The sequence below is a fragment of the Allonocardiopsis opalescens genome (genome assembly GCF_003002095.1).
Taxonomy (GTDB): domain Bacteria; phylum Actinomycetota; class Actinomycetes; order Streptosporangiales; family Streptosporangiaceae; genus Allonocardiopsis; species Allonocardiopsis opalescens.
In genome coordinates this window covers 1-112,453 of sequence record NZ_PVZC01000010.1, presented here as the reverse complement: position 1 = coordinate 112,453, position 112,453 = coordinate 1, and the positions used below count along the sequence as shown (strand labels likewise).

The following is a 112,453-nucleotide window of genomic DNA, read 5'->3' as shown; positions in this document are numbered from 1 at the left end:
TGGGCCAGCCGGTGGGGAGCCGGGTGGTGATGGTGGTGCCGCCGGACGAGATGGGGCAGCAGACGGCGTCGTCGGGGGGCGACACGGTGTTCGTGATGGACATCTTGGAGACCTATCCCTCGGGTTCGGAGGTGCCGGGCGAGGAGGGCTTCGACGGGGGGAGTGATCTTCCGTCGGTGGAGGTCGCTTCGGGGCAGCGGCCGGAGGTGTCGATCCCGGAGGGGGACGCGCCGGGAGAGCTGCAGGTCGAGGTGCTGGTGGAGGGCGAGGGCCCGGTGGTGGAGGCGGGCCAGTACCTGGTCACGCAGTACACCGGGGTGTCGTGGCAGAGCGGTGAGGTCTTCGACTCCTCGTGGGACCGGGAGGGCGCGCCGACGGGTTTCCCGATCGGGGTGGGCCAGGTGATCCCGGGCTGGGACGAGGGTCTGGTGGGTCAGCCGGTGGGCAGCCGGGTGCTGCTGTCGATCCCGGCGGCGCAGGCGTACGGCGAGGACGAGGCGGCGCATGAGCTGGGCGGCCAGGACCTGGTGTTTGTGATCGACATTCTGGGTGCGCACGGTGAGCCGCCGGAGCCCTCGGCCTCGCCTTCGGCGTCGGACGGTGCGGAGCCGTCGGCGAGCCCGGAGGCGAGTCCGAGCGAGTAGGACGGCCTGGGCGGCGGGGCCGGGAGGGGGACCTTCCGGCCCCGCCGCCGTGTCCGGGGGAGTCCGCAGCGCCGGGGGAGGGGCCGGGGGACGCGTTCGGGGAGGGCCGGCGGTGCCGGGCCCTCCCCGGGGGTGCGCGGGCTGCGGATGAGCGGGGTGGGGACCCGCAGCCCGTGGCCGCTGTGCCGTCCCTTAAAGGCCGGCGGTGTTCAGCAGCAGGTTGGGTGTGTCGGCCGGGACGCCGGACAGGGCGTCGGCGACGGCGTTGCCGGTCAGCCAGTCCTGGATGGCGGCCTGGTCGGCATCGCCGTTGGCCTCCTTGTACAGGGCCGCGACGCCGGCGACGTGCGGGCTGGCCATGGAGGTGCCGTCGATGGTGTCCTCGCCGCCGCCGGTCCAGGCGGAGGTGATGTCCACGCCGGGGGCGTAGATGTCGACGGCGGAGCCGAAGTTGCTGAAGTAGGCGTGCTCGTCGGAGTCGTCGGTGGCTCCGACGGTGGTGACGCCTTCGGCTCGGGCGGGTGAGACGTTGCCGGCGCTCTGCGCCTCGTTGCCGGCGGCGACCGCGACGAAGACCCCGCTGGCGGCGAGGTTGTTGACGGCGTCGTCGAGTGCGGCGGAGGCGCCGCCGCCCAGGGACATGTTGGCCACGGCCGGTCCCTGCGCGTTGTCGGCGACCCAGTCGACGCCGGCGATCACGCCCGCGGTGGTGCCGGTGCCGTTGTCGCCGAGGACCTTGACGGCCACCAGGGCGACGCCCTTGGCGACGCCGTACTGGGTGCCGCCGATGGTGCCGGCGACGTGGGTGCCGTGGCCCTGGCGGTCGATGCCGTCGCCGCCGGTGGCGTCGAAGCCCACGGTGGCGCGGCCGCCGAAGTCGGGGTGGCCGATCTCGATGCCGGTGTCGATGACGTAGGCGGTGACGCCGGCGCCGGTGTGTTCGTAGGTGTAGCTGTCGTCCAGCGGCAGTGCCGCCTGGTCGATGCGGTCGAGGCCCCAGGAGGGGGTCGGCGACTGCACGTCGGAGGCGGTGACGGTGGCGACCTCTTCGACCGCGGCCACGGCGGGGTCGGCTCGCAGTTCGGCGAGTTCGGCGGTGTCGAGTTCGGCGGCGAAGCCGTTGAGGGCGTCGTCGTAGGTGTAGAGGACGTCGTCGCCCGCCACGCCGAGGTCGGTGGCGGACAGTGTGCCGGCGCCGGCCGTCTCCTGGAGGGTGACGATGTAGGAGCCGGGGACGGCGTCGGCTCCGGCGGTGTGCAGCGGTGCCAGCTCGTCGGCGTGTGCCGCCGGGCCGGCGAGGGCGACCGGCAGGGCCAGCAGCCCGGTGGCGGCGAGGCCGCTCAGCGTCCGCCGGATGAGGGGATTGTCCACATTGGTCCTTCCTGTCAGGGTCGGGCCGCGCCGGTTCGCGGCGCGGCCGGGCACCCGCGTTGTGCGCGGGGTGCCGACAGGCGAGGACTGTAGAGGACTGTGTGGTGGATTGTCACCGGTCGCTCACGCTGTGTGGTGATGTCCGGGTGTGCGTGGTTTGGTGGCGCAGGGTCCGGTACCAGTGGGGCGGAAGCGGGCCTGTGAAACGGTGGGACCGGTCTTTGGCCGGATCTGGACATCGCGGGCAACCGGCCGGTCACTCTGCGCGTCGCGCCCGGCGTCGGGGTTCCGGACGTTGTTGATCTACAACGTAAAGGCGGCGGCTTCGATGACACACGACCCGCCCCGCACGGCTCCGTGACCGGTTCCGGCCGATCGCACCGACCCGCTACAGCAGCGAGGCCGCGTGGCGGCCCGCCGCCGCGACCGCCAGGAAGCAGGCCAGGTCCTCGTCCAGGCCCCGGCCCATGGTCGACAGCCGCACCGGCGCCTCCCGCAGCGCCGCCTCCAGGCCGGAGACGTCCACGGGCACCAGGGTGTGCCGGGCGCCCAGGGGGGCGGCCTCGGCGCGCACCCGCTCGCCGAACTCCCCGGGCAGCTCCGGAACGGGCACGTCGGCGGGGGCCAGCGCCACCCGCCCGTAGGCGGTCAGGCTGTGGTGGGAGACGCCGCGGTGTCGCTCGCGGGGGTCGGCGTCGCTGACCCGCAGCGAGGCGACCGGCCGCCCGCCCAGCACGGCGGCGGCGTTCACGGCCTCGCCCGCCGCCACCCCGGAGAAGCCCCACCGGGTGCCGGTGCCCAGGTTGCCGGGCCCCTGGGCGACCACGGCGATGTCGGCGCCCAGCACGTGGCGGGCGGCCAGCAGGCCGGTGTGCACGGTGACGGCCTCCAGGTCGCCGCCGAAGGCCTGGCCGGTGGTGACCATGGCGGCCAGCCAGCCGGCGTCGCGCAGCTCGGCGACCGTGCGGGAGAACCAGCCGGGCAGCGCGCCGCCGTCGGTCATCAGGTAGACGGCGCGGGCCCCCGGGGCGCTCGCGCGCAGCCCGGCCAGCACGGCCGGCAGCGCGGAGTGCAGGTCGGCGACGACGACGGGCATCCCGGCGATGTCGTCGGCCTCGGCCAGCTCGGCGTGGTGGGGGGTGTCCTGCTCGTCGACGCCCTGCAGAGTGGCCTGCACGGGGGTGTAGCGGGCCTTGACCAGGTGGCCGGGGCCCTGCGGGTCGGGCGGCAGCCGGTCGGGGAGGGCCACCACCATGGCGTAGCCGCCGGTGCCCAGCCCCATGGCCAGGGCGGTGGTGTTCAGCAGCACCCGGTCGCCGGGCTCGGGGCGGCCGACCAGCGCCGGGTAGGCCAGCGCCCGGCAGCCGCCCTCTCCGGGGATCTCGGCCTCGCACTCGACCGCTCCGGGCCATTCGCGCCGGATACGGGTTATCTCGCCTTCGCGCCACCTGATCACCCGGGCAGAGTAGCGTTTGGGGGGAACATCGGAGCAGGTTTCCGCTCGCCGTGGGGCGGCGGGGGAGCGCCCGGGCGGGCCGTTGGGAGAGATGAGGGGCATGGCGAGTGGGGACAAGACCGAGCGGCTGCTGAACCTCGTCTTCTGCCTGCTGTCGACCCGGCGCTTCCTGAGCGCCGAGCAGATCCGCGAGATCGTGCCCGGCTATCCCGCGTCGGACTCGGCCGAGACCTTCAAGCGCAAGTTCGAGCGCGACAAGGCCGATCTGCGCGCCATCGGCATCCAGCTGGAGTACGGCAGCCACGACCCCTGGGCCGACGACACCGAGAAGGGCTACCGGATCAGCAGGTCCGGCTACGAGCTGCCGCCGATCGAGCTGGAGCCCGACGAGGCGGCGGTGCTGGGCCTCGCGGCGCGGGCGTGGCAGCACGCCGCGCTGGGGCGGGCGGCGTCGGGGGCGCTGCTGAAACTGCGCGCGGCCGGGGTGCTGGTGGACGACACCCCGGTGGCCGGGATCATGCCGGTGCTCGACACCGACGAGCCCACCTTCCCGCAGCTGTGGCAGGCGGTGCGCGAGCGCCGGCCGGTCACCTTCGACTACCTGGCGCCGGGCCGGACCGCGCCGCAGCGCCGCGCGCTGGAGCCGTGGGGGGTGGTGCACCGCCTGGGCCGCTGGTACGTGGTGGGCCACGACCGCGACCGGGGGGCGCCGCGGGTGTTCCGGCTGGGGCGGATCGTGGGCGAGGTGCGCCCGGCGGGGCGCGCCGACTCGGTGCGGGTGCCCGAGGGCGTCGACGTGCGCGAGCTGGTGCGCGACACCGAGCGGGAGCGGGCCCGGGTGGCGCGGCTGCGGCTGCGCGACGGCAGCGGCTGGGAGATCCGGCGGCAGTCGGCGGTGGTTGCCGAGGGGCGCGACGGCTGGGACGAGGTGGACTTCCCCTACGCCTCCGACAGCTGGCTGGCCGGCTATGTGGCGAGCTTCGCCGACAACGCGGAGGTGGTGGGGCCGGAGTCGGCGCGCCGGGCGGTCGCCGAGCACCTGCGGGCGATCGCGGCCGGGGGCGCGGGCCCCTCGGAGGAGCCCGCGGTGCGCGAGGCGGTGCGCAAGGCGCTGGCGGAGCCCGAGGCGGAGCAGGCGGCCGAGGCGCGGCCCCGCCAGGCCGTCACGGCCGAGCAGCGGCTGGCGCGGCTGCTGACCATGGTCCCCTACGTGCTGGACCGCCAGGGGGTGTCGCTGCGCGATCTGGGGGAGACCTTCCAGGTCAGCGAGAAGGAGCTGATCAAGGACCTGAACCTGCTGTGGATGTGCGGGCTGCCCGGACACACCCCCGGTGACCTGGTCGAGGTGTCGTGGGAGGGCGGCCAGGTGATGATCGGCAACGCCGACACGATCGCGGCGCCGCTGCGGCTGGCCGCCGACGAGGCGGCGGCGCTGCTGGTGGCGCTGCAGATGCTGGCCGACATCCCCGAGGTGTCCGACCACGGCGCGCTGGACCGCATCCGCGCCAAGCTGCGGGCGGCGGCGGGGGTGGAGGCGGGCGAGCTGGCCGCCATGGTGGAGGTGCGGGTGGCGGCGCCGGCCGAGGCGCTGGCTCCGGTGCAGCGGGCGCTGCGGGAGGGCCGGGCGCTGCACCTGACCTACCACGTGCCCAGCCGCGACGAGCTGACCGAGCGCGACGTCGACCCGATCGTGCTGTCGCTGCGCGACGGCCACACCTACCTGCAGGGCTGGTGCCGGTCGGCCTCCGACGTGCGGTTGTTCCGGCTGGACCGGATGGCCGGCGTGCGGGTGCTGGACGAGCCCGCCCGGGTGCCGGCGCACGCCCGGCGGCTGGATCTGAGCCACGGCGCGCTGCAAACCTCGCCGGGCGACGAGATCGCGCTGCTGGAGCTGCGCCCGGAGGGCGGGTGGGTGCTGGAGGAGTACGACTGCGCGGTGGTGGCGGAGCTGGGGGAGGGGCGCAGCCTGGTGCGGGTGCGCACCCCCGACCGCCGCTGGGTGCGGCGGCTGGCGCTGCGGCTGGGGGCGCGGGCGCGGGTGCACCACCCCGGGCAGCTGGCCAAGGAGGTGCGGGCGGACGCCGAGCGTGCGCTCGCCCGCTACGAGCCCGACACCGGGGCGCCGCCGGACCGTCCGGTCCCGGCGGTAGGGTGACGGTGTGGAACTGATGGCGCTCTCCGGAGTGGCGCTGGCCGTCGCGGGCCTGGCCGTCATCGCGCTGTGCGCGGTGCGGCTGTGGCGCGGGATCGGGCGCTTGGAGGCGCAGCTGCGGGCGGTCCGCGAGCGGGCCGGTCCGGGCTACGCCTCGGTCCGCGAGCACGCGTCCCGGCTGCGGAGCCGGGAGTGAGGCGGCCGGTGGTGAATCCGGGCGTTTCGGGCGTACGATCGGTTCCTGGCAGTGCACGCGCGCAGTGGAGTCGGCGTTCGCGTCCGGCGCCAGTGAGGAGTGACAGGAATGCCTAACATCGGGTTCTGGGAGATCGCGGCCATCGGGCTGCTAATCATCCTGCTGTTCGGGTGGAAGAAGCTGCCCGACACGGCCCGGGCGCTCGGCCGGAGCATGCGCATCTTCAAGGCCGAGACCTCCGCTCTGCGCGACGACGACACCGAGCGCAGCGCTTCGCCGGCTCCGGCCGCCCAGGCCCAGCCGCAGCCCTCGCAGCCCGCCCAGGCGTCCCCGCAGCCGATCGCGGCCCCCGCCGAGCAGCCGCACGCCGACGGCTCGGGTGTGAACGGCCAGCCGGTCGCGAGCCAGTGGCAGCAGCAGGACAAGCGCTGACGGCAGCGCCGCAGCACGAGGGGCCGCCGCGGGCGGCCCCGCCGCCGTAGCAGTTCTCCGTGTCCGCCGCGAACCGGTCAGGCGTCCCCATGCTGTTCAAGAAGCCCTCCAGTGCCAATCCGTCGCGTGATCCCGACGGCCGGATGCCGCTGATCGAGCACCTGCGGGAACTGCGTTCCCGCCTGGTGAAGGCGATGATCGGCCTGGCTCTCGGCCTGGTCGTCGGCTTCCTGCTGTTCGAGACCGTGTGGGACTTCCTGCAGGCGCCCTACTGCGACCTGCCGCAGGCGTACACGCTCGACTCCGAGAACTGCACCCTGGTCTTCACCGGCATCTTCGACGCGTTCTTCCTGCGGCTGAAGGTGTCGCTGATCCTGGGCCTGCTGGTGTCCTCGCCGGTGTGGCTGTACCAGCTGTGGGCCTTCGTCACCCCGGCGATGTACACCAACGAGCGCCGGTACACGATCATCTTCATCGGCTGCGCGGTGCCGCTGTTCTTCATGGGCGCCGGGATCGCCTATGTGGTGACCGAACAGGCGATGCGGATCCTGTTCTCGTTCTCCACCGAGGGCCAGGTGCCGCTCATCTCGATGAGCGAGTACCTGAACTACATGATCGCGATGCTCCTGGTGTTCGGGGCCTCGTTCCTGCTGCCGCTGTTCGTGGTGCTGCTGAACTTCATCGGCGTGCTGACCCACGAGCGGATCGCCAAGTGGCGGCGCATGATCATCTTCCTGACCTTCGTGTTCGCGGCGGTGGCCACCCCCGGCGGCGACCCCTTCAGCTTCCTGGCGCTGGCCCTGCCGATGATCGTGCTGTTCGAGGTGGCCAAGGTCGTGGCCTACCTGCACGACCGGCGCAAGGCGAGCCGCGGCTCGGTGTACGAGCAGCTCGACGACGACGAGGCGTCGCCGCTGGAGTTCGGCGACACCACGCCCGAGTCGGCCGGGCAGGACGAGCCCACCGGCGGTTCGCGGGGCTGAGCGCCGGTTTGGCGCCGCGGGCGGCCGAGCCGTAAATTGCTGCGCCATGACGCGACACATCGTGCTGGCCGCCAATCCGCGGGCCGGCACCCGCACCGGCCGGCTGGTCGAGCCGGTCCGCCGAGCGCTGGCCGCCGACGGCGCCAAGGTCACCCTGGTCGCCGAGCCCGGCCCCGACCGGGCCGCCGACGCGCTGCGCGCCGCGGTGGCGGCGGGCGCGGACGCGGTGGTGGCGCTGGGCGGCGACGGGACCGTGCACACCGCGCTGCAGGCGGTGGCCGGCACCCCGGTCGCCCTGGGCGTGGTGCCCACCGGCGGCGGTAACGACCTCGCCCGCGAGCTGGGGCTGCCGCTGCGCGACCTGCGGGCGGCGGTGCGGGTGGCGCGGGGGAGCCGGGTGCGGGTGATCGACGCGGCCCGCTGCGGCTCCCGCTGGTTCCTGAGCGTGCTGACGACGGGGGTGTCGGCGCGGGTGGCCGAGCGGGTGAACGCGGCGCCGCGCCGGCTGGGTCCGGCCCGCTACCTGCTCGGGGTGGCGGCGGAGCTGGGCGGCCTGCGGCCGGAGCCGGTCGCGCTGGAGCTGGACGGCACCGCCTGGGAGGGGCCGGCGCTGCTGGTGGCGGTGGGCAACGCCGGCGCCTTCGGCGCGGGCATGCGCATCTGCCCGCGGGCGAGCCTGGACGACGGGCTGCTGGACGTGGTGGTGGTCGGCCCCGTCTCCCGCGCCCGCTTCGCGACCGTCTTCCCCTCGGTCTACCGGGGCGCCCACCTGGGCCTGCCCGAGGTGGCGTCCTGGCGCGCCAGGAGGGTGTCGCTGGCCGCTGGCGGCGCCGCCGCCCACGCCGACGGCGAGCGGCTGTCCCCGGCGCCGCTCACCTGCGAGGCGGTGCCGGGTGCCGTGCGCTTCCTGGTCGGCCCGTAGCCGGCGGGCGGCGGTCGCCTGCCGCGGCGATCGGTTGCCCCGATGGCCGTTTTCAGTCATTGGTTTATTTTTCTAGCTTTGTCGGTGGTCGTGATCGACACTTTCCTTCCGTGCAGCAGTGGAAGGAAGTGCCGCCGTGAACCCACCGCCCTTCGCCCCTGGAAACCGTCCGCCCGCCTCCGACACCCGCACCGCCCGCCAGGTCGTCCTGGGCTGCGCCGTGGCCGCGCTGGGCGCCGCGTGGCTGGTCAGCTGCGCCGGCTGGGTGGCGGCCGCCGGCGGCTCGGAGGCGGCCGGGCCCGCGCCGCGGGCCACCGTCACCGCCACGGCGACCGCCACCGCGACGGCCACCCGCACCCGCGAGGTGGAGGTGACGGTGACCGAGACCCGCACCGTCACCGAGCGGGCCGAGGCCCAGCCCGCCCCCGAGGCCGAGCCCGAACCGGACCCCGCTCCGGCCGAGGAGCCCGCGGCCCCCGCCTACTTCGCCAACTGCGACGCGGCCCGCGCCGCCGGCGCCGCGCCGGTGCGCGCGGGAGACCCCGGGTACGGGCCGCACCTGGACCGCGACGGCGACGGCGTCGTCTGCGAGTGACCAAGGGCGGCCGGGCCGGCGGGACGGCGCGGTCGGTGCCACCGCCTACCCTGGGATCATGAGTTCCCACGCCGAGCGGTACGCCGAGTTCCGTCGGCAGCAGGCCGATTCCAGTGCGGCCGTCGAGGAGTTCCGCCGGCTCTACGACTTCGAGTTCGACGCCTTCCAGGTGCGCGCCTGCCGGGCCCTGGAGGAGGGGCAGGGCGTGCTGGTGGCGGCGCCCACCGGCTCGGGCAAGACCGTGGTGGGGGAGTTCGCGGTGCACCTGGCGCTGAGCGAGGGCCGCAAGTGCTTCTACACCACCCCGATCAAGGCGCTGTCCAACCAGAAGTACGCCGACCTGGCGCGCCGCTACGGCGCCGACCGGGTGGGGCTGCTGACCGGCGACAACAGCGTCAACGGCGAGGCGCCGGTGGTGGTGATGACCACCGAGGTGCTGCGCAACATGCTCTACGCGGGCTCGGCCACCCTGGCCGGGCTGGCCTTCGTGGTGATGGACGAGGTCCACTACCTGGCCGACCGCTTCCGGGGCGCGGTGTGGGAGGAGGTCATCATCCACCTGCCGGAGTCGGTGCGGATGGTGGCCCTGTCGGCCACGGTGAGCAATGCCGAGGAGTTCGGCGAGTGGCTGCAGGAGGTGCGCGGGGAGACCCGGGTGATCGTCGACGAGCACCGCCCGGTGCCGCTGTGGCAGCACATGCTGGTCGGCAACCGCATGCACGACCTGTTCGTCAGCCCCGAGGACGCCGACGAGGACGAGTACGCCGAGCAGGCCGCGCGGGGGGTGAGCGCGGCCCGCCGCGCCGAGCGGCGCGCTGCGCGCGCCCAGGAGAAGCGGCCGGAGCAGCTGGTGAACCCGCGGCTGCTGCGGCTGGCCCGCGACGACGCCCGCTACACCCAGCTGAACCGCAAGCGCCGCTCGGCGCGCGGCCGCACCCCCTACAAGCGGCCGCAGACTCGCTTCCGGCCGCCGGGGCGCCCGGAGATCGTCGAGCGCCTCGACGCTGCCGCGCTGCTGCCGGCGATCGTGTTCATCTTCAGCAGGGCCGGCTGCGAGGCGGCGGTCGCCGACTGCCTGGCCGCCGGGCTGCGGCTGACCACGGTGGCCGAGCGCGAGGAGATCCGGGCCTTCGTAGAGCGGCGCTGCGCCGAGCTGCCCCCGGCCGACCTGGCGGTGCTGGGCTACGACGCCTGGCTGGCCGGGCTGGAGCGGGGGGTGGCCTCCCACCACGCCGGGCTGCTGCCCACCTTCAAGGAGGTGGTGGAGGAGCTGTTCTCCCGCAGTCTGGTCAAGGCCGTGTTCGCCACCGAGACCCTGGCGCTGGGCATCAACATGCCGGCCCGCACGGTGGTCATCGAGAAGATGGACAAGTGGAACGGCGAGACCCACGCCGACCTCACCGCGGGTGAGTACACCCAGCTCACCGGGCGGGCCGGGCGGCGCGGCATCGACGTCGAGGGCCACGCCGTGGTGGTGTGGCAGCCGGGGGTGGACCCCGAGCAGGTGGCGGGGCTGGCCAGCACCCGCACCTACCCGCTGAACTCCAGTTTCCGCCCCTCCTACAACATGGCGGTGAACCTGGTCGGCCAGGTGGGGCGGGAGCGCAGCCGCACCATGCTGGAGGCGTCCTTCGCCCAGTTCCAGTCCGACCGCGCGGTGGTGGGGCTGGTGCGCGAGCTGCGGCGCAACGAGGCGGCGCTGGAGGGGTACGCACGGGCGGCCGAGTGCCACCTGGGCGACTTCATGGCCTACGCCCGGCTGCGCCGGCAGCTGTCGGACCTGGAGAAGAACGCCTCGCGGGTGAACACGCTGGCCCGGCGCGACCAGGCGGCCCGCTCCCTGGAGCGGCTGCGGCCCGGCGACGTGATCCGGGTGCCGGCCGGGCGCCGCGCCGGCTTCGCGGTGGTGCTGGACCCCGGGGTGGCGGTCGGGAACGGCGACGGCCCCTCGCCGCTGGTCCTCACGGTGAACCGGCAGGTCAAGCGGTTGACCACCGCCGACTTCCCGGTGCCGGTGGAGCCGGTGGAGCGGCTGCGCATCCCCAAGACCTTCCAGGCGCGCTCGGCGAGGTCCCGCCAGGACCTCGCGTCGATGCTGCGCGCCAAGCTGGAGCGCGCCGACGCCCCGCCGCCGGTGCGGGTGCGCGACGTCGGCGAGGACGACGAGATCGCGCGGCTCCGCCGCGAGCTGCGCGCCCACCCCTGCCACGGCTGCGCCGAGCGCGAGGACCACGCCCGCTGGGCGGAGCGCTACTTCCGGCTGGAGCGCGACGTGCGCTCCCAGCGGCAGCGGGTGGAGGGGCGCTCGCACGTGATCGCGCGCACCTTCGACCGGGTGTGCGGGGTGCTGGACGACCTGGGCTACCTGGAGGGCGACGACGTCACCCCGCAGGGGCGGCGGCTGGCCAAGATCTACTCCGAGCTGGACCTGCTGGCGGCGGAGTCGCTGCGCACCGGGGTGTGGGACGGGCTGTCACCGGAGGAGCTGGCGGCGGTGGTGTCGGGGCTGGTGTTCGAGACGCGCCGCCCCGACGACGCGCACGCCCCCCGCATCCCGCCGGGCGCGGCCGCCGACGCGGTGCTGGAGATGGCGCGGCTGTGGGGCGAGCTGTACGAGGTTGAGAAGAACCACCGGGTGTCCTTCCTGCGCGAGCCCGACTTCGGTTTCGCGTGGGCGGCGTTCCGGTGGGCGCGCGGCCACCGGCTGGACGCGGTGCTGTCGGACACCGAGCTGACCGCGGGCGACTTCGTGCGGGCGGTGCGCCAGCTGCTGGACCTCCTGGGCCAGGTGGCCGACGCCGCGCCCGAGGAGGGCGGGGTGCGGCGCACCGCGCGGGCCGCGATGGACGCGCTGCGCCGCGGGGTGGTGGCCTACTCCTCGGTGAGCTGAGCCCGGCGCCGCCTCAGGAGCGGGTGGGCGGCGCGCCGACCCGCAGCGCCAGCAGGCAGGTGTCGTCCTCGGCGTTGGGGGAGGTGAGCGCGTCCAGGACGCGCTGGATGTCGCGCTCGGGGTCGCTGCCGCTGCAGTCGCGTGCGGCGGCCAGCAGCGCGCTCATCCCCTCGTCGTAGTCGTGGCCGCGCCGCTCCACCAGCCCGTCGGTGTAGAGCAGCACCAGGTCCCCGGGGTAGAGCTGCTCGACGCTCAGCGCGAAGCCGGGCCGGTCGGTGGCGCCCAGCAGGATGCCGGCGGGCGGTTCCAGGGTGGTGGCGGCGCCGCCGCGCACCAGTACCGGCACCGGGTGGCCGGCCTGCGCCCAGGCCAGGGTGCGGGTGTGGGGGTCCAGGTGGGCGATGACGGCGGTGGCGGTGGTGTCGTCGGGCAGCTGGAGCACCACCTCGTTGAGCCAGCCCAGCAGCTCGCTGACGGTGCGGCCGGTGACGGCCAGGCCGCCCAGGGCGCCGCGCAGCCGCGCCATGCCCGCCGAGGCGCGCAGCCCGTGCCCGGCGACGTCGCCGACGGCCACCAGCACCCGTTCGTCGGGCAGCGCGGTGACGTCGTACCAGTCCCCGCCGACCCGCCCCTCGGCCTCGGCGGGCAGGTAGCGCACCGCCACCTGGTAGCCGTCGCGGTCGGGGGAGGTGCCGGGGATCTCGGGGAGGATGGCGCGCTGCAGCTGCAGGGCGACGTGCCGCTCCTCGGCCATCTGCCGGCGCTGCATCTGCATGATCTCGCGGGTGGCGGTGAGCGCCTGCTCGGCGCGGCGGCGCCGGGTCAGGTCGCGGGTGAGGCCGCGGATGGAGGCGATGCCGCCCTCGCTGTCGCGCACCGGCTCCAGCAGCAGCCGCAGGTGGCGGACGCCGCCGTTCTTGTGGACGCGGAACTCCTTCTCGGCGGACTCTCCGGCCAGGCCGGCCCGTACCAGCTCGGCGACGGCGGCGCGGTCGCCGGCGACCACGTAGCCGGGCAGGTCGGCCAGGGCGATCGGGCCGTCGCGCGGGTCGCGGTCCAGCAGCTCGTACATGTGGTCCGACCAGGCGATCTCGTCGTCGCGGGGGCTCCAGGTGGCCCAGCCGAAGTCGGCGAGGCGCTGCACCGTCTCCAGCTGCCCGGCGAAGGTGGAGTCGCGGTCGAGCCGCTGGTAGGTGATGAGCAGCCGGTGCGCGACCCGGGCGGCGTGCACCCGGAAGGAGGCGGTGGTGCGCTCCCCGTGCTCGTCGACGGTCTCGTACTCCTCCAGGTTGCGGTGCAGGGGGATGCCGGTGTCCAGCACCCGCACCAGGGCGACGAAGAAGTCGGGTGTCCCCGGGGTGGGGTAGTCGCGCAGCATCCTGCGGCCGGCGATCTCGGGGCCGCGCAGGCCGGTGGGGTCCTCGGTCTCGGCGTTGGCGTACTCGATCTCGAAGTCGGCGATGCGGTAGGCGGAGTCGTAGATGGGGTTGAGCACGACGGCGCCGCCGGGGATCACGTCGAGCACCCCGGCGAGCCAGTCCGCCCTGCCGCCCGCTGGGGCGGGCCGGGCCGTCCCAGCGGGCGCACCCTCACCGGTCGTCATCGCTGTCGGCTTCCACTTTCGTCGCGGCGGCGGCCTTCCGGCCGCGCGCACCGATTCGTCACTCTTGGTGATACTGCCAGGTCCGGCCGGGTCGAGGAACAACAGGCCCCGGCCTTTCGCCATCCGCCTCCGCCCGGGGTGCGCCGGGCCGGGCCGCGCGGCGCGCGGGGGTGGCGGCGGCGGGCCGCCCCCGGCATACTTGGACATCCAAGTAAATGATCGTTAACGGAGGCGATATGGGCGTGCGGCCGCTGCTTCCCACTTCCGAGGCGGGCGAACTGCTGGAGCTGACCGCCGAGATCGGCGCCGGCGAGCTCGCGCCGCGCGCCGCCGCCGCGGAGGCCGAGGGCGCCTTCCCGCGCGAGGTGTTCCGCACCCTGGGCCGCGCCGGGCTGCTCGGCCTGCCCTACCCCGAACAGCACGGCGGCGCCGGCCAGCCCTACACCGTGTACCTGCGGGTCCTGGAGGAGCTGGCCGCCCACTGGCTCGCCGTCGCGCTGGGCGTGAGCGTCCACACCCTCACCTGCTACCCGCTGGCCGCCCACGGCACCCCCGACCAGCGCGAACGCTGGCTGGGGGAGATGCTGGGCGGCGAACTGCTGGGCGCCTACGCGCTGTCGGAGCCCCAGGCCGGGTCCGACGCCGCCGCTCTGTCCACCCGCGCCGCCCCCGAGGGCGAGGGCTACGCGATCACCGGCGCCAAGGCGTGGATCACCCACGGCGGCGTCGCCGACTACTACACCCTGTTCGCCCGCACCGGCGGCCCCGACTCCCGCGGCCGCGGCATCAGCTGCTTCCACCTGCCCGCCCCCGTCCCCGGGCTCACCGCCGCCGCCCCTGAGCGCAAGATGGGCATGTCCTCCTCTCCCACCTGTCAGCTCGCCCTGGAGGCCGTGCCCGCCGGCGCCGACCAGCGCGTGGGCGCCGAGGGCGAGGGCTTCGCCATCGCCATGGCCGCCCTGGACGCCGGCCGGCTGGGCATCGCCGCCTGCTCGGTCGGCCTGGCCCGCGCCGCCCTGGACCTCGCCGTCGACTACGCCGGCACCCGCACCCAGTTCGGGCGGCCGGTCGCCGCCTTCCAGGGGGTGTCCTTCCTGCTGGCCGACATGGCCACCCAGGTGGAGGCCGCCCGCGCCCTGTACCTGGAGGCCGCCCGGACCAAGGACGCCGGCCTGCCCTACACCCGCCAGGCCGCCATGGCCAAGCTCTTCGCCAGCGACACCGCGATGCGGGTCACCACCGACGCCGTCCAGGTGCTCGGCGGCTACGGCTACACCGCCGACTTCCCGGCCGAGCGCTACATGCGCGAGGCCAAGGTGCTGCAGATCGTGGAGGGCACCAACCAGATCCAGCGCCTGGTCATCGGCCGGGAGCTGTGCGGCGCCCCCTGAGCCGGCGACGCCCGGCGCGCCCCGTGGTACGCACTACGGTCCGGTAACGATCGTTGACCCTAGATGAGGCTGTTATGAACGGGGTATTACATAGCAGCCGTCGAGGGGCGACCCTCGCGGCGAGACGGACGGTGCGGTCCTTCCCGGCCTTGTGAGCCCCCCGGCTGCGGGGGGCTCGTGGGTTTGTCGGACGGCCGTGCCGGGCGCCCCTCGCGGCGGGCGCCCGCAGGGAGCACTTCAGCGACAAGCTTGGGAGACGGTCGTGGCAGAAGTCGTACTCGCGGATGTCAGCAAGGTCTACCCGGATGGCACCCGCGCCGTCGACCGCCTGAACCTGCACATCGCCGACGGCGAGTTCCTGGTGCTGGTGGGCCCGTCGGGCTGCGGCAAGACCACCGCTCTGCGGATGGTGGCGGGCCTGGAGGAGATCAGCGAGGGCACCCTGCGCATCGGGGAGCGCACGGTGAACTCCGTGCCCGCCCGCGACCGCGACGTCGCCATGGTCTTCCAGAGCTACGCGCTCTACCCCCACCTCACCGTCCGGCAGAACATCGGCTTCGGCCTGGAGCTGCGCAAGGTGCCCAAGGAGGAGATCCGCCGCCGCGTCGACGAGGTCGCCAAGACCCTCGGCCTGGAGGACCACCTCGACCGCAAGCCCCGCAACCTGTCGGGCGGCCAGCGCCAGCGGGTGGCCATGGGCCGCGCCATCGTCCGCGAGCCGCGCGCCTTCCTGATGGACGAGCCGCTGTCCAACCTCGACGCCAAGCTGCGGGTGCAGATGCGCGCCGAGATCTCCCGGCTGCAGCGCCAGCTCAACGTCACCACCGTCTACGTCACCCACGACCAGGTCGAGGCGATGACGCTGGGCGACCGCGTCGCCGTGATGAAGAAGGGCGTCCTGCAGCAGGTCGCCGAACCCCAGGAGCTCTACGACCGGCCGGTGAACCTGTTCGTGGCCGGCTTCATCGGCTCCCCGGCGATGAACCTGCTCCAGGGCAGCGTCTCCTCCGCCGACGGCGCCTGGTGGGTCACCCTGGGCGAGAACCGGCTGCGGCTGCCCGACGAGGTGCTCCAGGCCCGCCCGGGGCTGCGCGAGCGGGCCGGCGCCGAGCTGATCGTCGGCATCCGCCCCGAGGACATGGAGGACGCCGAGCTCGGCGGCGCCGACGACGCCGACGGCGGCGCCGACCGGCTGCTGCGCTCCAAGGCCGACCTGGTCGAGGCGCTCGGCTCCGAACTGCTGGTCCACTTCGGGGTGGCCGCGCCCCGCGTCGTCACCGAGGACACCAAGGAGCTCGCCAGCGCCGCCGGCGCCGCCGACCTGGCCGACATCGCCACCACCCCCCTGGGCGGCGACACGGCGCCGGAGTCGGTGCTGGTCGCCCGGTTCAGCCCCCGCTCGGCCGTGCGGGAGGGCGCCCCGGTCGCGGTGCGCGTCGACACCTCCCGGCTGCACTACTTCGACCTGGACGGCGGCGCGGCGATCTGGGAGTGAACCGGCGCCGCACCGCACCGCACGAAGCCACGCACAGACGTAGACGAGGAAGGAAACTGATGCCCAAGAACTGGCGTACCAGGGCCGCCGCCGTAGTGGCCGGCACCGGGATGCTCGCCGCCACGGCCGCGTGCAGCGGTGGAGGCGGCGGCGACTCCCTGTCGGGGGTGGAGATCGAGGTCGCGGCGCGCTGGACCGGCACCGAGCAGACCAACTTCGAGCAGGTCCTGGACCTGTTCGCCCAGGAGACCGGCGCCACCGTCACCTACGCCTCCACCGGCGAGGACCTCGGCGCCTTCCTCGGGCCGCGCATCGAGGGCGGCAACCCGCCCGACGTCGCGATCCTCCCGCAGCCGGGCCTGCTGGCCGAGTACGCCGAGCAGGAGGCGCTGCAGCCGCTCAACGAGGCGACCGCCGGGGTCGTCTCCGAGCACTACAGCCCCTACTGGCAGGAGCTGGGCACCGTCGACGGCCAGCTGTACGGCGTGATGCTCAAGGCCGCCCACAAGTCCATCGTCTGGTACCGGCCCGAGGCCTTCCAGGCCGCCGGCGTCACCCCGCCGGCCAGCTGGGACGAGCTGGTGGACACCACCTCGGCCACCCTGTCGGACGCCGGCGAGGTGCCCTGGGCCATGTGCGGCGCCTCGGGCTGGACGCTCACCGACTGGTTCGAGAACGTCTACCTGTCCCAGGCCGGGCCGGAGAACTACGACGCCCTCGTCGCCCGCGAGATCCCGTGGACCGACGACACCGTGGTGGCGGCGCTGGAGTCCCTGGCTCAGATCTGGGGCGACGAGAACCTGCTGGGCGGCGGCACCGACGGCGCGATCAGCACCGACTTCCCCACCTGCGTCACCCAGGTCTTCGGCCAGCAGCAGGGCGCCATGGTCTATGAGGGCGACTTCGTCGCCGCGACCGTCGGCGACGCCGGGGCGACCGTGGGCGACACCGCCCAGGTCTTCCCCTTCCCCGCGGTCGGCGACATGGCGCCGGTCGTGGTCGGCGGCGACATCGCCGTGGCGATGAGCGACAGCGAGGGCGCCCAGGAGCTGCTGCAGTTCCTCGCCTCTCCCGAGGCCGGCACCGAGTGGGCCGGGCTGGGCGGCTACCTGTCGCCCAACTCCGACGTCGCCGCCGACGCCTACCCCGACGAGCTGACCCAGCAGCTGGCCCAGACCATCCTGGACGCCGGCGACAACGTCCGCTACGACCTGTCCGACCAGGTGCCCAGCGCCTTCGGCGCCACCGAGGGCTCGGGCATGTGGGCGGTGCTGCAGGACTTCCTGCGCGACCCCGGCGACCCCGAGGCGACGGCCCAGGCGCTCGAGGACGCCGCCGCCGAGGCGGACCAGGGATAGCCGCCGGCATGGCAACCGACCACCGAAGCGACGCCGGCCCGGCGGTGGACACCCCGTCCGCCGCCGGGACCGGCGGGCCCGCCGCCCCCGACGCCGGCACCGCCCAGGCCGGCGCCTCGGGGCGGCTGGGACCGCCGCGCTGGCTCGCCTACCTGTTCCTGCTGCCGGCGCTGCTGCTGCTGGGCGCCCTGGTCATCTACCCGATCCTGTACTCGGTGTGGCGCAGCCTCTTCGACCGCACCGGCGACGTGTTCGTGGGCGTGGACAACTACGCCGACGCGCTGGCCGACCCCGACGCGGTGGCGCGGCTGGGCGGCGACCTGGGCGTCCCGGCCCTCGTCCCGCTGATCGCCGTCGCCATCGGGCTGCTGTGGCCGACCCTGTCGGGCCGCATGGGCTGGGGGGAGTGGTCGCTGGGTGCGGGGCTCGCCGCGCTGGCCGCCGCGATCGTGGCGGTGCTCATCGCCGCCCCGGGCGCGCTCGCCCCGCTGCGCGTCAGCGCGCTGTGGGCCGTCGCGGTGCCCACCGCGGTGGTCGCCCTCGCCCTTCTGCGCCCCGCGCTGGAGCGGCGGGTCGGCTGGATCGCCTGGGCGGTGGCCGTGGTCGCCACCCCCGTGGCGGGCCTGCTGCTGTACACCCTGTTCAGCAGCGACCAGAGCGTGCTGGTGGCGCTGCGCAACAACGCCGTGTGGGTGGTGGTGGCCCCCACCGTCGTCACCGCCCTGGGCCTGGTGTTCGCGGTCCTCACCGAGCGCATCGCCTGGCGCACGGCGTTCAAGCTGATCGTGTTCATGCCGATGGCCATCTCCTTCCTGGCCTCCGGCGTCATCTTCCGGCTGGTCTACGAGCAGGACCCCCAGCGCGGCATCGCCAACGCGGTCATCACCACGATCGCCGACGCCTTCGGCGAGTCCTCCCAGTACCCCGAGGCGCGGCCCCGCCCCGACGGCGGCCTCGCCGAGGCGCCCGGCGGCGGCTTCGAGGCGCAGGCCCCCGCGCAGGTGGGCGGGGACCCGGTGCTGCTGCCGCTGGTGGGGCTGCCCCCCGACCAGCTGCCCGGCGACGCCGCCCCGGCCGTGGCCGCCCAGTCCGCGCCCGGCGAGCTGACCGGCACCGTGTGGCTGGACTTCACCCCCGGCGGCGGGGGGACCGAGGGCGCCGTGGACGGCGGCGAGCCCGGCCTGCCCGGCATGGCGGTGCAGGCGGTGCGCGACGGCGAGGTCGCTGCCACCACCGAGGCGGCCCCCGACGGCACCTTCGCCTTCGCCGACCTGCCCGAGGGCGACTACACCGTGCGGCTGGCGCCGCAGAACTTCACCGCCGCCTTCGGCGGGGTCACCTGGCTGGGGCCCGGCCTGGTCACCCCGGCGATCATCGCCGCCTACGTGTGGGTGTGGGCCGGTTTCGCGATGGTGCTGATCAGCGCGGGGCTCGCCGCGATCCCGCGCGAGGCGCAGGAGGCGGCCCGGGTCGACGGCGCCACCGAGTGGCAGGTGTTCCGCAGGGTCACCATCCCGCTGCTGTCGCCGGTGCTGCTGGTGGTCTTCGTGACCCTGGTGATCTACGTCCTCAAGGTCTTCGACCTGGTGTTCATCATCGCCCCCGGCTCGGTCCAGCAGGACGCCAACGTGCTCGCCCTGGAGATGTGGCGGGTGTCGTTCGGGGGCGGCAACGACCAGGGCATGGGGAGCACGCTGGCGATCTTCCTGCTGCTCCTGGTGCTGCCCGCGATGATCTTCAACATCCGTCGGTTCCGGCAGGAGCAGCAATGACCACCACTCCCACCGCGACCGCCGACGCGCCGCCCGCACCGCAGGGCGGCGCCGCCGGCGGCGCCCCCAAGCGCTCCCTGGCCTCGCGGATCGTCTCCCGGGTGGGCGGCGGCGTCCTGCAGGTGCTGCTGGTCGTCGTCGCGGTGTTCTGGCTGCTGCCGACGCTGGGCCTGTTCGTCGCCTCGCTGCGCGACGAGGCCGACAACAACGCCACCGGCTGGTGGACGGCGCTGCTGGCGCCCGCGCAGCTGTCGCTGGACAGCTACGGCCGGCTGCTGGGCGACTCCGGCTTCACCTCGTCCTTCTGGAACACGGTGTGGATCACGGTGCCCTCCACCCTGCTGGTGGTGGTCATCGCCTCACTGGCCGGCTACGCCTTCGCCTGGATGGAGTTCCCCGGGCGCGACTGGCTGTTCCTGGTCGTGGTCGGCCTGCTGGTGGTGCCGGTGCAGGTCGCGCTGATCCCGGTCGCCCAGATGTACGGCTTCCTGGGGATCTTCGGCTCGATCGGCGGCGTGATCCTGTTCCACGTCGCCTTCGGGCTGCCCTTCGCGATCTTCCTGCTGCGCAACTTCTTCGCCGGCATCCCCCGTGACCTGCTGGAGGCGGCGCGGATGGACGGCGGCAAGGAGTTCACCATCTTCCGCAGGGTGATCATCCCGCTGGGCGGCCCGGCCATCGCCTCGCTGGGCATCTTCCAGTTCCTGTGGGTGTGGAACGACCTGCTGATCGCGATGGTCTTCGCCGACACCGGCTCCCAGCCGATGACCCGCGCGCTCCAGTCGGAGATGCGCCAGTTCGGCACCAACATCGACGTGCTCGCCCCCGGGGCGTTCCTGTCGCTGATCGTGCCGCTGGTGGTCTTCTTCGCCTTCCAGCGCTACTACGTCGCCGGCACCCTGGCCGGATCGGTGAAGTAGCCGGAGCCGGGCACGGACGCACGCCGTCGGCGGGGCAGGGGGCACCCCCGCCCCGCCGACGGCGTCACAGGAGCTTGGTGGAGTCCTCTGGGCTCAGGTCAGCTTGCGGGGTGTCGCCGAAGCTGGAGACGTCGACCTCCAGGTACTGAGCGACATAGCGGTCGTCCTCGCGTGTGATGACCGCGGTGAGGGTCTGTGTCGCCACGGCCACCCCTTTCTGAGCGCTACCTTCTCCGCCAAGTTGGCCGTGCCGGTCGGCGGCTGCGCCGGCGCCGGGCACGGAACAAGGCGAAGGCCGCCGCGCGCCTCCCATGGGGAGGTGCGCGGCGGCCTCGCTGCGGCCGGGCGGTGGAGGAGGAGATCCCGGACCGCGGGTCGGCTGCGGGGCGCTAGGGCAGCGCCAGCGCCTCGGCGTTGGCCGGGTGGCCGATGGCCAGGCCGGACTCGGCGTCGAAGAAGTGCAGGTTGCGGGTGTCGACGGCCAGGCGGATCGCCTCGCCGGGGCGGACCCGGCTGCGGGCGTTGACCCGGGCGGTCCACAGCGACTTGTTGCGGCCGGCCAGGTGCAGCGCCTCGGTGACGTCCTGCTCGCCGTCGGCGGCGTCGGCGGCGAGGTCGGCGGCGTCCTTGTGCTCGATGGGCGGGGCGTCGATCGTGAAGATGACGTTGATCTCGCTGCCCAGTTCCTCGGTGACGTTCGCGGTGACGTCGATGGTGGAGGAGCCGTGGTTGCCGTTGACCTCGGCGTCGTCGAAGTCCGAGGGGCGGATGCCCAGGATGACGTCGCGGTCGAAGTAGCCCTGGAGGTCCTGGCGGCCGGCCAGGGTGTCGGCGGGCAGCGGCAGGGTGAGGCCGGCGAAGCGCACCTCGGGGCCGGCCGCGCCGCGCACCAGGCGGGCGTTGACGAAGTTCATCGCCGGGGAGCCGATGAAGCCGGCCACGAACAGGTTGACCGGGTTGTCGAACAGCTCCTTGGGCGTGTCGACCTGCTGCAGAATGCCCTCGCGCAGCACCGCCACCCGGTCGCCCAGCGTCATCGCCTCGACCTGGTCGTGGGTGACGTAGACGGTGGTGGTGTGCAGCTCCTCGTGCAGCTGGTTCAGCGAGGCGCGCATCTGCACGCGCAGCTTGGCGTCGAGGTTGGACAGCGGCTCGTCCATCAGGAAGGCCTGCGGCTCGCGGACGATGGCGCGGCCCATGGCCACGCGCTGGCGCTGGCCGCCCGAGAGCGCGGCGGGCTTGCGCTTGAGGTAGGGCTCCAGGCCGAGCATGTCGGCGGCCTTGGCCACCCGCTCCTTGACCTCGGCCTTGGGTACCTTGCGCAGCTTCAGGCCGAAGGCGAGGTTCTCCTCGACGGTCATGTGCGGGTACAGCGCATAGTTCTGGAAGACCATCGCGATGTCGCGGTTCTTCGGCGGGAGGTCGTTGACGACGCGGTCGCCGATGACGAGTTCGCCCGCGGTGATGTCCTCAAGGCCCGCGATCATGCGCAGGGCGGTGGACTTGCCGCAACCGGAAGGGCCGACCAGGACCATGAACTCGCCGTCCTTGATCTCCAGCGTCAGGTTGTCCACAGCCTTAACGCCGCCGGAGTACACCTTGTCGACGCCGTTCAGGACGATCTGCGCCATGGACACCACTTCCGTTTCGCCAGGATCCGCCGTTCTCCCAGGCGGAAAGCGTATACAGGGATAACCGGAACGAGCATAGCGGGCAGTGGTCCAGACCACCATAGGGTGTGTCCGCCGTATCTGCCGTAACCCGTCCGTTTCGGGAATAATGCCAGGAAAAGGGCATGACTTCCACGGTCTGCCGGGCACGATGTGATTTCCATCGTCTACCGTTGGCCCCGTGGAAGACATCGACCGGCGCATCGTCGGGCTGCTCAGCTCGGAGGGCCGATCCAGCTTCACCGACCTCGCCCGCGAGACGGGCCTGTCGGTGTCGGCGGTCCACCAGCGGGTGCGCCGACTGGAGCGCCGCGGCGTGATCCGCGGCTACACCGCCCTGGTCGACCACGACGCCCTTGGGCTCCCGCTCACCGCGTTCATCTCCATCAAGCCCATCGACCCCGCCGCCCCCGACGACGCCCCCGAGCGGCTGGCCCACCTCACCGCTATCGAGGCCTGCCACAGCGTGGCGGGGGACGAGAGCTACATCCTCAAGGTGCGCGTCGCCTCCCCGGGCGAGCTGGAGACCCTGCTGCAGGAGATCCGCACCGCCGCCGGGGTGTCCACCCGCACCACCGTGGTGCTGTCCACCCCCTTCGAGCACCGCCCGGTCGCCGCCGCGCCGGGCGAGCCGCCGGCCGCCGAGGTCTCCTGAGCGGCCCGCCCGCTCAGGCGGCGACCTCGATGGCCACCGCCTCGGTGTAGTGGACCGTGCCGGCGCACATCACCTTCACCATCGCCCACCAGCGCGCCCCGGGCCGCGCCGAGGCCGGCAACGCCACCGCGAACTCCCCGTCGCGCTTGTCGCCGGCCGGCACGGTCAGCGCGTGCTCGTGCGGCCCCACCAGCTCCCAGGCGGCGAAGGGCGCCACCACCCGCACCACCGCGGGCAGCGGCACCGAGCCCGGGTTGGTCAGCGTCACCGCCAGCAGCCCCCGCCCGCCCGGGCGCAGCCGCAGCGGCCCGCCGCGCAGCTCCGCCTCCAGCGGCGGCCCCGGGTGCGTGCCGCCAACGTCGACGGCGGCCACGTCGAACAGCCGCTGCCCGAGCCGGTCGGTGATCGAGGCGGCCAGGTAGTGGCGGCCGGGCGGGGCGCCGTCGGCGAACAGCCGCACCGGCACGGTGTGGTGGCTGTGCGGGCCCAGCGCGAAGCGGGTGTCGGCCAGCGGCTCAGCGCCGAAGCCCGGCGGCGCCTCCAGGCGCAGCTCGCCGCGCTCGGGCAGTGTGGAGGTGGCGACGGTGACGGTCAGCTCCAGCGGCCGGCCCGGCTCCGCGGGCCGCTCGGGCCGGGAGACGTGCACGGCGGTGGGCAGCCCCCCGTAGGGGGCGGCGCCGGTGTTGTGCAGCCAGTAGCGGGTGTAGACCTCGGCGGGCGGCTCGGGCGGCGGCGGGGCCGGCTCCGCCGGGCGCTCGGCGGCCAGGTCCAGTCGCAGCGTCAGCACCTCCCCGGCCGCCAGCTCCACCTCCACGGCGCTGCCGGGACCGGCGGCGGCCACGGCGAGTTCGCCGCCGGGCAGCGGCTCCTCCAGCAGGTCGCAGCGGACGGCCGCCCGCAGCGGCCAGGCGCAGGCCAGCCGCGCCCGCACCGGCAGCCCGGCCGTCTCCACCAGCCGCACCACCAGGCCGCGCGGGTCGGTGCCGCCGTCGCCCCAGGGAGCAGTGGCCGGCTTGAGCGCGCTCACCGCCACCGTGGCGGGCTCCACCCGCAGCCGGTCGCCCGGGTGCGCGGCGGACGAGCGCACCTGGCGGGCGGCCGGCGGCAGCCGGATCCGGTCGGCCGCCGCGCTGAAGCCGGCCCGCCGCCAGTCGCCGGCGCCGCTGAGCAGGCTGTAGCGGAAGCTGTGGCTCCACCGCCCCGAGGCGAGCGGGCTGCCGTCGGGCAGGGCGCGCGGCGGCTGCGGCGCATCGGCCAGCCACAGCCCGCCCGGCCAGCCGCTGGGGGAGCGCAGCAGCGACAGGTACAGGGCGCCCGACAGGTCGACCACGCTGCCGGGGGTGCCCGCGGCCACCAGGGCGACGGAGTGGTCGGTGAACGGCTCCAGGCCCGCGTCCCAGGTGTCGGGCTGGGCGATCACCACCTCGGCGTCGGCGAGGTCGGCGGCCAGGCTGCCCGCGGCGGCGTCCAGGTCGTCGCCGCCCACCACCAGCACCGGCAGGTCGCGGGGGCCGCGCACGTCGACCCCCGCGGCGCCCTGCCCGGGGGCGAAGGCGTCGGCGCGCCGCCGGGCGGCCGGCAGCCAGGCGCGGCCGGTGACCGCCAGCTGCGCCTCCAGGGCCCGCGGGTCGGGCAGCGTGGCGGCGACCCGCGCGGCGAAGGCGTTGTCGAGCGGCCCGCCCAGCACGACGCGCACGTCGGGCAGGTTGGAGTCCAGGTCCAGCGAGCCGTGCCGGGGGCCGTCGGGGCGGGTGGCGGTGGCGGTCACCCCCTGGTCGGCCAGGCGGGCCACCAGGTCGCGCACGGCGTCGTCGTGGCCGGGGGGCGCCACCACCTCGGCCACCCCCACCGCCTGCACCGCGCGCACCGCGCCGCCGGCGTCCAGCAGCCGCACCCGCACCGCCGAGCTGAGCCCGGTCCAGCCCTGGGCGGGGGCGTCCAGGGTCCAGGGGTGCTCGGCGGAGTCGGCGCCGGGGTAGCCGAAGGGGCGGCCCAGCACGGCCGCGGCGGTGCGCTGCACCGGCAGCGCGCCGGGCAGGTCGAAGGGGAAGCGCACCCGCAGCAGGTGGTCGGGGTCCATCGCCCCGTCGACGTGGGTGGTGAAGTCCACCCGCGGCTCGGCGTCCCAGACCACCACCTCCTGCTGGAGCCGCAGCGGGCCCAGCCGCAGCCTGCTCACCAGGCGGGCGCCCAGCGGCGAGCGCTCGGCGCGCACCGTGGCCGGGGAGCGGGCGCCGCCGGCCGCCACCCCGCGCGGCAGCAGGTGCCAGGGCCCCTCCCCGTAGTCGGCCTGGCCGGGGTACTCCGGGTAGAGCACCGGCTCGTTGCCCACGCCGCCGGGCCGCAGCAGCTCGCGGCGGTGCGCGCGGTCCACGATGGAGGTCAGCCCGCCGCCGCGGTCGGGGTCGGCGGTGACGGCGAAGTGGGCGCCGGCGGCGGTGCGGCCGGGCACCGGCACCCAGCCGAGCGCGGGCGCCCGCGCCGGCGCGCCGGCGGGGTGGGGGTGCAGCCGGTAGGCGCGGGTGCCCAGGGCGGGCAGGCCGCGGGCCGCGAAGACGAGGTCCACCTCGGCCAGGCCGCCGCCGCGGTGGCGGCGGACCGGCTCGGCGAGCGCGGGCAGCGGGCGGCGGCCGTCGGCGGTGACGGTGACGCGGGCCGGGCCCGGCTCGGCGAAGGCGGCGCGCACCCGTACCAGGCCCCCGCGCGGGGTGCCCAGCACGTTGGCGACCAGCACCTGCCCGCCGTCTGCGGGGTCCGGCGCCCCGTCCGGGTGCGCGGCCTGCCCGCCGGGCGGGGCGGCCAGCGCGGCCAGCGCGTCGCCGGTGACGCGCTCGGCCAGTTCGGCGGCGCGCCGCCAGCTGCCGAGCAGGTCGGCGTGGACCTGGTCGGAGCCGGTGCCGCCCACGGCGTCGTGGTGGCTGGTGAACAGCAGCTGCCGCCAGGCCTCGTCGAGGGCGTGGGAGGGGTGGCGGTGCCCGTCCAGCCAGGCCAGCGCCGCCAGCCGTTCGGCGGCCAGCAGGGCGTGCTCGGCGGCGTGCTGGGCCTGCTTGGCGTCGATCCGGGAGACGTCCTTGCCGGTGTAGACGGGGTTGAGGTCGCGCGACTGCGGGCTGGGGGCGGCGCCGCGCCCGCGCAGCTCGGCGCGGACCGCCGCCAGGTAGGCGCGGGGCAGCGCCACCTCGAAGCGCGGCCAGGTGTAGCGGGCGTTCCAGGAGCGCTGCACCTGGGTGCACCAGCGGGAGGGCAGCACGTGGTCGGCGCCGACGGGCAGCAGCACGTTGCGGGTGGCGGCCACCGGCTTGAGCTCGCGGAACAGCCGGTAGGCGATCTGGCGGGCGCCCGGCAGGGTCTCGGCGCGCTCCAGGTCCCAGCCGGCGGCGTAGTGGTTGGCCAGGTAGCTGGCCAGCACCGAGCGGCCGCCCGGCGCGATCCACTCGAACTCCAGCGGGAAGGGCATCCGCCGGTTGTCGCCGACGGTCAGCCGCGGCCCCCAGGCGTGGAAGGGGCCGCGGGCGAGCGCCGCGGAGCCCAGCCCGGCGGCGGCCGCCAGCGCGGGGTAGGCCGGGTCGTGGCCGAAGACGTCCAGCTGCCAGGCGGTGCGCGGGTCCCCGCCCAGCACCTCGCGCTGGTAGGCCAGGCCGTAGACCAGATTGCGGGCGGCCGCCTCCAGGCCGATCAGGTTGGTGGCCGGCTCGTTGTAGCCGCCGACGAGCTCCAGCCGCCCTTCGCGCAGCAGCCGGCGCAGCCGGGGCCGCAGCTGCGGGTGCGCGTCGTAGCCGGGCTTGAGGTAGTCGGCCTCGGCCAGCACGAACCGGTAGTCGGGGTCGGCGTCGGCCCGGTCCAGGTGGGCGCGGAGCAGGTCGAAGGCGGTGCGGGCCTGCGCCGGGCGGAACTCCTCGGCGGCGGGGTTGGCGTACCAGGACTCCACCGCGGCGCCCTGGGGGTTCCACCACACCGGGTCGTAGTGGAAGTGCGGCACCATGAACACCGTCCAGCCCGGTTCGGCGACGATGAGGTCGGCGCGGGCGGCGGCGCGCAGCGGGCCGTCGGGGCCCTCGACGTCCACGGTGACGGTGACCGGGCGCAGGTCGCCGTCGGTGTGCGGGCCGGCCACCTCCACCGCGACCTCCAGCACGGGCCGCGCCCCCGGCGCCACCCCGGCGACCGTGGCCGGCTCGGGGGTGCGCACCCCTGGCCCTTCGACGCTGACCGCGACCTGGGCCGGGGCGGCGCGGCCGCGGGTGAGGGCGGCGGCCAGTGTCATCCGCATCAGCTGAAGGGGCCGGTCGGGCGGGCCGACGAACAGGTCCGTGCTGGTCACCTCGCGCACCGGCGGCTGCTGGGCCAGGGGCTGCGGGGCGGTCACCGGCGGCTCCTGGGGGTGGGAGCGCTCACGGTAGAGACCTACCCGGCGGCTCGTGCGCGCATACGGGGAAACCCCGGCGAACCGGGCGCGGCGCGTTGCGATCCGGTCAAGCGGGGGAGCGGCGGCGGCGCCCCGGCGCAGGGGGCGCCCATCCGGCCGCCGCTGACCCGCCGGCCCTGCCCCACGCATCGCTTTACCCGAATTTGGATCAAGGCTGACCGGCGCCGCCAAGCCGGTGATCAGCGGCTTGACCACTGAGCGTGCACCCCTGTGAGCTGCGGAAACATGAATGTATACGCAAAGTTCGCCCGGTTGACATCCCCTGGTGAGGCGGTAGGTTGCTGCACAGTCCAGCACTGGGCTGACCGGTCGGCCGGCCGGCCGCGGTGCCGCCGGACGCTACGCCGGGACGGAGTATCGGCGTGACCCCGTCCCCCTGTACCAGGCGTGGCCGGAGGCGGCACACCGCGCCGGGAATCCCGACCGGGCGGGGGGTTGGACCCGGGAAGGGCCTGGACATCCAGTAGACAACGGTCTCCGCGCTCGCCGCCGACGAGACGGGATCCGGTCCGAAGGGTGTCCGGGACCCTTTCTCCCCGCTTCTGTGGCTCCTGTGCTTCCTCTGGTTCCCGCTGTCTGCGGGAACCAGGCCGGCTCAGCTCGCCGTCTCCACCTGGGTCAGCGGCACCCGGCCGATCGCATCGCCGTACAGGGTGCCCAGGTACAGGTGCTCCCCGAAGGACTCGACCGAGCTGACGGCGTGCACGCGCCCGGTGGGGTCGTCGTAGCCGGCGAGCACGGTGCCGTCGGGGGCCAGCCGGGTGACGAAGCCCTGGCTGCCGCTCTCGGGGAGGCCGCGCAGGGTGTCGAAGGGCAGGAAGGTGGCCAGGGCGTCCTTGGCCCAGGCGTTGCGGTGCAGGAAGTCCTGTAGGTCCGAGCGCTGTCCGCCCCCGCCGCCCAGCCAGTAGCTGCCGTCGGGGCCCAGGCTGATGTTGTCGGGGGCCAGCGGCAGGTTGTCGGCGAAGGTCTCGGTGCTGCCTGCCTGCGGGCCGGTCAGCCACAGCCGGGTGAGCCGGTAGCGGAAGGTCTCGGCGAACACCAGGAAGTCCTCATCGGGAGACAGGACGAGCCCGTTGGGGAAGTACAGGTCGTCGGCGACCACGGCGGTGGTGCCGGTGGCGGGGTCGTAGGACAGCAGCCGGCCGTGGGGGCGCCCCTCCAGGAAGTCGTAGGGCCAGCCGGCGTCGTGGGCGGAGCTGGAGTCGGAGAAGTACACCAGGCCCCCGTTGCTGATGGTCAGCTCATTGGCGTAGGTGATGGGGCTGCCGTCGACCTCGTCGGTGAGGACCCGGTGCCCGCCGTCGGGGTCCACCGCCACCAGCCCCAGCTCGGGCACGGCCGCCAGCAGCTGCCCGGTGGCGTCGAAGCGCAGTCCCAGCACGGGGTGGCCCAGGTCGGCGAAGCGCTCGGCCGGGGTGGTGGGGTCTTGCGGGTCCAACCGCCAGACCATGCCGTCGACGGTCCCGGTGTACAGGTCGCCGCGCGCGTCGAAGGTCAGGTCCTCGGGGAAGCGCAGCTGGCCGTCGCCCAGCAGTTCGGCGCCGGCCAGCGCCTCGTTGCGGGCCAGCGCGCCCTCGCGCGGTGGGGCGGGGGCGGGGTCCCAGGCAACGGGGTTCCCGATGGGGGAGGGCAGCGTCACCAGCAGCACGGCCGCCAGCAGCGGCACGGCCGCCAGCAGGGCCAGCGCCGTGAGCAGCAGCCGACGCGGCCAGCGGCGCCCGCGCCGGGCCGGGGTGCCGCGCCCGGCGCTAGGGGCGTCCCGGATGTCAGGGTCGGTGGAGGTCACGGTGGGCCCTTCTGGTGTGGGACGAGGGGACACCCCCCCGGATTTTTGAACGTTGTTAGAATATAACCGCGTTAGAATCTGATGGCAACCGGTCCCGCGCCCGCCATGGGCGGGTCGACGAAAGGGCGAGAGAGCGTGGTGCTGGGTCGAGACGCCATCCTGGCCGCGGCGCGGGTGGTGCTGGAGCGCGAGGGGGTGCGGGCCACCACGATGCGCGCCGTCGCCGAGGAACTGGGAGTCAGCGCCGCCGCGCTGTACTACCACTACGAGAACAAGGGGCAGCTGGTGGCCGCCCTGGTCGACCGGCGGGTGGAGGAGGCGCTGGTCGCCTCCGGAACTGAACGGGACTGGCGCCGGCGGCTGCGCGCGGTGGCCGAGGAGTTCCGCGCGCTGGCGGCGGTCCAGCCCGAGTGGATCGACATGCTGGTGGACACCTACCGCTACAGTCCCGCGCTACGCCGGCTGCACGCCTCGGGGGTGAACGTCCTGCTGGAGGCGGGCTTCGCACCCCGCACGGCGATGCACGGGTACCGGGCGCTGATGCGCTACGTCGTCGGGCACGTCGTGGTCGGCGCGGGAGGGGGGCGCGAGCAGGGTGGCGCCGGCCCCGCCCGGCCCGCGCACCAGGACGTGCCCGGCCTGCCGCCCTTCGACACCGCCGAGCAGTTCGCCCTCGGTCTGGACCTGCTGCTGGACGGCCTGGAGCGGCGGCGCGACACGGATGGCGGCAGCAGTTGATCTACGCCGTAAAGGTGAGAGCCTGGGTCACCCATCAGCTTCACGGCAGTAACGTGCAGATGCCGACCAACCGGCCGACTCCAGGCCGCCCATAGAGCAGGAGCAGTCGTGGTAGCTGAACGCGCCCGGCAGGACGACGCCGCCCCCGGTCAGGCCGACGGGTCCGTCCGGGTCCCCGCCGCGCCGGTGCGCGAGGGGGCGGGGGCGGTACTGGCGCGCGCACTGGCCGCCATGGGCGCCGCCGGCGCGCTGCTGCTGGCCACCCCGCCCTATGGGTGGTGGGCGCTGGCGCCGGTCAGCGTGGCGCTGGCCGTCCTGGCGGTGCGCGGCACCCGGCTGCGCCGGGCCGCCTGGCTGGGCCTGCTGATGGGCGCCACCCTGATGTACCCGCTGATGACCTGGCAGCAGGTGATCGGCATGGAGGTGTGGGTGGCCGTCGCGGCCGCCGAGAGCCTGTACTACGCGCCGCTGGCGGTGGGCCTGGCGCTGGTCACCCGGCTGCGCGGCTGGCCGGTGTGGGCGGCGGGGGTGTGGGTGGCCGCCGAGGCGCTGCGCGGCCGCTTCCCGCTGGGCGGCTTCACCTGGGGCCGGCTCGCCTTCAGCCAGCCCCAGACCCCCTTCACCGGCTACGCCTCCTGGGGGTCGGCGCCGCTGGTGGACTTCGCCGTGGTGCTGACCGGCGCGCTGCTGGCCGCGCTGGCGCTGCGCTGGTGGACGGCGCTGCGCGGCGGCGGCGGTCCGCGCGCCGCGCTGCGTCCCACCGCGCTGGTACTGGCCGCCGTGTTCGCGATCGCCGCCGTGGGGGCGCTGGCGCCCCGGCTGGGCGCCCCGACCGTCGACCGCGTGCTCACCGCCGGCGTCGTGCAGGGCAATGTGCCGCAGACCGGGCTGGACATCCTGGGGGAGCGCCAGCAGGTGCTCAACAACCACATGGCGGCCACCGCCGACCTCGCCGCGCGGGTGCGCTCGGGGGAGTTCGCGGCACCGGACTTCGTGGTGCTGCCCGAAAGCGCCAGCGACATCGACCTCTACCGCGACCCCGCCGCCCACGACCTGGTGCAGCGCACCGTGGACGACCTGGGGGTGCCGATCCTGATCGGCACCAACCACTACACCGACGACGGCTCGGAGCGCCAGATCGTCAGCGTGCTGTGGGAGCCAGGCGGGGGAGGGCCGGGCGACTACTACGCCAAGCGGCACCTGGTGCCCTTCGGCGAGTACGTGCCCTACCGCGAGCAGCTGATGCCGCTGATCCCCCGGCTGGAGGAGGTCGGCAGCCAGGGGATCCCCGGCGACGAGCCCGGGGTGCTGGAGGTGAACGGCACCACGGTGGCGGTGGCGATCTGCTTCGACATCGCCTTCGACTCCATCGTGCGCGAGGCGGTGCTGGCCGGCGGCGAGGTGCTGGTGGAGCCCACCAACAACGCCAACTACAACTTCACCGGCCAGTCCGAGCAGCAGCTGGCGATCAGCCGGCTGCGCGCGGTGGAGCACGGCCGCCCGGTGCTGATCGCCGCCACCAGCGGCATCAGCGCGATCGTGCAGCCCGACGGGAGTGTGGACTACCGGTCCGAGGAGTTCGTGCGCGACGTGGCGGTGGGCGAGGTGCCGGCGATGAGCGGCTTCACCGTGGCGACCCGGCTGGGCGCGGCGCCGGAGTGGGCGCTGGCGGCGCTGGGCGTGGGCGCGGCGCTGGCCGGCGCGCTTGCCCGCCGCGGCGCCCGGTCCTGACGGGGGAGCGGTGTGGGCCGATCGGCGGCGGAACGCACCGGCGGGCCGGTACGTTCCCCGGTGAGAGGCCCGACGTGGGCCGCGTCGATGGGTGTTGAGGGACCATGCCGCTGCTGATGCTGCTCGCCGTCCTGCTGGTGCCGTTCGCGGAGATCGCGCTGCTGGTGTGGGTGGGAACCCAGATCGGCGCGGGCTGGACGCTGCTGGCCGTGCTGGCCTCCACCGTCGCCGGCTCGCTGGTGGTGCGCGGGGCGGGGCGGCGGGCCTGGCGGAGCCTGGACGAGGCGATGCGCGAGGGGCGCGCCCCCGACCGCGACCTGGCCGACACCGCGATGGCCTTCCTGGGCGGCATGCTGATGATCGTGCCGGGCTTCCTGACCACGGTACTGGGCGCGCTGGTGGCGCTGCCGCTGACCCGCCCGCTGCTGCGGGGGGCGTTCACGGCGTGGATGGAGCGGCGGATCCGGCGGCTGGCCGAGCAGAACCCCGGGGTGGTCGGCTACGGCTACCCGGGGCCGGGCGAGGGCGGCGAGGCGCCGCCGCCGCGGACGGTGATCCAGGGCGAGGTGCTGCGGGACGACCGACGGCCGGCGCCCGGGGATCCGGACGCCGGCCGTTGACGGTCCCGCTGGATGCGATGCTGGCGGCAGCGCAGCGCTCAGGCGCTGCGGCGCTGGCGCATCGCTTCGGCGAGGTGCTCCTCTTCCTCCTTGCGGCGGGCGCGCAGCAGGGCGAGCCGCTCGGCGAGGACCTCCTCCAGGTCCTCGATGCTGCGGCGCTCCAGCAGCATGTCCCAGTGGGTGCGCGGGGACTTGGACTTCTTGGTCTGCGGCAGCTGCCCGTCGGCGCGTAGCGCGGTCTCACCGCAGAACCGGCACTCCCAGGTCACCGGGATCTCGGCCTCGGTGGCGAAGGGCATGCTGAACCGGTGGCCCCGCGGGCAGTCGTAGGCGACCTCCTGGCGGGGCGCCAGATCGGTGTTGCGGTCGTTCTCGTAGCTCGTCGCCCCAAGTCGCGTGCCGCGAAGTGCTCGCTCGGCCATCTTCTCGTGCCTCCAGGCGCTCTTGCGGTCTGCCTTCCAACAACGCTCCAATCGGGGACAAGATTCCCCGGCCGGGGGGTGCCCAACCCTGCCCGGCGCGGTGCGCGCCGCCCCGCCGCGGAGGCGGGGGCTCAGACCTTGGCGGGCACCTCGTTGCCGGCCTCGCGGATTCCGCGGGTGACGTCGGTGAGGGCGAGCAGGACGCCGCCGATGACGAAGAAGGCGATGAGGGAGAAGATCGCCATCCGGTAGCCGCCGCTGAACTGGACGGCGAGGGTGACGACGAAGGAGGCGATGAAGACCGCGCCGCGGTCGCACAGGGCGTACAGGCCGAAGTACTCGCCTTCTTTGCCCTTGGGGATGAGCTGGGAGAACAGGGACCGGGACAGGGCCTGGCTGCCGCCGAGGACGATGGCGATGAAGAAGGCCATCGCGAAGAAGGCGACGGGGTCGCCGGCCGGGATGACCAGGCCGACGCCCACGAGCACGCACCATACGGCCAGGGAGGCGAGGATGGTGCGCTTGGCGCCGAAGATCCGGGCGAGCCACCCCAGGGCGAGGGCGCCGCCGAAGGCGACGAACTGCACCATGAGGATGGCGCTGATCAGGTCCTGCTGGCCGAGGCCGAGGTCGCCGGTGGCGAAGGGCCCGGCGTAGCGGATGACGGACTGCACGCCGTCGTTGAAGAGCAGGAAGGCGATCAGGTAGAGCAGGGTGCGGGGGTACTTGCGCAGTTCGCGCAGGGTGGTGGCCAGGGTGCGCAGGGTGGTGCGGACCTGAGGGCCGCCGCCGTGGGCGGCCAGCGGGCCGATGCGGTTGCGCAGCGGCTTGATGGCGAGGAAGGAGAAGCCCAGCCACCACACGCCGGCGGAGGCGAAGCCGATCTGGGTGGCGTAGCCCTCGGTGAGTCCCCAGTTGCCGGCGTTGAGGAAGAGGACGAGGTGCAGGGCGAGCAGGACGGCGCCGCCGAGGTAGCCGACCCCCCAGCCGACCGAGGAGACGCGGTCGCGCTCCTCGCCGGTGGCGATCTCGTTGAGGAAGGCGTTGTAGACGACGCTGGAGGCGCCGTAGGCGACGTTGGCGAGGATGAGCAGGGCGGCGGCGGGCAGGTAGGCGGCGCCGGTGGTGAAGTACAGGGCGGTGGTGGCCAGGGCGCCGACGGTGGCGAAGCCGGCCAGCAGGCCCTTCTTGTTGCGGGAGTGGTCGGTGACGGCGCCGACGAGGGGCAGGGTGATCAGCTGCAGCACGACGGCGACCGCGGTGGCGGCGGGGTAGACGGCGTCGTAGCGCAGGGTGAGGCCGAGCAGGTGGACGTGCTCGCCGGTGCCGGCCTGCTCGGCGGCGGTCTGGGCGAGGGCGTTGAGGTAGGGGCCGATGAAGACGGTGATGACTGAGGTGAAGAAGACGGAGTTGGCCCAGTCGTAGACGTACCAGCCGCGCTGCTCCTTGCGGCGCTGGGCGGGGTCGGGCTCGGGGATGGCCGAGGGGGCGGGGGCGGAGGCGGTCACCGCTGCGGCGCTCCCTGGATCCACTGGTCGCGTCGCATCAGTACCTCTTTCAGGGCCGGGGTGTTGTCGGTGACGATGCCGTCGACGCCGAGGTCGAGCAGGCGGCGCATCAGGGCGGGGTCGTTGATGGTCCACACGTGCACGGCGATGCCCAGGGCGCGGGCGGTGCGCAGCAGTTCGGGGGTGACCAGCGGTACCTCGCCGACGGCGGGCAGGGTCCAGGCGAGGGGGATCTGGGCGCAGGGCACGCCCTGGCCGGCGAGGGCGGCCAGCAGGCTGTAGAGGGCGGGCCAGGGCGTGTAGGCGGCGAGGCGGAGCCGGGCGACGTCGGCGGGGGCGGCGGAGGTGCACACGGGCCGGTCCAGCAGGCGGCGCAGCCGCCGCATGCGGCGCTGGGAGAAGCTGCCGACGCAGACGCGGTCGTGGGCGCGGGTGCGGCGCAGGGCGTCGGCGAGGGGGGCGACGGCGCCGGGCGCCTTGATGTCGATGTTGACGCGCAGCTGGGGGAGTTCGCCGAGCAGTTGCTCCAGGGTGGGGACCGGTTCGGTGCCGGCCACGCGGGCGCGGGCGACCTGGGCGGCGGTGAGTTCGGCGATGGCGCCGGGGCGGTCGGCGGTGCGGTCCAGGGTGGCGTCGTGGCAGGCGAGCAGGACGCCGTCGGCGGTGGCGTGCACGTCGGTCTCGACGTAGCGGTAGCCGAGGTCGGCGGCGTGCTGGAAGGCCCGCATGGTGTTCTCCAGGCCGGGCCGCACGGTGCCGTCGGGCTCGGTGACCGTGCCGCCGCGGTGGGCCATCGCGATGGGGCCGGGGTGGTCGAGGTAGGCGAAGCGGCGGGCGGAGCGAAGCGGCACATAGGGAGTATCGCGGATGGCGGCGGGGGCCCGGGACGTGCGCGGCCAAGTGTTGGCGGGTTGTGATCAGCCGTGACCTGGTGCGCGGCGCGGGGGCGGCCGGTGGGTGCACGGGGAGCGGCGCGGGGGTGGCGCGCCGGTGTGCGGGGGCGGGCGGGTTCGCCCGCCCCCGCGCGGTGCGGTGCTATCCGACGGGGGCGGCTCGCGGGGCGGCCTCGCCGAAGAGCTTGTCCAGCAGGTCCTGCAGGGTGACCACACCGAGCAGCTCGTCGCCGTCCTCGACCAGGGCGAGGTGGCTGCGGCTTTCGCGCATGATGCTGAGCGCGACGTAGATCGGGGTGGTGGCGGCCAGGTTCAGCACCGGGCGGGCCATCTCGATCGCGGTCTGCTCGCGGGGGCCGGCCAGGGCGTCGCGGACGTGCAGCACGCCGACGATCTCCTGGTCGGCGTCGCGCACCACCAGCCGCAGCCGTCCGCTGGTGCGGGCGGTGTCCTCCACGGCGGCGGCGGGCGCGTCGTGGGGGACCGACACGATGCGCTCGCGCGGGGTGACCGCGCTGCGCAGCGGGGCGGTGTTGACCTCCAGGGCGGCGGTGAGCTGGTCGCGCCGGTCGGCGTCGAGCAGCCCGGCCTGGGCGGAGGTCTCCACGAGCTGGCGCAGGTCCTCGGGGTTGTGGCCGGTGGCGACCTCGTCGGCGGGTTCGACGCCGACGCGGCGCAGGCACCAGTTGGCCATGCCGTTGAGCGCGATCAGCGAGGGCCGGAAGACCCACATGAAGGCGCGCATGGGCAGGGCCAGCAGGGTGGCCGAGCGCTCGGGGTGGCTGATGGCCCAGGACTTGGGCGCCATCTCCCCGACCACCATGTGCAGGAAGGTGATGATGCCGAGCGCGATCAGGAAGGAGATCGCGTAGCCGGCCTGCGGCGGCACCCCCCAGCTCTGCAGGACGGGGTCGAGCAGGTGCTGGACGGCTGGTTCGGAGACGTGGCCCAGACCCAGCGCGCACAGGGTGATGCCCAGCTGGCTGCCGGCCAGCAGCAGCGACAGCTCGCGGGAGCTGCGCAGCGCGGCGCGGGCGGAGGCGCTGCGGTGGGCGTTCTCCTCCAGCCGGTGGCGGCGGGCGGCGACCAGGGCGAACTCCGCGGCGACGAAGAACGCGCTGAGCGCCAGCAGGACGACGGTGATCACCAGGGCGGTGACGGGGCTGATGCTGGTCTCCCCGGCCGCGGCGGCGAGCGCGGTGCTCATCGGCGGGCCTCCGTCGGGGTGTCGGCGGCTGCCGCGGCGGCCGCGTGCCGGTCGGTGTCGCGGGCGGCGGGGCCGAGCAGGTGCAGCCGGACGGAGGCGGGGACGCGCCGGTCGACGCTCTCCACCACCAGCCGGGCCCGCAGCTCGGGCGGGTCGTCCTCGGCGGGTGGCGGCTCCAGGTCGATCTCGACGTGGTCGCCGGGCTGGGGCAGCCGCTGCAGCCGGGCGATGGCCAGGCCGCCGATGGTCTCGTAGTCGCCTTCGGGCAGGGCCACCGAGGTCATGCGCTCCACCTCGTCGATGTGGGTGGAGCCGGGTAGCACCCAGCTGCCGTCCCCGGTCGCGGTGGGCTCGCCCTCGGTGTCGTGCTCGTCGGCGATCTCGCCGACCAGCTCCTCGGCGATGTCCTCCAGGGTGATGACCCCGGCCAGGCCGCCGTACTCGTCCACGACGCAGGCGAACTGCTCGTTGTGGCCGTTGAGCTCGTCGAGCAGGGCGGTGAGCGGCAGGGAGGTGGGCACCGGCAGCGGCGGCCGGGCGACCTCCTCCACCCGCAGGGTGCGGCGCTGCTCGTCGGTGAGGGCGAGCACGTCGCGAATGCACACCACGCCGACGATGTCGTCGACGCCGGCGCCGACCACCGGGAAGCGGGAGTGGCCGCTGGCCAGCAGGTCGATGACGCGGACGACGGGTTCGCCGGCGTCGATGGCCTCCACGTGCGGCCGGGGCGTCATCGCGTGCTCGGCGGTGCGGTGGTAGAAGTCCAGGGTGCGGTCCAGCAGGGTGGACAGCTCCAGCGGCAGGTCGCCGCTGTCGCGGGAGTCGCTGACGATGCGGGCCAGTTCGCGCGGGGTGGCGGCGTGCTGCAGCTCGCCGACGGGTTCGACGCCGATGAGCCTGAGGAAGCGCTCGGAGGCGGTGTCGAACAGCCACACCACCGGGCCCACCACCCGCAGGTAGACGGCGGTGGACGCCGACAGGGCGCGGGCGAGGGGTTCGGGGCGGGCGATGGCGGCGTTCTTGGGGAACAGCTCGCCGAGCACCATCTGCACGACGGTGGCGAACAGCAGCGCCAGGACCAGGCCGGCGCCCGGGGCCAGCCCCACGGGCAGTCCGGCCGCGGCCAGCAGGTCGGCGATGCCCTCGCCGATCAGCGGTTCGGCGACGTAGCCGACCAGCAGCGCGGTGACGGTGATGCCGAACTGGGCGGCCGACAGGGTGAAGGAGAGCCGGTCGGTGATGGCCAGGGCGCGGGCGGCGGTGGCGTCGCCCCGGGCGGCGGCGGTGCGCAGCCGGGCGCGGTCCACGGCCACGTAGGCGAACTCCTGCGCCACGAAATAACCGGTGGCGGCGGTGATCGCGATCACCACCAGTACCCCGAGGAGGATGTTCACGACGCATGCACCGCCTCGGGGCGGTCAGTCCGCGGGCATGCGCCGGTTGGTGACGGGGGGTCGTCCGGGTCGTGGCGCTGCGCCACGGCCCGCTCGGTACTTCGGTGCGGGGTCATCGGTCGCCTTTCCGGCGCCGCGCGGCGGCGGGGCCATGGTGATCGGTGTTGGTTGATACGAACGACGAGGTGAGGTGGTTCCCGCCGGCGGCGGCTTCAACCGTGCCGGGCGGGGCGGTTTCGGGCGCGCCGGTGATCGGGCTCAGCCGCGGGCGGCGGCGGGGTCGGCCGGGCCGGGGGCGGGCAGCCGCTGCCATTCGCGGCGGCGGGTCTCGGCGAGCGCGATGGCGGTGGCGACGGCGACGTTGAGTGAGCCGACCCGCCCGACCTGCGGGATGTAGGCGAGCGCGTCGGCGGCGGCCAGCAGGGCGGGGGAGCAGCCGTGGTCCTCGGCGCCGACGGCCAGGCAGATGTCGGCGTCTAGGTCGGTGTCGTGCAGCGGTGCGGCGCCGGCGGCCAGCTCCAGGGCTACGACGCGGTAGCCCTCGGCGCGGGCGGCGGCCGCGGCCTCGGCGGAGGAGGGGGTGCGGGTCCAGGGGGTCTTGGCGTCGGTGCCCAGCGCGGTCTTGCCCACGGCGGGGTGGTCGGGCGCGGTGGCGTTGCCGGTGAGCCAGATGCGGTCGACGCCGAACACGGCGGCGCTGCGGATGATGGACCCGACGTTGAAGGGCTGGGTGACGGACTCGACCAGCAGGGCGAGGCGGCCCTGGGTGCGCCGCCGCCAGTCGCGGTTGAGCCGCTTGACGTCGGTGGGGCGCAGTTGTCTGCTCACGGTGTCTTTCCTGGGGCGGGGCCCGGCGTTGGCCGGGCGGCTACCCGAAGGATTCTATAGCCCGAGCGGGAGGCGGCGCGGCTGGTCGGCCAGCCGCGCGTGTCCAGCCAGCGGTGCAGGGAGTCGGCGCCGAGGTGGCGGTGGACGACGAGGTGGGCGGCGCCGGCGGGGGTGAGGCGGTCCAGCCAGCGCTCCAGCAGCCGGTGCAGGGCGTCCTTGCCGATGCGGATGGGCGGGTTGGACCAGATGGCGGCGTAGCGGCGGCCGGCTCCCGCGGCGGCGTCGAAGTCCCGGTCCAAGAGGAACCTTACATTGTCAAGGTGGTTGGTTTGGGCACTTCGCGCCCCCAGCTCCAGCGCGCGAGCATTGACGTCCACCGCCCACACCGAGGCGGCCGGAGCCCGCGCGGCGAGGGTGAGGGCGATCGGGCCGTAGCCGCAGCCGAGGTCGAGGAGGTCGCCGTGGGCGGGGGGCGGCGGGACGGCGTCGAGCAGGATGCGGGTGCCGGGGTCGACGCGGTCGGGGGAGAACACGCCGCGGTCGGTGTGCAGCCGCAGGTGCAGGTCGGGCAGGACCAGGTCGACGGTGGCGGGGCGGTGGGCGGCGCCGGCGCCGTCGGGGTCCTCGGTGAAGTAGTGAGCGGCCACGTCTGGCGACGCTAGCAGCACCGCGGTGCCGCTAGGGTCCCTCGCATGCACGCGCTGCCCCGCCCCAAGGACCCTGCGGCCCCCTGGCCGGCGCCCGACGCCGCCTTCGTCCACCTGGGGCGCAGCACCCGCCCGCACCTGCTGGGGCTGGCGGTGATGGCGCTGTTCACCGCGGCCGCGGTGCTGGCGGCGGTGTGGCCGGAGCGGTTCCTGGTCGGCGGCGGGGAGCAGGCCGGCCAGCGGGTGATGGCGGTGGTGCTGGCGGTACTGCTCTCGCTGGGCTTGGCGCTGGTGCTGGCCGCGATGGCGGTGGCGGCCCGCCCGCACGGGGTGGCGGTGGACGCGTCGGGGGTGTGGTACCTGGACTTCGGTACGGCGGACCTGGTGCCGTGGGCGCGGGTGCGCGGTGTGGGGGTGGGGTGGCGGCCGCTGCGGCGGGTGCCGAAGGGTTCGGCGGGGGCGGCGCTGGCGCAGGAGGCGCGGCACGCGGCGCTGCGCGGCCGCGGCGCGCACGGCCTGGAGGTGTTTCTGGACGATCCGCGGGAGGCGGCGGGCAGTGCGCGGCTGCGGCGGCTGATGGAGCTGTCGGCGCGGGCGCGGGCGCCGCGCCCGGAGCTGCCGGTGCCGCCGCTGCGCTTCGCGATGGGGCGCGGGGACGCCGAGGAGCTGGGGCGGCGGATCGCGGCGGGGATGCCGGGGCTGTGGATCGGGGTGTATCCGCGCCCGGGGGCGTGAGGGCGGCCGGTCAGGCGAGGGCGAGGGCCTGGCGGGTGGTGATGGACAGGTCCAGGCCGGGGAGTTCGTCGCGGTGGTACCAGCGGGCGTCGGTGGTGGAGCCGCCGGTGTCCAGGACGCGCACGGGGCCGGGGTGGGCGACGGTGGCGCGGTAGAAGGCCCAGACGCCGTGCCAGGGGGTGCGGGCTTCGCCGGGGTGCAGGGATTCGGGCCGGTAGCGGCTGTGGATGCCGATGAGTGCGCCGACGCGGCCGTGCTGGGCGGTCTCTTCGGTGATCTCGCGGGTGAGGGCGGTGCGGGGGTCTTCGCCGTGGTCGGTGCCGCCGCCGGGCAGGTGCCAGGTGCCGGCGCCGGGATAGCCGTCGGTGATGAGGGTGAGCAGGAGGCGGTCGTCGGGGTCGGTGACGAGGCCGTAGGCGGCGAAGCGGCGCTGTCCGGTGCGGGGGTGGGCGAGGGTGTCGGGGTGGGGGTGGTGGCGGGTGAGGTCGGCGGCGGTGGCGGGGTCGGCGGTGGTGGGGGCTTCGGCGGTGAGCGCGGCGGTGTAGAGGATGCGGTCGGTGTGCAGGTGGCCGGCGGGGTGGTGGCTGAGCTGGGTGCGGATGTCGTGGGTGGCGGTGAGCCGGCCGGGGGCGGGGAGTTCGTCCAGGAGGCGCTGGGCGGCGTGGTGGGGGTCTTCGCCGTGGCGTAGTTCGGTGCCGGGGGGTGCGGGGGGTCCCGCCGGGGTGGGGGTGAGCAGGGCGCGGCCGGTGGGGGTGGTGGCGATGAGGTGGACGGTGATGGCGCGCAGCCGGGTGGCGGGGTGGGCGGGTCTCATGCGGTGGGGAGGGGGTCGTCGTCGGGGGTGAGGAGGGCGGCGAGCTGGTCCAGGCCGCGGATGCGGGGGGTGGTGTGGTGGTGGGGGTGGGTGTCGTGGCGGTCGAGGAGGAGGGCGTGGAGTCCGGCCTGGTGGGCGCCGTGGGCGTCGGCGGTGGGGTCGTCGCCGATGTGGATGCTGTGGTGGGGGGTGGTGCCGGCGGCGGCGCAGGCGCGGTGGAAGACGGCGGGCTGGGGTTTGGCGAGCTGGTAGGTGTCGCGGCAGATGACGGGGTCGAAGTGGTGGTCGATGCGCAGGGCGCGGAGTTTGGCGTGCTGGTTGGGGGTGGGGCCGTTGGTGATGATGCCGAGGCGGTGGCCGTGGGCGGTGAGGCGGTCCAGGGTGGGGTGGACGTCGGGGTAGGGCCGCCAGTGGGCGGTGTAGGCGTCCATGAAGGTGTCGTGGAGGGTGTCGGCCTGGGTGTCGGTGAGGTGGGGGCGGCCGGCTTGGGCGGCGACGGCGCGGGCGCGGTCGCGGCGCAGGTGTTGGGGGGTGATCTGGCCGGCGATGAGGCGGGCGAAGTCGTGTTGGCTGGTGCGGGTCCAGGTGGTGTGGAGGGCGTGGGGGTCGGGGTGGTCGAGGGTGGTGGCGAGGTGGCGGCAGCCGGCGGCGACGGCGGCGGTGTCGTCGAGGAGGGTGTCGTCGAGGTCGAAGAAGATGATGGCGGGGTGGGTGGGGATCGCCACGGCGGCTCCTGGGGCGGTCAGGGGATGCGTTGGAACCACAGCAGTGAGGTGGTGGCGGTGGCGAGGGCGAGGATGAGGGCGATCCAGACGAGGCGGGCGGTGACGTCCTGCTGTTCGGTCTCGTAGCCCAGTGAGGTGCCGATGTCGGCGTAGACGCTGTGGAGTTCGGTGGCGGATTCGGCTTCGTGGGCGGTGCCGCCGGTGCGTTCGGCGATGGAGGCGAGGGCTTCGCGGTTGACGCGGACGGGCATGGCGACGTCGTCGAGTTCGATGTAGCCGTGGTCGGTGCCGAAGGCGATGGTGGAGACGGGGGTTTCGGCGTCCTGGGCGGCGCGGATGGCCATGGGGATGGGGCGGCCCGCGGTGTTCTCGCCGTCGGAGAGCAGGACGATGGCGGCGGGCGGGGGGTCGGTCTGGGCTTGTTCGTCGAAGGTCTGGATGGCTTGGAGGCTGGCGAAGACGGCTTCGCCGATGGCGGTGGCGGGGCCGACGCGGAGGTTTTCTATGGAGGCTTGGACGGCGGCGCGGTCGTCGGTGGGGGAGTTGATGATGCGGGCGGTGCCGTCGAAGGCGACGAGGCCGACGTTGAAGCGCGGGGGGAGTTGGTCGATGAAGTTCTGGGCGGCGTCTTTGGCGGCGTCGAAGCGGTTGGGGGAGACGTCGGTGGCGTCCATGGAGTTGGAGACGTCGATGGCGACCATGATGGTGGCGCGTTCGCGGGGGACTTGGACGGGGACGGAGGGTTGGGCGGTGCCGACGATGAGGGCGGCGATGGTGAGGAGGAAGAGGGCGGCGGGGATGTGGCGGCGCCAGGCGGGGCGTTTGGGGGCGACCTGGTCGAGGAGGCTGAGGTTGGTGAAGCGCAGGGCGTAGCTGCGGCGGCGGGTCTGGAGGTAGAGGTAGGTGCCGATGAGGATGAGGAGGAGGGCCAGCAGCCATAGGCGGCCGGGTTCGAGGAACGTCATGGCGGGCTCCTCCCCGGTGGTGGGCGGCGGTGTGGTGGTGGGGGTCATGGGGTGGGCCGGGGCGGTGTGGGGGTGTGGCGGTGCAGGCGGGTGGCGGTGCGGCGCTGTTCGATGACGAAGCGGGCGATGTCGGTGAGGGGGTCGCGGTCGGTGCGGAGTTGGAGGTGGGGGACTCCGCAGCGGCGTAGGGCGGTGTGGGTGGCGGCGCGTTGGGCGTGGGCGGCGGCGGCGTAGCGGCGGCGGAGGCGGGCGGTGAGGTGGATGTCGCGGGTCTGGCCGGTTTCGGGGTCGTGGAGGGTGAGGGTGCCGATGTCGGGGAGGTCGAGTTCGCGGGGGTCGAGGATTTCGACGGCGATGGTCTGGTGGCGGGTGGCGAGTTGGCGCAGGGGGCGTTCCCAGGCGCGGGGGGTGGTGGGGTCGGGGTGGGGGGTGGAGTCGAGGAAGTCGGAGATGACGATGCGCAGGCCGCGGCGGTGGTGGGCGCGGGTGAGGGCGTTGATGGCGGTGGGGAGTTCGGTGGGGGGTGTGCCGGTGGGGGCGGGTGGGGGTGGGGTGGTGGCGATGCGGTTGAGGAGGACGAGGAGGCTTTGGCGGTTGCCTGCGGCGGGGTGGCGGGTGAGGTGGCGGTGGTGGAGGACGTGGGCGCCGAAGCGGTTGCCGAGGCGGCTGGTGAGGTGGGCGAAGGCGGTGAGGGTGGTGAGGGCGAGTTCGCGTTTGGTGGTGTGGGCGGTGCCGAAGTCCATGCTGGGGGTGAGGTCGATGAGGGCCCAGGTGTGGAGTTCGCGGTCGGCGATGAGGTCGCGGACGTGGGGGGTGGTGGTGCGTGCGGTGACGGCCCAGTCCATGTGGCGGATGTCGTCGTCGCCGGGCTGGTAGGGGCGTGCTTCGGCGAGGTCGCTGCCGGGGCCGGTGTGGAGGCCGAGGTGTTCGCCGTGGAGGATGCCGTCGAGTTGGCGGACGACTTTGAGGTGGAGGCGGCGCAGGGCGGCGGGGTGGGTGGTGCGGCCGGGCTGGGTGGGCATGGTCAGCGGCCGGGGTGGTGGTCGGTGTCGGTCTGCCATTCGGCGTCGGCGGCGGGTGGGGGTGGGGTGGTGTTGTCCCAGACGACGCGGGGTGGGGGGACGGTGGCGACGATCTGGTCGATGACGGTGGTGGTGGAGATGCCGTCGGCGAGGGCGTCGAAGGTGAGGACGAGGCGGTGGGCCATGATGTCGCGGGCGAGGGTGTGGACGTCGTCGGGGAGGACGTAGTCGCGGCCGTTGATGAGGGCGAGGGCGCGGGAGGCGGCGACGAGTCCGAGGGTGGCGCGGGGGCTGGCGCCGATGTCGATGGTGGTGGTGAGGTGGGGGAGGCCGTAGGCGTCGGGGTCGCGGGTTGCCATGACGAGGCGGACGATGTAGTCGGCGACCATGGGGTGGACGGTGACGTCTTCGGCGGCGTCTTGGAGGCGGCTGAGGCTGTCGGGGGTGAGGATGGGGCGGGGGCGGGGCGGGTGGTGGCTCATCCGCTGGAGGATTTCGAGTTCTTCGTGGGCGCTGGGGTGGGGGACGGTGACCTTCATGAGGAAGCGGTCGCGTTGGGCTTCGGGGAGGGGGTAGACGCCTTCGGATTCGATGGGGTTCTGGGTGGCGATGACGATGAAGGGGCGGGGGACGCGGTAGGTGGTGCCGCCGAGGGAGACCTGCTTTTCGGACATGACTTCGAGCAGGGCGGATTGGACTTTGGCGGGGGCGCGGTTGATTTCGTCGGCGAGGACGAAGTTGACGAAGACGGGGCCGAGTTCGACGTCGAACTTCTCGCTGCTGGGGTGGTAGACGCGGGTGCCGATGATGTCGGAGGGGACGAGGTCGGGGGTGAACTGGATGCGGGCGAAGGTGGAGCCGGAGACGGTGGCGAGGGTGTCGACGGCGAGGGTCTTGGCGACGCCGGGGACGCCTTCGAGGAGGCAGTGGCCGCGGGCGATGAGGGCGACGAGGAGGCGTTGGACCATGTGGTCCTGGCCGACGATGACGCGGCGTACTTCGTCGAGGGCTTGGCGGGCGGTGGTGGCGTAGCCTGTGGTGGTGTCGGCCGTGGCCGTCATGAGTCCCCTCGTCTCATCACGTCGGTGCCGGTGGTGGGCGCTGCGGCGCGTGGGCGGCGGGCGCGGTTTTGCCGGTGCCGCTGTTGCGACACTACCGTGCGTCGTGTGGTGGGTGGTGGTGCGCTGGGGCGTGCGGGGTGGCGGGGGTGGGGATGAGTCGGCCGTTGCGGGCGGGTGATCCGCCGCAGTTGGGTCGGTACCGGTTGCGGGGCCGGTTGGGGGAGAGTACGGCGGGTGTGGTGTACGCGGGGGTGGATCCCGCGGGGGGTTGGGTGGCGGTGGCGCTGCTGGGGCGGGGTGCGGCGCGCGATGCCGCGGCGCGGGACCGGTTCGCTGCGGCGGTGGAGCGGGGTCGGGGCGAGCGGGTCGGCGGTGAGCCGGTGGTGGTGGCCTCGGATGTGGCGGCGGGTACGCCGTGGGCGGCGACGCGTTTGGTGGTGGGGTCGTCGTCGGGTGGTGAGCGGGCGCTGGGGCTGTTGGATCCGGTGTCGTTGGCGGGCGCGGGGGCGCGTTCGGGGGTGGGGGGGCCGGGGTATGCGGCGCACTGGTCGGGTGCGTCGGAGCCGTCGACGGCGCGGTGGGGTTCGGTGCCGCGGGTGCGGTCGGTGTCGGTGCCGCGTGAGGAGCGGGAGGCGCGGTCGGCGTCGGTGCTGGGTGCGGTGATGGCGACGGTGTTCTTGCTGGTTTTGCTGGTGGGGGCGGCGGTGTGGGTGTGGATGTGGTTCGTGGTGCCGCCGGAGCCTGAGGTGGCGCCGCCGCCGCCGGTTCCTTCGTCGTCGTCGCCGGCGCCGGGTGGGGGGTCGCCGAGTGCGTCGGGGAGTGGTGGGGAGTCGGGGCCGTCGCCGTCTCCGGGGCCGGGTGAGGCGAGTGGGGTGGAGCCGTCGCCGGGGGATTCGGGTGAGGTGGTGCCGGGGACGGGTTCGGCGTCGCCGGTGGATCCCAGCGACCTGCTGTGAGGCTCTTGGGGTGGTTTTCGGCGGGGTCGGGGCCGAGTTGGGGATAAGTGCGGGTGTGTGTCGGCGGTGTATGGCAGGGTTCACGGTGGGTTCGTGGCCGTTGTGTGCGCGGTGGGCGGGTCCGGTGTTGTGAGGAGGGTCTGCTCGCGTGGGGCGCCCCGGTGGAGGGCCGGCGGTGCGGCGGGGGTGGGCGTGCGGGTCGGTGCGGGGAGTCGTGGCGGTGGTGTGGGTGCGTAGCGTGGTGTGGCGGTCGCTCGTGGTCGTGGCGGCGGTGGGTTCGGTGCCGGCGGTGGCGTGGGCGGCCTTGACGGTGGGGGCCTTCCCGTTGGGTTTCGGTGAGGCGGTGGAGGTGCTGCGGGGCGGGGGGCGTCCGCAGGTGCGGTTGATCGTGTGGGAGTTGCGCTTGCCGCGGCTGCTGGTGGCGGTGGCGGTGGGTGCCGGGCTGGCGGTGGCGGGGGTGCTGGTCCAGGGTGTGGCTGGGGTTCGGTTGGTCGACGGGCGTGGGCTGGGTGCGGCGTCGGGTGCGGCCTTGGCCTGTGTGGTGGCGGCGGGTGCGGGGGCGGCGGTGTCGGTGCCGTGGGTGCTGATGGCGGCCGGTGTGGTGGGCGCGGGTGCGGTGGCTGCTGTGTGGTGGTGGCTGGGGTCCCGGGTGCGGGGTGTGCTGGGCGTGGTGGGTCTGGGCCTGGGGGTGGACGCGGTGCTGTCGGTGGGTGCGGCGGTGCTGGCGGCGGTGTGGTTCGGGGGTGAGGCGGTGCGGCACTGGGCGCTGGGCTCGTTGGCGGGGCTGGACCTGGGTTGGGCCTGGGCGGTGTGGCTGGTGGTTCCGGTGCCGGCCGTGGCCGGTGTGGTGGTGGCGTGGTCGGGTGGTGAGGGTCCGCGGCTGCGGGGCGGCTGGTCGGGTGCTGGTGTGGTGCTGGCGGCGCTGCTGGTGGGGGTGTGCGTGTCGGCGGTGGGTCCGGTGGCGCTGGTGGGTGTGGGGGCCGGGTTGCTGGCGGCTTGGGCGGTGGGCGGCCACTGGGGGTGGGCGGCTTTGGCGGCGGCGCCGTTGGGGGCGTCGCTGCTGTTGGCGGTGGATCTGGTGGCGCGGACGCTGGTGGCGCCGGTGGAGATCCCGGCGGGTCTGCTGGCTCTGCCGGTGGCGTTGCTGGTGATGGCGGTGGGTGTGGTGGTGCTGGTGGGTCGGGCGGGTGTGGATGGTGTGGTGGAGCGTGCGGGGGTGGCGCCGGGTGGGCGGGTGTGAGCGCGGGGTGCTCGCGGGGGCTTCGTAGGATTGCGTCATGTTGAATCTGGAGCGGCTGCGCACCTTGCACATGGTGGCCCGCCACGGTTCGATCAGTGCGGCCGCCGAGGTCTTGCACATCACGACGTCTGCGGTGTCGCAGCAGTTGGCGAAGTTGGAGCGTGAGGTCGGTCAGCGGCTGCTGGAGCGCAATGGGCGCGGGGTGCGGCTGACGGAGGCGGCGCAGTTGCTGGTGGCGCATGCGGAGCGGATCCTGTCGGATGTGGAGCGGGCCGAGGCGGATCTGGAGGCGCACCGCGACGCGGTGGTGGGGCATCTGTCGCTGGCGGCGTTCGCGACGGCGGCGCGGGGCTTGGCGCCGGGGGCGCTGGCGCGGCTGCGGGGCCGCTACCCGGAGCTGCGGGTGGAGTTGGGTGAGCGGGAGCCGGTGGAGTCGATCCAGGCGGTGGCGCACGCCGATATCGATCTGGCGATCGTGCAGGACTGGGCGAACGCGCCGCTGGCGCTGCACGAGGGTTTGATCAAGTCGCCGCTTCTTGAGGATGTGCTGGATGTGGCGCTGCCGCAGGGGCATGCGCTGGCGGGGCGGCCGTGGGTGGATCTGGAGGAGTTGGCGGCGGAGCCGTGGGTGGCGTGGCGGCGGGGGTCGATCTGCTACGACTGGCTGCTGCACACCTTGCGGAGCCGTAACTGCGAGCCGTATATCGCGCATACGGCGGCGGAGTGTCCGACGCAGCTGGCTTTGGTGGCGGCGGGGTTGGGGGCGGCGATCGTGCCGCGGCTGGGGAGGGGCCCGGTTCCGCCGGGGGTGGTGATGGTGGGGGTGCAGCCGCGGGTGACGCGGCATGTGTACGCGGTGTGGCGGGCGGACGCGGCGCGGCGTCCGGCGATCCGGGCGGTGCTGGAGGCGCTGGCGGCCACGGCGGGGGGCTTGTCGGCCGGCGGCGCCGAACCCGCGGGCGCGGGTGCGGTGCCGCCGGTGGTGGTGGGCTGAGCGTTCCCCGGTGGTGGGTCAGTGGGTGAGGGGGAGCAGGCCGAGGCCGGCGGCGAGCAGCGAGGTGAAGACGGCGGCCAGCAGCAGGGTGCTGCGGGTGGGACGGGTGCGGTGGACCAGGTGCTGGACGGTGGCGAGGACGCCGATGGGCGGCGGTTGGCGCATGGGGGTCTCCTTCGTGGTGGGTGGGGTCGCCGGTGCTGGGGTGGTGGCGCTTCGGTGGAGGGCGGGTGTGCTGAGCAGGGCGCCGGCGGCGATCGCGAGGGGATTGAGGCCGGTGTGGGCGGCGCCGGTGACGTCGGCGCACCATTCTTCGTAGTGGCGGGCGCGGCGGTGGGCGGGCAGCAGTTGGGCGGCGAGCCGTACCAGGAGCAGCGCGGCGGCGGTCGCCGGGTGGTGGGTCATGCGGGGCCCGGGGCGGGGCGGGGGCGGCGGGCGGTGCGGGGTGTGGTGCGGGTGGCGGTGTGTTCGGCGCGCAGGGTGCGGGCGGCGCGGGCGCCGTCGGGGGTGAGCCGGTACAGGCGGCGGCGGGGTCCGGTGCGGGTGGTGTCGTCGTCCCAGGCGGAGGTGGTCCAGCCGGCGCGCTCCAGCCGGTCCAGGATGGGGTAGACGCTGCCGGAGGGGCGGCCGGTGCGTTTGATGATCTCCAGTCCCCACACGGGGGCGGTGCCGGCGTCCAGTAGGGCGGCGAGTACGTCGAGGGTGGCGGGGGTGATCCGGGTCAGCTCTTCCACACAGCTAAAACTACATATGTCGATTAAGGTGCGCAAGGGCGGGTTCGCCGCACCCGGTGGGCCGGTCGAGGGCTGCGGTCGGGGTGCGCCCGCGCGGGAGGACCGCCCGCGCCGCCGGTGTGGGTCGGCCGGACCCCGGAATGGGCGGACGGCGGGGCGCGGGGACCGGGAGGCGCGGGCGTGTGCCGCGCGGCGGCGGTCAGCCGGGGTCGGGGATGTGGGCGAGGTGGTCGATGTTGGCGCGGTCGGCCGGGTCGTCGCTGGGGCGTCCGGCCAGCCAGGCGTCGAGGATCTCGGTGAGCAGCGCGGGGGAGGTCAGGCGCAGGCTGAGGGCGAGGACGTTGGCGTCGTTCCAGCGGCGGGCGCCGTCGGCGGTGTAGGCGTCGGCGCACAGGGCGGCGCGCACCCCGGGCACCTTGTTGGCGGCGATGGAGGCGCCGGTGCCGGTCCAGCAGCACACCACCGCGGTGTCGGCGGTGCCGTCGGCGACGTCGCGGGCGGCGGCCTCCGACGCCCACGCCCAGTCGTCGCGTTCGGCGGCCGACAGGGCGCCGTGGGCGGCGACGACCTCGTGGCCGCGGCCCACGAGTTCCTCGACCAGGGTGGTGGCCACGCCCGTGGCCTCGTCGGCGGCGACGGCGATGCGCATGCCTCCACCCTAAGGGGCGCGGGGTCAGGCGGTGGGGGCGGCGGCCAGGCGGGGGCTGAGCGCGCTGTCGAGCACCATCTCGATGTAGTCCAGGGCGGCGCGGCGGCGCGCCATCGCGCTGGCGTACAGGGAGGGCGCCGAGGAGCCGCGGCGCATCCGCAGCGCCTCGTTGACCACGGCGTGCCAGCGGGCGGGGAAGGCGTGCAGGGCGTAGCGGCCGGCCCCGGACTTGGAGGTGATCTCGCGGGTGAACAGGGTGAAGTGCAGCCGGCTGACGCCCAGCACCCCCCAGGTGGGGGCGAGGGAGCCCAGCGCGGCCAGGCCGCGGGGGGTGACGATGCGGCTGGCGCGCTCCCGCCAGCGCACCCAGTACTGCTCCAGGTTGCCCAGCGACCACGACACCAGGCCGTCGCGGACGTCGTGGACGTCGAGTTCGTCGCGGGCGGGGCCGCGCACCGCCAGGCCCTTGGTGGCCAGGACGTGCCAGGTGACGGGGTTGAGTTCGAAGCGGCCGCTGGGGCGGAACCGGCCGCCCTGGGCGTAGGGGGTGTTGGGGCAGTCGCCGGGGTGGGCGGCGAGGTCGGCCCAGGTGAGGTGGACGCCCTCGAAGCGGGGCCGCGGGTAGGTCTCGCGGAGCCGGGCGTGGGCGGTGCGCAGCGCGGCCAGGCCGGCCTGGTCGGGGCGCTTGGCGGTGATGACGACGGCGTCGACGTCGGAGGTGTGCGGGCGGAAGTCGTCCAGGGCGGCGGATCCGGTGAGGTAGAGGCCCTCGACCAGGCCGGGGGCGGCCGCGTCGGCCTCGGCCAGGAACTGCTCGGCCACCCTCCACGCGAGCGGATGCTTCGCCATGCTGTGCTCCAATTGGGGTCTTTCGTGTCGCGGCACGGCGGCGGCCGCCGACGTCAGGTGGTGTTCCGCCTGACAGTGTGGGCGGGGTCCGATCGGTGGGACAAGGGGTGCTGGTACCACTCTTTCACGTCCCCGCCCACGGGGCGGTGGCGGGCGCGGCGGCGCCGCGGTGTGCTTGTCGAGGCGGCCCTTTACCCTCCGGGCGGGTGGGGCAAACGTCTAGACTGGCGGCTCGTGCCGCCGTGTGCTCCGCCGGTGGCCGGGCGGGGTGCGGGCCCCGCCGGGCGGCGGGTGAGCGGCGGCGGCTACCGTGGTGTGCCGGGAGGCGACATGTCCGATCCGCAAGCGAGCCCGCACGGTTCCCGTATCGACCCCTTCGTCGACGCCTACGCCGCGCGCGCGGCCGGGATGGTCGCCTCGGAGGTGCGGGCGCTGTTCGCGGTGGCCTCGCGCCCGGAGGTGGTGTCGCTGGCCGGTGGGATGCCCAACGTCGGCGCGCTGCCGCTGGGGGAGCTGGCGGAGCTGGTGGCCGAGCTGGTGCGCGCTGATGGCGCGCGGGCGCTGCAGTACGGGTCGGCGCAGGGCGACGAGCGGCTGCGCGAGCACATCTGCGAGGTGATGGCGCTGGAGGGCATCGGCGCCGGCGCCGGCGACGTGGTGGTGACGGTGGGCTCCCAGCAGGCGCTGGACCTGCTCACCCGGGTGTTCGTGGATCCCGGCGACGTGGTGGTGTGCGAGGGCCCCACCTATGTGACCGCGCTGAACACCTTCGCCGCCTACCAGGCGCAGGTGGTGCAGGTGCCCATGGACGGCGATGGGCTGGTGCCCGAGGCGCTGGAGGAGGCGCTGGGGCGGCTGGCCTCGGCCGGGCGGCGGGTGAAGTTCCTGTACACGGTGCCGACCTTCCACAACCCCGCCGGGGTCACCCTCAGCGCCGAGCGGCGCGCCCGGGTGCTGGAGGTGTGCGACCGGTTCGGGGTGCTGGTGGTGGAGGACAACCCCTACGGCCTGCTGGGCTTCGACGCCGAGCCGATGCGGGCGCTGCGCGCCGACTCCGCGGGCGGGGTGGTGTACCTGGGGTCGTTCTCCAAGACGATCGCGCCGGGGTTCCGGGTGGGGTGGGCGCTGGCGCCCCCGGCGGTGCGCGACAAGCTGGTGCTGGCGGCGGAGTCGGCGATGCTGTCGCACTCCAGCTTCAACCAGCTGGTGGTGGGCCGCTACCTGGCCATCCAGCCGTGGCGGCGCCAGATCAAGGAGTTCACCGAGATGTACCGGCAGCGCCGCGACGCGCTGCTTGAGTCGCTGGAGGCGTGGATGCCGGCGGGCGCGTCGTGGACGCGGCCCGGCGGCGGGTTCTTCGTGTGGCTGACCCTGCCCGAGGGGCTGGACGCCAAGACGATGCTGCCGCGGGCGGTGGCCGAGCGGGTCGCCTATGTGCCCGGCAGCGGCTTCTTCGCCGACGGGTCGGGGCGCGGCAACATCCGGCTGTCGTACTGCTACCCGCCGCCCGAGCTCATCCGCGAAGGGGTGCGGCGGCTGGCCGGGGTGATCGACGCGGAGTCCGGGCTGCGCGGCGCCTTCACCCGCCCCCGCACCACCTGACCGGCCCCGCACCACCCCGGCCGGCGGACCCTGGCGCCTACCACTCCAGGCCCCGCACCCTGACCGGCCCGGCCACCGGTCGCGGATTCCGGCGCACGCCGCTCCGGGCTCAAAGCGCCCCAGGGGGCGCCGCCCGCGCGGCGGGGGCGGCGGGCGGCCGCTACCATCGGCACCGTCATCCTCCACCCCACCAGTCGACGGGCAGGCCCCGCATGTTCCCCCGCACGTCCCCCTCCCGCCCGGGGGGGCGACCCCAACACCATTGTCCCGCGCGCCGCGCCCACCGCGCCGCACCGCGCCCGCGGCTGTGGACGAGTGGGCCGCGACCCGCGGGCCTGTGCACGGCCGCATTGACGGCGCCGCCCGCCCCTGTTAACGGGCCCAGGGCGCGCGGCCTCCGCATGCGCGGGTGGGCGTGGATGCGTCGGGCCGCGCGGCCCGCTGCCCGGCGCGGCCGGGCCGGGGTGGCGCGGTGAGGGGCGCGGACCGGGTGGTGGTGCTCGCCGGCGGGCTGACGCCCGAGCGCGAGGTGTCGCTGCGCTCGGGGGCGCGCGTCGCCCAGGCGCTGCGCAGCCTGGACGTGGAGGTGCAGGTCGCCGAGGCCGACCCCGCGCTGCTGGGAGTGCTGGCCGCCGACCCGCCCGACGCGGTGTTCCCGCTGCTGCACGGCGCCACCGGCGAGGACGGCGCGATCCGCCAGGTGCTCTCGCTGGCCGGGGTGGGCTACGTGGGCGCGCCCGCCGCCGCCTGCCGCCTCGCCTACAACAAGCCCGTGGCCGCGGCCCTGGTGGGCGCGGGCGGCGTGGCGGTGCCCGAGTCCGTCGTGCTGCCCCGCACCCTGCTGGCCGACCTGGGCGGCACCCGGGTGCTGGAATGGGTGGTGAAGCGGCTGGGGCTGCCCCTGTTCGTCAAACCCGACCGGGGCGGCTCCGCGCTGGGCGCCCGCCCCGTCACCGACGCCGCCGAACTGCCCGAGGCGCTGGCGGTGTGCATGAACTACAGCGACGCCGCCCTGATCGAGCAGCGGGTCGCCGGCACCGAGATCACGGTCGGCGTGCTCGACCTGGGAGCCGGCCCGGTGGCGCTGCCCCCGGTGGAGATCGTGCCCGACGGCGGCGTCTACGACTACACCGCCCGCTACACCGCCGGACGCACCGAGTTCTTCTGCCCGCCCCGGCTGCCCGAGGCCGCGGTCGACGCCGCCCGGCAGGCGGCCGTGGCCGTGCACCGGGCGCTGGGACTGCGCGACCTGTCGCGCACCGATCTGATCGTCGATCCGGCCGGCACCGTGCACTTCCTGGAGGTCAACGTGGCCCCCGGCATGACCGACACCTCCACCCTGCCGATGGCCATCGCCGCCGCCGGCCTGGACTTCGCCGAAGTCTGCCGCGACCTCGCCGACCAGGCCGCCCGCCGCGGCCCCGGTTAGCACGCGCCCACCGTCCCGGCCGCACCCCCGCAGGAGGAACGGCCGGGACGGGCCCCCGCGCAGACGGCGCCGCCCCGGGGATATCGGTGGGGCGGCGGCGGGATGGGCCGACCGCCGACCCCGTCGACCGGCCCCACCGCCGTGCCGGAGCCGACGCGGCCCGGCGGTCACAGCGGACCCACGTCAGCGCCCATGGCCGACACGGCCCTGCCCAGGCGCACCCGGATTGTTCGGCACGGTGGTGCCGAGGCCGCGTCAGGCGACGGCGGTGCCCTCCAGTTCGACCATCAGGACGGGCATCGCCAGCCGCACCACCCCCAGCATGGTGGTGGGCGGTGCCGCCCCGGCGGCGCCCAGCCGCGCGGCCAGCACGCCGTAGTGCTGGAAGAGCAGATCGACGTCGGTGGTGTAGACGTTGAGCCGGACGAGGTCCGCCAGCGACATGCCCGCCTCGCCCAGGACCGCCTCCAGATTGTCCAGGCTCAGCGCCAACTGCGCCGCCATGTCGCCGGCGTGCTGGGGCTCGCCCTGCCCGCTCATCGCGGTCTGCCCGGAGCAGTACAGGGTGCGGGTGTGCCCGGAGACGACCTCGCCCTGGTTGAATCCCATCTCCACCGACCACGCCACCGGGTTGACGGCCGTTCGTTCCATTGCCTGACCAGCTCCGTTCGCTTCGTTGAAAGTGGTGACGCCGGCCGGCCCGGCGGGTCGCCGGCGTCGCGGTGAAGAGCCTCCCGGGAAATGACGACATCCTCGGTCATGTTTTCTGGCATAGTTCCGCCCATGCGCGCCGACCGCTTGGTGGCGCTGGTGCTGCTGCTGCGCCGGCGCGGCCGGCTGACCGCGGCCGAGCTGGCCCGCGAGCTGGAGGTGTCCACCCGCACCGTGCTGCGCGACATCGAGGCGCTGTCGGCGGCCGGGGTGCCCGTCTACGCCGAACGCGGCCGCCACGGCGGCTTCGCGCTGCTGCCCGGCTTCCGCGCCGAACTCGCCGGGCTCAACCACGACGAGGCCGTCGCCCTGCTGGTGGCCGGATCCGGGAGAGGCGAGCAGGTGTACGGCCTGGGGTCGGCGCTGGCCTCGGCCATGCGCAAGGTGGTCGACGCGCTGCCCGAAGGGCACCGGGCCACCGCCGACCACGCGGCCCGGCGGCTGCTCATCGACCCCGAGACCGACCTGCTCTCCCGCCGGCTGGTGACGGAGGAGCTGCCCGGCGCCACCATGGCCGAGGTCCGGCGCGCGGTGCTCGCCGGCCACCGGCTGCGCATCCACTACGCGGCCGAAGGCCGCGCACCGCGGTGGCGCACGGTGGACCCCATCGGCCTGGTCACCGTCCGCGACCGCGGCTACCTGCTCGCCACCCGCTCGGGCGCGGACCGCACCTACCGGCTGTCGCGGGTGCTGGCCGCCGAGGAACTCCCCGAACCCGCCCAGCGGCCCGACCGGGTCGACCTGGATCGCATCTGGCGGGAACGCTGCGCCCGCTTCCTGTCCGGCGACCAGCTGAGCGTGCTGGTACGGGTGGACCCCCAGCGGCGCGAGGAACTGCTGGGTACCGCGCTGGCCGTGCGCGCCGAGGAACCCGATGCCGACGGGTGGCTGCGGCTGGAGGTCACCTTCCAGGACGCCCGGCACGCCGAATGGGCGCTGTGGCAGCTGGGCACCGACGCCGAAGCCCTGGCCCCGCCCTCCCTGCGCGCCCGCCTGCGCGAACGCGCCACCGCGATCGCCGCCCGCTACGGCGCCCCGCACTGAAAAACCCCGACCGGCGCCGGTCGACCGCACGGTGGTCCCGGGGGCGGTGGTGAGTCGGACGAGGCCGCCGGTGATGGCGAGGACGCCTTCGAGGGCGCAGACGCGGGTTCGGTCGCTGCCGCCGTCGCATCCGGCCAGGCGCGGACGGCGCCGCTACGCGGGTGCGGCCGGGCGAAGGGCTTCCGGTGCGCTCCCTCGGCCGCGGTGCCGTTCCCTCGCGGGCGCCCCTTGCCGCACGCGGATGCGGGGGAGCGACCGCGCGGTTTGCGAGGGACCGGCGCCGCCGTCGGGCCCCCACGCGGCCCCTCGTCCAAGGCGGGCCGGGGTCAGCCCAGGCCGGGGAAGGTGGGTGCCGGGCCGGGGGTGGGGGCGCCGAACCACTCCTGGCCGCGGATGTCGCGCAGGGCCTCGCGGCGCACGCGCCGCTGGAGCCGGTCCAGGTACAGGGTGCCGGCGAGGTGGTCGGTCTCGTGCTGCAGGCAGCGCGCCATCAGCCCTTCGCCGCGCACCACCACCGGCTCGTTGCGCAGGTCCACGCCGCGCACCACCGCCCGCTGGGCGCGCACCGTTGGGTACCACAGGCCCGGCACCGACAGGCAGCCCTCCTCGCCGTCCTGCTCGTCGTCGGACAGTTCGGCGAGTTCGGGGTTGAGGACGTAGCCGGTGCGGCCGTCGACGTTGTAGGAGAAGGCGCGCACCCCCACCCCGATCTGGGGGGCGGCCAGCCCGGCGCGTCCGGGCTCGGCCACGGTGTCCAGCAGGTCGGCGACCAGGGCGCGGGTGCGCGGTCCGAAGTCGGTGACGGGGTCGCAGGGGGTGGTCAGCACCGGGTCGCCGAAGATCCTGATGTCACGTATCGCCATCGGGGGCTCCTGTGTCGTGGGGTCGGGCCGCGCGGGGCGCCGGGTCGGTGGCGGGTTCGGGCAGCAGGGGGAACAGCCGCGCCACCACCCCCACGGGGGCGGCGCCCGGCGGGGCGGGGCGTTCGCGCAGCGGCGCGAGCAGGGCGCGCACGGCGTCGGCGACCTGGTGGAGTTCGTCGGGGGTGAGGTGCACCACCTCGCTGAAGGCCTCGTCGCGGCGCCAGGGGTGCGGGGCGGTGGGGCGCAGCGCCAGCCAGCGCTGGTAGCCCTCGTCCTCCAGTTGGCGGGCCAGCCGGCCGAAGCCGGGGTCGGGTTCGGGGGGCGGGCCGGTGCGCAGCCGCCAGGGGCGGGCGCGGCCGCGTGCGGGCCCGGCGTCCTCGATGTGCCCGGCTCGGGCCAGCTGCCGCAGGTGGAAGGAGCAGGCGCCGGAGCTCTCGCCCAGGCGGCGCGCCGCCTCGGTGGAGGTGAGCGTGGGCTGGGCGCGCAGCAGCTCCATCAGCGCTGCGCGCAGCGGGTGGCCCAGATCCGCGCCGTCGTCCATCCGCCGCCTCCCGCCTCGACCGCCGACCTTCTTTGCAAAGCCTACCGCTTTGCAAAGAATAGGGCGCGGCGGGGTGGCCGGTAGCGGACGGGCCCGCACCGCCCGCCGCCCGGGCGGTGCGTCGGCACCACCGGGCGGGGCCGACGCACCGCCCGGTGGTGGCCGAAGCCCGCGCGATAGCCTGAGAGACTTCTCAGCGGGGGTTCCGACATAATGACCCGGGACTCAAGGCAACCCGCACCGCGGACCCACAGCCGGAGGAATCGCGACGTGAGCAGTGCCCCGCACCTCGACCAGAGCCAACAGTACGAACTGCTGCAGCACATCAACCAGGTGATCGTGCCGACGCTGCAGCCGGGCTGGGCCTCAGTCGAACTGCACTACCGGGCGCTGGGGCGCGCCACCGAACTCGACGCCGTCCTCACCCTGGGCGACGGCCGCACCGCGGAGTGGATGCCGCCGGGGGAGGCGGCGGCCGCCTTCGACCGGCTGCGCGCCGGCATGTACCGCGACGCGGTCGGCACCTGGCTGAGCGTGCGGCTGCTGCTGAGCCCTGACGGCCGCTTCGAGGTCACCTACAACTTCACCGACGAGCCCGCCTGGCAGCTGCCGCCGCCCGCGGCCGACTACCGGGCCGAGCTGGACGCCCACCCCCGCTCCGCGGAGCACCTGCCCGACTGGTGGCGGGCCCGCCTGGACGACGCCCCGCTCAACGCCCACCCCGCCCCCGCGCCCCCGCCCGGCTACGCCGCCACCGGCCCCGCTCCGGTTCCGGCCGCGGGCGGCGCTCCGCAGCCGCTGCGCGAGGCGCGTCCGCACGACGGCCTGGCCGGCGACGGCCGCGCCTACGCCGACCGCACCCCGCTGAGCCAGGGGGAGGCCCAGCAGGTGCTGGCCTACCTGGCCGCCGGGCCCGTCGTGCTGGCCACCCCGGGCCTGAACCCCGACGAGTTCGCCCCCGAGCGCGGCAACGCGGTGCCCGCCGACTTCCACACCGACGGCACCTGGATCTGGCCGGCCGCCGTCGCCTACTACCTGCGCGAGCACGGTGTCGCCCCCGAGGCCGACCTGATCGCCCACATCCGCGCCCAGGGCTACCGGCCGCCCCAGGTCGGCGACTACGCCGTGGAGCTGGCCACCGCGCAGCTGTTCGGCGACCCCCTGCCGCCCGCCCCCGCCGAAGCGCCCCCCGCCCCGGCGCCCCCGGCCGAAGCGGCGCCGCCCGCGCCCGTCCCCGAGCCGCCGGTGGAGGCGCACACCGACGCCGGGCAGCCGCCCCGGCCCGCCCCCGCCCCGGGGCGCGACGAGCAGCAGGTGCTGGAGCGGCTGCGCCGCGCCATCGCCGCCGCCGGGGTGCCCGCCGACCGCTACGCCATCGGCACCCCCCAGCAGGGGCGGCTGGTGCTGGAGCCCGAGGAGTTCGGCGGCGGCGGCTGGCAGGTGCACTACTACGAGCAGGCGCCCGGCGGCTCCCAGCCGCGCGGCGAGGGCTTCGACGGGGTGTACGAGGCGGCCGCGTTCTTCCTGGGCCGCCTCATCCTCGACCACGCCGCCGACGGCGGCGGCGCTGCCGCGTCGGGTCCGCAGCCGCCCGTCCACCACGAGCCGCCCGCGCCGCCCGCCGAGCCGCGGGTGCCCACCGGCTCCCACACCGGTCCCCGCCCGCCCGGGCCGCTCATCCCGCCGCCCGACCCGCAGAACAGCGGCGCGTCCCGGCTGGCGCCGCCCGTGGAGACCTCGGTGCAGTCGGGCACCGGCGCCCAGGCCGCGATGGGCGGCATCCCGCAGCCCCCGCCCCCCTACGCGCAGCACTCGGGCCCCCAGCCCCCCCAGCCCCCGCAGCCGCCCGCCCCGCAACCGGCGCCGCAGCGCTCGGCGCTGGCCACCAGCGTCGACCGCTCCCAGATGGTGCCGCTGCCCGAGCGCCACCCCATCGAGGCGCTGCCCGGGGAGCCCCCCAGCACCCTGTTCCGCAACCTGCAGATGATCGAGCTGCCGCCCACCACCGAGATCGACCGGATCGGCAACCTCGACGGCAACCTCGTCTACGCCGCGGGCACCGACTACGCCAACCGGTCCCTGCCGCCGGACTGGGTGCGCCGCGACTACCACGTCTTCCGGGTCGAGCGGCCGATGCCCGCCCTGATGGGGGTGGCGGTGCCCTGGTTCGAGCAGCCCGGCGGCGGCACCGGCCTGTACCTGGACCGGCCCATCGGTCAGCTCCTCGCCGAGGGCTACCTGGTGGAGATCCCCGAACCCACCATGCCCCCGCCCCCACCCGAGCTGTGACCCTGAGGGCGGCGGGGCCGGGGTCCAGGCCCGGCACGGCCGGCGGGCTCGCCACCGCCGGCCCATCGCGAGGGGCCCGGTCCCGGTGTGGCGCGCCCGGCGGGCGGATCCTCTAAGCTCGCCAAGCGTGAACGATCAGCACACCAACAGCGCCTGGGGCGTGGGCCTGGCCACCATCGCCGACGCCGACGGGCGCGTCCTGGACACCTTCTACCCGCGCCCCGCCCTGGGCGCCGACCCCGGCGCCGCCGCCGAACTCGGCCTGCCTGAGACCGGGACCGTCCCCATCAGCGGCGAGGCCTTCGCCAAGGCGGTGGGCACCGACGTGTCCGGCGCCCTGGGCGCCGACCCCGCCCGGGGGGTGCGCACGGTCGCGGTGGCCACCGCCGTGGGCGACCTGTCGGCGCCCCCCGCCGACGCCCACGACGTCTACCTGCGGCTGCACCTGCTGTCGCACCGGCTCATCGCCCCCCACGGCGCCAACCTCGACGGCGTGTTCGGGCTGCTGGCCAATGTCGTGTGGACCAGTGCGGGGCCCTGCCCGGCCGAGGACTTCGAGGCGACCCGGCTGCGGCTGCGCGCCCAGGGCCGCCCGCTGGCCGTCACCTCCGTCGACAAGTTCCCCCGCATGAGCGACTACGTGGTGCCCGCCGGGGTGCGCATCGCCGACGCCGACCGGGTGCGGCTGGGCGCCCACCTGGCGCCGGGCACCACCGTCATGCACGAGGGCTTCGTCAACTACAACGCCGGCACCCTGGGCGCCTCCATGGTCGAGGGCCGCATCAGCGCCGGGGTCGTGGTCGGCGACGGCAGCGACGTGGGCGGGGGCGCCTCCATCATGGGCACCCTGTCGGGCGGCGGCACCCGCGTCATCAGCGTGGGGGAGCGGTGCCTGCTGGGCGCCAACTCCGGAATCGGCATCAGCCTGGGCGACGACTGCGTGGTGGAGGCCGGCCTCTACCTCACCGCCGGCACCGTGGTGGCGCTGCCCGACGGCACCACCGCCAAGGCACGCGAACTCTCAGGCCGCGACGGGCTGCTGTTCCGCCGCGACTCCCGCACCGGCGCCGTGCAGGCCCTGCCCCGCGCCGGCACCCCCGCCGTCGCCCTCAACACCGCCCTGCACGCCAACGACTGACCCCCCGGCGCGGCGCGCCCGGGGGTCAGCCCTCGGGCGCGGGCTCGGCGGCGGCGCCCGCCTCGGCGAAGTCGGCGGCGAAGTCCGCGCTGAGCCAGCGCCTGGGGCGCATCCGCAGCAGCACGTCACCGGAGTGGTCGCCGTCGGCGTAGGCGGCGGCCTCCTCCTCGCCCAGGTAGCGGCGCGCCATCGACAGCACCTCCTCGCGGGTGGGGCGGGCGTGGGTGGCCACCACCGGGCCCTCCACCGACACGTACTTGTAGGGCGGCTCCTCCACCTGCACGCACAGCGAGAAGGAGCCCGCCGCCCGCACCAGCCGCTCCTTCATCGAACCGGCGCCCGTGACCACCAGCACATCGCCGCCGGGCCGGTAGTCGTACCACACCGGCACCGCCAGCGGCGCGCTGCGCCCGCCCCGGGTGACCGCGAGCACCCCGATGTGGGTACCGGCCAGGAACTCCTGGCGCTCCCGCTCCGACATGGGCTTGGACATCGGCTCACCCTTCCGCACCGAAAAGGCGCCACCCGGCGGCCGGGACCGGCCCGCGGCGCGCGCCCCACACTAGTGCAGCCGCCCCGCACCCCACCCCCGCCCGCCCCGTGCGCAACGCGGCCGCATCCGGCGGCGCACACCGGGAACTTTCGGCCCGACCATACGCGTCGCACCGCCCGGCGGGCGCGCCCGCGCGCCCACATCCACCGGGCCCACGACCCACCCGGACGCGCCCGCCACCACCCCGCGCCGCGCGAAAACCCGTACCGGTGTAGCGGGGCGCCCCGCTACAGTCCCGCACACACCCCCGCACACCACCCCCTGGGAGGCCCTGTGGCGTCCACCGTCCGGCACATCACCATCGACTGCGCGCCCCCGTACGAGCCCTACGAGCTGGCCCGGTTCTGGAGCGGGGTGCTGGGGCGCCCCGTCGACCCCGCCGACGCCCCCGGCGACGACGAGGTGGCGCTCGCCCCGCCCCCGGCCGGACCCACCCTGCTGTTCGTGCGGGTGCCCGAGGCGAAGTCGGTGAAGAACCGCGTCCACCTGGACCTGGAGCCCGACCGGCGGCGCGACGCCGAGGTCGCGCGCCTGGCCGCCATGGGCGCCGTCGTCGTCGACGACCGGCGCACCCCCACCGGGCGGGGCTGGGTGGTGCTGGCCGACCCGGCCGGCAACGAGTTCTGCGTGGAGTCCGGCCCGGCCGACCGCGCCGCCGGGTGAGGCCGGCGCCTAGCCCCACACCTCCGCCGCCGTGGCCACCACCAGCTCCAGCTTGGCGCGCTGCTCGTCGGCGGTCAGCTCGTTGCCCTCCACCGTGGAGGAGAAGCCGCACTGCGGCGACAGGCACAGCTGCTCGATCGGCACGAAGCGGCTCGCCTCCTCGATGCGGCGCTTGAGCGCGTCCTTGGACTCCAGCCGCCCGGTCTTGGTGGTCACCAGCCCCAGCACCACCTTCTTGCCCGGGGGCACGAAGCGCAGCGGCTCGAAGCCGCCGGAGCGCTCGTCGTCGAACTCCAGGAAGAACCCGTCGACGTCCAGCTGGGAGAACAGCTCGTCGGCCACGAAGTCGTAGCCGCCGCTGGCCACCCACGAGGAGCGGAAGTTGCCCCGGCACATGTGGGTGGTCACGAACAGCCCCTCGGGGCGGCCGGCCAGCGCGGCGTTCATCTGGCGGATGTAGCGCACGTGCAGCCGCTCGGCGTCCTCGCCCCGGCGGGCGATCTGGGCCCGCTGGTCGGGGTCGTTGAGGTAGGCGAGGCTGGTGTCGTCCAGCTGCAGGTAGGTGCAGCCCAGTTCGGCGACCGAGCGCACCTGGGCGGCGTAGGCGGCCGACAGGTCCGCCCAGAACTCCTCCACGTCGCCGTAGACGGCCGGGTCGATGGCGGCGGCGCCGCCCCGGTAGTGCACCATGCTGGGGGAGGGGATCGTCAGCTTGGGCACCGCGGTGGTCGCGGTGTCGCGCAGGAAGGCGAACGCGTCGGCGAAGACGGGTTCCTCCAGCCGCACCCGCCCCGACACCCGCAGCGCCGCCGGGGTGAACTCGATGTCGCCCTCGGCGTTGTGGAAGCGCACCGCCAGCGTGTCCTCGGCCCGCTCGATGCCGCCCAGCCGGTAGATGAAATCCATGTGCCAGGAGGACCGGCGGAACTCCCCGTCGGTGGCCGAGCGCAGCCCCACCGCCTCCTGCATCCGCACCGCCGCGCGGATGGCGTCGTCCTCCGCGCGGCGCAGCCCCGAATCGTCCAGCCGCCCGGCGGCGTGCTCGGCGCGGGCGCGCAGCAGGGCGGGCGGTCGCAGCAGGCTGCCGACGTGGTCGGCCCGGAACGGGGGAGCAGCGGCGGGGGAACCGGTGGCGGACATGGGCGTCTCCTCGTGCCGGAGGGGCGGTCGGCCTGCGGTGGGGGCAGCCTACGCCGCGACGCGGCCCCGCGCACGCGTGCTGTCGCGGTCCGGGCGGGCCACCGCGGCGGCGGCCAGGACCGCGCCCGCGCACACCGCCACTCCGATGCCGAACGCGGCCGTGAACGCGCCCGCGCCCGGGGAGGCACCCGCCGGTGCGGCGGTGACCAGCACCAGGGCGGCGACCTGGGCGGCCACCGCCATCGACACGTGCCGCACGATCGTGTTCACCCCGTTGGCCGCGCCCCGCACCGCCAGCGGCACCGCGTCGGCGATCATCAGCGGGAACACCGCGAAGGCCGCGCCGCCGCCCAGCCCCAGCAGCGCCGACCCCACCAGCAGCGGCACCGGCGCGAAACCGCCGGCCACCGGCAGGCCCAGGCCCGCCACGGTCGCGGCCGCGCCCAGGCCCAGCGGCACCCGCACCCCCCACCGCGACACCAGCGCCCCGGTGAGCGGGCCCGCCAGCATCGAGGTCAGCGACGCCGGCAGCAGGAACAGCCCCGCCTGGGCGGTGTCGGCGCCAAGCCCCACCCCGCCGCCGGGCGGCAGCTGCACCAGCTGCGGCACCAGGAAGAACGCGGTGGCCTGCCCGAAGGTCACCATGAACGCCGCCGTGTTGGCCACCCACACGTTGCGCACGCCGAGCACCGGCATCGGCAGCAGCGGATCGGTGATGCGCGCCTCCACCACCAGCAGCGCCACCAGCGCCGCCGCGCCCGCCCCGCCCAGCAGCAGGGTGGGCCACGCCAGCCACCCCCACACCGGGCCCCGGCTCACCGCCACCAGCACCCCCGACAGGCCCACCATGATCAGCGCGGCGCCCGCCCAGTCCACCCGGCCCCCCGACACCGACGGCGACTCCGGCACGAACACCGCCACCGCGGCCAAGGTGGCCACCGTCATCGCCGCCGTCAGCCAGAACAGGCCCTGGTAGCCGACCTGGTCGGTGATCAGCCCGCCCACCGGCAGCCCCAGCGCCCCGCCCAGCCCGAACACCGAGCTGACCAGGCCCATCCCCAGCGCCGCCTGGGGGCGCGGCAGGCGCTCGGCCAGCAGCGCGAACGACAGCGGGAACACCCCGCCGGCCGCCCCCATCACCACCCGCCCCGCGATCACCGCCGCCAGGGAGCCGCCGGTGGCGCCGATCACCGCGCCCACCCCGAACAGCACGAACACCGCCAGCAGCACCCGGCGGCGGCCGAACATGTCGCCCAGCCGCCCTGAGACCACCGTCAGCGCCGCCGAGGACACGAAGAAGCCGGTCACCACCCACGCCGCGCCGTCGGGGCCCGCCCCGGTCGCCTCCTGCACCTGGGGCAGCGCGGGCACGATGGTGGTCTGCGCGATCGCGTAGGTCAGGCCCGCCACCAGCAGCGGCACGATCATCCGCGCCGCCCCCACCCGCCGCGCCGCGTCCCCGCCGCCGTCGTCCGTACCGGCGTCCCCGCTGTCCGTTGCGTCCTCGTGCGCAGCCCCCGACACCTCGCGACGCCTCCCTCGCAAACCGTCGGACATCCGACGAATCACCGCATCGCTGCAGCCTACACATTTACGCTGAGTCGCCGCGCGGCCACGCTCGCCGCACCGGCGTCGCGCCTGGTCACCCGCGCGCACCGCGCCCGCGCGCCCAATAGGCTGGCACCATGAGCGCCCACATCGGCACCACCGTCATCACCGGAGCCGCCGGCCGCATCGGCCACACCCTGCGCACCGCCCTGCGCGCCGACGCCGACCGGCTCGTCCTGCTCGACCGCCGCCCCCTGCAGGCCGAAGCGGCCAACGAGACCTGCCTGAAGGCCGACCTCGCCGACCTGGGCGCGCTCGAGGACGCATTCATCGGCGCCGACGCCGTCGTCCACCTGGCCGGCATCCCCGACGAGGCGCCGCTGCCCGACCTGCTCGCCGACAACGTCGTGGGCACCCACCACGTCCTTGAGGCCGCCCGCCGCACCGGCGTCAGACGCGTCGTCCTGGCCAGCAGCAACCGCCTCACCGGCGCCTACCCCATCCACCACACCGTGTTCCCCGACGAGCCGCCCCGCCCCGACGGCCTCTACGGCGTCAGCAAGGTCGCCGTCGAGGCCCTCGGCCAGCTCTACGCCGACAAGTTCGGCCTCCAGGTCGTGGCGCTGCGCATCGGCTCCTTCGAGGCCGAACCCACCGAGACCCGCCACCTCGCCACCTGGCTCAGCCCCCGCGACCTCGTCGGCTTCACCCGCGCCGCCCTGACCGCCACCGGCGTCACCTACACCGCCGCCTACGCCGTCTCCGCCAACACCCGCCGCTTCTGGGACCTCACCGCCGGCCAGACCCAGCTGGGCTACCGGCCCCTCGACAACGCCGCCGACTTCGCCGCCGACTTCCCCGACGACGACCCCTTCTGGACCGGCGGACCCCAGGGCGGCCGCTACGCCGACCCCGGCTACACCCTGCCCCACCTGCCCTGACCGCGCGGGCGGGCCTCAAGGGGCGGCGCCGCGCCGCCCCAGCCGCGCCACCAGCTCGTACTGCTCGCCGGTGTCGGGCACCGGGCGGCCCCGCGCCCGCTCCAGCCGCCCCCACACCGCGTGCGGAGCCTCACCCAGCCGCACCAGCACCGCCGCCAGCATCGCCGACCGGCCGATCCCCAGCCGGCAGTGCGTCACCACGAACCGGCCCGCCTCCACGCGCTCCGCCGGCACGTCGGCCTCCGCGCGCAGCGCCGAGGCCGCGGGCACCGACCGGTCCACCACCGGCAGCCACCGCGGCTCCAGCCCGGCACGGTGCGCCGCCTCCCGCTCGCCCTCCAGCTCAAGCACCGCCGGCTCCGGCCGCGTCAGCAGGCACACCAGGGTGTCCACCCCCAGCCCGCGCAGCCCCGCCATCTCGTCGTCCAGCCAGTCGCCGCCGCGCGGGCGCGCCATCCACCCAAGCCGCCCCGGCGCCGCCACCTCGAACACCTCAGGACGCATCCGCGCACCCCCGCCGTACCGCCCTGGTCGGTCCGGGGGAGCCGACCACCACACCACCGAAGGCCGTCGCAGCCCGCTTCCAGACAGCCCGGAGCACACCGGGAAAAAGGGGAAGGGATCGGGCCACTACATCCAGCCGCCGACCCCCGCCCGGCCGCGCCGACGCCCGGGGGAGCGGCACCGCCTCACAGCCGCCGCGCCAGCACCTGCCCCGGCCAGCCGCCCACCTCGAACACCCCCGCCCGCACGAAGCCCCGGCCCTCGTAGTAGCGCACCAGCCGCCCGCCGCCCCCCGCCCAGCAGTCCACCCGCACCAGCCCCACACCCTCCGCCCGCGCCAGCCCCTCGGCATGCTCCAGCAGCCGCGCCCCCACCGACCGCCCCGCGAACCGCCGCGCGCTGATCAGCAGCCGCACATACCGCTCCGGCTCACCGGCCGGCTCCACATAGGGCACCGGCTGCGCACCCACGATCAGCGCCCCCGCCACCGCCCCCTCCAGCTCCGCGATCCACAGATCCGGATCGGACGCCATCTCGCGCACCCGCTCCGCCCGCCGCGGCTGCGCCGACCACGGCCGCGACCCCCACTGCCCGGCCGACCCCGTGCGCGCCAGCCACGCCACCGCCCCGTCGAACATCTCCAGCAGCGCCCCCGCGTCCTGGGGCCCGCCCCGTCGAATCAGCATCCCCCCTGTCTAGCCCACACCCGCCCCCACCACCCACCGGGGGCGGGGGCGATACTGGGCAATGTCAGGGCCGCATGGCACGATCGTGCACGTGACCAGCACACCCGCCTCCACCAGCCACCTGGCCGACCTCGCCCGGCTGCGCCGCGTCCGCGACCGCATCGACCGCGAGTACGCCCGCCCGCTGGACGTCCAGGCGCTCGCCCGCGGCGCGAACATGTCCGCCGGGCACCTCAGCCGCCGGTTCCGCCAGGCCTACGGCGAGTCGCCCTACGCCTACCTGATGACGCGGCGCATCGAACGCGCCATGGCGCTGCTGCGCCGCGGCGACCTCACCGTCACCGAGGTGTGCTTCACCGTCGGCTGCTCCTCGCTGGGCACCTTCAGCACCCGCTTCACCGAACTCGTCGGCGTACCGCCCAGCGTCTACCGGCGCCAGGCCGCACCCGCAACCGCCGGTATGCCCCCCTGCGTCGCCAAACAGGTCACCCGACCGGTCAGGAATCGAGAAGCGCAGGTCAGCGCCCCGCAACTAGTGTGACCGCCATGGACATCACCATTCACCAGACCTTCCTGCCGCACGACGACCCCGACGCCACCCTGGCCTTCTACCACGACCTCCTCGGCTTCGAGGTCCGCAACGACGTCGGCTACCAGGGCATGCGCTGGATCACCATCGGCCCCGCCGGCCAGCCCGACACCTCCGTCGTCCTGCACCCGCCCACCGCCGACCCCGGCATCACCGACGACGAGCGCCGCACCATCACCGAGATGATGGCCAAAGGCACCTACGCCGCCATCAACCTGGCCACCAAGGACCTCGACGGCGCCTTCGCGCAGCTGGAGGCCGGCGGCGCCGAGGTCGTCCAGGAACCCACCGAACAGCCCTACGGCGTCCGCGACTGCGCCTTCCGCGACCCCTCCGGCAACCTCGTCCGCATCCAGCAGCTGCGCTGACACACCCGCCGGCCGACCACGGCCCGGCCCCCGGCCGGGGGCCGGGCCGCACAAGCCGACCAGCCGGGCGGCACCGCCGCGTCCGCCCGCCCGACCCACCACTGGAGACCACCCATGAGCACGGCCCGACCGGCCGGCGGCCAGCCCGCCGCGCGCCACGTCGCCGACACCCACGAGATGATCCGCGTGCACGGCGCCCGCGAGAACAACCTCAAGGACGTCAGCGTCGCCATCCCCAAGCGCCGCCTGACCGTGTTCACCGGCGTGTCCGGCTCGGGCAAGAGCTCACTGGTGTTCGGCACGATCGCCGCGGAGTCCCAGCGGATGATCAACGAGACCTACCCGGCGTTCGTGCAGGGCTTCATGCCCGCCCCCACCCGCCCCGAGGTCGACCTCCTCGACGGCCTGACGACCGCGATCATCGTCGACCAGGAGCGGATGGGCGCCAACCCCCGCTCCACCGTGGGCACCGCCACCGACGCCAACGCCATGCTGCGCATCCTGTTCAGCCGCCTGGCCCGCCCCCACATCGGCTCGCCCAACGCCTACTCCTTCAACGTCCCCTCCGTGAAGGCCAGCGGCGCCATCACCGTCGAACGCGGCGGCAAGACCAAGGCCGAGAAGGCCACCTTCAACCGCCTGGGCGGCATGTGCCCGCGCTGCGAGGGGATGGGCGCGGTCAACGACTTCGACCTCACCGCCCTCTTCGACGACCGCCTGTCGCTCAACGAAGGCGCCCTCACCATCCCCGGCTACAGCATGGACGGCTGGTACGGGCGCATCTACCGCGGCAGCGGCTTCTTCGACCCCGACAAGCCCATCCGCGACTACACCAAGAAGGAACGCCACGACCTCCTCTACAAGGAGGCCACCAAGATCAAGGTCGACGGCATCAACCTCACCTACGCCGGGCTGATCCCCGCCATCCAGCGCTCCTACCTGTCCAAGGACAGCGACGCGCTGCAGCCCCACATCCGCGCCTTCGTGGAGCGGGCCGTCACCTTCACCACCTGCCCCGAGTGCGAGGGCACCCGCCTGGGCCCCGAGGCCCGCTCATCGAAGATCAACGGCAAGAACATCGCCGACGTGTGCGCGATGCAGATCAGCGACCTCGCCGAATGGATCCGCGGCCTCGACGAACCCTCGGTCGCCCCGCTGCTGGCCGGCCTGCAGCACCTCTTGGACTCCTTCGCCCAGATCGGGCTGGGCTACCTGTCCCTGGACCGCCCCGCCGGCACCCTTTCCGGGGGAGAGGCCCAGCGCACCAAGATGATCCGCCACCTCGGCTCCTCGCTCACCGACGTCACCTACGTCTTCGACGAGCCCACCATCGGCCTGCACCCCCACGACATCGAGCGCATGAACGCCCTGCTGCTGCAACTGCGCGACAAGGGCAACACCGTGCTCGTCGTCGAGCACAAACCCGAGACCATCGCCATCGCCGACCACGTCGTCGACCTTGGCCCCGGCGCCGGCACCGCTGGGGGCACCGTGTGCTTCGAAGGCACCGTCGAAGGGCTGCGGGGGAGCGGCACCACCACCGGCCGCCACCTCGACGACCGGGCCACCCTCAAGGACACCGTCCGCGCCCCCTCCGGAACGCTGCAGGTCAGCGGCGCGACCACCAACAACCTCCGCGACGTCAAGGTCGACATCCCGCTGGGGGTGCTGTGCGCGGTCACCGGAGTCGCCGGCTCCGGCAAGAGCTCCCTCATCCACGGCTCGGTGGCCGGCCGCGACGGCGTCGTCGTCATCGACCAGGGCGCGATCCGCGGCTCGCGGCGCAGCAACCCGGCCACCTACACCGGGCTGCTCGACCCCATCCGCAAGGCCTTCGCCAAGGCCAACGGCGTCAAACCCGCCCTGTTCAGCGCCAACTCCGAGGGCGCCTGCCCGGCCTGCAACGGCGCCGGCGTCATCTACACCGACCTGGGCGTCATGGCCACCGTCGAATCCGTCTGCGAGGAGTGCGAGGGCAAGCGCTTCCAGGCGACGGTCCTGGACTACCACCTGGGCGGCCGCGACATCAGCCAGGTCCTGGCGATGCCGGTGGCCGAGGCCGAGGAGTTCTTCGGCGCGGGGGAGGCGCGCATCCCCGCCGCCCACAAGATCCTCGACCGGCTCGCCGACGTCGGCCTGGGCTACCTCACCCTGGGCCAGCCCCTCACCACCCTGTCCGGCGGCGAGCGCCAACGCCTGAAACTGGCCACCCACATGGGCGACAAGGGCGGCGTCTACGTCCTGGACGAGCCGACCACCGGCCTGCACCTGGCCGACGTCGAACAGCTGCTGGCCCTGCTGGACCGGCTGGTGGACTCCGGCAAGTCCGTCATCGTCATCGAGCACCACCAGGCCGTCATGGCGCACGCCGACTGGATCATCGACCTGGGCCCCGGCGCCGGCCACGACGGCGGCCGCATCGTCTTCGAGGGAACCCCCGCCGAACTCGTCGCCGCGCGTTCGACCCTCACCGGCGAGCACCTGGCCGCCTACGTCGGCGCCTGAACAGCCACCTGGGGCGGGGTCGAAGCGACCGCGCCGACCCCGCTCCACAAGTGGCGATAATGTACATTATGTCAAGTAAAACGGATTCGGGCCGGTTGTGCGGTCCCCCGGCGACGCTGCGCGTGCGCGACGGCTCAGCGCCGCGGACCCCGGCGCCACGGATCCGACCCGGGCCGCGAATATCCCGGCCCGACGCCGCCGTGCCGCCACGGCGGCCGACGTCCTTTTGTGGACACCTCAACGCCGAACTCGGCGGTAACTACGCTCCGTATGCCTAGGCTCACCTCGAAACCGACCCCCCGAGTGGAGCCCCGATGAACCTGGACCCGCCGGCGCCCGACCAGCGACCGCCGACCCCGCCGGCCGTCGCCCCGGACGCGGTGCCGCCACCGCCCGGCCCCGAACCCGCCCTGCCCGCCACCCTGCGCGCCGCCAGAGCACTCATGTACGCCGCGGCCGTCCTGCCCCTGGCGGTCGCCATCGTCGGCTTTGCGCTGTTCCCGAACGACCCGTTGACCATATGGCTGGTCATCTCGGCGCCCTTCGCGGGCATCGCCCCGTTCATCGTCGCCGTGACCCTGCCGGGCTGGACCCGCAGGAATTACCCCGTCCTCATGACCGCCCTGCTCCTGGGACTCTTCACCGGCGGCGGGGGCTACCTGGTGGTCCTGGCTGGCATCGCCACCCTCATCCTGCTCTTCACCCCCAGCGCCCGCGTCCACTTCGACCGGCGCCGCCGCCACGAGCAGGAGATCCTCCGCCGCGAACACGATGCCGCCCTGGCCGATCCGTCCCGGCCGCCTCTCGGCCGGGACGACCCCGCCGACCCCGGGTCGGCCCGCGAACCCGATCGGCCGGCCACCGTCCGCATCGCCAGGGTCTTGATGGGGCTCGCCGCCTTAGGCCCCTTCCTGCTGGGCGTCGTCATCGTCGTGGTGCTCTACCAGGGGCCGGTGTACGAGGAGTCGCCCGGCCAGGTCGACGACGTGGTCGGCACCATCATCGCCCACGGTCTGTTCCTGGCCATCATCCCGACCATCGTCGCGTCCACCATGGCCCGCTGGACGCGCCGCAATGTCGCTGGAACCATCTGGTCCATCATCCTGGGCCTGATCCAGGTGTCCCAGACCGGCATGCTGGGAGGCGAACCCCTTCAGGGAATCATGACCATGGCCCTGGCCTCCGCCGCCCTGCTCCTGATCGCCACTCCCAGCGCCCACGCCTACTTCTACCAGCGCGCCCGCTTCACCGCCCTCCTCGTCCACCGCTCCCAAGCCCTCACCCGACGCGCGGCCCCGCCGGACGAACCAGGCTGATCGCGGCCTCCGGACCATCTCCATATTTGATGCATAAATGTAGTTATGCACCATTTAGTAGTCTTTGTGTCGATCCGGGCGGTTTTCCGGCACGGAGACACCCGGTCCGCACGCGGGCCGCTCCCCCACTGCCCGTCCGCGTCCCCGCTGTCGCCCCGGTGCGCCATGATGTGACCATGGGTGACCAGGGCGCGGACGCCGGGCCGGTGCGGGCGGGCGGCGGGACGGCGGGGGCCTCCCCCAGGGTGGCCGCGGTGGTGGAGGACTTCCTGGTGGCGCGGGCGCCGGCCAAGCCCTCGCGGCACACCCTGGAGGCCTACCGGCGCGACCTGGCGGCGGTGCTGGCGTGCGCGGAGCGCGCGGCCGGGCGCGAGCCGGGCGAACTGGTGCTGGACGACCTCACCGGGGCGCTGCTGCGGCGGGCCTTCGCGGGCTTCGCCGCCGAGCGCGCGGCCTCCAGTGTGGTGCGGGGCTGGTCCACCTGGAACCAGTTCTTCCAGTTCTGCGTGGCCGAGGGCCTGGCGGCCGGGAACCCGATGCCCGCGGTGGAGCGGCCGCGGCTGCCTCCGCGCACCCCCAAGCCGCTGCTGGGCGAGGACACCCCCGAGCGGCTGCTTGAGGCGGTGGCGGCCGGGTCGCGCAAGGCGCGCGACCCCTGGCCCGAGCGCGATCTGACGGTGCTGGCGCTGGCGCTGCTGACCGGGCTGCGCTCGGCGGAGCTGCTGGGGCTGCGGGTGGACTCGCTGGCCGGGCGGCCCGGCGAGCGGCGGCTGAGCGTGGTGGGCAAGGGCGGGCGGCCGCGCGCCCTGCCGATCGAGGCGCCGCTGGAGGTGCTGGTCGAGGAGTACCTGCGCACCCGCCGCGCGCGCTTCGGGCGCCGCCCCTCGGGCGCCGATCCGCTGCTGGTGGACAACCGGGGGGCGGGGCTGCGCCGGGGCGGGCTGCAGTACCTGGTGCGGCAGTGCTACCGCTACGCCGGGGTGCAGGACCGGGTGGCGCGCGGCACCCTGGTGCACGCGCTGCGGCACACCTTCGCCACCCGGCTGGCCGAGGACGGCGCCGGGGTCGCCGAGATCATGCGGCTGCTGGGGCACTCCTCGATCGTCAGCAGCCAGAACTACATCGACGTCACCGCGTCGGCGCAGCGGGAGGCGGCGCGCTCCAACCGCACCTACGGGGTGCTGCGGCGCCTGGGCGGCGCGGCGGAGTAGGGGGCGGTGCGGGCGCGCGGCCGGGTTCGGCGTCGCGGTCAGTCGCCGGTGGGGGTGACGTCGGCGCGCTCGATCATGACGACGGTGCTGCGCACGGGGGCGACGGGGCGGTGCCGCATCCGAGCGGGGACGGTGAAGCCCTGCCAGGGGCGGAGTTCGACGGTGTCGGCGCCGTCGAGTTCGATGCGGAACAGGCCGTCCAGGACCAGGAAGAACTCGTCCTGTCCGGCGTGCGCGTGCCAGTGGTACTCCCCCTGCATGACGCCGAGGCGGATCAGGACGTCGCCGACGCGGGTGAGGGTCTGGTTGTGCCAGGGGTGGTCGACGCGGTCGGCGAGGGCGCGCAGGTCCATGGTCTGGAGGGTGGTGAACAGCGGGTCGTGGTGGATGTCGTAGCCGGGGTGGTGCACGGAGGGGCTCCCGTCAGGCGGTGGTGATGGGGGCGATGCGGGGGGCGGCCAGGCGCAGGTAGTCGTCGGTGGCCAGGGCGACGGAGACGTCCAGGCGGGCGGCGTTGAAGTAGATCTCGGGGTGGGTCAGCAGGGCGGGGTCGGCGACGGTCTCCAGGCGCGGGTGGTAGCTGATGGGCAGCACGGTGCCGCTGACGGTGCCGGCGAGTTCCTCGGCCTTGGCGCGGTCGGCGAAGGCGGCGTAGGTGCCGCCGAGGAGGGCTTTGAGGGCGGGCAGGTCCAGGCGGGCGTCGCCGGGGATGACGGCCAGGGCGTAGCGGGTGTGCTTCTTGCCGGTCTTGACCATGGCGATCAGGCATTTGGCGGCCTGGGCGGCGGGGTGGCCGCGCAGGGCGCTGACGCGTTCGGTGCGGCCTTCGGGCGGGTGGTGGATGAGGCGGTGGCGGGTGGTGGCGAGGTCGGCGATGAGGCGGGTGTGCAGGTCGGCGGGCGGGCCGGGGGGTGCGGGTGCGGTGGCGGCGGGTTCACCAGTCACGGCCGAGGGCCTCCTTGGCCTGGGCGATGCGGTCCTCGTCGCGCTGGTAGAAGACCCACTGCTTGATCTTCTTGCCGCGGACGAGTCCGGCCTTGCTGAGGATCTTGAGGTGTTCGCCGCAGGTGGGCTGGCTGACGCCGAGCTTGTCGGCGATGAACAGGGAGCAGACGCCGTCGCGCACCAGGTCGCCGTCGCGCTGGGGCGGGAAGTGGCGTTCGGGGTCGCGCAGCCACTGGAGGATGAGCAGGCGTTTGTCGTTGGCGAGTGCCTTGACGAGGTCCACGTCGAGCATAAAGGAATTATGGCAATTAGCTAATCGCCTGTCTAGTCGCGAGGCTCTCCCCCCGGCCGCCCGCCCGCCTCCGCGTGCCGCTCCCCCGCCCCGACCGGGCCTCCCGCGCCGCGGCGGGGTGCGGCTTCGACGGTGGGCGCCGTCCCGTTTAGGCTGCCTGACGTGCTCAAAGTGACGACGGTAAACGTGAACGGGCTGCGTGCGGCGGCGAAGAAGGGCTACCTGGAGTGGCTGGCGGGCACCGACGCCGATGTGGCGTGCCTGCAGGAGACCCGGGCGGAGCTGGCGCAGCTGCCGGAGGCGGTGCGCGAGCCCGACGGCTGGCACCTGGTGCTGGAGGCGGCGGCCGAGGCCAAGGGCCGCGCGGGGGTGGCGCTGCTGAGCCGCCGGGAGCCCTCGGCGGTGCGGGCGGGCTTCGGGGTGGCGGAGTTCGACCGCAGCGGCCGCTATGTGGAGGCCGACTTCGGGCCGGTGTCGGTGGCCAGCCTGTACCTGCCCTCGGGCGAGGTGGGCACCCCCCGGCAGGCGGAGAAGGAGCGGTTCATGGACACCTTCCTGCCCTTCCTGGTGCGGCGGCGCGCCGAGGTGGAGGCCGAGGGCCGCGAACTGGTGGTGTGCGGCGACTGGAACATCGCCCACCGCGAGGACGACCTGAAGAACTGGCGCACCAACCGCAAGAACTCCGGCTTCCTGCCCGAGGAGCGGGAGTGGCTGACGCGGGTCTACGAGGAGGCCGGGTTCGTCGACGTGGTGCGGGCGCTGCACCCGGAGGGGCCGGGGCCGTACTCGTGGTGGTCGGTGCGGGGCAAGGCATTCGACAACGACGCCGGGTGGCGCATCGACCTGCAGGTCGCCACCCCTGGGCTGGCCGCCAAGGCGGTGTCGGCGGTGGTGGAGCGGGCGGAGTCCTATGACACGCGCTGGTCCGACCACGCCCCGGTGACCGTCGCCTACGACGTGGCGGTGTGACGGTGGAGGGCTTCGAGGCGGCGGCCGAGGCGGTGCTGTTCGACATGGACGGCACCCTGGTGGACTCCACCGCGGTCACGGTGGAGTGCTGGACCCGGTGGGCGGCCGAGTACGGGGTGGGCCGCGAGGAGTTCGCGCGGGTGCACGCGCACGGCCGCCCTTCGGCGGAGATCATCGCCGATCTGCTGCCCGCCGGCGAGGTGGCGGCGGCCAACCGGCGCATCGAGGAGCTGGAGGTGGCGGCCGCCGAGGGGGTGCGGGTGCTGCCCGGCACCCGCGAACTGCTGGCGGCGCTGCCGGCGCGGCGGTGGGCGGTGGTCACCTCGTGCACGGCGCCGCTGGCCGAGGCGCGGCTCGCCGCGGCGGGCATCGAGCCGCCTGAGCTGGTGACCGCCGACGACGTGGCGCGCGGCAAGCCCGATCCCGAGCCCTTCGCGCTGGGCGCGCGGCGGCTGGGCGCCGAACCGGGGCGGTGCGTGGCGGTGGAGGACGCCCCGGCGGGGCTGGCCTCGGCGCGGGCGGCCGGCATGGTGGCCATCGCCGTGGCCACCTCCCACTCCCCCGAGGCGCTGACCGCCGATGTGGTCGTGACCGACCTGCGGTCGGTGCGGGCGCGCGTCGAGCCCGACGGGGTGCGGCTGTGGGCGGGGCCGCCGCTGCGGTGAGGAGGGCGGTCCTGCAGCCCTTCGTCGAGTGCGGCCCCTTGCGCTCGCGGATGGCGCGAGCATGCCCGTGATCAGGAGGAACCCCTCGCGGAGCGGGCACGGCCGGTGCCGCGGCGACGCGCCCGGCGCGAGGCGCGGCCCGGGCCGTACCGAGGTCTCCCGGGCCTTGCGCGGCGCCGGGACCGGCCGTCCGGTTGACCTCAACCGGACTTGAGCTTCTAGCGTGTGTTCCCTGCCGGGCGGCCACCGGGGCCGCCCTCGTACGAAATGTGAGCGGGGAGAGCATGGCCGAGGCCGCGCGGGTGCGGGCGTTCACCGATCAGGATCCGGCCGAGTGGACCCGGTGGGAGAACGACGGGCAGGAGGTGGCCATCGGCGAGGTCGTGGGCGAGGCCGACGCCGCCGGGCTGGGGGCGGGCTTCGCCCGCTTCGGCGCCGGGGTGCTGGACGAGGCGGCCTCCCCCATCCCCTACGACGAGGTCTTCGTCATCACCTCCGGAGCGCTCACCGTGCGCAGCGCGCTGGGCGACGCCACGGCCCGGGCGGGCGAGGCGCTGTTCCTGCCGCGCGGCACCGCGGGCGAGTACCGGGCCGAGGCCGACACCGCGTACGTGTGCGTGGCGCATCCGCCCTACGCGCGGGCGTGGCGGGAGCGCGCCGCCGCCGCCGAGCGCGGCGAGGACGTGCCGGTGGACCCCCGCGCCCGGCTGCGCCGCCTGGCCGGCGCCGACGTGGCGTCGTGGGCGCGCGCCGGTGCGGCGGTGCGGGCCGGCGAACTGGTCGGGGCGGGCGACGGATCGGCGCTGGGCGTGGCGCTGCTGCGCTGGGACGCGGCCGGGTCGGTGCCGGTGGAGGGTGCGGCCGTGCTGGCGGTGGTGCGCGGCGCGGTGGCGGTGCGCGCCGGAAGCCGGCGGGTTGAGGCCGGGGCCGGCGGGCTGGTGCACCTGGCCGAAGACGGGGTGTGCGAGGCGCGGGCGGGTACGGAGTTGGTGGCGGTCGGCCACCCGCACCGGCGGTGGACCGGCTGACTCCCGCCGGCGTCTGGGCGGGCGAGGACTCCCCCGCCGCCGCGGCTGGTGTGCCTCCCGGGCGTGGGGCGGGTGCGCGCCCGCCGAACCGGGCCGGGGGAAATTCGGTCGCGGTGTGCGGGGCGGCGGGGTTACCGTCCGGCCATGGACGATCCGGACGGGTATTTCGGCGAGAGCATCGCGGCCGGCTACGACGACCCCTCCTCGGAGATGTTCGCGCCCGAGGTGGTGGCGGCGACCGTGGACTTTCTGGCCGGTCTGGCCGGGGCCGGGCGGGCGCTGGAGCTGGGGGTGGGCACCGGGCGCATCGCGCTGCCGCTGGCGGCGCGGGGGGTGCAGGTGCACGGCATCGACATGTCGCGGGCGATGGTGGCGCGGCTGCGGGCCAAGCCGGGCGGGGACGCGGTGGGGGTGTCGATCGGCGACTTCGCCACCACCCGGGTGGCGGGCTCCTTCTCCCTCGTCTACCTGGTGTTCAACACGATCATGAACCTCACCAGCCAGGAGGCGCAGGTGGCGTGCTTCCGCAACGCCGCCGCGCATCTGGAGCCGGGCGGGTGCTTCGTGGTCGAGGTGGGGGTGCCCGATCTGCGGCGGCTGCCGCCGGGGCAGCGGGTGGTGCCCTTCGACGTGGGGCCCGCCGGGTGGGCCTATGACGTCTACGACGTGGCCACTCAGGCGATGAGCTCCAACTACGTGAAGGTGGTGGACGGGCGGGGCTCCTACTGGTCGGTGCCCTTCCGCTATGTGTGGCCCGCGGAGTTGGACCTGATGGCGCGGCTGGCCGGGCTGGAACTGCGCGGGCGCTGGGAGGGGTGGGCGCGTGAGCCCTTCACCGCCGACAGCGGCCGCCATGTGTCGGTGTGGGGCCGGCCCGCCTGAGCGCGGCGGGTCAGCGGGTGTTCTCGCGGGCGGGTGCGGCCGCGGGGGCGGTGGGCGTGTTGGCGGCGCGCTGGGCGATGAACGCGCCGGTCAGAATGATGAGGCCGCCCAGGATCTGCGGCCAGGTGAGGTGTTCGCCGAGCAGGACCCAGGCCAGGGCGGTGGCCACCACCGCCTCCAGGCAGGCGACGGCGCCGGCGACGGGCGCCGACAGGCGGCGCACGGCGGCCACCCCGGTGATGTAGGCGAGCACGGTGCACACGGCGACGATCCAGGCGACGGCGGTCCAGCCCGGCAGGGTGAGCCCGCCGACGGGGACGGGCTGGGCGAGGACGCTCACGGGGATGGTCCAGGGGCGGGCGATGAGGGTGACGACGGCGGTGGCCACCAGGGTGCCGTAGGCGATGACGGCCAGGGGGGCGACGGGGGGACGGTCGTCGTGGGTGTCCGACAGCAGGAAGTAGGCGGCCTGGCAGCCCGCGGCGCCCAGGGCCAGCAGCAGGCCCAGGGCGTCGAAGCGCAGTCCGGCCCATACCTCGACGACGCAGGCCAGGCCGGTGACGGCGAGGATGACGCCGAGGGTGGCGGTGCGGGGCACCCGGCGGCGGCGTACCAGCCGGATCCAGGCGAGGACGAAGACGGGGCCGAGGAATTCGATGAGCAGGGCGACGCCGACGGGGACGCGGGCGATGGCGGCGAAGTAGAAGGCCTGGACGCCGGCCATCGGGAAGACGCCGTAGGCGATGAGGAGGCCGGGGCGGGTGCGCAGGGCGCCGCGGTGGGCGATGGCGACGGGGAGCAGCAGCAGGGCGGCTCCGGCCAGGCGCAGCCAGGTGACGTGCAGGGGGTGGAGTCCGGCGTCGATGAGGGGGCGGGCGAAGGGGCCGGAGCCGCCGAAGGCGATGGCGGAGGCGATGGCGTAGCCCAGGCCGGCGGTGCGGGGGGTCAACGGGGTCGGGCGGGGTTCGCGGTGCTCACGGGGGCGACTCTAGCCGAGGGCGTCGGGGGCGGTGGCCCCGCGTGGGGGCGGTCGGGGATACGGTTTCGGGTATGGATGTTCACTATCCCCAGACGCAGCACCGTCCGGCGGCGCGGGTGCTGTGCGTGGACGGGGCGGACCGGGTTCTGCTGCTGCGGTGGCGCGACCCCGCCGACGGCGGGGTGCTGTGGGAGCCGCCGGGAGGCGGGATCGAGGACGGTGAGGACGCGCTGGGCGCGGCCAAGCGGGAGTTGGTGGAGGAGACGGGGCTGCCGCCCTCGGCGGTGGGTTCGTGTTCGGTGCTGGTGAAGCGGGACACGGTGTGGAACGGCATGCGGTTCGTGGGCACCGAGAGCTTCTTCTTCGCGCGCTTTGACGAGCCGCCGGCGCTGTCGCGTGCGGGGCTGCACACCTATGAGGTGGACGCGCTGCTGGAGGCGCGGTGGGTGCCGTGGGCGGAGGTGGGGTCGCTGGCGGAGCGGGTGGAGCCGCCGAACCTGGTGGAGGTGCTGGCGGCGCTGGAGCCGGAGGGGCCGTGGGCGGTGGCGGCGCGGCCGTGAGGCGCTGAGGCGGTCCGGCTGGAGATCATTGTCACGCTCGGTGGGGGTATCGGCGGGCTGGGTGACGCATGTAGTTTGCACATGTTGTCCGGGTGTGCCCGGCCGGTACCGGTTCGTGCTGGTCGCCGGGTGCGCGCCGGGGCGGTTCGGGTCGGGCGCTTCGGGGAGTCGTCGGCGTGTCGTGGTTTCACCGCGTGCTGCTGCACGGTGTGCTGTTCCACGGGGCGCTGTTCACGATGCGGCCGGTCACCTCCTACCGTGCGATCGAGCTGGGGCTCTCGCCGGGGTGGCTGGGGGTGTTCAGCGCGTCGTTCTCGCTGATCCCGCTGCTGATCGCGGTGCCGGTGGGCCGGTGGGTGGACCGGCGCGCGGAGTGGCCGGTGCTGACGGCGGGCAGCGCGCTGGTGGCGGTGTCGGGTGCGGGGCTGGTGTTCGCCCGCGACGTGGTGTCGATCATCGTGTGCTCGGCGGTGAGCGGTGTCGGGCTGATCCTGGCGATGGTGGCGGCGCAGGCGGTGATCGCCAACCACTCCCCCGCGGTGGCCTATGACAGCAGGTTCGGGTTCTTCACGCTGGCGGCGTCGGCGGGGCAGCTGCTGGGGCCGCTGGCGCTGTCGGGGCTGGCGGCCTCGGCGCCGCCCTCGCTGACCTCGGCGGCCTTCACCGGCACGGCCGTGGCGGCGCTGGCGGCGACGCTGGTGGCGGCGTCGGTGCGCCCGCCGGGCGGTGGCGCGCCGCGGCGGCGCGCGGCCGGCGGCGGCGACGGGGTGAGCGAGGTGCTGCGGGCGCCGGGGGTGGTGCCGGCGATGCTGGCCAGCACCGCGGTGCTGGCCGCGATCGACCTGATCACGGTGTACCTGCCGGCGCTGGGCGAGCAGCGCGGCATCGCGCCGCCGGTGGTGGGGCTGCTGATCGCGGCGCGCAGCCTGGCGTCGATGGCCTCGCGGGCGATCATGGGGGCGCTGGTGCGGTGGAAGGGCCGGCACGCGGTGCTGGTGGCCAGCCTGGTGCTGTCGGCGGTGTCGATGGGGGTGCTGGCGGTGCCACTGCCGGTGTGGGCGCTGGCGCTCGCGCTGGTGGTGGCGGGCTTCGCGCTGGGGGTGGGTCAGCCGCTGACGATGGCCTGGGTGGCCGACGCGGCCGCCCCCTCGGCGCGCGGCACCGCGATGGCGCTGCGGATGTCGGGCAACCAGCTGGGGCAGATCGTGCTGCCGCTGCTGGCGGGCGGGCTGGCCGGGGGGCTGGGCATCGGGCTGGCCTTCGCGACCTTCGGCACCGGGCTGGGCGCGGTGGCGCTGGTGGTGGCCCTGCCCCGCCAGGGGTCCTGACGGGGCGGGCGGTGGCGCGCGGAGGGTCAGCGGCCCCTGCGGGTGCGGCGGGACCGGCCCAGCAGCCCCTTGAGCAGGTCGGCGGGCTTGGCGGGTTCGGGCGCCGACGCGGAGTCGAAGCAGCCGCGCTGGCCGCGTGCGTTGTCGGCGGGGTCGCGGATGATGCGCTTCTTGCGGTCCATCGGATCCTCCCGGGGCCGGTGCGGTGGGGTCCGCCGGACGGCGGTCGCCGCCGCGCCCGGAGGGTTCCTCTTCCCCTCATCCTAGCCGCCGCGTCGTAGGGTCGGCCTATGTGCGCGGACCGGGCGTTCTTCGACAGCCTGCCCAGGCGCCGCGGCGCCGCCAGCGCCCTGCTGCTGGACGGGGCGGGGCGGCTGCTGGTGGTGCGCCCCTCCTACCGGCCCGGGTGGGGGCTGCCGGGCGGGGTGATCGAGGCGGGCGAGTCGCCGCTGGGCGCGGTGCGGCGCGAGTGCGCCGAGGAGCTGGGATTCGTGCCCGCGCTGGACGGGCTGCTGTGCGTGGACTTCCTGCCCCCGGACCCCGCGATCGCGCCCGATGGGCGCGAGGCGCTGGTGTTCACCTTCACCGGGCGGCTGGAGGCGGGCGCCTTCGAGGCGATCCGGCTGCCGCCCGACGAGCTGGTGGCGGCCGAGATGGTCGATCCGGCGGCCGCCGACCGCTACCTGCCCGCCCCCGCGGCGCGGCGGGTGGCGGCCTGCCTGGCGGCCCTGGCCGACGGGCGTCCGGGCGCCCTGTACCTGGAGTACGGGCGCCCGGTGCAGTGGTGAGCCCTCAGGCGGGGGGTGGGCGGGGGGTGTCGTCGGCGGGCGGCGGGAGCTGCTTGCCGGCGTCCAGCGCCTCGGCCAACCGGGCGCGGAAGGCCTCCTCGACGGTGGAGGCCTGCTCGGTGAGCTCGGTCAGCTGCGCGGTGCCGTGCTCGTCGCGGGCGGTCTCGGCCTCCAGGTCCAGGTAGGTCTGGCGGTCGTTGATGAGGGTCTGCAGCTGCTTCCACTCGTGGTAGCGGGCCTGGGCGGCCTCCACCCGGGCGGCGTAGCCCTCCAGGGCGCGCACCCGGGCCTCCACGGAGGTCTCGGCGCGGCTGAGCGCCTTGGCCTGCTCCTTGAGCAGCTGGCGGCCCTCCTTGCCGAGCTTGGTGCGGACCATGGTGGAGTGGCGGGCGCGCAGCTCGGTGTGGGTGCGCAGGGTGGCGGCGATCTCCCAGATCTGGGCGGGCAGGGTGACGGCGTTGTCGACGGGGTCCAGCCAGCCGTCGCGTACCACCCGGGCCTGTACGACGCGGTCGGCGGCGTGGCGGGCGCGCGCCAGCAGCTCCTGGGCCTGCTCGTCGAGGTCGGCGGTGGGCAGGATGTAGCGGCCGTGGTGCAGGCGGGCGGCGCGCTCGGGCTTGGTCTCGCCGCGGCGGCGCGCGGTGGCCAGGGTGGCGACGCTGGCCGCCAGGACCGCCACCCCCAGGACGATGCCGATGTAGCGGGCGATGAAGCGGGCGCCCAGGAACAGGAACAGCACCGCGAAGATGGACAGGACGATGGCGCGGCGCCGCAGCCAGTCCAGGAATGGGAACTCCCAGTGGGCCTTGCGCTTGGCGGGGGCCGGATAGGTGGCCGGGGTCAGCAGCTGGGGGTGCAGGGTGAGCAGGGTCTGGTCGTCGGCGGGCACCTCGGGGTCGATGACGGGGGCGTGGCGGAAGTCGGGGAGGTCGCTGGGGCTCACTTCGGGCCTCCCGGGTGGTCGGGGGCGGGGCCGAAGTCCTCCAGCAGTTCGGTCTTGCCGAACATGCGGGCGGCCTCGGCGGCGGTGGGGTGCCCGGTGTGGGGGTCGGCGCCGTGGTCGAGCAGGGTGCGCACCACGGCCGTCTCGCCTTTGAACACCGCGCCCGCCAGTGGGGTCTGGCCGCGGTCGTTGGGGCGGTCGGGGTCGGCGCCGCGCTCCAGCAGGGCGGCGACGGTGGCGGGGCGGCCGTGGTAGGCGGCGAGCATGACCAGGGTGTCACCGCGGTCGTTGGCGAGGTTCGCCGGGAGGCCGGCGTCGACGTAGGCGGCCACGGTGGCGGTGTCGCCGGCGCGGGCGGCCTGGAAGACGCGGGTGGCCAGTTCGACCATGTCGGGGTCGGGCGGTGCGGGGTCGGGCAGGTGCGGTGTGGTCACGGGTTCCAGCCTAGTGACGCGCTGGTGGGTGTGGGTGGCACGGTGGGGTGGTCACAGGCCGAGTCGGGTGACGGCGTTGTCGTCGAGGGGGTCGGCGGTGCGGATGTAGCCGTGGACGGTGCGGGGGTTGGTCCAGCGGCCCTGGCGCATGATCTCGCGGTCGCCGGCGCCGCCGAGGGCGGCCTGGGTGGCGAAGCCGGCGCGCAGGCTGTGGCCGCCGAACAGGTCGGGGTCCAGGCCGGCGCGGTGGGCGTAGCGTTTGACCAGGTCGGCCACTGCCCGCCCCGACATGGCGCGGGGGGCGGGGCGGCCGTGGCGGTCCACGGCCGGCAGCAGCGGGCGGCTGGTTCGGTCGGCCAGCGGTGTGCCGGTGAAGGCGTGGCAGCGGTGCACGGCGGGGTCGGGGCCGACCTGGGCCAGGTGGGCGCGCAGGCCCGGGGTGCCGCGGTCGCGGTGGATCTCCAGCAGGCGGGCCCAGGCGGCGTAGGCGCACACCGGGCAGGTGGCGGGGCGGGAGGCGGCGGGCAGGGCGACCTGCTGGGCGTGGCGGCCGTCGGGGTCGGTCTTGGTGGTGCGCAGGCGGGCGATCAGGAGGGGGTCGCCGGTGCGGTGGTCGTGGTGGAGTTCGATGTCGTCGAAGGTGAGGGCGGCCAGTTCGCTGCGGCGCAGCGCCCCGGCGAAGCCGGCCAGCAGCAGCAGGGTGTCGCGGGCGCGGGCGACCCCGCCGGGCCAGCCCGGTTCGGGGCGCACCGCCAGCAGCGCCTGGAGGGTGTGCAGCAGGACGGGGCGCTTGCGGTGGGGTCGGGCGTGGCGGGAGCGGCGGATGCCGCGCAGGGTGAGGCGGACGACGTCGGCGCGGGTGGGGGCGGGCAGCCCGTTGGCGGCGTGCACGGCGGCGATCGCGGCGGCGCGCCGCTCCAGGGTGGCGGGGGCGAAGGCCCAGCCGGTGCCGTCGGGGCGTGCGGTGTCGGCGGCGGCCGCCAGGTAGACGGCGACGTCGACGGGCTCGGCGGGCAGCGCGGTGCGGCCCTCGCGCAGGCACCAGGCGGAGAAGGCTACCCAGTCGGCGCGGTAGGCGCGCAGGGTGTTGGCCGACTGCGCGGCGGCCAGGTAGCGGCCCAGGGTGTGGGCCTGCTCGGCGTCGAAGCGCTCGCGTACGCGCGCCAGCGCGGCCTGGTCGACCAGGACGCTGCCCACGCCGCGGCCGAGTTCGGTGCGCACGGGGGCGGGGACCAGCGTCCCGGGTTCGTCGCCGCGGGGCGGTGGGGCGGGGTGCGGGTCGCTCATGGGGCCATCATCGCGGATCGGCGGTGCCGGCACGGCCGGGGCGCGCGCTGGGTCGCCGTCGGGGGTGGGGGCGTCGTCGTGGCCGTCATCGCGATTGGGGTCGCGGTGGTGGTCGTCGCGGTCGCCGGGAGGGCGGTGTGCGGGGGTCAGCCGTTCTTGCGGCCGCCGTACTTCTTGTGGACGGCCTGCTTGCTGACGCCCAGGAACACCGCGATCTCGTTCCAGGAGGCGCCCAGCATGCGGGCGCGGCGCACGTTGACGGCCTCCAGCCGCTCGACCTCGCGGCGCAGTTCCACGGCGGCGCGCAGCGCGTCGAAGGGGTCGTCGCCGCCGGCCGTGCGGGTCAGTGCCATGAGCTCCTCGATCTCCATAGGGTCAATCTACGTTGACCTGCGTGATCAGGCTACGTTCCCAAGCCCATGATCGTCAACATTGATTGACGAATCGCGTCCGAGGGTCTACTCGGCCGCATGCCCGAAGACGGCGCTGAGCGCGTCCAGGTCGGGTTCGCCGAACCGCTTCCGCAGCGCGGCGAAGCGGGCCGCCTTGTCCGCGCCGAAGCGCGCCACCGAGGCGGCGTAGGCGGCGGCGCTGACGAACACCGGCGGATCGGCCTTGCTGTGGAACGTGTCGGCGTACATCACCAGCTCCTCCTCGGCCGTGCGCGGCAGGTAGTCCCCCACCGGGATCGGCAGCCGCTGCCTGCGCACGTCCTCGGCGCTCAGCCCCATGCCGGTGTGGCACGAGCAGAACCGGCACAGCGCCTCCGGCAGGCCCTCGCCGCGCAGCAGCTCGTGCCCCAGCAGGCCGTGGCGCACGTAGCGGGCGCGGTCGAGCGCGCCCGAGGCGTCATAGAGCCGGTAGACGCCGATGTCGTGCAGCAGGCACCCGGCCCGCACCAGTGCGGCGTCCACCCCCGGGGCGGCGCCGCGCCCCATCAGCTGCTCGGCCACCGCGCACACGATCCGGCAGTGCGTGTGGACGAGGTCGAAGGCCGCCCGGGTGGGGGCGTGCCGCTCGTGCAGGGCGCGGATCTCGCCGTCAGTGGGGATGCGCATGGCCCGTCACACTAGGCGCTCGCCGGCGCGGGACGTGGGCGCGGGCCTGCTGCGCGGGGGCCGTGCGCCCACTCGGCGCGGTCCCCGCTGGCCGCGCCGGCCCGCGGCGGAAAACCGGTCGCCGCGTTCGCGGCGCTGGGCTACCGTGTGGGCCATGGGCATATTCGCGAGCGGCCAGTACAGCATGGCCGCCTACCGTCCCCGTTCCTGAGCGGAGCCGCCGGCCCTGACGCCGTGCGGTGACCAGGGTCGGGCCGGCGCCTGATCCGCCCGGAGCCACCACCTGCTCCGGCGCCCGGCGCCGCCCCCCTCGCGTCCCCGGCGCGCCCGGCTCCGCTCATCGCGCCCCACCCGCTCGGGTGGGGCGCGATTCGTCGTCCACCGACACCTGACGCGGCCCGGCGCGCTTGCGCCGTGCGGCCGCATGCCCATGGGGACTCGAAGATCATGACCGATCGTGATGACGTATGACCCGACGCGGACGGGGGCTGCCCGCGTCGGCGGCCGGGACGCACTTCCTGCAGTCGCGGGCGGTGGCGGCGGCGCTGGTGCGCTCGGCCGCGCCGGGCAGCGGCGACCTGGTGCTGGACCTGGGCGCCGGGGCGGGCGCGGTGACCGCGCCGCTGGCCGATACCGGGGCGCGGGTGCTGGCCGTGGAGCGCAACCCCGCCTTCGCCCGGCGGCTGGCGCGCCGCTTCGGCGCCCATGAGCGGGTGCGGGTGGTCCACGACGACCTGCGCACCGTGCCGCTCCCCCGGCGCCCCTTCCAGGTCGTCGCCTCCATCCCGTTCGCGGTGAGCACCGCGCTGCTGCGCCGGCTGCTGGGGCCGCCCGGCACCCGCCTGTCGGGCGCCGACCTCATCGTCGAATGGGGGCTGGCCCGCCGCATCACCCGTCCGGTGCCGCGCGACCTGGAGACCGCCTGGTGGGCGGCGCGCTTCGAGCTGTGCGTGCGGGCCAGGGTGCCGGCCGACCGCTTCGCCCCCGCCCCCTCGGTGGACGCCGCCCACCTGGTGGTGCGGCGCCGCGCCGACATGGGGGCCGGGGCGGTGCGCGGCGCCTACGCGCTGCTGGAGGCCGCCTACGCCACCCCCGCCGCCCCGGCCCGGGCGGTGCTGGGGGCCTTCGTGGCGCGCCGCGACACCCACCGGCTGCTGGCCGGGGCCGGAGCGGCCCCCGCCACCCCGGCGGGCGAGCTGACCGTGGCGCAGTGGCGGGCCCTGGCGCGCGCCGCCAGCCGCGAGGGGACCCCCTGGCCGGCGCTGCCGCGCCGGCTGGACCGGGGCTGAGCGCGGCGGGCCGGGCGCCCGTGCGCGGGGGCCGCCCCTCGCGCACGGGCGGTGCCGCTCAGTCCAGGGTGGCGGCGCGCACGCACAGGATGTCGGGCAGGTGCGCGCCGACCTGCACCCAGGTGTCGCCCTCGTCGGTGCTGGCGTAGACCTCGCCGTTGCGGTTGCCGAAGTACACCCCCACCGGTTCGCCGCCGTCCACGCACAGCGCGTCGCGCAGCACCGTGCCGTGGTGGGCCGACTCCGGCAGCCCCTCCCCCAGCTCCTGCCAGCTCACCCCGGCGTCGCGGGTGCGGTAGACGTGGCAGCGGTGGTTGGCCGGGACGCGGTCGGCCGAGGAGTTCAGCGGGAAGGCCCAGGCCGTGCCGCCGGTGCGGGGGTGGGCGGCCATCGCGAAGCCGAAGTCCGAGGGCAGGCCCGCGGCGATGGACACCCAGGTGTCGCCGGCGTCGTCGCTGCGGTACACCCCGCCGTGGTTCTGCAGGTACAGGCGGTCGGGGTCGGCGCCGTCGCGGGCCACCTTGTGCACGCACTGGCCGTACTCGGGGGCCTCGCCGGGGATGAACTCCGCGGCGATACCGGTGTTGGACGGCGCCCAGCTCGCCCCGCCGTCGTCGCTGCGGTACACCCCGCCGGTGGAGATCGCCACGATGAGGCGGTCGGGGTCGCGTGCGTCGGTGAGGATGGTGTGCAGGCACAGCCCGCCGCCGCCGGGCATCCAGGTGGGGCGGTGCGGATGGTTCCACAGGCCCTCCACCAGGGAGAAGGTGACGCCGCCGTCGGCCGAGCGCCACAGCGACGCCGGTTCGGCGCCCGCGTAGACCACGCCGGGCGCCTCGGGGCCGGCCGGGGCGATCTGCCACACCCGCTCCACCGACGCCTGGGCGTCGGGCGGGAAGCGCACCGGCTGCTCGGTCGCCTCCTCCCAGGTGGCGCCGTAGTCGTCGGTGTGGAACACCGACGGCCCCCAGTGCGCGCTGTCGGCGCCCACCAGCACCCGCACCCGGCCCTGGCGGGTGTCGATGCCCACCGCGCCCACGGCGGTGTCGGCGAAGCGGTTGGTGAAGTGGGGGGTCGACAGGTCCCAGTGGACGCGGTCGGCGCTGCGGGCGACGAACAGCCCCTTGCGGGTGCCGATGCACAGCAGGGTCTCGGTCACGGCGGATCACCTCGGTGGTTGGCGTGATGGGCGCTTGGTGGCGGGCAGGATGCCATCCGGCACTGACACCGCGCCGGTGGCGCGCCGCCGCGAAGGGGCGGGCCCGCCCGCCTCCACTATCGCCCTCGCGGCCGTGTCTGCCCAGGCCATGACCCCTGCACGGCGCGCCGCACCCGGCGGGCGGCTCAGCCGTGGGCGGAGTCCACCAGGCCGGTGAAGGCCGACACCAGCCGCAGTTCGGCGACGGTGCGCGGGGCGCCGGTCAGCAGCCCCGGGGAGTACACGACCTCGGCCAGCACCTGGGCGCGCGACAGGGCGACGTTGAGGCGGTTGCGCGACAGGACGAACTCCAGGCCGCGCGGCAGGTCCAGCGCCGAGGACGCCGTCATCGACACCAGCACCACCGGCGCCTCCTGGCCCTGGAAGCGGTCGACCGTGCCCACCCGGGCGCCCGGATGGCCGGCCTCGGCCAGCGCGGTGCGCAGCGCCCGCACCTGCCGGTTGTAGGGGGCGACGACCATGACGTCCTCGGCGGCCAGCGGGCGGGGCGCCTCCTCGCCCGGGTCGTGCCAGGTGCGGCCCACCAGCTCGTCCACCCGCGCGACGACGGCGGCGACCTCCTCGGGGCTGTGTGTGGTGCGGCCCCGGTGCGCCACCGGGTGGGGGCGCAGCCCGGGCTCGACCCCCTCCAGGCGGCGGGCGGCGGCCGAGGGGTGGGCGTGCAGCCGCCCCCGGTAGGACAGGCGCGACACCGGGGCGCACACCGCCGGGTGCATCCGCCGGGACTGGTCCAGGAAGTAGCCGTAGCGGGCGTCGAGCACGTCCTCGCCGTCCAGCAGGTGCTCCAGGGCCGAGGCGTCGGAGCCCTCGCCGTGGGTGCCCTGCACCACCTGCGGCAGCTGGGCGGGGTCGCCCAGCAGCACCAGGTCGCGGGTGGCCGCCGACACCGCCAGGGCGTCGGCGAGGGCGAACTGGCCGGCCTCGTCGACGATGAGCACGTCGACGGGGTCGGTGCGGGCGGCCAGGTGGGAGAAGACCCAGGCGGTGCCGCCCACCAGGTAGCCGCCGGGCTGCTCCTGGCGCCAGCGGGCCAGCGCCTTGGCGTCGCGCGGCTGCTCCCAGGCGGCCAGCGGGTCGGGTTTGCCGCGGGCGGGCTGCTTGGCGCACGGTATCTCCCGCCCGGCGCGCTTGGCGGCGGCCAGGGCGGCGACCAGCACGTTCTCCACGGCCTTGTGGCTGGTGGCGCAGACCCCCACCCGGCGGCCCGAGGCGACCAGGTGGCCGATGAGCTGGGCGGCCAGGTAGGTCTTGCCGGCGCCGGGCGGTCCCTGCACCGCCAGGTAGGAGCCGTCGAGGCGGTCGGTGGCCGCGATCACCGCGGCCACCAGGTCGGGGTCCTGGGGCAGGTCGGGGCCGCCGCGCAGCCGGGGGCGGCGCCGCGCCAGCAGGTCCACCCCGGCGCGGCCGGGCAGGGCGGGCAGGTGGGCGACCACGTCGGCGGCGACGTCGGCCAGCGCCTCGTCCTTGGGCGCGGCCCGCACGGGGGGTCCGGGCAGGACGGCGGCCGGCAGCGACACCGAGCGGGTGTCGGCGTCGGCGGTCTCCACCACGGTGACCGCGTCGGGGTGGGCGGCGGTCACCTCGGCGCCCACCACGGTGCCGCCCTGGCCGCCGGACCCCGGGTACAGCAGCTGGACCTTCTCCCCCGCGCTGAAGGGGTGCGGGACGTCCCCGCCCACCCGGAAGGTGACCTCGCGGCGCCACTTGCGGCGCCGCCCCTCGGGTTCGGCCCAGGCCGAGCCGTCGGCGCGGACGCCCACCAGGCAGTCGGCGTCGGCCTCCAACTCCTCCAGCGGCGCCGAGCGGCGGCGGAAGAACTCCCACCACTGCGGATTGGTCTCGCGCCGGTAGTAGCCGACCAGGGCGGCCAGCAGCGCACGGGCCCCCTCCTCGCCGTCGCGCTCGCGGGGGTCGGCGCTGACGCCCTCCACCAGCGGGCCGGTGAGAGAGGCGGTCTGGGCGGCGATCTCCTCGCGGCGCGCCCGCGCGGCGTCGGCCAGCGCCTCGGCCTCCAGGTCCAGCCCCACCGGGCGCGGCGCCACCCCGTGGCGCTCGCGCAGTCCGGTCAGCCACACCAACAGCCGGCGGGTGGACACGCAGTCGTCGCGGTTGTAGTCGCCGATGGCGCGCAGCGCCTTGGCGGCGGCCTCGGTGTCCCCCGACGCCGCCAGGGACCGGTACTCCTCATAGGCCTCGATGCTGGAGGCGGCGGTGGTGACCTCGCCGTGGCGCAGTGCGGGCAGGTAGAGGGGTTCGAGGTACTTGATGGAGTAGGAGCGCTGGGACACCAGCAGGCTCTGGCGCACCACCGCGTACAGGTCGACCAGGCGGCGTTCGCGCAGCAGGTCGTCGACCTCGGCCTCGCGGGTGGCGAAGGCGGCGGCCAGCCGCTTGAGGGCGGAGGGCTCATACGGGGCGTAGTGGTAGACGTGGGCGCCGGGGTGGGCGGCCAGCCGCTGGGTGGTGAAGTCCACGAATGCCTCGAAGGCGGCCTTCTCCTGGGCGCGGTCGTGGGCCCAGAAGGTGTGGAAGACCTCCTCGGGTTCCCCGCCCTGGCCCGGGGTGGTGGTGATCGCGCCGAACAGGTACTCCAGGCCCGCCCCGCCCAGCGCGTAGGGGTCGCCCTCCATGTCGAAGAACACGTCGCCGGGCGAGGGGGCGGGCAGGGCGCCCAGTGCGGCGGGGTCGGCGACCTCGAAGGCGATCCGGCCGACGGGGTCCTCGGGGGTGCGGGTGGCGTCCTGGCGGACCTGGATGGCGGCCTGGGCGCGCAGCCGGGCGAAGCCGCGCGGGGGCATGGCGGGCGGGCGCTGGTCGTCGGTGGCGGCGGCCAGCGCGTCGATGGTGGTGATGCCGGCGTCGGCCAGGCGGCGGGTCTGGTCGGTGCGGATCCCGGCGACCAGAGACAGGTCGCGGGCCTGCTCGCGGCCGGTGGCGCAGTGGCCGGAGAAGGCGCACGAGGCGCAGGCGGGGCGGGGCGGCGCCCAGTCGGGGGCCGGCAGCACGGGTGCGTCGCCCCCGCACAGCCGCTCGGTCAGCCGGGCGCGCACGTGGCGCAGCATCGGCAGGTAGTCGGCGACGCGCAGGGTGTGGGTGGCGCCGTCGCCCAGCAGCAGGTGCATGCGTTCGGGGCGGGGGAAGCCGGCGTCGGCCAGCGCCTGGGCGTAGGCGGTGAGCTGGACGACCGCGCCGGGGGCGGCGTGGCGGGCCAGCTTGGTGTCCCAGGGCTCATAGGCGCCCGGGGCGTGCCGGGGGGCGGGGGGCTGGGACAGGTCGGCGCGGATGAGGAAGTCGGCGCGGCCGAAGAACCCGGGGTCGGTGCCGGCGGGCGGCCGGTAGAAGACGCCCTGGTAGACCACGGGCACCCCTTCGCGCAGCGCCTGGGCGGTGTGCTGGGCGGCGGCGGTGAGGGCGGCGGGGTCGGCGTCGGGGCGGGGGATCTCCACGACGCCGTCGCCGTGCAGGTCGCGCAGCCGCTCCAGTTCGTTGCGCTCGTGCGCCATGCCGTGGCGCAGTACCAGCTGGTCGACGGGGTCGGGGCGCGGGGCGCCGGGCACGTCGGCGGCCAGGGCGGCCCGCAGTCGGCTGCGGTGCCCGCACTCCAGTGTGTCGACCAGGTCGGTGGGCGAGATCACCCACCCGGCCTCGGACCGCAGCACCCGCCGCCTCCTTGTGCCCCGTGCGCTCTGCTGTGACCGGTGGGGGAAGTCTGCCAGCCGGGGCGGGTGAACGGGGTGAGGCCGGGCGGTGTGGCGCGGCCGCCGGCGCCGGAAACGGGCGCCGGCCGCCCCGGGCGGCCCGAAAAGGGGGCGCGGGGGGCGGCCGGCGGTGGTGGCGGGGCGGCTAGTCGCCGGCCTCGGGGGCGGGTGAGGAGCGGTCCAGGCCCTCCACGGTCTGGATCAGCCGCTGCTCCAGGACGGGGCCGGCCGAGCGGGCGAAGGCGGCGGTGATGTGGTGGGTGTCGCGGTAGGTGAGCGTGTTGCCCACCACCGGGTAGCAGGTGGCGTCGTCGCAGACCACGTCGGACATGTCCACGGCGGCGGCCGGCGCGCCGGCCAGCTCGGCGGCCCGGGCGGCGGGGTCGGGCCGTTCGAAGGCGTCGGCGCGGGGGCGGGCGCACTCCATCGGGTCCTCGGGGTTCTCGGCCACGCAGTCGGGGGTGTTGTTGCCCAGCCGCGGGGTGTCGACCAGGCCGACCACCGGGATGCCGTCCTCCTGCAGCGCGCGCCAGTACTCGGCCATGCCCTCGGCCTGGAGGTCGGCTGTCGCCTGGGGGTCATCGGGCGCGTCGGCGAGGTTGGAGTTGACGGAGTTGGCCACCACCACCACGTCGGGGCGCACCTGGGTGGTCAGCTCGCCGAGCGCGGCCTCGTTCCACTGGGCGCACTCGCTGTAGGGGGAGCCCTCGCGGGTGACCTGGGCGGCGGTGAACGCGCAGCTGGACTTGGTGTAGGTGACCAGCTGCCAGTCGTCGCGGGCCTCCACGACCTGCTGGAGGGCGGGCACCCACTGGGCGCCGTGGGAGTCGCCGACCAGGGCGATGGTCACCGCGGGGTCCTCCTGGGCGCCGTAGACGCAGTGGCGGGGGGTGGTGTCGGGGAAGTCGCCGTGGCAGCCGTCGTCGTAGACGCTGGGGATGTCGTCGGCGGCCGAGGCCAGGTCGGGGATGATCGGGGCGGTGACCTCGGTGGCGCCGGGGCGGCCCTCGGCCAGGGCCAGGGCGCCCGGATGGGTCTGGGGGGAGACGTCGGCGGCGGCGGCCTCGCGCTGCTGGGACAGGGCGGTGTACTGCACGGCGGTGACGGCGACGGTGAGCGCCACGCACGCCGCTCCCATGACCAGGGCGGGAGTGGCGGCGCGGGCCAGCAGTTTGGCGCGGCGCACGGGGTCCTCCACGGCGATCTTGGTGAGGTGGGCCAGGCCGAAGGAGGCCGCGATGACGGCGGCGGCCCAGGGCCAGGGCAGGTCGTCGCTGCCCGACAGGGAGGCGGCGAAGATGATCAGCGGCCAGTGCCACAGGTACATCGAGTAGGAGATGTCGCCCACGTACAGGGCGGGGCGCGAGGACAGCACCCGGTAGACCGACACCTTGGCGTCGCTGTCGCCGGAGGCGATCAGGGCGAGCGCGCCCAGCACCGGCAGCAGCGCGGCGGCGCCGGGGAAGGGGGTCTCGGCGGTGAAGGCGAAGGCGGCGCCGCCGATCAGCGCCAGGCCCGCCCAGCCCAGCCACCAGCGCAGGGGGGCGGGCAGGCTCCAGCGGGCCAGGGCGAAGGCCAGCACGCCGCCGGCCGACAGCTCCCAGATGCGGGTGTGCAGCACGAAGTAGGCGGGGCCGGGGTCGGTGGCGGTGACGACGATGGAGGCGGCCAGGGAGGCGAGGGTGAGGGCGAGGGTGGCGCCGATCATGGCGGCGTCGGCGCGGCGGGGCTCCCAGCGGCGGCGCAGCGCCACCCAGCCGATGATCAGCAGCGGCCACAGCAGGTAGAACTGCTCCTCGATCGCCAGCGACCAGTAGTGCTGCACCGGGCTGGGGGCGTTGTCGGCGGCCAGGTAGTCCACCGCGGACTGGGCCAGGTACCAGTTCTCCACGTACAGGGCGCTGGCGGCGATCTGGCGGACCATCTCCTCCAGGCGCGTCACCGGCAGCAGGAGGTATCCGACCACGGCGGTGACGATCAGCACCACGGTGGCGGCGGGCAGGATGCGGCGGGCGCGGCGGGCGTAGAAGCCGGCCAGGGAGAAGCGCTCGGTGCGGTCGACCTCGCGGATCAGCATGGTGGTGATCAGGAAGCCGGAGATGACGAAGAACACGTCCACGCCGATGTAGCCGCCCGGCACCCAGCCGGGGCGCACATGGTAGGCCAGCACCAGCAGCACGGCGATGGCGCGGATGCCCTGCACCTCGGGCAGGAAGGAGCGCCCGGCGCGGCGTGCGGCGGGCGGGTCGGTATGCGTGGTCGTGGCGGTGGCCGACGTCATGGGAGAAGTCGCTCTTTCCTGGCGGGGGCACGACTCGGAGCCGGATCCGATCGGGCGCGGCGGCGGGCCGACGCACCCGGGCCGGAGCCGAGCGAAGATCGGGGACGTCCGCGCATTATGGCCGGGTGGCGACGCTGGCCGCGAGTTTGTTCACCGAGTGTTCAGACGACAGCGCTCGGTACCGGGCTCCTCGTTCGACGGTACTACGTGCTCCGGCCCGAAACGTGCAGGCGCGACGCCTGGGCGATGTCGGCGGCCAGCTCAGGGGCGCGGCCGGGGTCCAGGGCCGCTGTGGTGACGCGCAGCCCCGGCGGGGAGCCCAGGCGGAAGCGGGCGCCCAGGGCGACCACCCAGCCGCGGTTGAGCAGGCGGGAGGCGACGGGGGCCTCCTCGGCGACGGGCACCCACACGTTCATGCCGCTGCGGCCGTGGGCGGGGACGCCGTGGGCGGCCAGGGCGTGCAGCAGCGCGGTGCGGCGCTCGTCGTAGCGGCGGGTCACGGCGGCGGTGTCGACGGCGTCGGTCTCCCACAGGTGGGCCAGGGTGTGCTGGAGCAGGTGGGAGACCCAGCCGTAGCCCAGCCGCCGGCGGCCTTGGACCCGGTCCAGGGTGTCGGGGTCGCCGGTGAGAACGGCCACGCGCAGGTCGGGGCCGTAGGTCTTGGCGGCGCTGCGCACCAGCGCCCAGCGGTCGGTCGAGCCCGACAGGTAGTGCGGGGGCGCGCCGGCGATCTCGGCGCAGTGGTCGTCGTCGATGACGAGCAGGTCGGGGCGGGCGGCGAGTACGGCGCGCAGGTGCTCGGCGCGGGCGGCGCTGAGGGCGGCGCCGGTGGGGTTGTGGGCGCGGGAGGTGACGATCAGGGCGCGCGCCCCGGCGGCCAGGGCGGCGGCCACGTCCTCGGGCAGCGGGCCCTCGTCGTCCACGCGCACCGGCAGCGGGCGGGCCCCCAGCAGGGCGAGCAGGTCCAGCACGACGTGCCAGCCGGGGTCTTCGACGGCGACGGCGTCGCCGGGGCGCACGGCACTCGACAGCACCCCGTCGATGCCGTCCAGGGCGCCGGCGACCACCGCGAGCGGGCCGGACGGTACGCCGTCGGCGGCCAGCCGGGCGGCTGCCAGCTCGGCCAGGCGGGGCGCGGCGGCGGGGCCGCCGTACAGGGCGGGGGTGCGGGCGTGGCGGCGGGCGGCCTGGGCCATGGCGGCGGTGAGGTCGGGCAGCAGCGCCGGGTCGGGGTTGCCGGTGGACAGGTCGACGGCGCCCGGCGGCGGTTCCAGGGTCAGGGCCTCGCGGGGGGCGGTGGCCGGGCGGGGCCGCACCCGGGTGCCGCGCCGCCCGCCGGTCTCCACCACGGCGCGCTCGCGCAGCTGCCGGTAGGCGGAGCCGACGGTGGCGGGGTTGACGCCCAGGTCGCGTGCCATCGCGCGCACCGGCGGGAGGGCCTGGCCGGGGGCGAGGACCCCGTCGGCCACCGCCCGCTCCACCGCGGAGACCAACTCGCTGGCGGTGCGGCAGTCCGCCAGGTAAGCTCCCAGCCCAGTTTCATCTAGCACAAAGAGCAGTATGTACTAGAACAAAGAGGTGCGCAATGGCGGAGCCCGCGAACGACCCCGGCCCCACCCCCGTCTATCCGCAGACCCCCCGCACCACCCCCGCCCGCATGCGCGAGCGCGCCCGCTACGACGAGGCCACCGTGCACGCCATACTCGACTCCGACGTCATCTGCCACGTCGCCTTCACCGACGGCGGCGCCCCGGCCGTGCTGCCCACCAGCTACACCCGGCTGGGCCGGTTCCTGTACCTGCACGCCTCCACCGGCAGCACCCTCGCGCTGCGCGCCCGCCACGGCCTGGCCGTGTCGGTGGCCGTCACCCGCGTCGACGGCTTCGTGCTGGCCCGCTCGGCCAACCACCACTCCGTCAACTACCGCAGCGTCATCGCCCACGGCACCGCCCACCGCGTCTCCGACCCCGGCGAGGCGCGCCGCGCGCTGGCCGCGCTGCTGGACCAGGTGGTGCCCGGCCGCTCCGGCGACGCCCGCCCGCCCAGCGACCGCGAACTCGCCGCCACCGCCGTACTCTGCCTGGAACTTGCCGAGGTCGCCGCCAAGGTCCGCCAGGGCGGCGTCAACGACGACCCCGAGGACGCCGCCCTCCCCCACTGGGCCGGCGTCCTGCCCCTCACCCGCCGCCTGGGCACCCCCGTACCCGACCCCGCCCTGCCGCCCGGCACCCCGCTGCCCGACTACCTGCGGCACGCCACCGAGCCCGGGCGGGCCGAACCGTGACCCCCGCCTCGACCGAACCCTGACCCCCGACCGGCGCCGCCCTGCGCGCTCCCGACGCGGTGCCGCGAACCCGCCCCCCGCAGCCGCCCCCCACAGGCGGGCGCCCACCCCAGACCCGCCACCGGCCGACCCCAGGCCCACTCTCGGCCGACCGGCCAGGACCCCGCAAAGGCAGTCCCCCGCCCGCCCAGGGGGGCGTCCCCATACACCATCCTTCCGCCCCAGCATGCGCCCCGCACCCCCAAGGACGGGGCTGTGGACAACTTCGCCCGGAAGAACCGCGACAGTCCGTCCGCCGCCGCCCGCCACCTGCGCCGTCGCGGCGAAGCGCCCGCGGTGTGAATCGCTGCCCCCGGCCATGGGCAGCGGTCGCACAGTCCGAGCACCCGACTGGGCATGCCTCAGCGCATGCCACCGAGGAAGGCCGTTCCCATGACGGAACCCGACCTGAGCACCAGACACGACCACGGCGGGCCGGACGGCGGCGCGGACGGCTCCCGCGCGCAGCAGGCCAAGGCGGCCGCGGGCGACGTCGCCCAGCAGGCCCGCCACCAGGCCGGCACCGTGCTGAGCGAGGCCCGCGCCCAGACCCGCCACGCCGCCACCGACATGCGCGAGCGCGTGAGCGGCGAGCTCGACGCCCAGGCGCGGCGCATGGCCGCCGGGCTGCGCGACTGGTCGAGTGACCTGGCCACCATGGCCGACACCTCCCACGACGACACCCCGGCGCGCGCCGTCGTCCGCCAGGTCGCCCAAGGCGGCGGCCGGGCAGCCGACTACCTGGACGAACGCGGGGTGAGCGGGGTCGTCGCCGAGGTCGAGGACTTCGCCCGGCGCCGCCCCGGCCTCTTCCTGGCCGGTGCCGCGATCGCCGGATTCGCGCTGGCCCGGCTGGCCAAGGCGGCCGCCGCCGAACGCGGCGACGACACCGGCCACGACGGCGGGCCCGACGGGCAGGAGCGGATGCGCGCCCCCGCCCCGCGCGGCGGCGACCACACCGCCTACGGCGAACCCGCCCCGCCCGACCCCTACGACCCGGCCACCGGCACACCCACCCGGCTCGGGTCCACACCCGCCGGACCCGGCCCGGCACCCGACGGGCCGATCGGGCCCCGAGAGGAGCGCTGACATGGCCGTCACCGACGCCCACCCGCCCGCTCCGCGCCCCGCACCCGAGGCGCCGCCGGGCGGCGCCCGGGCGGGCGAGCACGCCTCGCTGGGCGAGCTGCTCAACAACCTCACCGACGACGTGCAGCTGCTGTTCCGCCAGGAGATCGAGCTGGCCAAGGCCGAGATGCGCGAGGAGGCCGTCAAGGCGGGCAAGGCCGCGGGCCTGCTGGGCGCCGCCGGCTTCGCCGGCTACATGACCGCCGTGCTGCTCAGCTTCACCCTCGTGTTCGCCCTCGCCCACCTCATCGGCCTGGCCTGGGCCGCCCTCGTCATCACCCTGCTGTGGGCCGTGGCGGGCGGCGTGCTGTTCGCGCTGGGCCGCTCACGGGCCCGCCAGGTCGACCCCAAGCCCGAACGGACCGTCCAGACCCTCAAGGAGGACGCGCGATGGGCACGTCACCCGACCAGATAAGAGCCGACATCGTCCACACGCGGGCGCGGCTGTCCGAGGACGTCGAACGCCTGGCCGACCGGACCAGCCCGCCCCGCATCGTCCAGCGCCGCACCGCGCACCTGCGCGGCAGGCTGCGCGACGCGAAGGGGAAAGTCATGGGCACCACCTCCCACACCGGCGAACAGCTCGGCGAGCGCGGCCGCCAGGCCGGCCGGGGCATGCGCGAGAACGCCGACCGCGCCGTCGAACGCGGCCGCGAGATCCCGCGCCAGGCCCTGCGCCAGGCCGAGGGCAACCCGCTGGCCGCCGGGCTGATCGCCTTCGGCCTCGGCGCGCTCGCCGCCTCGCTGCTGCCCGAGACCCGCGCCGAGCGCCAGGCCGCCGCCCAGGCGGCCGGACCCGTCCAGCGCGCCGCCCGGCCGGCCGCCCAGGCCGCCCGCGAATCCGCCCAGCGCGTCGCCGACGACGCCGGGCAGACCGCCCGCCAGGCCGCCGAACAGGTCCGCGGCACCGCCCAGCAGGCCGCCCGCACCAGCGGCGGCTACGCCCGCGACCGGGCCCAGGAACTGCGCGAGGACCACTGAGGAACCGGGCGGCACGGGCCGCGCCCCCTTCGAACGGGGCGCGGCCCCGCGCATGCCCGGCGCGCCCGTCCCCTAGCGGCCGATCCGGTCCAGCTCGGCGAGGTCTTCGGCCGACAGCCGCAGCCCGGCACCGGCGGCGTTCTCGCGCAGGTGCGCCACCGAGGAGGTCCCCGGGATCAGCAGGATGTTCGGCGACCGCCGCAGCAGCCAGGCCAGCGCGACCGACATCGGCGTGGCCGCCAAGCGCGCGGCCACGGCCGTCAGCGCCGAGGACTGCAGCGGGCTGAAACCGCCGAGCGGGAAGAAGGGCACATAGGCGACGCCGTCGCGGGCGAGCAGGTCGATCAGGTCGTCGTCGTGGCGGTGGGCGAGGTTGTACATGTTCTGCACGCACACGATCGGCGCGATCGACCGCGCCTCGGCGACCTGCTCCGCCGTCGCGTTGCTCACCCCCAGGTGCCTGATCAGCCCCTGCCGCTGGAGTTCGACGAGCGCCCCGAACGGCTCGGCGAGTGAGGCGGGCGACGGGCCCGCCGCGTCACCGAGCCGCAGGTTGACCACGTCGAGCACCTCCAGGCCCAGCGCCCTGAGGTTGTCGTGGACCGCGCGGCGCAGCTCCTCAGGCCGCCGCGCCACCGGCCAGCCGCCGTGCTCGTCGCGCGTGGCGCCGACCTTGGTCACGATGCGCAGCGACTCCGGATACGGGCGCAGCGCCTCGGCGATCAGCCGGTTGGTGACGCGCGGCCCGTAGGCGTCGCTGGTGTCGATGTGGGTGATGCCGAGGTCGACGGCCTCGCGCAGCACCGCGAGCGCGCCCGCGCGATCGGCGGGCGGCCCCATCACCCCGGGACCGGCCAGCTGCATGGCGCCGTAGCCGAACCGGGTGACGGGCAGATCGCCCAGGGCCCAGGTGCCGCCGGGAAGCGAGGTGGACAGCGTGCTCATGTTCGCGCCTTTCACGGGCTCGAGGTGGTGCCTGACGGCCTGCCGCATCAGTATTGGAGTGCTGCTTTCTGATAGGAAGTAGGTACTTCGAAGTGCGTAAGCCACCCATGGGAGAGGAGGGGTCGATGGCGACGACGACGGCGGCCCAGCAGCGGGCGCGGGCCAAGGCCGACTACGACGCCTACCTGGCGGCCTGCCCCAGCCGCGAACTGCTCGACCGGATCTCCGACAAATGGGCCACACTGATCCTGTGCGCGCTGGGCGGCGGCCCGCACCGACCCGGTGTCGACGGATCCGGACAGCCGCGGCCGATGCGCTACTCCGAACTGTCGCGCCGCCTGGCGGGAGTCAGCCAGAAGATGCTCACCCAGACCCTGCGCTCCCTGGAACGCGACGGCCTGCTCACCCGCACCGTGACGCCGACCGTGCCCGTCACGGTCACCTACGAGCTGACCGACCTCGGCCTCTCACTGCACCAGGCGGTGCGCGCCATCAAGACCTGGGCCGAGGCGCACATGGACGACGTACTCGCCAACCGCGCGAGGTACGACGACCGCCCGGCCTGAACCGCGACCTGACGGCGCCGTGCGGCCCGCACGCCACCGGCCGCACCGAGATCTCGGCGGCGCAGCACAGGTGCGATGGACCGGCGACAGAGCCGGACACCGCCGGACGGCCGCGCCCGGGACCCGCCGGCGAGGGCCGGTCAGAGCAGAAGACAGGGCCACGGGCGCCGGGACGGTGGCCCCGTGCGCGTACTCGATGCCGCCGGCCTGGGACGGACGCGCCCGCGGCGTCGGGCAGGTCCACGCCGCCGGGGTCCGGTTCAGGATCTCTCCGGCGCGGCCACTCCCGCCTACACGAAGGCCGTCACTCGTCCCACAGGGTGGGTTGCTCGGCGGCGGCCGCCGCCGGGACCGGGGCGGCGCGGCCCGGCTGCTCGGGGGCCCGCACCGCCGCCGAGCGCTCGCCGGGGCGGTCCCAGCTCGGCCAGTGCGGCTCGCGCTCCTGCGCGCGCCAGGTGTGCCGGAACATCGCCTCGCGCTCGGCCGCCGACCGGCCCGACCCGCGCCGCGCACCGCCCGTGGCGGTCGGCGCGCCGTTCGCGGCCGCCGGGGCCGCGCCCTCGGACTCCGGACGGTCCGTACCGGGAGCGGCCGCCTCCGAGCCGGCCGGGGATTCCTCCGGGCGCGGGGAGCGCACGTCCGCCCCGCCACCGGTCGCCGGGGCCTCGGGGCCGGCGGGGTGCGTCGGCGCGGCGTCGGGATCGGCGGTGGGCGGCGGAACGCGCACGGCGGCGGCGGAGTCCGTCCGGGCGGCGTCGTCGGATACGCCCAGATGGGCCGCGAGGTCGGCCAGCCGGTTCGCCGGCAGCGCGCGGGCGTCCTCGGCGGCCGACAGGGCGGCCCAGGCCGCGTGGTGCAGGCCGACCAGCCGCTGCTGGGTGAAGCCCGCGCGCCCGGCCAGCACCGCCAGGCGGCGGGCGTCCTCGCCGGTGAGGCGGCCCCGGGTGACGGCGGCCGACAGGGTGTCGCGGTAGCCGCGCTCGGCCTCGGGCTCCACCGGGTAGGCGTCGGCGGTGCGCGGGAAGCTGGCGGCCAGCCCCGCCAGCCAGCCCCGACGCGCCGACAGGTGCACCGCACGCGGCTGCAGCCGCACCGGCTCGACCGTGCGCGGCAGCCCGGGCAGCGGGTCGGGGCCCTCGTAGCGCAGCGGCACCGGCGCCTGCTCCAGCAGCGCCGGGACCAGCCGCGCCAGGGCCCGGCAGTCGCCCAGCGCGGTGTGGGCGTCGGGGAACCACGAACCCAGCAGCGTCTTGTACAGCGAGTTCAGCTTGTAGCTGCGCCCGGCCAGCTGGGCGCGGGCGGTGACCAGGGTGCACACCGCCGCCGGAGCCGGGCCGCTCCAGCCCGCCCGCTCGGCCTCGGCGGCGAAGAACGCGTCCTCGAAGGCGAGGTTGTGCGCCACCACCACCGCGCCGGTGAGCAGCCGGTGCACCTCGGGCAGCACCTCGGCGAAGGACGGCGCCCCCGTCACGTGCTCGGCGGTGATCTCGTGCAGCTCGGTACCGGCCATCGGCGCCTGGGGGTCGACCAGGGTGGCGTACTCCGACAGCACCTCGCCGTCGCCCCGGAAGCGCACCACCGCCACCTCGCACACCCGGCTGGCGGCCGGATCCAGGCCGGTGGTCTCCACATCGAGCGCGGCGAAGGTCAGCGAACGGGAGTCGGGGCCCGGCACGGTCCGGCCCAGGCATCCGGGGGCGAAGAACTTGGCGAGATCGGCCACGCAGGCCACGGTAGCGGTCGCCGCCGACAGTTTCGCGCCCGGACACACGCCCGTTCCCGCCCGTCCAGGTCAGCGCCGGGCGGCGTGTCGCACTCCACTCCCACGCGTGAACACAGGTGGACGAGCCGGGAGGGCGACCGCGGCGTGTGGCGCCGCCGTCCGGTCCGCCCGATGCGTCAGGCCGGGAGCGGCCGCAGCACCGCCCAGGACGTGCCGCGAAGCGGCTGGAGGGTCCGGTGGTCGCCGAGCGACAGGTGGCGGCCCTATGTGCTCCGGTGATTGATCACGATCACTCCGGCGCACACACTGAGAGTGTTCACACATAATCGGACTGTGATCGGAGTGTGTCATGAACGAACTCCCAGGACTCCTGCTCGGCCTCCTGCTCGCCGACGAGAGCGTCGACGTCGAGGGGTGGCGTCTGGAGTTGATGGAGGGCGAGCAGGACTAGCCCTCACCGCCTCGGGCGGGGTCCTGGGCGTGCCCGGGACCCCGCCCTTTCCATGCGGAGGCGCGCGGCGCAGCGCACAGGGTCGTCCGCCGGTAGCGCGACGGGAGAACGGGCGGCGTCCTGATCCGGCCGCTCCCCTCAGGCGGCGGCCGCATGGACGGGTACGACGGCTTGTCGCCGTCGCGAAGGGCCGCCGTGCCCGCGCTCGTGCGCCGGTTCGCCGGCAGGGTGCTTGCGCTCGTTGAGCGGGGACGGCGTCGTCCGCACCGCCGGGCACGTTCCGGTCTTCGCCCTGGCGCGTGCCGGTTCGCTAAGGGCGGGCGGTCCGTCCGCGCGCACGGCGGCGCAGCCGTGGACCGGCCGACCACCGTGCGGGATACCCGCAGGCGGCACCTGTGCGGGCGCCGCGCGCACCCGCGTTGCTGTCCGGCACACCGCGCGGCTGCGGCCCGCCGCTCCACAGGGCGGGCCGGAGCCGTGATGTCAGGGCCGGTAGCCGCGGCGGCGCACCTCCTTGTGGACCTGCTTCCACTCCCGCAGCCGCTCCTGGCGCAGCCGCGCGTCGGTGCGGCTGGCCTGCCACTCCGCCTCGCGGCGCAGCTTGCGCCAGCTGTCGAGGCGGCGGCGCTCCAGGGTGCCGTCCTCGATCGCGGCCCGGACGGCGCAGCCGGGCTCGGAGTCGTGCGCGCAGTCGTTGAAGCGGCACTGTTCGGCGATCTCCAGCAGGTCGGCGAAGGTGCGGTCCAGACCGGCGTCGGTGTCGTGCAGGTTGATGCGGCGCAGGCCCGGGGTGTCCAGGACCAGCGCGCCGCCGGGCAGCGCCACCAGCTGGCGGTGGGTGGTGGTGTGGCGGCCGCGTCCGTCGTCGCGCACGCCGCCCGCCGCCATCACCTCCGTGCCCGCCAGCGCGTTGACCAGGCTGGACTTGCCCGCACCCGAGGGGCCGAGCAGCGCGATCGTGCGCGCGGGCGCCAGGTGGGCGGCCAGGGCGTCCAGGCCCGCGCCGGTCACCGCGCTCACCGCGTGCACCTGCGCGCCGGGCGCGGCCGAGGACGCGGCGTCGATCAGCCCGGGCAGCCGGTCGGCGGCGAGGTCGGCCTTGGTGAGCACCACCACGGGCTCCGCGCCGCTCTCCCAGGCCAGCGCGAGCAGCCGCTCCACCCGGCCGAGGTTGGGCGCGGCGGCGACGGGCTCGGTGATGAACACCGTGTCGACATTGGCGGCCAGCACCTGGCCGTGGGAGTCGGCGCCCACCCCGCTGCGCACGAAGGCGGTGCGCCGCTCCAGCACGGCGTGGACCAGGTGGGTGCCGTCAGGCAGGGTGCGCAGCACCACCCAGTCGCCGGGGCAGGGCAGCGCGACGGGATCGGCGGCGGCGCTCGCGCGCAGCGCGGGCCCGAAGGCGGCGGTCAGCGGTTCGGGGGCCAGCAGCCCGGCGGCGCCCTTGGCGACGGAGGCCACCCGGGCCGGGCGGGCGCCCTCGGGCGCGGCCGCCGCGAACAGCGCACGGGTACGGGCGTCGAAGCCCAGCGCGGCCAGCGGAGCGGCGGGGTCGGAGGCGTCGGCGGGCAGGACGGTGGAGTCGTTCGTCACGACGGGACCTTCACTCAGGAGATCGGGGTGCGAGCCGCGCCGCGGCTAGGGCACCCGGTGGAAAGAGGACAGCCGAAAGACAGTCGTGCAGCTCATCGGTCATCCCTCCCCTGGTCGCGCCGTGCACGGACCCGCCTCGCGCGGTCCCGGACGGATCCAGACGCTACCGGCCGCCGCCTGGCACCCGCCACCGGTTTTTCGGCCGCGCCTCGGTGTGTGCAGTGCGCGCCTGGCGGCCGGATCCGACGGCTGCGGAACCCTTGCGCGTCGTACTTCCAGTCAGGCTCGCTCGGGCCGCGCCGAGAGCGGCCGACCACGTCGACAGGGCGGGAAACAGCGGCAGCCGGGCCCGCGTCGGCGGACGGTCTCGGCGTTCCACGTGCCAACGGAGGCATGGAACCGCCGGACCGATCCGACCGTCCGTGGTCCAAAGAGGGCTAAGGACAGGACGTACGGCAGAGGCTGCGCGATTGTCGGCTCGCGGGTGTCGGATGCCCAGGCTGCCGCGTCGGTCTTGGCCGCTGAAGGCCAAAGGGGGTGCGCGGGCGGTGATGCGCTGGTTGGGCGCGCGGTGGGAGCGCCTGCGCGGCCGGGCGGGCGGCAGGGACTGGTCGCGGTTGGGCCTGCTGGCCGCCATCCTGGGGATGGCCGCCTTGGCCCTGGTCCTGGTGGCCGCCCTGGTCGGGATTCAGCTGTGGCTGCTGGGCCATGTCCCGCCTTGGCGCGGCTACCCCCTGGGCCCCGCCCCCGGCCCCGCCCGCCCCGGCGACATGGCCGGAGCGCTGACCCGCGCCTTCGCCGTGGTCACCGGCCTGGGCGGTGTGGCACTGCTGGTGATCGCCTACCACCGCCAGCAACTCAACGACCGCGCCCAGCGCCTGGCCGAACGCACCGAGGAACGCGCCGCCGCAGAAGCCCAACAGGCGCACGAGCGCGAACTGGCCAAACGCGACGACGAGCGCTTCACCACCGCCGTCACCCAACTGGGCGCCGACCAGGCCGCAGTACGTCTCGGCGGCGTGCACACCCTGACCCGCCTGGCCGACGAGGTCCCCCAGCAGCGGCGGGTGTGCATCGACGTGCTCTGCGCCTACCTGCGCATGCCCTACGAACCCGAACCCGACAAGCCCGCCGCCCGGCCCCGCACCCGGGTGCGCCGGCGCCCAGGCGACAATCCCCCCGGCCCCACGGCGCAGGAGGCCGACGCCGCCTACCAGGACAAGCTGCTGGCCTACCGGGCGATGCGCGAAGTCCGCCACACCATCATCCGCACCATCCGCGACCACCTCCGCGAAGACGCCACCGCGTCCTGGCACGGCCACCACTTCGACCTCACCGGGGTGGTCTTCGACGGCGGAGACCTCTCCCGAATCCACGTCCCCACCGGCACCACGCTCGACCTCACCGGCGCGTCATTCACCGGCGGCGCCACCAGCTTCGCAGCAGCGACGTTCACCGGCGGCACGGTGCACCTCAGCTTGGCGGGGTTCACCGGCGGCAGGGTCGACTTCCGCGGCGCGGCGTTCACCGGTGGCACGGTGGACTTCACCGGAGCGGAGTTCGCCGGCGGCGTGGCGCACTTCAGCGGGGCGGCGTTCACCGGTGGCACGGCGCACTTCGCCGTAGCGTTCACTGGCGGCACGGTGCACTTCAACGGCGCGCGGTTCGCCGGTGGCACAGTGCACTTCCCCGCGGTGTTCGTCGGCGGCACGGTGAACTTCAACAGGGCGGAGTTCGCCAGCGGCATCATGGACTTCAGCGGGGCGGAGTTCGCCAGCGGCACGGCGGACTTCAGCGGGGCGGCGTTCACCGGTGGCATGGTGGACTTCAGCGGGGCGGAGTTCGCCGGCCGCACAGCGGACTTCAGCAAGGCAAAGTTCGCGGGCGGCAGGGTGAACTTCGGCTTGGCGACGGGACGGCTTCCACTCGGACTGCACGTCGGCGCGCTCGGCCTGCTACTCCCCGACCATTGGCGGGCGGAGCTATCGTCCGGCGGCCCCACCACCAAATACCGCGGCGACGGCGAGATCTGACCGCCATACCCCAGCGGCGAAACCGATCCGCAGCCACGGCACCATCCTGCGGTCACCGGCTCAGCATAGGACGTGCCCCCGGCGGATCCGGCGTGCCGGATGGAGCGCGCCGGTCGTCCGGTGGACCGTGGTCGGCACCCCCAGCCGCGCCGGGCGGCGTACGCCGCGACGGCGCACGCGCCCGCCCGGAAGGCCGCCGCCCTCGGCGGTGAGGAGGTCCTGGAGGGGGCGGCCGGAATACGGCAGAAAGGGGCCGCGGGGTGATCGGGGTGGCCGGAATGGCGGCGGGAACACACCGCGGGGCGGCCGGCCGGCGAGGAGGCCGGAGACGGTGACACAGGATGTCAGGGTTTGCGGTGAGCATGGTGGACCGGTCGGCGCATAGCGGCGCGGACCGGCACTCACGGACAGACGGGACCCCCATGCGCGAAACCCGAGCGGAGCTCGACGAGCTCCAGGCTCTCCTCGACGTCTCCCTTTCCCGCTCCACCCGGCACCTGCGCTCGATCATCAACGAGCAGCACACCTTGACCGCGGCGCGGCTCACCCAGGTCCTCACCGGTATGTGCACGCTCGCGCTGTCCACCGTGACGGCGAAGGGCGAGCCGCGGATCAGCGGCGTGGACGGGCACTTCCTGCACGGGAGGTGGCTCTTCGGCACGGCGCGGGACGCGGCCAAGGCGCGCCACATCGCGGCGCGGCCCGCCGTCAGCGCCGCGCACATGCGCGGTGAGGAGCTGGGGGTGTTCACGCACGGCACAGTTGAGACCTTGAACCCCGCGAACGGCGCGCCGGCCGCCGACTGGCCAGAGCTGCTCGGCTACCTGCGGGACTTCTACGGCCACGACGACTTCGACTGGGACACCGAGGCCGTGTACTTCCGGCTGCACCCGCACTGGATGACCGTCTACGCCCCCGACCCCGCGAAGCTCGCCGCGGCGTCCCCGTCCTGATCCACGCGCACGGGGCCGCACCGGGGCCGGCCGCGTGCCGAGAGAAGCGGCCGCGCCGACGGGGCGCGGCCCGTCCGGCATGGGCGGGACCTCTCCCTGTGTCCCGCCGGATCGAGAGAGGTGGATGAAGGTTGACCGCATGCGCACCAGAGCCCACCGGGCTCGCGGGCATGGAGCACGGGACCATCGAGGTGGTGGGGGCCAGGACCAACAATCTGCGCGACGTGTCCGTGAGCATCCCCAAGGGGCGGCTCGTCGCCTTCACCGGAGTGAGCGGCAGCGGTAAGACCTCGCTGGTCATCGACACACTGCACAACGAGGCCCAGCTGCGGTACCTGGACGGGCTTTCGCCGTTCGTCCGCCAGTACATCACCCAGCGCAACCGGCCGAAGGTCGACCGCGTCCTCGGGCTCGGCCCGACGCTCGCGGTCGACCAGCGCCGGCTGAACCGCAACCCCCGCTCCACGGTCGCCACGATCACCGGTATCGACGGGCACCTGGGGCTGCTGTACTCGCGCCTCCCCGCCATCGGCGCGCAGCCGGCGGCGGAGCGCCAGGACGGGCCGCTGACGACCGCGCACTTCGACCGCGCCACCCCGGAAGGGGGCTGTGCGGACTGCCACGGGGCCGGCGGGCGCTGGTGGGCGCAGGAGGACCTGATCATCACCCGTCCTGAGCTCCCGCTCTTCGCCGGGGCTTCGCCCTGGTACGCGAAGTGGCGGTCGGGCGAGCACCTGTTCATTCCTTCGCTCGCCGAGAAGCGGGGCGTCGACCTCGGCCGGCCGTGGCGGTCGCTGCCCGAGGAGTTCCGGCACCAGGTGCTCTACGGCACGGGTGACGAGAAGATCGAGGCGACCGTCGACGTCCCGAACAAGAACGAGACGGCCCGGATGACCTACACCTCGAGCCAGCCGCTGCGCGGCGCGCTCGCCGAGGTGGAGCGCCTGTTCGTGAACGCCCAGACGCCCACCGCCAAGCAGCGATACCTCCCGTACCTGCGCAAGCGGCCCTGCGGCGGCTGCGGAGGCAGCGGCTTCGGCCGGGTGGCCGGGTCCGTGCGGCTCGGCGGCGTGACCTACCCCGAACTGGTCGAGGTGGCGGTGCGGGAGGTGCGCGCCTGGGCGGAGCGGGTGGCCCAGGACCTGGACGCCGGGCGGCGCGCGGTGGGCGAGCCGCTGCTGCGCGACCTGGGCCGCAGGCTCGGGCTCCTCGACCGGCTCGGCCTGGCCCATCTCCAGCTGTCCAGGAGCGCGGCGACGCTGTCCGGCGGCGAACTGCAGCGGACGCGGCTCGCCGCGCAGCTCGGCACCGAGCTCAGCGGCATCATCTTCGTCCTGGACGAGCCGGGCAACGGGCTGCATCCGGCGGACAAGGCGCAGCTGCTCGACATCGCCCTGGAGCTGCGCGCGGCCGGCAATACGGTGCTCATCGTCGAACACGACCCCGAACTGATCGCCCGGGCCGACTGGGTGATCGATATCGGGCCGGGCGCGGGCCGCCTCGGCGGTGCGGTCGTCGTGTCGGGGACTCCCGCCGAAGCGGCCGCCGAGCCCGAGTCGCTGACCGGCCGCTACCTGGCCGGCGCGGGGCCGCGGCTGCGCCGGACCAGGCGGCCGGCCGGGGACGGCGCCGACTGGGTGGAGCTGCACGGGCTGCGCGCGCACAATGTGACCGCGGAGCTGGTGCGCCTGCCCGCCGGCCGGCTCAGCTGCCTGACCGGGGTGAGCGGCAGCGGCAAGAGCAGCCTGCTCAGCGCGCTCGCGACGGGCGCGGCCGCCGCCCTGGCCGGGACGGCGAGCGACGCGGTGCGGGCGGTGACCGGCCTCGACGGGTTCGGCTGGGTCGCCGTCGTCGATCAGGAGCCGCTCGGCCGGACGCCGCGGTCCAACCCCGCCACGTACAGCAAGGCCTTCGACATCGTCCGCAGGCTGTTCGCCGAGACCGACACGGCGCGCGGGCGCGGAGTCGACGCCTCCTGGTTCAGCTTCAACACCCCGGGCGGCGGCCGCTGCGAAAGCTGCACCGGCTACGGCCGCAAGCTGGTCGACATGCACTTCCTGCCGGATGTGTGGGTGGTCTGCGACGCCTGCGAGGGCCGGCGCTACCGGCCTGAGGCGCTGGAAATCCACTACCAGGGCCTGGCCATCGACCAGGTGCTCGAACTGACCGTCGCCGAGGCCGTGCGGCTGTTCGCCGAGCCCGGGCAGCTCGCCGAGATCCTGGGAGCGCTGCACCAAGTCGGGCTCGGCTACCTCCGACTCGGCCAGAGCGCCACCGAACTGTCCGGCGGCGAGGCGCAGCGGCTGAAGCTGGCGGCCGCGATCCAGCGCGGCGCCGCGAGCCGCAAGGCCGGCCTCGTCGTCCTCGACGAGCCCGTCTCCGGCCTGCACCCCTCCGACGTCCAGCGGGTGGTCGACGCGCTCGACGCGCTGCTCGACTCGGGCAACACCGTCGTCGTGGCCGAACACGACATCCCCGTGGCCGCCGCCGCGGACTGGGTGATCGACCTGGGCCCGGGAGCCGGCCCGGACGGAGGCGCGGTCCTCGCGGCCGGCCCCCCGGACACCGTCGCCGCGGCCGACACCCCGACCGCCGGCTTCCTCCGCCGCTACACAGCGGGCCTGCCCCTACTGCCGGCACCGTCGAGCACGCACCGCTGAACGCGGGGACGCGACCCCCAGCTGCTCGCTGGGGGTCGCTCATAGCGGACACAGCGGAACGGGCGGCGCACCGAGGCCCGCACCGAGGTCCGCCGCGACGATCTGGTCGGCCCCGCGCTCGGAGAGCGGCCGCGGTGCGCGCCATCGCCGCCAGCCTGGTCATCACCGAAGGCGCGAAGAAGGGCCGGCACCCCTCTCCGCCAACGCCACGTTGATCAAATCGGCCGGATCGTCCTTGGCCTGCACCGCCTGCCGGATCGCCTCAGCGACCCGCCGAACGCGCCCCGCGTCGTAGACGACCCCCAGCCGGTCGCGCACGAACTCGCGGTGCCGCTTGGCCGACCGGGCCGCCGCCTGCTCCACGTCCTCGGCCAAGCCCAGCGCCCCGCGAACATGCCCGGCCACCACCCCCGGCACGTCCTCGGTCTTCGGGAAGTACCCCAGCCGCGTCCGCCCCGATCGAGGCGGTCCGGTCGGCGAGCCCGTCCCGGTCGGCATGTGCGCGCACGCCGACGGACGCGGCACGGACGCCGAGACCTACCACCCGATCGCCGACCGGAACGGCCACGCCCCGCGCGCCCGGCGAGGGGCGCGCGGGGCGGGCGGAATGCCTCAGCCGCGCGGTTCGACCAGCTCCAGCACCTCGCGGGGGCCGGTCCAGTCGGCGGTGACGATGCTGGCGCCCGCGGCCGCCAGCAGGCGGACGCGTTCGGTGGCGGTGGCGGGGTCGGGCTGGGCGCCGGGGATGGCGGGGGCCACCGAGGCGGCGCCGGTCATGATGAGCAGGTAGCCGTTGTCGCGGTACCAGTCGGTGTCGATGCCGCCCAGGTAGGCGGCGGCGTCGCCGTCGAAGACCACGAACCACGGGCGGACGCTCTCGGGCAGCCGGGTGCGGGGGTCGCCCGCGGCGGCGCCGAGGACGGCCGGGAAGGAGGTGGCCGAGCCCAGGTCTCCGGCCGCGGCGCGCGCCACCAGGTGGTCGCCGTACTCCTCGTCGGTCCAGTAGCTGTCGAAGGGGTTGCCGCGTTCGAAGGTGCCCGGGATGATCTCGATCAGCACCCGTCCGCGCAGCGCCTCGCGGTCCGGCCAGGCCCCGGCGCGCACCGCGGCGTCCAGGTTCGGGTGGCCGCCGGCAACCTCGGCCGGGCGCAGCAGCGCGTCGCCCAGGGTGTCGCGGACCAGCGCGTCGAACTCGTCGGGACCCATGCCCCGGGAGTTGTCGAAGCCGTTCTTGAACTCCACCTTGAGCACGATCGGGCGGTGCCCGGGGTTGGCGTCGTGCCATTCGCGCACATTGCGCAGGCACGCCCCCAGGTCCTGGTCGCGCGGCCCGTACAGGCCCTCGCCCGAGCAGTTGTTGTCATTGGCGAAGTTGAGGTCGTGGCTGACCCGCCAGCGGCCGGTGAGGCCATGGGTCCACACGTCGATCTCCAGCAGGGCGGCGCCGGAGTCCAGCGCGTCGGCGAAGTGGCCGAAGGTCGCCTGCTCGTAGGCGTTGTGCACGCCCACCGTGGTGGTCTGGGCCATGGACGCGGCGGCGGCCTGGGCGGGGACGGCCGCCGTCGCGAGGGTCAGGGCCGCGGCGCCCGCCAGGGCGGCGGCGGTGGCGGGCAGGGGTCTGGGCATGAGGGCTCCTCACCGGCGCGCCTCCGGCGCGCCGCGTCGGGGAAGGGAGAACCGGGTCGGGGGTGGTGCCCGCCATCGTGGCAGCGCGATACGGACGGTGAGTGACAAAGCGGTCACACTGCGGTTGCGGCCGCCCGAACGGCGCCGCCGCGGCGGGCGCAATGGGGCCCGTGCCGTCCGCCGAGCCCCCGCACATCCCGTGGGACTCTGCGGCACTGGGCGAGGTCGCCGCCTGGTTCGCCCGGTGCGGGACGCCGGGGCCGCGCCGTGGAGCCGGCGGTGGGCAGTTGGGTGCGCGCGCGGCGACGCCGACGTGGCGGTGCTGCGCCGCGACCAGGCGGCGGTGCGGCGGGCGCCGTCGGGCCGGGAGTGGTGGGCCGCCGGCCCGTCAGGGCGGCTGCGACCGTGGAGCGTCGGCGAGGCGCGGCCCGTGGGCGGGCACGACCTGTGGCGTCGGCCGGGGCCGGCCGCGCCGTGGCGGGTGCGGGTCATGGTGGAGCAGTGCGGCGCTGTCCCCGGTGGACCTCGCGCCGCGGCCCGCGCGTGCGCCGACCGCTCGCGCTGCTGGGCCTCACCGCCCCGGGCGGGCTGCCGTTCCTCGTCCCCGAGGTGCGGCTCCACTACAAGGCCGAAGCCGTGCGACCCAAGGAGGAGGCCGACTTCGCCGCCGCGCTGCCCGCCCCCGGCTGCGCCGCGCCATCGCCCAGAACCACGAAGCGCCCCCGTGGACCGGACGCCTGAACCGGAGTTCCCGGGCCGTTGACCGCGCGACCTCCCGAAGCCGCGGCCGTCTCCGTCCCTCCGGCGCCGATCGTGCGTGCGGGATGCCACGATGGGGACGGGACCGCGCGACGGAGAGGAACGGCCATGCCGGACATCAAAGGCGACACCGCGCTGCTGCGGCTGCTGGAGGCCAAGCGCCCCGGGGTGCTGGTCACCCTCAAACGCGACGGGCGCCCGCAGCTGTCTAACGTCTCCCACACCTACGACCCCGCCACCGGGGTCATCCGGGTGTCCATCACCGACGGACGCGCCAAGACCGCCAACCTGCGCCGCGACCCGCGCGCCAGCTACCACGTCAGCCCGCCCGACATGGGCGGCTACGCCGTCGCCGAGGGGACCGCCGAACTCTCCCCGGTCGCCGCTGACCCCCACGACGCCACCGTCGAGGAACTGATCGAGCTCTACCGCGCCATCCAGGGCGAACACCCCGACTGGGACGACTACCGCGCCGCCATGGTCGCCGACCGGCGCCTCGTGCTGCGGCTGCCGGTGGACTATGTCTATGGCTGGGCGTGACGCGCGGCGCCCTGGCTCGGACCGCGACTGTTCGGGCGGATACGCATGGTGGCCGGTCGGTTACCGGGATCGCCGATTGGGTGCTGAAAACGATAAAGAATTGGTAACGCCCGACGAACGCCCAGGTCGGGAAGGTGAGCCCCGCGCATGCGGGGGTGGACCCGAAGCGCCACGGGGTGCCCGCGTTCGGGCCGTGTGAGCCCCGCGCATGCGGGGGTGGACCGGCGGAGACCCCGGCGCGCTGGCCACCCTGTCCGTGAGCCCCGCGCATGCGGGGGTGGACCCCATTACACGAAGCGGCAGCCGCTTCTACGTGCGTGAGCCCCGCGCATGCGGGGGTGGACCCGCCAGTACCGCCAGGTCGCCATGATGGCCGGCGTGAGCCCCGCGCATGCGGGGGTGGACCCGGATGCCCACCTGCGAGGTCGGACAGCAGCCCGTGAGCCCCGCGCATGCGGGGGTGGACCCTGGGCGACGGCGGTGCCGCGGCATCGGTGGACGTGAGCCCCGCGCATGCGGGGGTGGACCGCCATACCAGGGCACATCAGCACTCGCTAGGTGGTGAGCCCCGCGCACGCGGGGGTGGATCCAGGCTGATGGTGCGCGCCCGCGAGTGGAGCCGGTCGTGATCGACCAGGAGCGCCGCCGAGTGTTCAGCAGCGCGTGTCAGCGATGATGTCGCGGGCGCCCTGGCCGAGCAGGGTGGTGGCGACGTGGGTGCCGAGTTCGGCGGCTCGGTCGGGGGTGTCGTGGCCGTGCGCGTGGACGAAGGTGCCGCCGTCGCGGGAGAACACCATGCCGATGAGGGAGAGCCGTCCGTCCGGGGTGGTGTGGCAGTGTCCGGCGATGGGGCTGTTGCAGTGGCCCTGCAGGAGGTGCAGCATCGTGCGCTCGGCGGTGACGTGGGTGCGCGTTTCGGGGTGGTCGATCGACCGGAGCAGTTCCGCGATGCCTTCGTCGGGTCGGCGGCACTGCACCCCGATGACGCCGCCGCCGACCGCCGGGCACATCTCCCCCACGTCGAGGCGCCGGCCGATGCGGTGGCCCATGCCGACCTTCTCCAGTCCGCACGCGGCCAGCACCAGCGCCTCGACGCCGCCTTCGCCTTCGTCCAGCCGGGCGAGGCGGGGGACGACGTTGCCGCGGAAGCGCTCCACGCGCAGGTCAGGGTGTCGGCGGAGGATCTGGGCCTTGCGGCGCACCGCCGAGGTGCCGATCCGGGTGCCCGGGGGCAGGTCCTCCAGCCGGGTGTAGGTCGACCCCGCCCGGAAGACCACGGCGTCGCGCACGTCGTCGCGCTCCAGGTAGGCGGCGAACACCAGCCCGGGCGGGAGCGGCACGTCCGCGGGGACGTCCTTCAGGCAGTGCACCGCGATGTCGATCCGGCCCGACGACAGCGCCGTGTCGATCTCCTTCATGAACAGGCCCTTGCCGCCCAGCTTCGACAGGTCGCCCGGCGAGCGGTCTCCGGTGGTCTCGATGCCGACCGGTTCGATCTCCACCTCCGGAGCCACCTGGTGAAGGGCGTCGATGACGCGTTGGGCATAGGCGCGGGCCAGGTGGGAGGTGCGTGCTCCCAGCCGCAGCGGGGACGGCGGCAGGCGCGCGAGGCGGTCGGCCAAGGGCGCGGGGTCGGGGTCGGTGGTCACGGGTCGGTTCCTCAAATGCGCTGGTGTGATCACTGAACGTTACTAGTGGGTGGGTCGGGCGCGTGGGCGTCCGCGGTGAGCGCTTCCAGGCCGTCCAGTGCGCCGAGGACGGCGTCGCGCTGTGCGGGCGGAAGGCGTGCCAGGCGCTGTTCGAGGCGTTCGGCGATGCCCTCTTCGACGCGGTCGAGGAGCGCGTGGCCGTGGTCGGTGAGGGTGAGCACCACGCGTCGGCGGTCGGTTTCGGTGGTGCCGCGTTGGACGTGGCCGATCTGGATCAGCGGGGTGATCAGCCGGTTGAGTGCGGAGTGCGCGATGCCCTCGGCGGCGATGATGTCGCTGAAGCGGCCGCACGGGGCGTCGCGCAGGAGCGTGAGGATGGTGAGCTGCGCGGGTGTCAGGGTGCGGTCGCGTTCCCGGTCCAGGGCACGTCGCAGGCGGATCACGGCGGTGTGCAGGCGGATGAGGGCGCCGTGGTCGGGTGACGTCATCGACGGGGGTCCTTGGGGAGCTGCTGGGGCTGGGGGCGCCGACCCGCCCGGCCCCCGCTGGTGTGCGGGGGCCGGGCGGGGGTGGTCAGTTCGTGGTGTCGTCGGTGAGGCGTGGGAGGGCGAGGGTGAATCCGTGGAGTTGGTGGGTGTGGGGTTGGTGGGTGGGGGTGAGGTGTCGGAGGGTGATCCAGGCGGGTGTGGTGGGGTGGGCGGTGGTGTGGGCGAGTAGCCAGGTGCGGAATTCGTTGCCGAGGGCTTGGACCATGAGGTCGGTGATGGTGGCCAGGTAGTGGGGGTCGG

General features: G+C 75.1%; 104 protein-coding genes and 1 CRISPR repeat array (1 of these 105 cut by a window edge). Of the genes, 51 read left to right on the top strand and 53 right to left on the bottom strand.

Features of this window, described 5'->3' with window-relative positions; all coding sequences use genetic code 11:
* Positions 1-644, top strand: the 3' portion of a protein-coding gene (locus CLV72_RS28210) for an FKBP-type peptidyl-prolyl cis-trans isomerase (RefSeq protein ID WP_170141152.1). It extends 346 nt beyond the left edge of the window; the window shows 644 of its 990 coding nt (coding positions 347-990); its start codon lies beyond the left edge, outside the window; it ends in the stop codon at positions 642-644.
* 192 nt (positions 645-836) lie between these two features.
* On the opposite strand, the gene CLV72_RS28205 is transcribed toward CLV72_RS28210, so the two are convergent.
* Positions 837-2,015 carry a S8 family peptidase gene (locus CLV72_RS28205; protein ID WP_245930491.1) on the bottom strand — a complete coding sequence of 393 codons (1,179 nt, stop codon included), beginning with the start codon at positions 2,013-2,015 and terminating at the stop codon, positions 837-839.
* 388 nt (positions 2,016-2,403) lie between these two features.
* Positions 2,404-3,471: a DUF3866 family protein gene (locus CLV72_RS28200; protein ID WP_106252518.1), complete on the bottom strand. Its 1,068-nt coding sequence runs from the start codon at positions 3,469-3,471 to the stop codon at positions 2,404-2,406.
* 100 nt (positions 3,472-3,571) lie between these two features.
* On the opposite strand from CLV72_RS28200, the gene CLV72_RS28195 reads away from it, so the two are divergent.
* The 7 genes from CLV72_RS28195 to CLV72_RS28165 all read left to right on the top strand — a co-directional run bounded on the left by CLV72_RS28195 (position 3,572) and on the right by CLV72_RS28165 (position 11,641).
* Positions 3,572-5,626, top strand: a complete 2,055-nt coding sequence (locus CLV72_RS28195; RefSeq protein WP_106252515.1) for a helix-turn-helix transcriptional regulator — start codon at positions 3,572-3,574, stop codon at positions 5,624-5,626.
* 4 nt (positions 5,627-5,630) lie between these two features.
* Positions 5,631-5,819 carry a hypothetical protein gene (locus CLV72_RS28190; RefSeq protein ID WP_106252512.1) on the top strand — a complete coding sequence of 63 codons (189 nt, stop codon included), beginning with the start codon at positions 5,631-5,633 and terminating at the stop codon, positions 5,817-5,819.
* 108 nt (positions 5,820-5,927) lie between these two features.
* On the top strand, positions 5,928-6,251 hold the full coding sequence (tatA, locus tag CLV72_RS28185) for a Sec-independent protein translocase subunit TatA (RefSeq protein ID WP_106252509.1): 324 nt from the start codon (positions 5,928-5,930) through the stop codon (positions 6,249-6,251).
* Positions 6,252-6,340: 89 nt separating this feature from the next.
* The gene (gene tatC, locus CLV72_RS28180) at positions 6,341-7,234 is read left to right on the top strand and encodes a twin-arginine translocase subunit TatC (protein WP_245930490.1); all 894 of its coding nucleotides are present in this window, start codon (positions 6,341-6,343) and stop codon (positions 7,232-7,234) included.
* 46 nt (positions 7,235-7,280) lie between these two features.
* Positions 7,281-8,156, top strand: a complete 876-nt coding sequence (locus CLV72_RS28175; protein WP_106252506.1) for a diacylglycerol/lipid kinase family protein — start codon at positions 7,281-7,283, stop codon at positions 8,154-8,156.
* A gap of 136 nt (positions 8,157-8,292) precedes the next feature.
* Positions 8,293-8,751, top strand: coding sequence for an excalibur calcium-binding domain-containing protein (locus tag CLV72_RS28170; protein WP_245930489.1), 459 nt, complete (start codon positions 8,293-8,295; stop codon positions 8,749-8,751).
* A 58-nt stretch (positions 8,752-8,809) separates the two neighbouring features.
* Positions 8,810-11,641: a DEAD/DEAH box helicase gene (locus CLV72_RS28165; protein WP_106252504.1), complete on the top strand. Its 2,832-nt coding sequence runs from the start codon at positions 8,810-8,812 to the stop codon at positions 11,639-11,641.
* Positions 11,642-11,654: 13 nt separating this feature from the next.
* Here the strand turns inward: CLV72_RS28165 and CLV72_RS28160 are convergent, their stop codons facing one another.
* Positions 11,655-13,244, bottom strand: a complete 1,590-nt coding sequence (locus CLV72_RS28160) for a SpoIIE family protein phosphatase (protein ID WP_170141150.1) — start codon at positions 13,242-13,244, stop codon at positions 11,655-11,657.
* 236 nt (positions 13,245-13,480) lie between these two features.
* Here CLV72_RS28160 and CLV72_RS28155 point away from each other — a divergent pair, with 236 nt between their 5' ends.
* From CLV72_RS28155 to CLV72_RS28135, 5 genes are all read left to right on the top strand, one after another.
* The gene (locus CLV72_RS28155) at positions 13,481-14,635 is read left to right on the top strand and encodes an acyl-CoA dehydrogenase family protein (protein ID WP_106252498.1); all 1,155 of its coding nucleotides are present in this window, start codon (positions 13,481-13,483) and stop codon (positions 14,633-14,635) included.
* A 262-nt stretch (positions 14,636-14,897) separates the two neighbouring features.
* Positions 14,898-16,130, top strand: coding sequence for an ABC transporter ATP-binding protein (locus CLV72_RS28150; RefSeq protein WP_106252495.1), 1,233 nt, complete (start codon positions 14,898-14,900; stop codon positions 16,128-16,130).
* 59 nt (positions 16,131-16,189) lie between these two features.
* On the top strand, positions 16,190-17,488 hold the full coding sequence (locus CLV72_RS28145) for an ABC transporter substrate-binding protein (RefSeq protein WP_106252492.1): 1,299 nt from the start codon (positions 16,190-16,192) through the stop codon (positions 17,486-17,488).
* A gap of 8 nt (positions 17,489-17,496) precedes the next feature.
* A complete protein-coding gene (locus CLV72_RS28140) occupies positions 17,497-19,260 on the top strand; it encodes an ABC transporter permease subunit (protein WP_245930488.1) in 1,764 nt (587 codons plus the stop codon).
* Entirely contained in the window at positions 19,257-20,180 is a 924-nt protein-coding gene (locus CLV72_RS28135; protein WP_106252489.1) for a carbohydrate ABC transporter permease, read from the top strand. The genes CLV72_RS28140 and CLV72_RS28135 overlap by 4 nt, the downstream gene beginning before the upstream one ends.
* A gap of 64 nt (positions 20,181-20,244) precedes the next feature.
* Here CLV72_RS28135 and CLV72_RS32480 read toward each other — a convergent pair whose 3' ends face one another.
* Together CLV72_RS32480 and CLV72_RS28130 are read right to left on the bottom strand one after the other, a co-directional pair.
* The gene (locus CLV72_RS32480) at positions 20,245-20,385 is read right to left on the bottom strand and encodes a hypothetical protein (protein ID WP_170141149.1); all 141 of its coding nucleotides are present in this window, start codon (positions 20,383-20,385) and stop codon (positions 20,245-20,247) included.
* Between the two features lie 184 nt (positions 20,386-20,569).
* The gene (locus tag CLV72_RS28130) at positions 20,570-21,811 is read right to left on the bottom strand and encodes an ABC transporter ATP-binding protein (RefSeq protein ID WP_106252486.1); all 1,242 of its coding nucleotides are present in this window, start codon (positions 21,809-21,811) and stop codon (positions 20,570-20,572) included.
* Between the two features lie 220 nt (positions 21,812-22,031).
* Between CLV72_RS28130 and CLV72_RS28125 the strand changes: the two genes are divergently transcribed.
* A complete protein-coding gene (locus CLV72_RS28125; protein ID WP_106252483.1) occupies positions 22,032-22,505 on the top strand; it encodes an Lrp/AsnC family transcriptional regulator in 474 nt (157 codons plus the stop codon).
* A gap of 13 nt (positions 22,506-22,518) precedes the next feature.
* Here CLV72_RS28125 and CLV72_RS28120 read toward each other — a convergent pair whose 3' ends face one another.
* Complete coding sequence (locus tag CLV72_RS28120; RefSeq protein WP_106252480.1) at positions 22,519-26,871, bottom strand: glycoside hydrolase family 38 N-terminal domain-containing protein; 4,353 nt, start codon at positions 26,869-26,871, stop codon at positions 22,519-22,521.
* A gap of 655 nt (positions 26,872-27,526) precedes the next feature.
* Positions 27,527-28,717, bottom strand: coding sequence for an SMP-30/gluconolactonase/LRE family protein (locus tag CLV72_RS28115; protein WP_106252477.1), 1,191 nt, complete (start codon positions 28,715-28,717; stop codon positions 27,527-27,529).
* Between the two features lie 135 nt (positions 28,718-28,852).
* On the opposite strand from CLV72_RS28115, the gene CLV72_RS28110 reads away from it, so the two are divergent.
* The 3 genes from CLV72_RS28110 to CLV72_RS28100 all read left to right on the top strand — a co-directional run bounded on the left by CLV72_RS28110 (position 28,853) and on the right by CLV72_RS28100 (position 31,806).
* Entirely contained in the window at positions 28,853-29,455 is a 603-nt protein-coding gene (locus CLV72_RS28110; RefSeq protein ID WP_170141148.1) for a TetR/AcrR family transcriptional regulator, read from the top strand.
* Between the two features lie 108 nt (positions 29,456-29,563).
* The gene (gene lnt, locus CLV72_RS28105) at positions 29,564-31,186 is read left to right on the top strand and encodes an apolipoprotein N-acyltransferase (protein ID WP_106252471.1); all 1,623 of its coding nucleotides are present in this window, start codon (positions 29,564-29,566) and stop codon (positions 31,184-31,186) included.
* A gap of 104 nt (positions 31,187-31,290) precedes the next feature.
* Positions 31,291-31,806 carry an FxsA family protein gene (locus tag CLV72_RS28100; RefSeq protein WP_106252469.1) on the top strand — a complete coding sequence of 172 codons (516 nt, stop codon included), beginning with the start codon at positions 31,291-31,293 and terminating at the stop codon, positions 31,804-31,806.
* A 38-nt stretch (positions 31,807-31,844) separates the two neighbouring features.
* Here the strand turns inward: CLV72_RS28100 and CLV72_RS28095 are convergent, their stop codons facing one another.
* The 7 genes from CLV72_RS28095 to CLV72_RS28065 form a co-directional block, all read right to left on the bottom strand.
* Positions 31,845-32,228 carry an RNA polymerase-binding protein RbpA gene (locus CLV72_RS28095; RefSeq protein WP_106252466.1) on the bottom strand — a complete coding sequence of 128 codons (384 nt, stop codon included), beginning with the start codon at positions 32,226-32,228 and terminating at the stop codon, positions 31,845-31,847.
* Positions 32,229-32,359: 131 nt separating this feature from the next.
* Positions 32,360-33,736 (bottom strand): MFS transporter, encoded by a 1,377-nt coding sequence (locus CLV72_RS28090; RefSeq protein WP_106252463.1) that lies wholly within the window; start codon positions 33,734-33,736, stop codon positions 32,360-32,362.
* Positions 33,733-34,530: a glycerophosphodiester phosphodiesterase family protein gene (locus CLV72_RS28085; RefSeq protein WP_106252981.1), complete on the bottom strand. Its 798-nt coding sequence runs from the start codon at positions 34,528-34,530 to the stop codon at positions 33,733-33,735. Before CLV72_RS28085 ends, CLV72_RS28090 begins: the two co-directional genes overlap by 4 nt.
* Before the next feature lie 241 nt (positions 34,531-34,771).
* Positions 34,772-35,836: a hemolysin family protein gene (locus CLV72_RS28080; protein ID WP_106252460.1), complete on the bottom strand. Its 1,065-nt coding sequence runs from the start codon at positions 35,834-35,836 to the stop codon at positions 34,772-34,774.
* On the bottom strand, positions 35,833-37,230 hold the full coding sequence (locus CLV72_RS28075) for a hemolysin family protein (protein WP_106252457.1): 1,398 nt from the start codon (positions 37,228-37,230) through the stop codon (positions 35,833-35,835). Before CLV72_RS28075 ends, CLV72_RS28080 begins: the two co-directional genes overlap by 4 nt.
* A gap of 258 nt (positions 37,231-37,488) precedes the next feature.
* Positions 37,489-38,058 (bottom strand): TrmH family RNA methyltransferase, encoded by a 570-nt coding sequence (locus tag CLV72_RS28070; protein ID WP_106252454.1) that lies wholly within the window; start codon positions 38,056-38,058, stop codon positions 37,489-37,491.
* Positions 38,055-38,705 (bottom strand): class I SAM-dependent methyltransferase, encoded by a 651-nt coding sequence (locus tag CLV72_RS28065; RefSeq protein WP_106252451.1) that lies wholly within the window; start codon positions 38,703-38,705, stop codon positions 38,055-38,057. The genes CLV72_RS28070 and CLV72_RS28065 overlap by 4 nt, the downstream gene beginning before the upstream one ends.
* A 45-nt stretch (positions 38,706-38,750) precedes the next feature.
* Between CLV72_RS28065 and CLV72_RS28060 the strand changes: the two genes are divergently transcribed.
* Entirely contained in the window at positions 38,751-39,440 is a 690-nt protein-coding gene (locus CLV72_RS28060; protein WP_106252448.1) for a hypothetical protein, read from the top strand.
* A 10-nt stretch (positions 39,441-39,450) separates the two neighbouring features.
* Here CLV72_RS28060 and CLV72_RS33745 read toward each other — a convergent pair whose 3' ends face one another.
* The 5 genes from CLV72_RS33745 to CLV72_RS28035 are packed head-to-tail and all read right to left on the bottom strand — an operon-like array spanning position 39,451 to position 44,027.
* Positions 39,451-40,254, bottom strand: a complete 804-nt coding sequence (locus tag CLV72_RS33745; RefSeq protein ID WP_106252444.1) for an NUDIX hydrolase — start codon at positions 40,252-40,254, stop codon at positions 39,451-39,453.
* Complete coding sequence (locus tag CLV72_RS28050) at positions 40,251-40,979, bottom strand: HAD family hydrolase (RefSeq protein ID WP_170141147.1); 729 nt, start codon at positions 40,977-40,979, stop codon at positions 40,251-40,253. Before CLV72_RS28050 ends, CLV72_RS33745 begins: the two co-directional genes overlap by 4 nt.
* Positions 40,980-40,996: 17 nt before the next feature.
* Positions 40,997-41,944 (bottom strand): VWA domain-containing protein, encoded by a 948-nt coding sequence (locus CLV72_RS28045; RefSeq protein WP_106252441.1) that lies wholly within the window; start codon positions 41,942-41,944, stop codon positions 40,997-40,999.
* A gap of 44 nt (positions 41,945-41,988) precedes the next feature.
* A complete protein-coding gene (locus tag CLV72_RS28040) occupies positions 41,989-42,966 on the bottom strand; it encodes a DUF58 domain-containing protein (protein ID WP_106252438.1) in 978 nt (325 codons plus the stop codon).
* Positions 42,967-42,968: 2 nt separating this feature from the next.
* Positions 42,969-44,027: an AAA family ATPase gene (locus CLV72_RS28035; protein WP_106252436.1), complete on the bottom strand. Its 1,059-nt coding sequence runs from the start codon at positions 44,025-44,027 to the stop codon at positions 42,969-42,971.
* A gap of 272 nt (positions 44,028-44,299) precedes the next feature.
* Here CLV72_RS28035 and CLV72_RS28030 point away from each other — a divergent pair, with 272 nt between their 5' ends.
* From CLV72_RS28030 to CLV72_RS28015, 3 genes are all read left to right on the top strand, one after another.
* The gene (locus CLV72_RS28030) at positions 44,300-44,983 is read left to right on the top strand and encodes a hypothetical protein (RefSeq protein WP_146159596.1); all 684 of its coding nucleotides are present in this window, start codon (positions 44,300-44,302) and stop codon (positions 44,981-44,983) included.
* A gap of 214 nt (positions 44,984-45,197) precedes the next feature.
* A complete protein-coding gene (locus CLV72_RS28020; protein ID WP_170141146.1) occupies positions 45,198-46,223 on the top strand; it encodes an iron chelate uptake ABC transporter family permease subunit in 1,026 nt (341 codons plus the stop codon).
* Positions 46,224-46,260: 37 nt separating this feature from the next.
* Positions 46,261-47,217, top strand: coding sequence for a LysR family transcriptional regulator (locus tag CLV72_RS28015; RefSeq protein ID WP_106252429.1), 957 nt, complete (start codon positions 46,261-46,263; stop codon positions 47,215-47,217).
* 18 nt (positions 47,218-47,235) lie between these two features.
* Here the strand turns inward: CLV72_RS28015 and CLV72_RS28010 are convergent, their stop codons facing one another.
* The 4 genes from CLV72_RS28010 to CLV72_RS27995 form a co-directional block, all read right to left on the bottom strand.
* On the bottom strand, positions 47,236-47,622 hold the full coding sequence (locus CLV72_RS28010) for a hypothetical protein (RefSeq protein WP_106252427.1): 387 nt from the start codon (positions 47,620-47,622) through the stop codon (positions 47,236-47,238).
* Positions 47,619-47,951, bottom strand: coding sequence for a PadR family transcriptional regulator (locus CLV72_RS33740; RefSeq protein WP_106252425.1), 333 nt, complete (start codon positions 47,949-47,951; stop codon positions 47,619-47,621). The genes CLV72_RS28010 and CLV72_RS33740 overlap by 4 nt, the downstream gene beginning before the upstream one ends.
* Before the next feature lie 199 nt (positions 47,952-48,150).
* Positions 48,151-48,600 carry an RpiB/LacA/LacB family sugar-phosphate isomerase gene (locus tag CLV72_RS28000; protein ID WP_106252423.1) on the bottom strand — a complete coding sequence of 150 codons (450 nt, stop codon included), beginning with the start codon at positions 48,598-48,600 and terminating at the stop codon, positions 48,151-48,153.
* A 24-nt stretch (positions 48,601-48,624) separates the two neighbouring features.
* A complete protein-coding gene (locus tag CLV72_RS27995) occupies positions 48,625-49,449 on the bottom strand; it encodes an aminoglycoside adenylyltransferase domain-containing protein (protein ID WP_106252421.1) in 825 nt (274 codons plus the stop codon).
* 330 nt (positions 49,450-49,779) lie between these two features.
* Here CLV72_RS27995 and CLV72_RS27990 point away from each other — a divergent pair, with 330 nt between their 5' ends.
* On the top strand, positions 49,780-51,051 hold the full coding sequence (locus CLV72_RS27990) for an aminotransferase-like domain-containing protein (protein ID WP_106252419.1): 1,272 nt from the start codon (positions 49,780-49,782) through the stop codon (positions 51,049-51,051).
* A gap of 472 nt (positions 51,052-51,523) precedes the next feature.
* Positions 51,524-52,480, top strand: coding sequence for a D-alanine--D-alanine ligase family protein (locus tag CLV72_RS27985; protein WP_106252416.1), 957 nt, complete (start codon positions 51,524-51,526; stop codon positions 52,478-52,480).
* A gap of 255 nt (positions 52,481-52,735) precedes the next feature.
* On the opposite strand, the gene CLV72_RS27980 is transcribed toward CLV72_RS27985, so the two are convergent.
* Positions 52,736-53,131 (bottom strand): RidA family protein, encoded by a 396-nt coding sequence (locus tag CLV72_RS27980; RefSeq protein WP_106252413.1) that lies wholly within the window; start codon positions 53,129-53,131, stop codon positions 52,736-52,738.
* 132 nt (positions 53,132-53,263) lie between these two features.
* Here CLV72_RS27980 and CLV72_RS27975 point away from each other — a divergent pair, with 132 nt between their 5' ends.
* Positions 53,264-54,235: a helix-turn-helix transcriptional regulator gene (locus tag CLV72_RS27975; protein WP_106252411.1), complete on the top strand. Its 972-nt coding sequence runs from the start codon at positions 53,264-53,266 to the stop codon at positions 54,233-54,235.
* A 326-nt stretch (positions 54,236-54,561) separates the two neighbouring features.
* On the opposite strand, the gene CLV72_RS27970 is transcribed toward CLV72_RS27975, so the two are convergent.
* Complete coding sequence (locus CLV72_RS27970) at positions 54,562-55,098, bottom strand: peptide deformylase (RefSeq protein ID WP_106252409.1); 537 nt, start codon at positions 55,096-55,098, stop codon at positions 54,562-54,564.
* A complete protein-coding gene (locus CLV72_RS27965; protein ID WP_106252407.1) occupies positions 55,085-55,639 on the bottom strand; it encodes an ArsR/SmtB family transcription factor in 555 nt (184 codons plus the stop codon). The genes CLV72_RS27970 and CLV72_RS27965 overlap by 14 nt, the downstream gene beginning before the upstream one ends.
* Positions 55,640-55,909: 270 nt before the next feature.
* Here CLV72_RS27965 and CLV72_RS33460 point away from each other — a divergent pair, with 270 nt between their 5' ends.
* Together CLV72_RS33460 and dapD are read left to right on the top strand one after the other, a co-directional pair.
* On the top strand, positions 55,910-57,928 hold the full coding sequence (locus CLV72_RS33460) for a TNT domain-containing protein (RefSeq protein WP_106252404.1): 2,019 nt from the start codon (positions 55,910-55,912) through the stop codon (positions 57,926-57,928).
* A 127-nt stretch (positions 57,929-58,055) separates the two neighbouring features.
* Positions 58,056-59,066: a 2,3,4,5-tetrahydropyridine-2,6-dicarboxylate N-succinyltransferase gene (gene dapD / locus CLV72_RS27955; protein ID WP_106252402.1), complete on the top strand. Its 1,011-nt coding sequence runs from the start codon at positions 58,056-58,058 to the stop codon at positions 59,064-59,066.
* Between the two features lie 25 nt (positions 59,067-59,091).
* Here dapD and CLV72_RS27950 read toward each other — a convergent pair whose 3' ends face one another.
* The gene (locus tag CLV72_RS27950; RefSeq protein ID WP_106252400.1) at positions 59,092-59,559 is read right to left on the bottom strand and encodes a pyridoxamine 5'-phosphate oxidase family protein; all 468 of its coding nucleotides are present in this window, start codon (positions 59,557-59,559) and stop codon (positions 59,092-59,094) included.
* A 333-nt stretch (positions 59,560-59,892) separates the two neighbouring features.
* On the opposite strand from CLV72_RS27950, the gene CLV72_RS27945 reads away from it, so the two are divergent.
* Entirely contained in the window at positions 59,893-60,282 is a 390-nt protein-coding gene (locus tag CLV72_RS27945) for a VOC family protein (protein ID WP_106252398.1), read from the top strand.
* Between the two features lie 9 nt (positions 60,283-60,291).
* On the opposite strand, the gene CLV72_RS27940 is transcribed toward CLV72_RS27945, so the two are convergent.
* Together CLV72_RS27940 and CLV72_RS27935 are read right to left on the bottom strand one after the other, a co-directional pair.
* The gene (locus CLV72_RS27940) at positions 60,292-61,422 is read right to left on the bottom strand and encodes a 5-methyltetrahydropteroyltriglutamate--homocysteine S-methyltransferase (RefSeq protein WP_106252396.1); all 1,131 of its coding nucleotides are present in this window, start codon (positions 61,420-61,422) and stop codon (positions 60,292-60,294) included.
* 48 nt (positions 61,423-61,470) lie between these two features.
* The gene (locus tag CLV72_RS27935; protein WP_170141145.1) at positions 61,471-62,946 is read right to left on the bottom strand and encodes an MFS transporter; all 1,476 of its coding nucleotides are present in this window, start codon (positions 62,944-62,946) and stop codon (positions 61,471-61,473) included.
* Positions 62,947-63,107: 161 nt separating this feature from the next.
* Here CLV72_RS27935 and CLV72_RS27930 point away from each other — a divergent pair, with 161 nt between their 5' ends.
* On the top strand, positions 63,108-63,911 hold the full coding sequence (locus tag CLV72_RS27930; protein WP_106252392.1) for an NAD-dependent epimerase/dehydratase family protein: 804 nt from the start codon (positions 63,108-63,110) through the stop codon (positions 63,909-63,911).
* 15 nt (positions 63,912-63,926) lie between these two features.
* On the opposite strand, the gene CLV72_RS27925 is transcribed toward CLV72_RS27930, so the two are convergent.
* A complete protein-coding gene (locus CLV72_RS27925) occupies positions 63,927-64,415 on the bottom strand; it encodes a protein-tyrosine phosphatase family protein (protein ID WP_106252390.1) in 489 nt (162 codons plus the stop codon).
* 185 nt (positions 64,416-64,600) lie between these two features.
* Positions 64,601-65,101 (bottom strand): GNAT family N-acetyltransferase, encoded by a 501-nt coding sequence (locus tag CLV72_RS27920; protein WP_106252388.1) that lies wholly within the window; start codon positions 65,099-65,101, stop codon positions 64,601-64,603.
* A 61-nt stretch (positions 65,102-65,162) separates the two neighbouring features.
* Here CLV72_RS27920 and CLV72_RS27915 point away from each other — a divergent pair, with 61 nt between their 5' ends.
* The 5 genes from CLV72_RS27915 (at position 65,163) to CLV72_RS27895 (ending at position 71,090) form a co-directional block, all read left to right on the top strand.
* A complete protein-coding gene (locus tag CLV72_RS27915; RefSeq protein ID WP_106252386.1) occupies positions 65,163-65,642 on the top strand; it encodes a helix-turn-helix transcriptional regulator in 480 nt (159 codons plus the stop codon).
* A 5-nt stretch (positions 65,643-65,647) separates the two neighbouring features.
* Complete coding sequence (locus tag CLV72_RS27910; RefSeq protein WP_106252976.1) at positions 65,648-66,058, top strand: VOC family protein; 411 nt, start codon at positions 65,648-65,650, stop codon at positions 66,056-66,058.
* 114 nt (positions 66,059-66,172) lie between these two features.
* On the top strand, positions 66,173-68,563 hold the full coding sequence (locus CLV72_RS27905) for an ATP-binding cassette domain-containing protein (protein ID WP_106252384.1): 2,391 nt from the start codon (positions 66,173-66,175) through the stop codon (positions 68,561-68,563).
* Positions 68,564-68,877: 314 nt separating this feature from the next.
* Complete coding sequence (locus CLV72_RS27900; RefSeq protein ID WP_106252382.1) at positions 68,878-69,879, top strand: hypothetical protein; 1,002 nt, start codon at positions 68,878-68,880, stop codon at positions 69,877-69,879.
* Positions 69,880-70,055: 176 nt separating this feature from the next.
* A complete protein-coding gene (locus CLV72_RS27895; protein ID WP_106252380.1) occupies positions 70,056-71,090 on the top strand; it encodes a tyrosine-type recombinase/integrase in 1,035 nt (344 codons plus the stop codon).
* A gap of 38 nt (positions 71,091-71,128) precedes the next feature.
* On the opposite strand, the gene CLV72_RS27890 is transcribed toward CLV72_RS27895, so the two are convergent.
* Genes CLV72_RS27890 through CLV72_RS27880 form a run of 3 tightly spaced genes read right to left on the bottom strand, consistent with a single transcriptional unit; the run spans position 71,129 to position 72,327 of the window.
* Positions 71,129-71,500: a cupin domain-containing protein gene (locus tag CLV72_RS27890; RefSeq protein ID WP_106252378.1), complete on the bottom strand. Its 372-nt coding sequence runs from the start codon at positions 71,498-71,500 to the stop codon at positions 71,129-71,131.
* A 13-nt stretch (positions 71,501-71,513) separates the two neighbouring features.
* Entirely contained in the window at positions 71,514-72,035 is a 522-nt protein-coding gene (locus CLV72_RS27885; protein ID WP_211303147.1) for a YbaK/EbsC family protein, read from the bottom strand.
* On the bottom strand, positions 72,025-72,327 hold the full coding sequence (locus tag CLV72_RS27880) for an ArsR/SmtB family transcription factor (RefSeq protein WP_106252376.1): 303 nt from the start codon (positions 72,325-72,327) through the stop codon (positions 72,025-72,027). The genes CLV72_RS27885 and CLV72_RS27880 overlap by 11 nt, the downstream gene beginning before the upstream one ends.
* Positions 72,328-72,489: 162 nt before the next feature.
* Between CLV72_RS27880 and CLV72_RS27875 the strand changes: the two genes are divergently transcribed.
* The 4 genes from CLV72_RS27875 (at position 72,490) to CLV72_RS27860 (ending at position 75,871) form a co-directional block, all read left to right on the top strand.
* Positions 72,490-73,296: an exodeoxyribonuclease III gene (locus CLV72_RS27875; RefSeq protein WP_106252374.1), complete on the top strand. Its 807-nt coding sequence runs from the start codon at positions 72,490-72,492 to the stop codon at positions 73,294-73,296.
* Entirely contained in the window at positions 73,293-73,961 is a 669-nt protein-coding gene (locus tag CLV72_RS27870) for an HAD-IA family hydrolase (RefSeq protein ID WP_245930487.1), read from the top strand. The genes CLV72_RS27875 and CLV72_RS27870 overlap by 4 nt, the downstream gene beginning before the upstream one ends.
* A gap of 269 nt (positions 73,962-74,230) precedes the next feature.
* A complete protein-coding gene (locus CLV72_RS27865) occupies positions 74,231-74,989 on the top strand; it encodes a hypothetical protein (RefSeq protein ID WP_146159595.1) in 759 nt (252 codons plus the stop codon).
* A 144-nt stretch (positions 74,990-75,133) separates the two neighbouring features.
* On the top strand, positions 75,134-75,871 hold the full coding sequence (locus tag CLV72_RS27860) for a class I SAM-dependent DNA methyltransferase (RefSeq protein ID WP_106252367.1): 738 nt from the start codon (positions 75,134-75,136) through the stop codon (positions 75,869-75,871).
* A gap of 10 nt (positions 75,872-75,881) precedes the next feature.
* Here the strand turns inward: CLV72_RS27860 and CLV72_RS27855 are convergent, their stop codons facing one another.
* The gene (locus tag CLV72_RS27855) at positions 75,882-76,820 is read right to left on the bottom strand and encodes an EamA family transporter (RefSeq protein ID WP_106252365.1); all 939 of its coding nucleotides are present in this window, start codon (positions 76,818-76,820) and stop codon (positions 75,882-75,884) included.
* Positions 76,821-76,921: 101 nt separating this feature from the next.
* Here CLV72_RS27855 and CLV72_RS27850 point away from each other — a divergent pair, with 101 nt between their 5' ends.
* On the top strand, positions 76,922-77,410 hold the full coding sequence (locus tag CLV72_RS27850; RefSeq protein WP_106252363.1) for an NUDIX hydrolase: 489 nt from the start codon (positions 76,922-76,924) through the stop codon (positions 77,408-77,410).
* A gap of 176 nt (positions 77,411-77,586) precedes the next feature.
* Positions 77,587-78,738, top strand: a complete 1,152-nt coding sequence (locus tag CLV72_RS27845; protein ID WP_146159594.1) for an MFS transporter — start codon at positions 77,587-77,589, stop codon at positions 78,736-78,738.
* Positions 78,739-78,764: 26 nt separating this feature from the next.
* On the opposite strand, the gene CLV72_RS32475 is transcribed toward CLV72_RS27845, so the two are convergent.
* Positions 78,765-78,920: a hypothetical protein gene (locus tag CLV72_RS32475; protein WP_170141144.1), complete on the bottom strand. Its 156-nt coding sequence runs from the start codon at positions 78,918-78,920 to the stop codon at positions 78,765-78,767.
* A 108-nt stretch (positions 78,921-79,028) separates the two neighbouring features.
* Here CLV72_RS32475 and CLV72_RS27840 point away from each other — a divergent pair, with 108 nt between their 5' ends.
* Positions 79,029-79,526, top strand: coding sequence for an NUDIX domain-containing protein (locus CLV72_RS27840; RefSeq protein WP_106252359.1), 498 nt, complete (start codon positions 79,029-79,031; stop codon positions 79,524-79,526).
* A 4-nt stretch (positions 79,527-79,530) separates the two neighbouring features.
* On the opposite strand, the gene CLV72_RS27835 is transcribed toward CLV72_RS27840, so the two are convergent.
* The 5 genes from CLV72_RS27835 to CLV72_RS27815 all read right to left on the bottom strand — a co-directional run bounded on the left by CLV72_RS27835 (position 79,531) and on the right by CLV72_RS27815 (position 83,248).
* Positions 79,531-80,469: a hypothetical protein gene (locus CLV72_RS27835; protein WP_106252355.1), complete on the bottom strand. Its 939-nt coding sequence runs from the start codon at positions 80,467-80,469 to the stop codon at positions 79,531-79,533.
* Positions 80,466-80,858: an ankyrin repeat domain-containing protein gene (locus CLV72_RS27830; RefSeq protein WP_106252969.1), complete on the bottom strand. Its 393-nt coding sequence runs from the start codon at positions 80,856-80,858 to the stop codon at positions 80,466-80,468. The genes CLV72_RS27835 and CLV72_RS27830 overlap by 4 nt, the downstream gene beginning before the upstream one ends.
* 96 nt (positions 80,859-80,954) lie before the next feature.
* Entirely contained in the window at positions 80,955-82,190 is a 1,236-nt protein-coding gene (locus tag CLV72_RS27825) for a site-specific integrase (protein WP_106252352.1), read from the bottom strand.
* 146 nt (positions 82,191-82,336) lie between these two features.
* Entirely contained in the window at positions 82,337-82,561 is a 225-nt protein-coding gene (locus CLV72_RS27820) for a hypothetical protein (RefSeq protein ID WP_106252350.1), read from the bottom strand.
* Positions 82,562-82,648: 87 nt separating this feature from the next.
* The gene (locus CLV72_RS27815; protein WP_106252348.1) at positions 82,649-83,248 is read right to left on the bottom strand and encodes an HD domain-containing protein; all 600 of its coding nucleotides are present in this window, start codon (positions 83,246-83,248) and stop codon (positions 82,649-82,651) included.
* A 467-nt stretch (positions 83,249-83,715) separates the two neighbouring features.
* Between CLV72_RS27815 and CLV72_RS27805 the strand changes: the two genes are divergently transcribed.
* Positions 83,716-84,537, top strand: a complete 822-nt coding sequence (locus CLV72_RS27805; protein ID WP_106252346.1) for a 23S rRNA (adenine(2058)-N(6))-methyltransferase Erm(C) — start codon at positions 83,716-83,718, stop codon at positions 84,535-84,537.
* Positions 84,538-84,595: 58 nt separating this feature from the next.
* Here the strand turns inward: CLV72_RS27805 and CLV72_RS27800 are convergent, their stop codons facing one another.
* The 4 genes from CLV72_RS27800 to CLV72_RS27785 form a co-directional block, all read right to left on the bottom strand.
* Complete coding sequence (locus tag CLV72_RS27800) at positions 84,596-85,696, bottom strand: WD40/YVTN/BNR-like repeat-containing protein (RefSeq protein ID WP_106252344.1); 1,101 nt, start codon at positions 85,694-85,696, stop codon at positions 84,596-84,598.
* Between the two features lie 185 nt (positions 85,697-85,881).
* Positions 85,882-89,415, bottom strand: a complete 3,534-nt coding sequence (locus CLV72_RS27795; protein ID WP_106252341.1) for a TM0106 family RecB-like putative nuclease — start codon at positions 89,413-89,415, stop codon at positions 85,882-85,884.
* Between the two features lie 184 nt (positions 89,416-89,599).
* Entirely contained in the window at positions 89,600-91,735 is a 2,136-nt protein-coding gene (locus CLV72_RS27790) for an acyltransferase family protein (RefSeq protein WP_245930486.1), read from the bottom strand.
* Positions 91,736-91,938: 203 nt separating this feature from the next.
* On the bottom strand, positions 91,939-93,285 hold the full coding sequence (locus CLV72_RS27785; RefSeq protein WP_245930485.1) for an aminotransferase class I/II-fold pyridoxal phosphate-dependent enzyme: 1,347 nt from the start codon (positions 93,283-93,285) through the stop codon (positions 91,939-91,941).
* A 35-nt stretch (positions 93,286-93,320) separates the two neighbouring features.
* Here CLV72_RS27785 and CLV72_RS27780 point away from each other — a divergent pair, with 35 nt between their 5' ends.
* The 4 genes from CLV72_RS27780 to CLV72_RS27765 all read left to right on the top strand — a co-directional run bounded on the left by CLV72_RS27780 (position 93,321) and on the right by CLV72_RS27765 (position 96,167).
* Positions 93,321-94,019: a pyridoxamine 5'-phosphate oxidase family protein gene (locus CLV72_RS27780; RefSeq protein WP_106252339.1), complete on the top strand. Its 699-nt coding sequence runs from the start codon at positions 93,321-93,323 to the stop codon at positions 94,017-94,019.
* 432 nt (positions 94,020-94,451) lie between these two features.
* Complete coding sequence (locus CLV72_RS27775) at positions 94,452-95,147, top strand: ATP synthase subunit B family protein (RefSeq protein ID WP_106252337.1); 696 nt, start codon at positions 94,452-94,454, stop codon at positions 95,145-95,147.
* A gap of 1 nt (position 95,148) precedes the next feature.
* Positions 95,149-95,601, top strand: a complete 453-nt coding sequence (locus tag CLV72_RS27770; protein WP_106252334.1) for a phage holin family protein — start codon at positions 95,149-95,151, stop codon at positions 95,599-95,601.
* Positions 95,577-96,167 (top strand): DUF3618 domain-containing protein, encoded by a 591-nt coding sequence (locus CLV72_RS27765; protein WP_106252332.1) that lies wholly within the window; start codon positions 95,577-95,579, stop codon positions 96,165-96,167. Before CLV72_RS27770 ends, CLV72_RS27765 begins: the two co-directional genes overlap by 25 nt.
* A 72-nt stretch (positions 96,168-96,239) precedes the next feature.
* Here CLV72_RS27765 and CLV72_RS27760 read toward each other — a convergent pair whose 3' ends face one another.
* Positions 96,240-97,112, bottom strand: a complete 873-nt coding sequence (locus CLV72_RS27760) for an aldo/keto reductase family oxidoreductase (protein ID WP_106252961.1) — start codon at positions 97,110-97,112, stop codon at positions 96,240-96,242.
* A 125-nt stretch (positions 97,113-97,237) separates the two neighbouring features.
* Between CLV72_RS27760 and CLV72_RS27755 the strand changes: the two genes are divergently transcribed.
* Positions 97,238-97,678 carry a winged helix-turn-helix transcriptional regulator gene (locus CLV72_RS27755; protein ID WP_106252329.1) on the top strand — a complete coding sequence of 147 codons (441 nt, stop codon included), beginning with the start codon at positions 97,238-97,240 and terminating at the stop codon, positions 97,676-97,678.
* Positions 97,679-97,982: 304 nt separating this feature from the next.
* Here CLV72_RS27755 and CLV72_RS27750 read toward each other — a convergent pair whose 3' ends face one another.
* The gene (locus CLV72_RS27750) at positions 97,983-99,401 is read right to left on the bottom strand and encodes a 3'-5' exonuclease (protein ID WP_170141143.1); all 1,419 of its coding nucleotides are present in this window, start codon (positions 99,399-99,401) and stop codon (positions 97,983-97,985) included.
* Between the two features lie 934 nt (positions 99,402-100,335).
* Positions 100,336-101,445 (bottom strand): ribosome small subunit-dependent GTPase A, encoded by a 1,110-nt coding sequence (gene rsgA, locus CLV72_RS27745; RefSeq protein WP_106252323.1) that lies wholly within the window; start codon positions 101,443-101,445, stop codon positions 100,336-100,338.
* 551 nt (positions 101,446-101,996) lie between these two features.
* Between rsgA and CLV72_RS27740 the strand changes: the two genes are divergently transcribed.
* From CLV72_RS27740 to CLV72_RS27730, 3 genes are all read left to right on the top strand, one after another.
* Positions 101,997-103,478, top strand: coding sequence for a pentapeptide repeat-containing protein (locus CLV72_RS27740; protein ID WP_170141142.1), 1,482 nt, complete (start codon positions 101,997-101,999; stop codon positions 103,476-103,478).
* Positions 103,479-103,900: 422 nt separating this feature from the next.
* Entirely contained in the window at positions 103,901-104,431 is a 531-nt protein-coding gene (locus CLV72_RS27735) for a pyridoxamine 5'-phosphate oxidase family protein (RefSeq protein ID WP_106252959.1), read from the top strand.
* A gap of 170 nt (positions 104,432-104,601) precedes the next feature.
* Positions 104,602-107,091, top strand: coding sequence for an excinuclease ABC subunit UvrA (locus CLV72_RS27730; protein ID WP_106252319.1), 2,490 nt, complete (start codon positions 104,602-104,604; stop codon positions 107,089-107,091).
* A 162-nt stretch (positions 107,092-107,253) separates the two neighbouring features.
* Here the strand turns inward: CLV72_RS27730 and CLV72_RS27725 are convergent, their stop codons facing one another.
* Both CLV72_RS27725 and CLV72_RS27720 read right to left on the bottom strand, forming a co-directional pair.
* Positions 107,254-107,589, bottom strand: a complete 336-nt coding sequence (locus tag CLV72_RS27725; protein WP_106252317.1) for a DUF4158 domain-containing protein — start codon at positions 107,587-107,589, stop codon at positions 107,254-107,256.
* Positions 107,590-107,703: 114 nt separating this feature from the next.
* Complete coding sequence (locus CLV72_RS27720) at positions 107,704-108,717, bottom strand: phosphatidylinositol-specific phospholipase C domain-containing protein (RefSeq protein ID WP_106252315.1); 1,014 nt, start codon at positions 108,715-108,717, stop codon at positions 107,704-107,706.
* A 543-nt stretch (positions 108,718-109,260) separates the two neighbouring features.
* On the opposite strand from CLV72_RS27720, the gene CLV72_RS32965 reads away from it, so the two are divergent.
* Positions 109,261-109,458, top strand: a complete 198-nt coding sequence (locus CLV72_RS32965; RefSeq protein ID WP_211303146.1) for a hypothetical protein — start codon at positions 109,261-109,263, stop codon at positions 109,456-109,458.
* A gap of 126 nt (positions 109,459-109,584) precedes the next feature.
* Positions 109,585-110,016, top strand: a complete 432-nt coding sequence (locus CLV72_RS27710; protein WP_106252312.1) for a PPOX class F420-dependent oxidoreductase — start codon at positions 109,585-109,587, stop codon at positions 110,014-110,016.
* A 134-nt stretch (positions 110,017-110,150) separates the two neighbouring features.
* Positions 110,151-110,605: a CRISPR direct-repeat array (repeat unit 28 nt; unit sequence GTGAGCCCCGCGCATGCGGGGGTGGACC).
* Positions 110,606-110,669: 64 nt separating this feature from the next.
* On the opposite strand, the gene hemC is transcribed toward CLV72_RS27710, so the two are convergent.
* The 3 genes from hemC to CLV72_RS32470 all read right to left on the bottom strand — a co-directional run.
* Complete coding sequence (hemC, locus tag CLV72_RS27705) at positions 110,670-111,665, bottom strand: hydroxymethylbilane synthase (RefSeq protein ID WP_211303145.1); 996 nt, start codon at positions 111,663-111,665, stop codon at positions 110,670-110,672.
* A gap of 29 nt (positions 111,666-111,694) precedes the next feature.
* Positions 111,695-112,153: a MarR family winged helix-turn-helix transcriptional regulator gene (locus CLV72_RS27700; protein ID WP_106252310.1), complete on the bottom strand. Its 459-nt coding sequence runs from the start codon at positions 112,151-112,153 to the stop codon at positions 111,695-111,697.
* 85 nt (positions 112,154-112,238) lie between these two features.
* Positions 112,239-112,453: hypothetical protein (locus tag CLV72_RS32470; RefSeq protein WP_170141141.1), on the bottom strand; the 215-nt coding region annotated here is incomplete at its 5' end.

Excerpts from the sequence above, each read along its gene's own strand:
- CLV72_RS28195 (WP_106252515.1), top strand. The coding sequence starts at position 3,572 with ATGGCGAGTGGGGACAAGACCGAGCGGCTGCTGAACCTCGTCTTCTGC.
- tatA (WP_106252509.1), top strand. The coding sequence starts at position 5,928 with ATGCCTAACATCGGGTTCTGGGAGATCGCGGCCATCGGGCTGCTAATC.
- tatC (WP_245930490.1), top strand. The coding sequence starts at position 6,341 with ATGCTGTTCAAGAAGCCCTCCAGTGCCAATCCGTCGCGTGATCCCGAC.
- CLV72_RS28175 (WP_106252506.1), top strand. The coding sequence starts at position 7,281 with ATGACGCGACACATCGTGCTGGCCGCCAATCCGCGGGCCGGCACCCGC.
- CLV72_RS28165 (WP_106252504.1), top strand. The coding sequence starts at position 8,810 with ATGAGTTCCCACGCCGAGCGGTACGCCGAGTTCCGTCGGCAGCAGGCC.
- CLV72_RS28160 (WP_170141150.1), bottom strand. The coding sequence starts at position 13,244 with ATGACGACCGGTGAGGGTGCGCCCGCTGGGACGGCCCGGCCCGCCCCA.
- CLV72_RS28155 (WP_106252498.1), top strand. The coding sequence starts at position 13,481 with ATGGGCGTGCGGCCGCTGCTTCCCACTTCCGAGGCGGGCGAACTGCTG.
- CLV72_RS28145 (WP_106252492.1), top strand. The coding sequence starts at position 16,190 with ATGCCCAAGAACTGGCGTACCAGGGCCGCCGCCGTAGTGGCCGGCACC.
- CLV72_RS28140 (WP_245930488.1), top strand. The coding sequence starts at position 17,497 with ATGGCAACCGACCACCGAAGCGACGCCGGCCCGGCGGTGGACACCCCG.
- CLV72_RS28135 (WP_106252489.1), top strand. The coding sequence starts at position 19,257 with ATGACCACCACTCCCACCGCGACCGCCGACGCGCCGCCCGCACCGCAG.
- CLV72_RS28130 (WP_106252486.1), bottom strand. The coding sequence starts at position 21,811 with ATGGCGCAGATCGTCCTGAACGGCGTCGACAAGGTGTACTCCGGCGGC.
- CLV72_RS28100 (WP_106252469.1), top strand. The coding sequence starts at position 31,291 with ATGCCGCTGCTGATGCTGCTCGCCGTCCTGCTGGTGCCGTTCGCGGAG.
- CLV72_RS28095 (WP_106252466.1), bottom strand. The coding sequence starts at position 32,228 with ATGGCCGAGCGAGCACTTCGCGGCACGCGACTTGGGGCGACGAGCTAC.
- CLV72_RS28085 (WP_106252981.1), bottom strand. The coding sequence starts at position 34,530 with ATGGCCCACCGCGGCGGCACGGTCACCGAGCCCGACGGCACCGTGCGG.
- CLV72_RS28080 (WP_106252460.1), bottom strand. The coding sequence starts at position 35,836 with ATGAGCACCGCGCTCGCCGCCGCGGCCGGGGAGACCAGCATCAGCCCC.
- CLV72_RS28060 (WP_106252448.1), top strand. The coding sequence starts at position 38,751 with ATGCACGCGCTGCCCCGCCCCAAGGACCCTGCGGCCCCCTGGCCGGCG.
- CLV72_RS33745 (WP_106252444.1), bottom strand. The coding sequence starts at position 40,254 with ATGAGACCCGCCCACCCCGCCACCCGGCTGCGCGCCATCACCGTCCAC.
- CLV72_RS28045 (WP_106252441.1), bottom strand. The coding sequence starts at position 41,944 with ATGACGTTCCTCGAACCCGGCCGCCTATGGCTGCTGGCCCTCCTCCTC.
- CLV72_RS28040 (WP_106252438.1), bottom strand. The coding sequence starts at position 42,966 with ATGCCCACCCAGCCCGGCCGCACCACCCACCCCGCCGCCCTGCGCCGC.
- CLV72_RS28035 (WP_106252436.1), bottom strand. The coding sequence starts at position 44,027 with ATGACGGCCACGGCCGACACCACCACAGGCTACGCCACCACCGCCCGC.
- CLV72_RS28015 (WP_106252429.1), top strand. The coding sequence starts at position 46,261 with ATGTTGAATCTGGAGCGGCTGCGCACCTTGCACATGGTGGCCCGCCAC.
- CLV72_RS28010 (WP_106252427.1), bottom strand. The coding sequence starts at position 47,622 with ATGACCCACCACCCGGCGACCGCCGCCGCGCTGCTCCTGGTACGGCTC.
- CLV72_RS28000 (WP_106252423.1), bottom strand. The coding sequence starts at position 48,600 with ATGCGCATCGCCGTCGCCGCCGACGAGGCCACGGGCGTGGCCACCACC.
- CLV72_RS27995 (WP_106252421.1), bottom strand. The coding sequence starts at position 49,449 with ATGGCGAAGCATCCGCTCGCGTGGAGGGTGGCCGAGCAGTTCCTGGCC.
- CLV72_RS27990 (WP_106252419.1), top strand. The coding sequence starts at position 49,780 with ATGTCCGATCCGCAAGCGAGCCCGCACGGTTCCCGTATCGACCCCTTC.
- CLV72_RS27980 (WP_106252413.1), bottom strand. The coding sequence starts at position 53,131 with ATGGAACGAACGGCCGTCAACCCGGTGGCGTGGTCGGTGGAGATGGGA.
- CLV72_RS27975 (WP_106252411.1), top strand. The coding sequence starts at position 53,264 with ATGCGCGCCGACCGCTTGGTGGCGCTGGTGCTGCTGCTGCGCCGGCGC.
- CLV72_RS27970 (WP_106252409.1), bottom strand. The coding sequence starts at position 55,098 with ATGGCGATACGTGACATCAGGATCTTCGGCGACCCGGTGCTGACCACC.
- CLV72_RS27965 (WP_106252407.1), bottom strand. The coding sequence starts at position 55,639 with ATGGACGACGGCGCGGATCTGGGCCACCCGCTGCGCGCAGCGCTGATG.
- CLV72_RS27950 (WP_106252400.1), bottom strand. The coding sequence starts at position 59,559 with ATGTCCAAGCCCATGTCGGAGCGGGAGCGCCAGGAGTTCCTGGCCGGT.
- CLV72_RS27940 (WP_106252396.1), bottom strand. The coding sequence starts at position 61,422 with ATGTCCGCCACCGGTTCCCCCGCCGCTGCTCCCCCGTTCCGGGCCGAC.
- CLV72_RS27930 (WP_106252392.1), top strand. The coding sequence starts at position 63,108 with ATGAGCGCCCACATCGGCACCACCGTCATCACCGGAGCCGCCGGCCGC.
- CLV72_RS27925 (WP_106252390.1), bottom strand. The coding sequence starts at position 64,415 with ATGCGTCCTGAGGTGTTCGAGGTGGCGGCGCCGGGGCGGCTTGGGTGG.
- CLV72_RS27920 (WP_106252388.1), bottom strand. The coding sequence starts at position 65,101 with ATGCTGATTCGACGGGGCGGGCCCCAGGACGCGGGGGCGCTGCTGGAG.
- CLV72_RS27915 (WP_106252386.1), top strand. The coding sequence starts at position 65,163 with ATGTCAGGGCCGCATGGCACGATCGTGCACGTGACCAGCACACCCGCC.
- CLV72_RS27910 (WP_106252976.1), top strand. The coding sequence starts at position 65,648 with ATGGACATCACCATTCACCAGACCTTCCTGCCGCACGACGACCCCGAC.
- CLV72_RS27905 (WP_106252384.1), top strand. The coding sequence starts at position 66,173 with ATGAGCACGGCCCGACCGGCCGGCGGCCAGCCCGCCGCGCGCCACGTC.
- CLV72_RS27900 (WP_106252382.1), top strand. The coding sequence starts at position 68,878 with ATGAACCTGGACCCGCCGGCGCCCGACCAGCGACCGCCGACCCCGCCG.
- CLV72_RS27895 (WP_106252380.1), top strand. The coding sequence starts at position 70,056 with ATGGGTGACCAGGGCGCGGACGCCGGGCCGGTGCGGGCGGGCGGCGGG.
- CLV72_RS27880 (WP_106252376.1), bottom strand. The coding sequence starts at position 72,327 with ATGCTCGACGTGGACCTCGTCAAGGCACTCGCCAACGACAAACGCCTG.
- CLV72_RS27860 (WP_106252367.1), top strand. The coding sequence starts at position 75,134 with ATGGACGATCCGGACGGGTATTTCGGCGAGAGCATCGCGGCCGGCTAC.
- CLV72_RS27850 (WP_106252363.1), top strand. The coding sequence starts at position 76,922 with ATGGATGTTCACTATCCCCAGACGCAGCACCGTCCGGCGGCGCGGGTG.
- CLV72_RS32475 (WP_170141144.1), bottom strand. The coding sequence starts at position 78,920 with ATGGACCGCAAGAAGCGCATCATCCGCGACCCCGCCGACAACGCACGC.
- CLV72_RS27840 (WP_106252359.1), top strand. The coding sequence starts at position 79,029 with ATGTGCGCGGACCGGGCGTTCTTCGACAGCCTGCCCAGGCGCCGCGGC.
- CLV72_RS27830 (WP_106252969.1), bottom strand. The coding sequence starts at position 80,858 with ATGGTCGAACTGGCCACCCGCGTCTTCCAGGCCGCCCGCGCCGGCGAC.
- CLV72_RS27825 (WP_106252352.1), bottom strand. The coding sequence starts at position 82,190 with ATGAGCGACCCGCACCCCGCCCCACCGCCCCGCGGCGACGAACCCGGG.
- CLV72_RS27820 (WP_106252350.1), bottom strand. The coding sequence starts at position 82,561 with ATGGAGATCGAGGAGCTCATGGCACTGACCCGCACGGCCGGCGGCGAC.
- CLV72_RS27815 (WP_106252348.1), bottom strand. The coding sequence starts at position 83,248 with ATGCGCATCCCCACTGACGGCGAGATCCGCGCCCTGCACGAGCGGCAC.
- CLV72_RS27805 (WP_106252346.1), top strand. The coding sequence starts at position 83,716 with ATGACCCGACGCGGACGGGGGCTGCCCGCGTCGGCGGCCGGGACGCAC.
- CLV72_RS27790 (WP_245930486.1), bottom strand. The coding sequence starts at position 91,735 with ATGACGTCGGCCACCGCCACGACCACGCATACCGACCCGCCCGCCGCA.
- CLV72_RS27780 (WP_106252339.1), top strand. The coding sequence starts at position 93,321 with ATGGCGGAGCCCGCGAACGACCCCGGCCCCACCCCCGTCTATCCGCAG.
- CLV72_RS27775 (WP_106252337.1), top strand. The coding sequence starts at position 94,452 with ATGACGGAACCCGACCTGAGCACCAGACACGACCACGGCGGGCCGGAC.
- CLV72_RS27770 (WP_106252334.1), top strand. The coding sequence starts at position 95,149 with ATGGCCGTCACCGACGCCCACCCGCCCGCTCCGCGCCCCGCACCCGAG.
- CLV72_RS27765 (WP_106252332.1), top strand. The coding sequence starts at position 95,577 with ATGGGCACGTCACCCGACCAGATAAGAGCCGACATCGTCCACACGCGG.
- CLV72_RS27760 (WP_106252961.1), bottom strand. The coding sequence starts at position 97,112 with ATGAGCACGCTGTCCACCTCGCTTCCCGGCGGCACCTGGGCCCTGGGC.
- CLV72_RS27755 (WP_106252329.1), top strand. The coding sequence starts at position 97,238 with ATGGCGACGACGACGGCGGCCCAGCAGCGGGCGCGGGCCAAGGCCGAC.
- CLV72_RS27740 (WP_170141142.1), top strand. The coding sequence starts at position 101,997 with ATGCGCTGGTTGGGCGCGCGGTGGGAGCGCCTGCGCGGCCGGGCGGGC.
- CLV72_RS27735 (WP_106252959.1), top strand. The coding sequence starts at position 103,901 with ATGCGCGAAACCCGAGCGGAGCTCGACGAGCTCCAGGCTCTCCTCGAC.
- CLV72_RS27730 (WP_106252319.1), top strand. The coding sequence starts at position 104,602 with ATGGAGCACGGGACCATCGAGGTGGTGGGGGCCAGGACCAACAATCTG.
- CLV72_RS27725 (WP_106252317.1), bottom strand. The coding sequence starts at position 107,589 with ATGCCGACCGGGACGGGCTCGCCGACCGGACCGCCTCGATCGGGGCGG.
- CLV72_RS27720 (WP_106252315.1), bottom strand. The coding sequence starts at position 108,717 with ATGCCCAGACCCCTGCCCGCCACCGCCGCCGCCCTGGCGGGCGCCGCG.
- CLV72_RS27710 (WP_106252312.1), top strand. The coding sequence starts at position 109,585 with ATGCCGGACATCAAAGGCGACACCGCGCTGCTGCGGCTGCTGGAGGCC.
- CLV72_RS27700 (WP_106252310.1), bottom strand. The coding sequence starts at position 112,153 with ATGACGTCACCCGACCACGGCGCCCTCATCCGCCTGCACACCGCCGTG.